A 113534-nucleotide genomic window follows, 5' to 3' on the forward strand; every position below is an offset into this window, starting at 1 on the left:
AATTTCTTTGATTCTAATGTTGTATTTTGTAGAGCGATGGATGAAATAAAATAGATTAATTGCTGAGGCGTATTGTAGAGGTATTCATTGAAGATAGGTAAGGGTAACCAGTAAATTTTACTGGTTACCCAAAGGTAATTAGCGAGGAATCTCGTCTGTAATACCTTCTACATACCAATTCACTTGAGCAAGCTCCACATCTGTTAGTGTATGTCCTGCTTCAACAACAAGGTTGCCTTTGTTGTCTTTGATGGGGCCAGTAAATGGTTTTAGTTCACCAGACTTAATCGCCGCATAAGTTTCATTGATTTTCTTCTTCACATCTTCAGGAAGATTCGGGTTGATAGATTCAATCGTTAAGATGTCTTCTTTAAAACCACCCCAGTAATCTTTTGGTTCCCAAGTGCCTTTCATGACTGCGTCAGCGATACTGATGTAGTAAGGAGCCCAGTGGTCACGAACAGAGAACATGTGTGCTTCAGGAGCAAATTTACTCATATCAGATGCTTGGCCGATAGCGCGCATACCACGTTTTTCCGCTGCGATAAGTGGTGCTGGGCTGTCGGTATGCTGAATTAAAACATCAACGCCTTGATCCATTAGTGCATTTGCTGCATCGGTTTCTTTACCTGGATCATACCAAGTGTTTACCCAAACAATTTTGATTTTTACATCTGGGTTAACGCTTTTCGCAGCCATGTAGGTTGTGTTGATATCACGGATAACTTCAGGAATAGGGAAAGATGCAATGTAACCAATGGTGTTGGTTTCAGTCATCATACCTGCAGTGACGCCTGATACATAACGTCCTTCATAAGTACGCAGTACATAAGTTCCTACGTTTTTAGACATCTTGTAGCCAGTAGCATGCTCAAAGGTCACATTTGGGAAGCGTTTAGCCACTTTGATGGTTGGGTTCATGAAACCAAAAGAGGTAGTGAAGATAAGATCATTACCTGCTTTCGCCAATTGTGTGATAACACGTTCAGCATCCGCACCTTCAGGCACGTTTTCAACGAAGGTTGTTTCGACTTTATCACCGAAGTGTTCTTCTAAGCCAAGACGACCTAAATCGTGCTCGTAGCTCCAACCAAGATCGCCAACAGGACCAACATAAACAAATCCGACTTTTAATGGGTCTTCAGCGAGAGCAGCGTTTGCTCCTGCTAAAAGTCCTAGACCAACTAGTAAACTCTTAAGTTTCATTTTTAGCTCCTATGTGTGCCCGAAGGCATTTTTTTTGATTATTAATTGATATTTAATTTAAGTTACTTACGCCATATTTCTTGGGTTAAAAGGTTTACCCAAGGATCTAGGGGCAAGCAATTTTTCTTTGAAATGATCTGCGCCGATAATCACCATAACTACGACAGTCGCAACATATGGCAACATGGCCAATAAGTTTGGAGAGATAGACCAACCAAAACCCTGTAAAACCAAATGCATGATGCTGGCTAAACCGAATAGGTAAGCACCTAGCATGATGCGACCAACACGCCATGAAGCAAACACCACCAATGCTAAGGCAATCCAGCCCCGTCCAGCAGTCATTCCCTCAACCCACATTGGCGTATAAACAAGTGACATATAAGCTCCTGAAATACCTGCCATTGAGCCGCCAAACATAACGGCTAAATAACGAACTCTAAGAACTTTAATACCGATTGCATTGGCAGCATGAGGGTTTTCACCGACCGCTTTAAGCGTTAACCCAATGCGCGTTTTGTTAACGATGTAGATTAACGCGACAGTCATACAAAATGAGAAATACACCAAAATATCGTGGCTAAATAAGATGCGTCCAATATAAGGAATATCAGATAAAACAGGGATGGCCACGGGTTGAAATCCTTGAATGATTTGTCCAACGAAGTCAGCACCGATAAATGCGCTTAAACCTGTGCCAAAAATAGTCAAAGCAAGACCAGTTGCCACTTGGTTGGCGCCAATATGAAGAACCAATACTGCAAAAATGAGGCTCATAAGGACACCCATTGCCATGGCAGAAATAACGCCTAAACCAATGTTGCCTGTGCTGTAAGAAACCAAAAATCCTACTACAGCGCCCATTAGCATCATGCCTTCTTGACCAAGGTTCAGTATTCCTGATTTTTCACAAATCACTTCACCCAAAGCGATGAAAAGTAACGGTGTGCCGGTTTTTATAGCGGCAAACAAAATTTGTACCATTAGATCCGCGTCCAAAGTATTCTCCTAGTTTGTCGCTTGATTAGTGGAAATAAGGCGATTGTTAATAAAAAAATCACACGCCAATAAGAAAAATAACAATACGCCTTGGAACATGCTTACCACAGCAACAGGAATGCCCATTTCGATTTGAGCTAAATCACCACCCATATAAAGTACAGCCATGAAAACAGCTGCAAGTATCGCTCCGATTGGGTGTAAGCGACCCAAATAAGCCACGATGATCGCAGAGTAACCATAACCAGGAGACACGTTGGGAACGAGTTGACCTATTGGTCCTGTTGTTTCGCTAACACCGGCTAATCCGGCAAGTGCGCCAGCGAATAACATAACGAACCAGCTAAGCTTTTTACCACTAAAGCCTGCGTATCTTGCTGCTGGTTCGTCTGCACCAAACACTCGAATTTGAAAGCCAAGGTGGGTTTTGCTCAAAATGAACCAACCCACGACACCTGCCAATACTGCGAATAAGACGCCTAAGTGAATGCGGCTACTTTCAAAAATAGTTGGTAACAAGGTTGTATCAGAGAAAATAGCTGACTCAGGGAAACCGTAACCATCTGGATCTCGCAAAGGGCCATGAACCGCCCATATAAGGAGATAAAGGGCAATGTAGTTAAACATGATGGTGGTAAGAATAAGGTTTGAGTTATAGCGCAACTTTAAGAACGTAGGAAGCGCAGCCCACAGCATTCCCGAAAGAATGCCAGCAATAAGCGTCACTGGAAGCGCAAATACAGATTCTGAATCTATAAAATAAAGTGCCATGGCTGAGCCGCCTAACGCCCCGGCCAACAATTGTCCTTCTGCACCGATATTCCACATATTTGCTCGGTAACATAAAGATAAACCCACTGCACAAAGCAATAATGGGCCCATTTTTACGAACATTTCGCCAATGTTATAGCTGTCGGCCAAAGGTGCGATTAAAAGGACATGCAATGCCTGATATGGATCTTTGCCTATCGCGGTAAATAGAATGCTGCCAAAAATTAAAGTTAATACGATAGCAAGCAGCGGAGATGTTACTTTCATTAGCGTACTTGGTTCAGTACGAGCTTGAATACGGATCATGCGCTGACCTCTTGTGTTTGATTGGCGTTGTTAATGAAGGTGCCAGCCATCCATTGACCGATTTGGTCTATGTTGGTTTCTTCCGTTTTGACTAAAGGTGATAAATAACCATCACATACTGCGGCCATACGATCGGCTAGCAAAAACAACTCGTCTATATCTTCTGAAATTAATAAGATGGCCGCGCCTTTATCTCGGAGTTCCAATAAAGCTTGATGGATTGCTAAAGCGGCACCAACATCAACGCCCCAAGTTGGGTGAGCGCAGATAAGCACTTTTGGTGCTTGTCCTATCTCACGTCCCATGATGAATTTCTGCAAGTTACCACCACTTAGGCTTTTCGCCTCTGAAAACTCACCGTGGCATTTTACTTTGTATTTGCTGATAAGCTCTGTTGTGTATTCTTTGATGCTCTGCCATTGCACTAAGCCGTTTTTGATAAAACCGTCGCTATGAGTGAGAAGGGTGTTTTCCGTCAAACTCATGTCAGGTACAGCGCCGCGTCCTAGGCGTTCTTCTGGAACATTTGCGATACCCAGTTTACGTCTTTCTCCCGCATGTAAATGACCAATGCTCATGCCGTTTATTGACAGCCCATCTTTTACATTACGATCATCTTCACCACTTATAATGGCCATTAGTTCGTCTTGACCGTTGCCAGCGACGCCCGCGATACCTAAGATTTCACCTGCTTTTAAGTCGAAGTTGATGTTTTTCAGTGTGGTACCAAAAGGGTGCTTTGCTGGTAATGAGAGGTCAGAAGCATTAAAGACTTCTACCGAGCCTTCTTTTTTAGAATAGCCGGCGTCTTGTTCTGCAAGGTCGCCAACCATCATTTTTGCAATTGTAGCTGGTGTTTCTTCATTAGGTACACACGTATCAACGACTTTGCCGCCTCTAAGAATAGTGGCTTTATGGCAGATTTCAGTGACTTCATGAAGCTTGTGACTGATAAATAAAATACTACAGCCTTCTTTCGATAAGGTGCGTAGAACGTTAAAGAGTCCTGCTACTTCTTGTGGCGTTAGAACAGAAGTAGGTTCGTCTAGAATTAATAATTTCACCGATTGAACAAGGCATCGCATGATTTCAACACGCTGTCTTTCGCCAATAGAAAGTGAATGCACGTATCTGTTTGGATCTACATTCAAGCCGTATTCCTCAGAAAGCTCTGTGATTCTTTGAGCAAGATCACCAATTTTACTGAGCTGTGTTTTGCTGAGGCATAATTCGATATTCTGGCAGACCGTCATGGTTTCAAATAATGAGAAGTGTTGAAACACCATACCGATGCCTAAGTCTCGAGCAATAGAAGGGGACTTTATGCTTACCTCTTTTCCATCCCAAATAATGTCGCCTTTATCGGGTGCGACAACACCATAGATGGTTTTAACCAAGGTGCTTTTACCTGCACCATTTTCTCCTAGCAATGCATGTATCTCACCAGGCATTAAGGTGAGATTGATATTGTCATTGGCAAGACAGCCAGGGTATTGTTTGGTGATATTCGTGAGCTCAAGGCGCGATATCAGATTATGCTTTTTCAATGTCTTGGCACCTTATTTTTAGAATTAAGTGTCATATAAAAGTTTTCTTACTTTACTTTAAGTTAAAACATTAGCCTGTCTAAAATAGACCCAACAAAGAATGTCTTGCATTATATTGGTGCTTTCAATTCATTTTTGGTGCAAAAAAGTTCAAGAGTTGTTTTATATTTGACCGATTAGTTAATGTTTGGTTTTTCTTTTCTCTAATGTGGTTGCTTTAATCAATATCCATGCCAATGGTTCTAAGTGGGTGGCAAATAAAGAAAGTGAGCATCATAAAGGAAGCCCAAGAGTGTGATCTTGCTTTTTTGCTGGGTTGGTCAAGTCGTTTTGGTTGCCTTAAGTGATAGGAAAGACAGTCGCTCTTCTGTAGAATACGGCCATTAAATCTTGCTTCACCCTTTTGATACATTTAAAAGGTTTGTGGTAGAAACCTGACTATACACTTGGGAATGCTGTGTTTTCTCCAATAAAAAAAATACTCGAGAAACTTCTTAATTTTGGTTTCTCTGATGAATTTGATAATGACCTCAACCAGAAACATGTCGTCAATTTTTCGTATTTGGCATTTTGTTTTTGTTGCTTCTTTATGGTGTTTTCATCTGCCTTTTGTCAAATTACGTCCTTGGTTGTTATTTCTACTGTTTGCTTCTTTTTAGGTTTGCTGGGATGGCGCTGTATTTATAGAGGCCTTTTTGAGCGAGCGCAGCTATGGATGCCGATTATATCTGGTGTCCATATATTCATTCTTAGTTCCTTTTATTTTGGCCCGGATAGTTTATTTCATTGGCTTTTTGTCAATATTATTGCCTATAGCGTTGTTGTTTTTCGATCAGATCAGCGGCTCATAAAATATTTAATGGTCACTGCTTCTATTGTATTTTTTCTGATCTGTGAGTTTGTGAATGTGGATAAAGTCCACCTATCTCCTGGTCGAGAAAATCTGATGATCGTGTTTGTTTTCTCCTTTGTGTGCTTCTATTTTGCGGTTGTTATCAACTTGGTCATGAGCCGTTTGAAGTCGGTTAATAGCTATTTGCGCACATTGGCCGAAAAAGACGAGCTAACAGGGTTGTCTAATCGACGCAAAGTGCTCGCGGATGCTGTTAATATCTTTGCAGACTCTGTTATCAATAGACTGTCATGTGTTTTTGCAATCATAGATATTGATCACTTCAAAAAAATAAATGACACGTATGGCCATGATGTAGGGGATTTGGTTTTAGCACAGGTCGCCGAAAAAATGCGCACTGCAATACGCCCTCAAGATGAGATTGGGCGTTATGGTGGCGAAGAGTTTATTGTGATTATGCGTGATATTGACCTCAAGCAAGCTGAAGTAGTGGTAGAGCATCTGCGTAAAAGTGTAGAGGAAATGCACATAGAGACGGATCAAGGTGCTGTAATTCCGGTAACTATCAGTGCGGGGTTGGCAGCCATTACATCTGACGTTTCTCGCTACGAAGAAATTCTCGCGCAGGCTGATAAAGGTTTGTATAGCGCGAAACGTAACGGGCGAAACCGGATTTATATTCAAAACTGATCGTCATCGTTATAAAAAAGTTATTTCGTGGTTGACATATGAGTTGTCCACTTTCTCTGTGGATAAGCTTGTTGGCTACTCTATTTTTTCCATATTTATTCGTAATGGAGATCGTTTGATTCAGATAATATTTCGTTGCGATGACTATTGGTTGATTAATAAACCTGCTGGTATGAGTTTTCATGCTGAGTCTGATGAAGTTGGGGTGATGCAGTCTTTGGCTGATATGTATCCTGACGTCACTTTTTATCCTGTCCATCGCCTTGATAAGATGACATCTGGTCTGTTAATTGTTGCCTGTAATAAAGAGGCAGCTGCGACTTTTGGTGGCAAGTTTGAGAAACATGACATCGAAAAGCGTTATATAGCGATATCAAAGCGTAAACCGAAGAAGAAGCAAGGAACGGTTTCTGGTGGGATGCAACCGAGTCGACGAGGGCAGTGGAAGCTTACTCAAGAAGCAAAGAACTTTGCTATCACACAGTTTTTTTCATCGGCGTTTCAAGGAAACAGAGTTTTTCTAGTACGTCCGCTGACTGGGAAAACGCATCAGATTCGTGTGGCATTAAAAAGTATCGGCTCTCCAATTTTAGGGGATTCACGATATGGTGGTGATGAATCAGATCGAGGTTATTTGCATGCTTACGCTTTATGGTTCGAGTGGAATGGAGAGGTAAGGCGTTATACTTGTTTACCTGAATCAGGAGGCGGCTTTTCAAGCGACTTTGCTGATTTTGTAAACACTCAATTTGATGAGTCTTTATTAAAATGGCCCTCTAAAAAATAATTTATAGAACTCAGTAGAAAATATCTATCTGAGAAGGAAAGCGAATGAAAAATGTTTTGGTTTATTGTCGTCAAGGCTTTGAAAAAGATTGTGCGGCAGAACTGTCAGAGGTGGCCAGTAATAAAGGTTTCTATGGTTATGCCAAAGTAGTTCCTGATTCTGGCTACGTAGTATTTCACCTCGATCAAGCGGATGCAGGTGAATCATTGATCCAGCAGTTGCAGTTTAATCGCTTGATTTTTGCTCGCCAGATTATTGCAGTGAATGATGTGATTGAGTTGGAGCAAGGTGGGCGAGTTGAGTTGTTGCTTGAAGCGGCTCGTGAGTTGCCTCTTGCTGAAGAAATCTGGATCGAAACGGCGGATACTAATGAGGCGAAAGCCTTATCGGGTTTAATTAAAAAGCTCGATAAACCTTTGAAAGAGGGTTGGAAAAAGTCTGGTGTATTACGTAATAAAGCCGTGGGTGTTAGGCATCACGTTTTCTTATTGAGTGGTGAAGAAGCTTATTTAGGTGTTTCTTATGCGGCTTGTCGAAGTGAGTTTCCTTTGGGGATTCGTCGGTTACGTTTTCCTGCTGCAGGTCCGAGCCGCTCGACTCTTAAACTGGAAGAGGCCTTTTTACAGTTTGTTCCAGAAAAAACACGCGAAGCAGATTTGACTGAAGGTATGACGGCTGTTGATTTGGGGGCTGCACCTGGCGGTTGGACTTATCAGTTTGTTAAAAAAGGCATTCATGTTTTTGCGATTGATAATGGCCCGATGCAGAAAGAATTGATGTCGACTGGGTTAGTTCAGCATGAAAAGGCGGACGGATTTAAATTTGAACCGCCTTATACAGTTGATTGGTTGGTTTGCGATATGGTGGAGCGTCCAATAAAAGTGGCTGAATTAATGGCAAAATGGTTGGCAAACGGCTGGACGCGACGCGCTATTTTTAACTTAAAATTGCCAATGAAAAAGCGCTTTCAAGAAGTCTCCTTGTGTTTGCAATTAATTGATGACTTATTGAAAAAGTCTGGCGTGGGTTACCAATACCAAGTGAAACATCTTTATCATGATCGTGAAGAAGTCACTGTTTGCATTATGGTTAAGTAATCACTGTTATAGTTAGCAAGATCAAAAAAACGCCTTATAAATATATTTTTATAAGGCGTTTTTTATGGTTTTCGTTATTTGTCTATATCCTAAATAGATTCATTCGCATGGAAGATACTGTAACCCATTGCTTCTTCCATTAGTGGGTCTCGCTCATATACGTCATGGCGGAATTCTGGCATGCCATTAGCGTTCGGAACCACGGTGAAGTAAACCAAGTATACAGGAATGTAAGTCGGTAATGAGATCACACTGTTGCTTGCGGATTTCAGAGTTTTCGTCATTTCATTGAAGCTCTTACTGCCTTTGGTTATTTCCCTTGCAAACTCATCTGGCTTTTCTAATCTCACGCAACCTGAGCTAAATGCTCTGTCTGTTTCGCGGAAAAGGTGTTTTGCCGGAGTGTCGTGTAAATAAATGGCGTTTTTATTTGGGAACATAAATTTATATTGGCCCAGTGCATTTCCTTCATCTGGCTCTTGCTCAAATCGATAGCTTAGTTTGCTTTCTTCTATACTGTTCCAATCGATTTTTGTTGGATCGAGCTCTTTCGCCCCAATGCTCCAACTTGAATAGACTTTGTAGCCTTGTTTAGAAAGGTAATTTGGGTCTTTTTGTAGCTTCGGCAACAGGTTTTCTCTGGCTATTCTGTGTGGTACGCGCCAAGTCGGGTTGGTTACCATATACGTCATTAGGCCTTTAAATACAGGCGTTTTTCTTGACGGCTTGCCGATTACGGCTTTCATTGATGTTAATTCGCCGTTTAAATGCATATCAACTGTGTAGTTTGTTAAGTCTACCCAAACGCGATTTGGCTCAAGCTCGCTTGGAAGCCAGCGCCATCTTTCAAGGTTGTATGCGATTTGTTTTGCGCGAGTTTCCAGTGGAACATTAAGCATTTCGACTGTTTCTGAGCCTGCTGAGCCATCAGCAGTGATGTGGTGGCGACGTTGGAAGCGTATTAGTGCTTCTTTGAGTCGTATATCAAACTCTTCTTCATTCACCTTTCGAGTAGAGAATCGGATGTCTCCTAACTGCACAAGTCGAGCGCGTAGTTGGGCTACTCGTGGGCCTTCTTCACCAATAGATAAAAGTGAGCCTGGATCAATTCGGATATCTTTTTCTTTTGCTGCGATATCCTGATAATAAACAAGCCACTTCTGAAGTATTTGGTAATGAGGGTGGCGTGGTGCCAAGAGCGGAAGGTAGTTCACCATGTCGGTTGCAGATTCTAGATACAGTAACTCTTTCCAAGCGTTACTTGGCGCATCTAGTTGCCAATTCGGGTCGATTAACTGGGGCTCGTATCGACCATTGCTAAGGTCGTGAGCATAGCTCGTGAGTGCGATTGTGGTGATGACATCCATCTCAGCAAGCTGCTGTGAAGTCGGCTCTTTTAGATCCAAATACTCTTTAATGATGTCTGTGTGATAGTGGATTGGATTGAGACCGTGGGAGTAGGATTGCTCAAGGATATCAACAAGCTTGTAGATGGAGGTGTTTATTCTTTTGTTTTCGATCCAGACAGGTTCATAACCGCGATATTGGTAAGCATCAAGAACACTGTTGTTAGGAAGTGCTTGACCTGCAACAGGGGTGAAAGCATTTAGAGTGAGTGCCACTTGTTGTTTTACACTGGTTTCTATTTGCTGTTCGCTGGGCGGTTCAACTGTAAATTGTTTGCTTGTATTTGAGGTTGAACAAGCGCCTAAAAGTAAACATACGCCAACTAATGTTAATCGTTTGACTACGAATGTCATAAATTTTTCCTTGTTGCTAAACTGTTTTTGGTGTGCGTGTATAGTTTTCTAGATCGTTTAATATTGTTATGGCTTCTTCTTTACTGCTACCACACACGTATTGTTCTGGTGTGAAATCTTTGCAGACTTTCGGTCTTTCTGGATCTCCAAATATAGCACAGGTTAAATCGGGTAAAAGCTGAACACAAACGACTCCAGCTGGTTTTCCATGTGGCATGCCAGGAATAGGGGAGCTGATTGATGGTGCAATGCAGCACGCGCCGCAACCTGATCTACAATTCATAATACTATCTAATTTTAATTGAGCTATTATAGTAACAAGTTAATTAGATGTTTAATATTTTATTGGTGTATGTGCTTGTATTTGAGGCTTTTTTACCTCGCTTTTTTGCAGTGCCGTGCCTAGAATGAAAAAGTAATAATGATACTTCTCATAATAGAGTTCTCTGGATGATAGTTGAAAAGAAAATATTAGTTGTTGAAGACAGTCCTGTCGTTTTGAAAGTGCTTAAGCACTTGTTGTCGCAAAACCCAGAATTTATTCCGGTGCTTTGTGATTGCTATAAAGAGGCTGAGAGAAGGCTAAACTCAGAAGGGAGTGAGCTCTTCGCTGCTATTGTTGATCTCAATTTGCCAGATGCTGAAAATGGTGAAATTGTCGATCTGGTTTTGTCGTATAAGCTTCCGTGTGTGGTGTTAACTGGTAACTTTGATGATGATTTACGCCTCAGTCTTTTGAATAAAGGGGTTTTGGATTACATAACCAAAGACAGCCGATATTCTTTTAATCATGTAATCAAAGTAATTGAGCGTTTAGATAAAAACCAAGGCATTAAAGTCTTAGTTGCTGAGGACTCGTCGACAAGTCGATTGTTCATTAAAATTTTGCTTGAACAATATCGCTTCGAAGTGATTGAAGTTGAAAATGGGCAAGAAGCATTGGCAAAGCTGGAAGCTGATTCTGACATTAGAATGTTGATTACAGATCATAATATGCCTTTGGTAAATGGTTATGACTTGGTTCGTATGTTACGACAAAATGCGCGCTTTCGTGATTTGGTTATTATTGGTCTTTCTTCTGAAGGGGATAGCTCGCTGACGGCTAAGTTTATAAAAGCGGGTGCGAATGATTTCCTTAAGAAGCCTTTTTACCATGAAGAGTTTCATTGTCGGGTTATTCACAATTTAGAAGCTCAAGAAATGCTTGAAACAATCAGAGATTTGGCGAGTATTGATCCGCTAACAAAGCTGAAAAATAGACGTTATTTATTTGACGATGGAGAGAAGTTATATCGCAAAAGCGCTCCAGATATCTCCCTTGCTATGCTCGATCTTGATCATTTTAAGCAGGTTAACGATACATATGGTCATTCTATTGGCGATGATTTGCTGGTGGAGATGGGGAAAGAGATAACCAAAGCGTTTCCTGATGTATTAGCTTGTCGTTTTGGTGGAGAAGAGTTTTGTTTGCTTGCCAATTTAGATGGGGCGTCTTTATTGGTGATGATTGAGCGCTTTTTGGAAGCTATTCGCTCTAAGCAATATACTGATGCTAAATTGACTGTTACTTGTAGTGTTGGGGTTTGTTCTAACACAACATCTTCGTTGCACGATTCCATTATTGTGGCTGATCACAATTTATATGAAGCAAAACGTGGCGGACGAGATCGGGTCGTAGCAGACTTTTAGTTTTCTTCGTATGAACTCTTAGAAGCAAAAAAAGGCCACGATTAAAGTGGCCTTTTTTGTATTGCTAGGTAGCGTTAACCCTTTAGCATTTTCGCTAGAATCGGGTTAACAATACCAGGATTGGCTTTTCCTTGAGAAGCTTTCATTACTTGCCCAACAAAGAATCCAATCATTTTTTTCTGTTTATCGGGCTCTGCTGCTCGATACTGTTCTACTTGTGCGGTGTTGGCATCCAAAATTGCTTGGATCATACTTTCTATTGCCGCTGTATCGGTTACCTGTTTTAGGCCTTTTGCTTCGATGATTTCATCGGCTGAGCCTTCACCTTGCCACATGGCTTGGAACACATCTTTCGCTGTTTTGCCGTTGATCGTATTGTCTTTGATGCGAACTAAAAGCTCACCAAAATGTTCGGCACTGACTGGGGCTTGATTGATCTCAAGCTGTTCCTGATTTAGCTGCTTACTTAGTTCACCCATTACCCAGTTCGCTGTTAACTTAGCGTCTTTGGCGATTTTATTGGCGCTTTCAAAGTAATCTGCCATGGCACGTGATGAAGAAAGAACGCTTGCGTCATATTCGCTGAGTTTGTGCTCTTCTTCGAATCGCTTGGCTTTTTGGCTTGGTAACTCAGGTAGCGTTGATTTGATTTCATCAACATAATCCTGAGTTAAAACGACAGGTAATAGATCTGGACAAGGGAAGTAACGGTAGTCGTTAGCGTCTTCTTTTGAGCGCATGCTACGAGTTTCGTTTTTCTCTGGATCATAAAGACGTGTTTCTTGGACAATACGACCGCCATCTTCAAGGATGTCCATTTGTCGTTCGATTTCTGTATAGATGGCTTTTTCAATAAAACGGAATGAGTTTACGTTCTTAATTTCTGTGCGAGTGCCGTATTCTTCCTGACCTTTCGGGCGCAGTGATAAGTTAATGTCACAGCGCATTGAGCCTTCTGCCATGTTGCCATCACAAATGCCTAAGTAAGTCACAATTGAATGAATCATTTTTACATAGGCGACTGCTTCTTTTGCTGAGCGGATATCGGGTTCAGAAACGATTTCCAATAGCGGAGTGCTGGAACGGTTAAGGTCAATTCCTGTCATGCCTTGGAAGTCTTCATGCAAAGACTTACCAGCATCTTCTTCTAAGTGTGCTCTGGTGATGCCAACACGAGAGGTGGTGCCATCATCAAGCGTCACATCTAAATAACCTTTACCTACAATTGGGTGATCCATTTGGCTGGTTTGGTAGCCTTTTGGAAGGTCTGGGTAAAAGTAGTTTTTACGAGCAAATACAGAGGTCATGCCAATTTCTGCGTTTACTGCATGGCCAAACATGACCGCCATTCGTAATGCTTCTTTGTTAAAAACAGGCAGTGCGCCAGGCATTCCAAGATCAACTAGTGTTGTTTGGGTGTTTGCTTCAGCACCAAAACCTACAGCAGCGCCGGAGAATAATTTTGATTTTGTGGTTAATTGAGTGTGTATCTCAAGACCAATGACAACTTCCCAATTCATTTTTATGCTCCTTTTGCCATTTCTGGTGTTTGTAAGTGCCAATCAGTGTGCTGCTGGTATTGGTGAGCAACATTGAGTAGTTTGGCTTCGGCAAAGTAGTTCCCCATGATTTGAAGGCCTACAGGCATGTTATTTATAAAGCCTGCTGGAACAGACATGGCTGGGATACCGGCAAGGTTGACCGATAGGGTGTAAATATCTTCTAAATACATGGCAACTGGGTCGTTCGTTTTGCTGTCCAGTTCAAATGCTGTGGTTGGTGCTACAGGTCCCATGATCACATCAACTTCATTTAACGCGTTAACAAAGTCTTCTTTAATTAGACGGCGAATCTTTTGTGCTTTTAGATAGTAGGCATCGTAATAGCCTTCCGATAAAGCGTAAGTACCGACCATAATGCGTTTTTGCACTTCTTGGCCGAAACCTTCTGCACGTGAGCGCATGTACATATCGAGCAAGTCTTTTGGATCATCACAACGATGTCCAAAGCGAACACCATCAAAGCGAGACAGATTAGAAGACGCTTCTGACGGTGCAATGACATAATAAGAAGGGATGCTGAGTTGTAGGTTGGGTAGTGAAATCTCTTTCACAGTGGCGCCTAGCTTTTCAAATTCCTTTACTGCATCCATGATGGTTTCTGCCACTTTCGTGTCTAAGCCGTCACCGAAGTACTCTTTAGGTAAGCCTATTTTGAGACCGGTTAGTGGGGCATTTATATTGGCTAGATAATCTTCCGATGGAGTCTCAGAAGAGGTGGAGTCTTTTTCATCGAAACCAGCCATGGCTTGCATTAGATGAGCGCAGTCTTCTGCACTTTTTGCCATTGGACCACCTTGGTCAAGGCTGGATGCGTAGGCAATCATGCCGAAACGAGATACTCGGCCATAAGTCGGTTTGAGCCCTGTGATACCACAGAAAGAGGCTGGTTGACGAATCGATCCGCCAGTGTCTGTGCCTGTTGCTGCCACAGCAAGTCCAGCAGCTATTGCGGCCGCAGAGCCACCAGAAGAGCCGCCTGGAACTGTATTTAGGTTCCAAGGATTTTTGACAGCACCATAGAAACTATTTTCGTTTGATGAGCCCATTGCGAATTCGTCCATGTTGGTTTTACCAAGCATGACGGCACCGGCTTGCTGAATTCGGCTGGTTACTGTGGATTCGTAAGGCGGGATGAAGTTGTTTAGCATTTTTGAGCCACAAGTGGTTAATGTGCCTTGTGTACAAAATAGGTCTTTATGAGCAACTGGGATCCCTGTTAGTGGTGTGCCTTGTCCATTTTGCAGTAGGGCGTCAGCCGCTTTCGCTTGCTGCAGTGCTAATTCATCACTTACGGTGATGTAGCTGTTAAGCTGAGGATCCAGTGTCGAGATGCGCTTTAAAAAGGCCTGTGTTAGCTCTACGCTGGAAATATCTTTGTTTCTAAGTTGTTTTGCTAAGGTCGAGATGCTTTGTTCGAACATGGTTTGCTCTCTTAATCGATCACTTTCGGTACAAGGAAAAGGCCAGCTTCAGATTGAGGAGCGTTGGCAAGGAAAGCGTCACGTTGATTGTCTTCTGTGACGACGTCGTCTCTTAATCTTTGTGTCATTTCAAGAGGGTTTGAAAGAGGTTCAACACCATTGGTGTCTACTGACTGCATTTGTTCAACCAGTGATAGCACGCTAGATAGAGAGTTTTGATATTGATCGGCATCTTCCTCGGTTAGAGCGAGGCGCGCCAAGTGTGCAATTTTTTGCACGTCTTGTTTGTTTATAGACATGTTTCACCTGATTTTGGGTTGTCGAAAATGCTTCATATTGTATCTCTTAGTTGAAATGCTATAAAGCTAACTACGTGGAAAATCTAGGTTATTTATATTTTTTTTATGAAAACTCACAAACATTGGATTTCGTGGGAACTTTTTTGAGATTTACGTTGAATCCGCTTGCCCATTGGCCTAGCGATTGTTACATTTTGACACTATTCGTATCGTATTTATCAGGATGTAAGAATTCATGTTTAAAAAAATCAGGGGAATGTTTTCAAGCGATTTGTCTATTGACTTAGGAACGGCAAATACCCTTATTTATGTTCGTGATCGCGGAATTGTGCTTGATGAGCCTTCTGTTGTTGCTATTCGACATAACGGCAACCAAAAAACAGTAGCGGCAGTGGGTGTTGAGGCGAAACGCATGTTGGGCCGTACACCAGGTAATATTACCGCTATTCGCCCGATGAAAGACGGTGTTATCGCTGACTTTCATGTAACTGAAAAAATGCTTCAGTACTTTATTTCACAAGTTCATGAAAACAGTTTTCTAAAGCCTAGCCCTAGAGTTCTAGTTTGTGTGCCTTGTAAATCAACTCAAGTTGAACGTCGAGCGATTAAAGAGTCTGCATTAGGTGCGGGCGCGCGCGAAGTTTATATCATTGAAGAGCCTATGGCTGCTGCGATTGGTGCTGGTTTACCTGTAGCCGAAGCGTCAGGTTCTATGGTTATTGATATTGGTGGTGGTACAACAGAAATCGCTATCATTTCTTTAAACGGTATTGTGACATCTGAATCTATTCGTGTTGGTGGTGACCGTTTCGATGAAGCGATTACAACTTATGTACGTCGTCAGTATGGTAGTCTTATTGGTGATGCTACGGCCGAACGAATCAAAACTGAAATCGGTATGGCTTACCACACAGGTGAAGAGTTAACGATTGACGTTCGTGGTCGTAACCTAGCTGAAGGTATTCCTCGTTCATTCTCTCTAACAAGCACTGAAATTCTTGATGCACTACAAGAGCCACTTGCTCAGATTGTTCAGGCGATTAAAGGTGTTCTTGAACAATCTCCACCTGAATTGGCCGCTGATATTGGTGAAACAGGTTTGGTTCTAACCGGTGGTGGCGCTTTGTTGCGTGAATTGGATCGTTTGATCAGTGAAGAAACCGGTTTGCCTGTTATTATTGCAGACGATCCTTTGACTTGTGTGGCTCGTGGTGGCGGTATGGCACTAGAGTTAATGGATAAGCACGCAGCAGAATTATTTACAGCTGATAACGAGTAATAGTTAGGGGCTTCTCATTAATAATTCGCTTCACTTTAGTGGTCGAATCTCTAGCACTCGTTTTGTAGTGCTAGTGATTCTCTCACTTGCCATGATTATTGCGGATATACGCTTTTCTGCCTTCTCTCATGTTAGACCTTATCTGACCTTACTTGTGACCCCAATTCAAATGGTGGTTAATACACCTAAACAAGCATTTATTTGGGCTGGTGAGCATCTTGAAAGTCGAGAAAGCTTGGTTCGAGAAAATCAGTCTTTGCAATCCGAAATTCTTATTTTGCGCAGCCGTCAGCAAAAGCTTGACTCTTTGCAGGCGGAAAATACTCGTCTGCGAGAGCTTTTAGATGCGTCTCAACGAGTAGAAGAAAAGATTGTAATGGCTGAGGTTATTGGCTTTGATCAAAATGCTTATAGCCATAAGCTAATGATTGACAAAGGTTTCTCATCGGGTGCGTATGTTGGTCAACCTGTTCTGGATGCGACTGGTGTTTTAGGGCAAGTGGTGGAAACGGCAGCTTACAGTAGCCGAGTACTATTGATTGCGGACGCTAGTCACTTTGTTCCTGTTCAATTGTCTCGCACAGGTTTTAGAGGGATTCTTCGAGGAACGGGAAGCTTAACTCAAATGGAATTGATGAGTGTTCCTCGGTCTGTTGATATTAAAAAAGGCGATGTATTAACAACATCTGGCCTCGATAATCGATTCCCAAGTGGCTACCCTGTTGGTGTCGTAAAAAGTGTTAAGTACACTCAAGGCGATGCTTATGCGGATGTGGATGTCGTTCCTCTCGCTCAATTGGGAAGAAGCCGTCATATTATGTTAATAGATAAACCAGAAGCAGAGCGCGAATGAAGCCGATTTTAGTTTTTAGTGTCACTCTTTTAACGGCTCTGATGTTGGAGGCAATTCCTTTTCCAGAAGAGCTTGTTTGGTTTCGACCAGAATGGGCCTTGTTGGTTATCTTGTATTGGGTAATCGCTTTGCCATTTAGAGTGGGAGTTGGCTTTGCTTGGTTTTTAGGTCTGATGATAGATTTGCTACAAGGCAGCATCATTGGTCAGCATTCTCTAACATATGTCATCATCGCTTATACTTGCGCTGTCTTTTATAAGCGCTTGAGAATGTATCACCCTTGGCAGCAGGGTTTTTTTGTTTGCATTCTGGTGAGTGTGAATCAACTGGTAGATTTTTGGGTGGATCATTATGTGGGATATGCGGAACCTACTTTAATGATATTTATGCCCGCCGTTATGACTGGTCTACTGTGGCCTTGGTCTTTTGTTATTTTACGCAGTGTGAGGCGTATGTACGCTATTCGCTAAGCTGCTTTTTAGGAAAAACTTATGCTTGTTTTGGCTTCTGCTTCACCTAGAAGAAAAGAGCTACTGAGTCTTTTAGTTAAATCATTCGAGGTTTTGCCTGCCGATATTGATGAAACACCAAAGTGTCATGAGCAGGCAGAAGATTATGTTCTACGGATGGCCGTAGAAAAAGCAAAAGCAGCGGCATTAAAATATCAATCTTTGCCCACTTTTGATGAAAGCGCGATGTTTATTGCCTCCGACACCAGTGTTGTTGTAGATGGTGTGATTCTTGGCAAGCCACTTGATCTAGACGATTCCAATCGAATGTTGCGACTTTTATCAGGTCGATCTCATCAAGTCTTAACTTCTCTCTGTGTTTACCATTCAAAGCATCAACATTTTTTAACTAAGTGCGTTGCAACGGATGTGACTTTTCGCTCTATTTCTGATGTGGAAATAGAGCAATATTGGAAGTCTGGTGAGCCTCAAGATAAAGCGGGTTCATATGCTGTTCAAGGTTTAGGCTCCGTATTTGTTACGTCCCTTTCTGGTTCTTATTCTGCTGTTGTCGGTTTGCCTTTATTTGAAACTGCACAACTCCTTAATCAATTTGGAATTCATTCGTTAGAGGAGATGTCTCATGAGTGAAGATGTACTCATTAATGTCACTCCAATGGAAGTGCGTGTTGCGCTTGTTGAGAATGGTGTTTTACAAGAAGTTTATATTGAGCGTTCTAGTCGTAAAGGGATTGTTGGCAATATTTACCAAGGCAAGGTGGTACGTGTCCTTCCTGGTATGCAAGCGGCCTTTGTTGATATTGGGCTAGAAAGAGCTGCTTTTATTCATGTGTCTGAGGTGGCTGATCGTGATGCAGTTAATCCAAGTGATCAAATAGGAGATTATTTACGCGAAGGCCAATCTCTTGTTGTTCAGGTGACGAAAGATCCTATTAGTACAAAAGGGGCGCGTTTAACCACACACCTTTCCATTCCCTCTCGTTATCTTGTTTATATGCCAGATCAAACCCATGTGGGAGTAAGCCAGAGAATAGAAGACGAAGCTGAGCGTGAAAGACTGAAAACATTGGTATCAGAAGCCTTAACAGATGCAGATGAGAACAGTGGCTATATTTTAAGAACGGCAGCAGAGAAGGTCGGAGAAGATGAAATTCTTGCTGATATAAAGTTCTTAACGCGATTGTGGCAATCGGTAAAACGTCGTATGCAAAATGCCAAAGCGCCTTCTATTATTTATGATGACTTACCTTTGCATCTTCGAACCATGCGAGATTTGGTTGGTTTAACCACAGAAAAAATTCGTATTGATTCGAAAGAAAATTATGCGAAATTACGATCTTTTGCGGATGATTTTATTCCAGAGTTGAAAGATAGAATTGAATATTATCCGGGTGAGCGTCCAATATTCGATCTTTATAGTGTTGAAGATGAAATACAAAAAGCATTAGACAGAAAGGTTCAGCTTAAATCTGGTGGTTATCTGCTGGTTGAGCAAACGGAATCTATGACAACCATTGATGTGAATACAGGTGCTTTTGTTGGCAGTCGTAATTTAGAAGAAACGATTTATAAGACAAACCTTGAAGCGGCAACGTCAATTGGTCGGCAGTTGAGGTTACGAAATCTCGGTGGCATTATCATCATTGACTTTATTGACATGGAAGATGAAGAGCATAAGCGTCAAGTTCTGCGAATGCTTGAAAAAGTATTAGAGTTAGATCATGCGAAAACAAAGATAACAGGTGTGTCTGAGCTTGGCTTAGTCGAGATGACACGTAAAAGAACTCGAGAGAGTTTAGGCCAGACTTTATGCGAACCATGTCGCTCTTGCCGCGGTAGTGGTTTGGTAAAAACACCTGAAACGGTATGTTATGAAGTGTTCCGGGAGATTTTGAGAGCAGATCGTGCTTATAACTCGCAAACTTACACTGTGTTAGCTGCTAGTTCGGTTGTTGAGCGCTTTTTAGATGAAGAAAGTGCCAGTGTTGCTGAATTGGAAGCCTTTATTGGAAAAACCATTCGTTTTCAGGTGGACTCAGTGTACACACAAGATCAATATGATGTTGTGCTCCGTTAGAATCTTATAGGCCCAATAATGAGTTGGCTATTGCGTAAAACGATTGTGATTGCTTTTTGGGTGCTTGTTACCTTCACGGCATTGCTCGCCATTTTTTCTTTGAGTGTTGCAAATTTACTGCCTTATTTAGATTATTATCGTCCGCAAATAGAAAATAACTTGGAGCAAATAACAGGTTATCCTATTAGTTTGGGTAGTATCGATGGGCGTCTAGAGGGAATTGATCCGACTATTTCAGTTGGCGATTTTCAGTTGTCGGTTAATAGTAAGCCTTCGATTCTTGTCAATGAGATGCGTGTTCGACTGGATACGATTAAATCACTGTTAAGCTTAAGTCCACAGTTTACCTATATCAGGTTTGTGGAGCCTGTTGTTTCTTTGCAGGAAAGCGAAGGGCAATGGCGTCTTAACGGTGCTAAACCTTCTCGTACAGTGCGTAATGATGTTGGTATTGAGCGCGCTTTAGACTACCTCTCTGAACAGCGGAATTTCTCCATAATAGACGCTAGTGTAGAAATACACAGCGACCAATTTGGCGAGCACATTCTTGGTATTCCTCACTTATACATATTCCAAAAGTCATTTGGTTCTTTATTAACTTCTACGTTTTACTTAGATGGTAATGAGGCTCCCTTCCAAATAGATGCTCGTTTGGCTGGTTACAGTGGTTTGCTTGGCAATTATCGAATAAAAGCATCTCTTGACGCACCTTTATTCTCATTGCCAATTAAGGAGGCATTCCAGCTTGCTGATTATTCAGTAGAAGAAATCGAGACTGGAGGCAAACTTTGGTTCGATGTTACCGTAGGGAAAGAGGTTGAGCTTCGTTCTCAAGGTGCACAATTCAATATATCTTTTGCCGATGGCAGAGCTTACCAAACAACTTCTTCTCTTCGTCTACGTTACGCTCAAACCTCACCAAGTTTGCATGTAGATCTGTATGATTTAGAGGTAAATAACGAATTAAAAGAACCTTATCCGACAACGAACCTTTCATTTGATTGGTCCTCGCTTTCTAAGCGCTCCAATATCCGGTTTGATCAGATAGATTTAGGTATGGCTAATCAGGTAGCGTCTTACTTTTTGCCTGAAGAATCGGATGCTCAATCCATATTGAGTGGATTGAATCCGACTGGGGTAGCCACAAATGGTGCGCTTCAGATTTGGCGAGAAAATGATCAGCCATCGTTTCAGTTCTTAAGTAATTTTCAGTCTGCTTCAGTTGATGCTTACAATGGTATTCCAAAAGCCACAGGTGTGAATGCAGTCTTTAGTTTATCGAATGATAGTGGCTATATCGACTTTAAAGGGCAAATGAGTGAGCTGCATTTTGATACGGTTTATGACAGCCCTTGGTTTGTGGATGCTTTGTCTGGGTATGTTAATTGGCAAAAACAGCAGGATACTTTTTTAATTGTAGGGAAAGACCTTAATGTAGAGCGTAATGCTGCTCATATCCAAGGTGGGTTTCGTTTAGAGATTAGAAAAGATGAGCCGGACTGGATTTCGTTAAACTTGCATGGTGACAATATTCCGACCTCTGATCGACTATTGTATATCCCACCAAAAGCGCTCAACGAAGACCTTAGACAATGGATAGATTCCTCTTTTGCTGATGCAGGCATGGTGAGCAGTGCGGATGTTCTTTTACATTCTGAGCTTTTAGATGGTGCTGATCCACATGTGAGAGTACAGCTTGCTGCTCGTGATCTTTCAATACGATTTGATGAAAACTGGCCTGTGGCAGAACAGGTTAATGGTGCCTTTGAATTCGATAACAAAGGCATTTCTGTCAATGTTGACTCAGCTGTTTTGTCAGGGCTTAGCGCTTCAGACATAAAGCTAAGTGTGCCTATTGTAGATAATGCTGCAGATTGGCTGAATATCAAAGCTCGGGTCAAAGATGACTCCGCTACCATTATTTCCATGTTAAAAGAAACTCCCCTAAACGAAACAATAGTTAAGCCTTTTGAGAATTGGGATGTTACTGGAGAGGTAAGTGGTAGTTTTGATGTGAGCGTGCCTTTTTCACATGGCCAAGATCCAAAGGTTCAGGTAAGTCTGAATTTTGAGAATAACCCTGTAACATTGAAAGACTTAAATCTTCCTACGGTTATTAAAAAGGGGCAATTAAATTATACCTCTGCAGAAGGTATTCAAAATTCAGAGTTCCAAATTCAAGGTTTGGGAGGTGAATCACGCCTTAGCCTGACTTCTAACAACACATCTGAAGGTGAATTGGCTATCTCTGGAGATTTGTCGGGAGTAGCTAATTTGCGAAATGTACTTGAGTGGCGTGAGCTCCCAGACGCTTTAACAAATGCAGTGTCGGGAAATACGTCTTACAACGGCACTTTATCCATTAATCAGTCACAAAGTGGGCAGCTTGATTTAGTCATAAACAGTGATTTGCTTGGAGTGAATGTTGCTCTTCCCAAGCCAGTCGGCAAGAAAAGTGAAGAAGCTAAACCTCTTAAAATAAAACTTAGGCAGCATGAAGACGACTTGGTTGTTGACCTAAATTACAGTGCTTTGTCCAACTCACGTTTCCTCATGAATGAAGGAGAGTTTGTGGGCGGAGAGGTCATTATGAATGGCGAAGAAGGGCAGTCTTTAAGTGACACAATTCCTAAAGGGTTAGTGTTGAATGGCAACTTTGACTACTTTGATGTTCAGGAGTGGTTCTCAGTCTTCAATAAATTCTCATCGAATAGTGTGAAGCAAACAGAAGTTGAAGTTCCTCAACTGCCAACATGGATCAATAGAGTGAATCTTATTATTGATGATGTTGAGGTGAATCCGTATAACACTTTGCGTAACTTTAAAGTGTCTTATGATACTTCAAAGAGCGGTGCTTTATTGGTGAGTTCTGATGAACTGAACTTCTCGTATACAAATGAAAGCCAAACGCCAAATTTACATTTTGGTTTTTTAAGCTGGAATACGGCCCCTTCAAATGATGATTTAGCCCCACAGGAAAGCGAAAATGTAGAGGCACCAATTTCGGCATATCAGGTGCCAAACATAACTTTATCGGTGGATGAGCTGTATTTAAACGAAAAGCCATACGGTGATTGGCAGCTGGCAGTCAAAAGAAATGCAAATAAAGTGAGTGTTGAGCCTATAGCGACCAAATTAAAAAGCGGTACTTTTTCTGGGCGTTTCGTTTGGGTTGATGCTGGAGAAGATTCTACCGTTGAGTTGTCGATAGGAGCAAAGGGTAAGGATATTGGCGAATTAGCTGGGAAGTTTTCTAATGAGAGTTATCTCTCATCCAAGGCTTACCAGCTTGATGTTGACCTCAATTGGGAAGGGCATCCGTTTTATTTTGACCGAAGCTCTGTGTCGGGCGGTATTAGTTTTTCTGCCGAAGACGGCAACTTTCACAAGGTTGATGAGTTACCCTCCTTTTTGAAGGCGCTTGGTATTTTCAATATTGGTGCTTTGAGCCGAAGGTTGGTGTTGGACTTCTCTGATATTTACGAGCCTGGGTTAACCTATGATGATTTCAATGGAGTGTTGTCTTTAAATAAAGGGATTTTGACGACAACGAAGCCAATCAAGATTGTCGCACCTTCTGCAGAGTTGGTTGTAGAAGGGAAGGCGGACATTATAAATGAAACATTGGATGAGAAATTGACGGCAACTTTTCCGTTAACGGGTACTTTACCTCTCGCTGGCTTGTTGCTTTCCACGCCTCAAATTGCCGGTTTGCTTTTTATTACGGATAAATTGATTGGTGATCAATTGTCTAAGGTGACCAGTGTTCAATACAAAGTAGAAGGTTCGTTTAATGATCCGGTTATTACGCCCATTAAGTATCGACCTTTGGAGAAAAAGTAACTAAGTTTTACTTTCAGGGGGCTCTTTGTCTCACATAAAAAAAGCTCTAGCTATTTGCATAGCTAGAGCTTTTTTTATGACTTATTTTTTTTAGGTGTTACTTAAGGCCTAAGCGTTTTTCTTCTGCTTCACGTAAAAAACGAAACAGCTTTTTACGGTTGGTTGTGTTGCTTCCTTGTGACACTTCTTTCTGAGATAGGCGAATAAGCTGTCTAAGTAGTTGTATGTCTTCCATGTTTGGATTTTCGTCTAGATATTGAGACAGAACCTCTTTACTGTTTTCACTGATTAAAGCGTCTCTTTTGGCTTCTAATTGATGAAAAAGCTTATTGTATGCGGCTGAGGTGGAGTCAAATAAAGCCACTCGTTGAGCAATCGCTTCATGGTCTTCCGTACGCATGATTTTGCCTATGTACTGTAAATGTCTTCGTGATGCTTCGTGGTGTTTGATTCTTTCTGCTTCTGCAATGGCATCGCGTAATGTGTCAGACATTTCAACCTTCTTAAGTTGGTTTTTGCTTAACTTAAGTAGCTTTTTACCAAGATCTTGCAAAGCTTCCATTTCTCGCTTGATCTGGGTTTTGCTTTTAGGAATGTCGTCTTCATTTTCAAATTGATCAAAGTCTGTCATGGGAACCTATATTAAAAAGATGGTAGCAAGGCCAAGGAAGGAAAGAAATCCAACAACATCGGTTACTGTTGTGAGGATTACGCTTCCGGCAAGAGCTGGGTCTATACCGACTTTCTTCAATAAAATCGGTAAAAGTGTGCCTGTCGTTGCGGCAAATAAAAGATTAATGATGATCGCGCCCGCAATGATATAGGCAATCTTCATATTGTCAAACCAAAGTGCGGTGAGAGCGGCAATAATTGTTGCCCATAAAAGCCCATTAATAAGGCCAACAATGAGCTCTCTGTTTAACAACCAGCGAGTGTTGGTGGTGCCTATTTGGTCGAGCGCGATGCCGCGTATTACCAATGTGAGAACTTGAGAGCCTGCGATACCGCCCATACTGGCGACGATAGGCATGAGAATGGCGAGAGCAACAACTTGGTCTAGTGTGTCCTGAAATAACCCAATGACATAAGAGGCAATAAACGCCGTCACCAAATTGACTCCTAGCCATACGGCGCGGCGCCTTGTTGTTTTCATAATAGGGGCGAATGTATCTTCGTCGTCATCAAGACCAGCCATGCTTAGCATTGAGTGTTCTGCTTCGTCTCGAATGACATCAACCACGTCATCGATCGTGATTCGCCCTAGAAGCTTTTTGCTTTTTCCATCAATAACAGGGGCAGAAACAAGGTCCATTTTTTCAAATAATTGCGCTACTTCGCTGGCAGGTGTTTCAGCTTCAATGACGGTGTATTCTGTTTCCATGATATCCCGAACGATATCGCTGGTGTCTGACACTAATAATTTTGTGAGAGGAAGTGTGCCTAATAAGCGGTCAGATCGGCTAACAACCAGCAGGTTGTCTGTCATATCAGGGAGAATGTCGTGTCTTCTTAGGTAGCGAAATACAATATCAATCGTTATGTTTGGACGTATTGTTATTGTGTCTGTATTCATTAAGCCACCGGCAGAATCTTCCGAGTAGCTTAAGAGAGCTTCAACACGCATTCTGTCTTGCGTTGTCATGGACGCAAGAACTTCTTTTACAACGGTTTCAGGTAGGTGTTGTAATAAATCGGCTAAGTCATCGCTTTCGAAATTTTCCGAGAGCTCTATCAGTCGCTCGGTATCCATGTTTTTCATGAATTGAGCGCCGATATCTTCACTTAGGTATTGTAGTACTTCGCCTTGGTTTTCTGAGTTAATTAGCTCCCATAAAAGCTTTCGCTCTTTAGGCGGGGAGGATTCGAGTAATCGAGCAACGTCCTGCGCAGGTAGCGCACCGTTAAGTAAATAACGGATTTGCATGGTGGCACCGGATTCAAGAGATTCGGTGACTGTCTGCAGATGGTTAGTTAGAGTTGCTTTCTCTGACATATAAAGTGTTACTCATCTTCACCAAAACGATTATTGATCAGTTCTACTATGGCTTTTAGAGCGTCTTCTTCGTCATCTCCATTGGTTTTAATATGAATTTCGGTGCCTTTTCCTGCAGCGAGCATCATCATTGCCATAATGCTTTTTCCGTCGACGTTACGACCTTCTTTTTCGATGGTAATATCACAGGAGAAGCGAGAAGTTGTTTCGACAAGCTTTCCTGCTGCTCTAGCATGCAAGCCAAGTTTGTTGATGATAGTAATAGACTCTTCTTGCATGCATGTTTCCTATATTAACGAATCAAATATATTGAATAGCTCTTCGTTTGTTTGAGCGGTTCTTAGTTTATCTAAAGATTGTGGCGATTGTGCTAATTCTGCAATTTGCGCCAATGTCGATAAATGAGAGTCGCACTCGTGAGGTGGAACGATGAGGGCGAAGATCAAATCTACCGCTCTTTTGTCAATAGCATCAAAGTCAATCGGATTTTGTAATGACATCACAACGATTGCCGTATGATTAGCAGACTCCAAACGGCAATGAGGGATGGCTATACCATTTCCTATACCAGTACTACCAAGTTTTTCTCGGCCTAACAAAGCGTCATAAACCGCTTCGTTATCGCAATGCAGTTTGTTAGATGCGACTTCCGCTAAGTTCTCAAGAACGCGTTTTTTGCTGACAATCTCTTGTTTTGCAAAGACAAGTTCTGCTTTCAATAATGATTTTAATGGCATGGTAAAATAGTGTCCGTTTAGATCAATCGCTTGCGTTCATTGGATGGCGGTATGTTCATCGCCTCGCGGTATTTTGCGACAGTACGACGGGCAACTTGTATGCCTTGGTCTGCCAAAATAGTCGCTAGTTTATTATCGCTTAAAGGTTTTTTCGCTGGCTCATCTGTTACTAGCTTTTTAATCATGGCTCGTATCGCTGTAGAAGAGCATTCACCGCCAGATGCTGTGTTGACATGGCTAGAGAAGAAATATTTAAGTTCAAAAATACCTTTTGGTGTGTGTATGTATTTTTGAGTTGTCACCCTAGATATTGTCGATTCGTGCATGCCGACTTCTTCTGCCACATCATGAAGTACCATGGGTTTCATGGCTTCTTCACCTAATTCAAAGAAGTCAATTTGACGGCTTACAATACAGCTGGCAACTTTCAGTAGGGTTTCATTTCGGCTTTGTAGACTTTTCATGAACCACTTGGCTTCTTGTAATGACGTCTTAATATAGCTCGCGTCCTCGGGTGTTGATGCGGTGCTAGCCATAGCAGAATAAGTTTCGTTTATTTTGACTGGCGGCAAAGCGTCGTTATTTAGCTCTACTTGCCAACTGCCATTGCGCTTTTTGACAGAAACATCTGGAATGACATAGTCCGTATCGTCTGCATCAATAACAGAGCCTGGACGAGGATTAAGTTGCTGTATTAGGCTAACAACTTCTTTGAGAGCTTCGTCTTTGAGCTTTGTTTTTCTGCTTAATTGCGCAAAGTCACGACTACCGAGAAGTGGCAAATAATTGTCAATCAGGTTGTGCGTGCTTTTGTATAAAGGATGGTTTTGAAACGCTTCTAACTGAACTAAGAGGCAGTCCCGTAGATCGGTAGAACAAACACCTATAGGATCAAAACGCTGCAGTCTATGTTGGACGGCCATGACTTCTTCTATATCAAGTTCTTCTAGTTCGATAGAAAGAGACTCGCAGATATCGTCTGGTGTAATACTTAGGTAACCATCTGGCTGTACGCATTCAATAATTGCGTATGCAATCTCAATGTCTCTATCAGACATGTGAGTTAAATTTAATTGCCAGATTAAGTGGTCTTGTATGCTTTCTGCTGGCGCATTACGGCTTTCGAAGTCGCCGTCACCTTCATAGCTATTGTTGTCGCTGATCGCGGCAGAGCTTTGATAGGTGTCATCCCAGTTGCTGTCTATTGAGAGCTCTTCAGGAATGCTTTCTGTCCATTCTGATTCAACACGAGCTTCTTCACTTGTATTGACATCAGGTGTTTCTGGTGTGCTTTTGGATTCGATGCTGGCTGGTGCTTCTACTTGTCCTTGTTCGTCATCGTCAAGTTCAAGAAGAGGGTTTGACTCAAGAAATTCATGAATTTCTTGTTTAAGATCCAGCGTAGAAAGCTGCAACAAACGTATCGCTTGCTGTAGCTGAGGTGTCATGGTCAGCTGTTGACCGAGTTTTAACTGTAAAGACTGCTTCATGGAGCAACTCTTTTTATTTGAGTGAATTGGAACGAGTTATGCATACTACTCCCTTTCTGCAGTAATGATAAGGGGTTACAGGCGGAAGTCGTCACCTAAATAGACTTTTTTTACCTGTTCATTGTTAATAACTGTACTGGCATCACCAGAAGCAATGATATATCCGTTACCCACAATATAAGCTTTATCGCAGATGTCTAAGGTTTCTCTGACATTGTGATCTGTGATTAGAACGCCAATGCCGCTTTCTTGTAAGTGTTTAATAATAAGTTTGATATCGCCAACAGAAATAGGGTCAACACCAGCGAAGGGTTCGTCTAAGAGAACGAACTTTGGATTCATTGCTAGTGCTCGTGCAATTTCTACGCGGCGTCTCTCGCCACCAGATAAGGCCATGCCTAAGTTCTTTCTGATATGGGTAATATGAAATTCTTCTAATAAATCTTCAAGCCTGGATTTTTTCTGGGCTTTTGTGAGTTCTTTGCGTGTTTCTAAAATCGCTAAAATATTGTCTTCAACAGACATTTTTCTAAAAATGGAGGCTTCTTGTGGTAAGTAACCGATGCCTTTTTGTGCTCTAGTGTGCATGGCGTTACTGGTGATGTCTTTACCATCGATAAATATGCCGCCTGCATCATTGGCAACCATTCCAACTATCATATAAAAGCATGTGGTTTTGCCTGCGCCGTTAGGACCAAGCAAACCAACCGCTTGGCCAGACTCAACTGAGATGGAAACATCCTTTACTACTTGTCGTTTTTTGTAGCTCTTTGCTAGGTTTTTAGCTTCTAGAAGGGCCATTTATTGAGCAGCCTTATCTGTTTGAGGTTGTAGCGTCATGGAGACTCGACCGGAATCTTTTTTCTCTGCGTTAAAGGTGCCATCTTCGACCATATAGAGAATGTAATCTGCAGAGATAGAGTTATCCATTCTGCTCAAGTAACCATCACCCATGATCTCAAGTTTGGATTCCTGTGTTGAATAGTGTATCTCGTTACCTTTACTGATAACAATATTTCCACTCCAGTCAACTTGTTGGCTAAATTTAGCAGGTTGCCCCAAAGCTTCTAAATTGCTGAACTTTTTAGTGGTGGCATCCGTGGTAACTTTTAAGTATTGCGCTTGTATTTCAATAGAGCCCTGTTTAATGAAGACATTGCCTTTGTAAATGGCTTCCCCTGTATTTTGATCAAAAGAGGCTTCGTCTGCTTGAATTTCTATCGGTTTGTTTATGTCGTCTGGGAGGGCATAAGTGTATTGGCTTAATAAAGCAGAAGTTAGCAAGGCGCTAATGTTAATCAAGTGTTTCATATGTTCCTCTTACAGATCCTGTCATGATGACTTCTTCTGAATTGATATAGGTCGTAATTTTGTCAGCGGAAGTTTCTCCTTGTGTGGAGACTAGCATCGGACTTCCTTGGCTTGTTAATGATTGATCTTTATCTAAATAATGTATGCTGTCTGCGCTCAGTTTTATGTCTTCAGATTGAAGATATGTCTTAACGGCTTCAGCCTTGTCTGTGAGTAGAATATCATTACTTCCATCATGAATGATGCCTTTATTTGCTTTTGCGCTCCAAGTGCCTGACTCAGATTTTCGTGCAACGCTTGGAGAATCAAGGAGTGTTTTAGAGTCATCAATATAATGCAGCGTTTGCTTCGCATGGAGGGTTTCGATTAATTCTCCATTTTGATTGAACTCTTTGATGGTTACCTGAGTAATGAAGTAGTCCGGAGAGCTGCTTAAAGAATCTGTTGGTATTAGACTTCTTTGAGGAGAAGCTTCATGCCATAGAAAAGCAGCTACACCAGCAATCAATAAGATAGCGAATAATAAGATTTTAGGCGTAGCTGTGCTTTCAAATTTAAACATTAGATCGAACTGCCTGAGCTAATTATAAATAAATAGACACAATAAGATCCAAGAAGCGGTAATCCAACCCAGCGTGGAATGCTGCCGGTTTTAGATTTTTTGAAAATATAAATAGCGAACGCAAGAGCGATTGTTAAAGCCAATACCCAAGGGTAATCTCGATTAGTTACGTTGGCATCAATTATTCCCGGTGCAATCAACGCTGGTAATGGTAATACTGTTGCCAAGTTGAAAATATTGGAACCTAAAATATTACCGATGGCGATGTCATGGTGACCTTTTCTTACACTGCTTACTGATGCGGCTAACTCTGGCAAGCTGGTGCCAATAGCGACGATAGATAGTCCAATGATGAGCTCACTGACGCCAAGTGCTGTTGCTATGTTAATTGCTCCCCACACCAAGAGTTTAGAACTGCCAATTAAAACAGCTAAACCAATTAAGGCAATGATTAGGGATTTAACAACTGGTGAGCCATCGTCTTCTGGAAGTTCGTCTTTTAATTCGCTTTCGAGGTCTTTGCTGCCCTTTAACAAGATGCTCAAAATTATGATGAAGGCTAAGATTAGAAGGATGCCATCTAATACGCTCAAAGCTTGATCGTAAAGTAAGTAACCAGCAAGGAAGGTGATGGCCAGAACGAGCGGTACTTCTTTTGTTGTTAAACCCTTTGCGATAGGAACAGGTGAAAAGAGTAAAGTGATTCCGAAAACCAGAGCGATATTGGCGATGTTAGAGCCAATTACATTTCCAACTGCAATTTCTGGAGCTTGATCAAATGCGGCGATTGCAGAAACAACCATCTCAGGCGCGGAAGTACCAAGAGCAACCAACGTGATACCTATTACCATTGGGCTTACGTTAAGTTTTTCGGCGACTAACGCTGAGTGCTCGATGAATTTATCGGAGCTCATGACTAAAAGAATTAAACCTGCGATAAGCGCAATGGAAGATAGCAACATGATGTGGAAAGTACTCATAAATTCAGGGAGTACCATTTAATGAGGTTTGTGATTGAAATTCAAGACTTGACCTGACAAACAAATTGAATTTGCTTTGCTTTGATTTTATTTATAGAAGGGCGGTGGTAGTATCTGGGGATATTTTGTAGGGATAAAAAATGTATGTCAGCGCTTGATGCTTATATAGATGTTAAAAATCTCAGCTTCTTCCGAGGCGGTCGTGTTATTTATGAAGATATCTCACTTACCATCCCGAAAGGGAAAATTACTGCGGTAATGGGGCCAAGTGGAACAGGCAAAACAACCTTGCTGCGCTTGATTGCAGCGCAACTGGAGCCGGATAGTGGCTCTATTTTAATTGACGGTGAAAATGTTCATTCTTTATCTAGAACAGACCTTTATAAGGTTCGTAAGAAGATGGGCATGCTTTTTCAAAGTGGTGCACTCTTTAGCGATATGTCAGTAGCAGAGAATGTCGCTTTTCCTATGGAAGAGCATACCAAGCTTTCAGCGTCAGAAATTCAACGTATTGTGGCTGATAAGCTGCACAGTGTTGGCCTTAGAGGGGCGGCTGGTTTAATGCCATCTGAATTGTCTGGTGGTATGGCTAGGCGTGTTGCTTTAGCTCGCGCTATTGCGTTAGATCCTGAGTTAGTCATGTATGATGAGCCTTTTACAGGGCAAGATCCTATATCAAAAGGTGTACTGGTGAAGCTCATACGCCAACTTAACGATACCGCCAATATTACTTCTGTTCTTGTTTCTCATGATGTTGAAGAGTCGCTTTCTATTGCTGATCATGTATGTATTTTGGCGGGAGGACGGGTCATTGCTGAAGGCTCGGCTGAAGAAATACGAGCTTCTGACGATCCAGAAGTTAAACAGTTCTTGAATGGTGAGCCAGATGGCCCTGTGCCTTTCCATTATCCTGAAGATGTGCTAGCTAATGAGGTTGTATTATGAAAACAGTGGCTTCTTTAGGGGCGTGGTTTCTTAGTTGGCTCGAAGCAGTTGGAAGAGCGGGTGTTTTCTTGGCTCAAAGTGTTTTTAGGTTGCCTGTGCGTTTCAATGAGTCAGTTAATCTCTTAATAAAACAGTTATATTCTGTTGGGGTTTTGTCTCTTGTTATTGTTGTTGTGTCTGGTGCTTTTATCGGTATGGTGTTGGCACTTCAAGGTTACAGTATTTTAGCAAAGTTTGGCTCTGAAGAGGCAGTTGGTCAGTTATTAGCATTGGCTTTATTGCGAGAGTTGGCACCTGTTGTGACGGCTTTGCTGTTCGCTGGGAGAGCTGGTTCTTCGTTAACGGCCGAAATCGGGTTGATGAAAGCAACCGAACAGCTTTCCAGCTTTGAAATGATGGGGGTTGACCCGCTACGAAGGGTAATTGCTCCAAGATTTATTGCTGGTGTGATTTGTTTGCCTTTATTGAGTTTAATTTTTTCTGCAACGGGTATCATTGGTGGTTTGGTTGTTTCCGTTGGTTGGCTAGGTGTTCATGATGGCGCTTTTTGGTCGCTGATGCAGCAATCTGTTTATTTTGATACAGATATCATAAATGGTTTTGTTAAGGCCTTGTGTTTCTCGGTCGCTGTGACTTGGATTGCGGTGTATCAAGGTTACGAGTGTGTACCCACATCAGAAGGGATTGGTAAGGCAACCACTCGAACGGTTGTGTTAGGTTCATTGGCTATTTTGGCGCTGGACTTTGTGTTAACGGCTGCCATGTTTGGAGATTTTTAGGATGAGAAGTAAGCGCACTGAATTGTTTGTTGGTTGTTTTATTGTTTTGGGTATTTTGGCCTTTGTGTATTTGGCTGTACAAGTGAGTGGTCTTGCTTTTTCAGGTAAAAAAGACACTTATCAAGTGGTGGCTAGATTTGATGATATTGGCGGTTTGACGAGCCGAGCAAAAGTCACCATTGCTGGAGTGGAAGTAGGGAGTGTTGAGTCCATAGCTTTTGATAAAGAGCTATATATGGGGTTGGTAACAATGAATATTGACTCGAATGTAGCTAATATTCCAGAAGACAGCTCTATTGCAATTTTAACGAGCGGGCTTCTTGGGGAGAAATATTTAGGCATTACTATCGGCGCAGAGGATGAGAACTTAGTTGATGGTAGTGAAATATACGATACGCAGTCTGCGCTTGTGTTAGAGACTTTGATTAGTCAGTTTTTGTTTAAATCTGACGATTCTGAGGATTAATAAATGAATAAAATATTGTCGAGTGTTGTGTTGTTCGTAACCATGTTTACTTCTAGTTTGTCTTGGTCTAACGAGGCAGCAAGAGAAGCGGTGGTTGGAATTGTTGAGTCTTTTCGTACCGATATAGTGGCTGACAAAGATATCTTGTCTAAAGATCCTGTTTTATTGGAAAGTCGAGTTGATAATATTCTCAACAAAATTGTAGATTTTGATGACTTCTCAAAAAAATTATGGGTAAGTATTACCGTAGGGCAACACCAGAGCAGCGAACACGTTTTGTTACGGTAACGAAAGACACATTGCTAAAAACCTATGGTTCTTCCTTGTTAGAGCTTGATCCTGACAATATTAAAGTTTTGCCTCTTGGGCCTCAGGGGAAAGGTAAGGAAACAAGGGTAGATGTTGATTTCCAAATGGAAGCTGGTGGCTTGTTGAATATCACTTTTTATATGGAGCAATCTGAAGAAGGGGCTTGGATGTTAAGTAATATCATCATTAATAACATCAATTTTGGCCTTACCTTCCGTAAGCAATTTTCAGTCATGATGCAGCAAAACAAAAACGACATAGAGTTAGCGATAACAGCTTGGCAGAAGTCTTTAGCTAGAGCGTCTTAAGCTACTTATCGTACATTTTTGCTCTCCTTTGAAATCCGAATCTAATGAATAGGTTCGGGTTTTTTGCTTTTTATACGGTTGTTTTGTCAGTCTTGAATAAAATATTGGAAAACATAGGTTTTTTCTTCAGAGTTGCTCGCGGGGGTGTTAAGTAGTTGGCATTACTAGGGTAGAATATAGGTAATTATGAATATTTTATTTTTATTGGAGCTGCTGTGAACGCAAATGAAGTGAAAATGCTTTTGGAGTCTTCTATCTCTAACTGTGAAGTTGTCGCTGAAGGCGAAGGTTGTAACTTTCAAGTAGAGGTTGTAACAAGTGAGTTTGAAGGTTTGTCTACAGTTAAGAGACAACAGCTTGTTTATTCACATCTTCAAGATGCCATTTCAAGTGGTGCAATTCATGCTGTGACCATGAAAACCTACACTCCAGAACAAAAAGAATCGCTGTAATAGCGTAGATAAGAGATTAAAAATATATGGATAAGCTTCTAATTACTGGTGGCGCTCAACTTAATGGTGTTGTTCGTGCTTCCGGCGCTAAAAACGCAGCATTGCCTATATTGGCTGCCACCTTACTGACAAAAGATTTAATCACAATAAAAAATCTTCCTCATCTACATGACATTACTACCATGCTTGAACTCCTAGGTTCTATGGGGTGTGGCGTGGTTGTAGATGAGAAAATGAGCGTGCAGCTAGATGTTTCGACGTTGAACAACTGCGAAGCGCCCTATGAGCTTGTTAAAACTATGCGAGCTTCTATTTTGGTGTTGGGGCCTTTGGTTAGTCACTTTGGTCGAGCGGTTGTTTCTCTTCCTGGTGGTTGTGCTATTGGTAGTCGACCAGTTGATTTGCACTTACGTGGACTAGAAGCGATGGGAGCCAAGATTAATGTCGACAACGGCGATATCGTTGCCACTGTAGATGGCCGTTTAAAAGGTGCTCGTATCTTTTTTGACAAAGTCACTGTAACGGGCACTGAAAACCTATTGATGGCTGCAACCTTGGCTGATGGCCAAACCATTCTAGAAAACGCTGCACGTGAGCCAGAAGTGGTAGATTTGGCTGAGTGTTTGATCTCCATGGGTGCAAAAATCACAGGCCATGGAACAGATACTATTGTAATTGATGGTGTTGATGCTTTGCATGGGACAAATTACCCAGTTATGCCTGATCGTATAGAGACTGGTACATTCTTGGTCGCGGCAGCGATTACAGGTGGCAAGGTTAAGGTTATCGATACTGATGTTAAGTCACTTGAAGCTGTGCTAGCAAAATTAGAAGAAGCTGGTGCGAAAGTGACCTGTGGCGAAGACTGGATTGAAGTTGATATGGATGGCCGTCGCCCAACTGCTGTCAATATTAGTACTGCACCATACCCTGCATTTCCGACAGACATGCAGGCGCAATTCGTCGCATTAAATTCTGTTGCGACAGGTGTCGGTCGAGTTATTGAAAATATTTTTGAAAATCGATTTATGCATGTTGATGAAATGCTTCGTATGGGAGCAGACATAGAAGTTACGGGTAATACCGCCATCATTCGTGGGCGTGAATCTTTGAAAGGTGCGCCTGTTATGGCGACAGACCTCAGAGCATCAGCAAGCTTAGTATTATCCGCCTTGGTTGCTGAGGGCGATACAAAAATCGACCGTATTTATCATATAGATCGTGGCTATGAATGTATTGAAGAAAAATTTGGTTCATTAGGTGCGAAAATTTCACGGGTTTTAAATTAAGATGAATAAAACATTAACGATTGCGCTATCAAAAGGCCGCATTCTTGGTGAGACTCTACCGCTATTAGAAAAAGCGAATATAGTGCCAGCCGAAGATATTAGTAAAAGTCGTAAACTTATTTTCGATACCAACCATGACCATATCAAGCTTGTTGTATTGCGAGCGACAGATGTTCCAACCTACGTAGAGCATGGTGTTGCGGACTTTGGTGTAGCAGGTAAAGATGTTTTGATGGAAGCATCAACTAAGAACTTATATGAAGTACTGGATTTGAAAATATCCAAATGTCGATTGATGACGGCGGGTGTTGTAGGGCAGGCATTGCCAAACAGACGCTTAAAAGTCGCTTCTAAGTTTTCAAAAACAGCCAAAGCTTATTTTGCTGAGCAGGGTGTTCAAGCCGATGTTATAAAGCTTTATGGTGCAATGGAATTGGCTCCTATTATGGGGTTGGCTGATCTGATTGTAGACATAGTGGATACGGGCAACACTTTAAAGGCGAACGGTCTTGAGGCTCGAGAATTAATTGCTCCTATTAGTACTCGTTTGGTTGTTAATAAAGCAGCTTACAAAACGAAATACTCTGAGATCGAGCCAATTTTAGAAATGATACGATCCGCCGTAGAAAATAATGAGGGTAAATAATTGAATCTAAATATTCGAGAATTTTCATCTAGCACTGATGGTTTTCGTAAAGAATTGGATGCTTTACTTGCTTGGGATTCGGTTTCGGATGACGCTGTACAAAGTTCTGTTGCTAACATTGTTGAGCAAGTGCGAAAAAGAGGTGATGAGGCGGTCATTGAGTTCACGAACCGCTTTGACCGTAGAAATGTGGCGGCAGCATCAGATCTAGAAATTTCAAGAGATGAGATGGCGCAGGCGAAGAATCGTGTTAGTAAAGAAATGGTGGAAAGCTTGGAAGCGGCTGCCAAGCGAGTTTTTGATTATCACGAGCGTCAGAAACAGCCATCTTGGCAATATCAGGAAGATAACGGCACGGTATTAGGTCAAAAAGTGACCCCTCTTGATCGAGTTGGTGTTTACGTGCCAGGCGGAAAGGCAGCGTACCCGTCATCTGTGTTAATGAATGTTATGCCAGCAAAAGTGGCTGGCGTAAGTGAAATTATCATGGTGGTTCCTACTCCAGATGGTTTTGTTAATGATATTGTTTTAGCTGCGGCTTATATCGCCGGTGCGGATCGAGTGTTCACTATTGGTGGTGCTCAAGCGGTTGCGGCATTAGCTTATGGAACGGAAAGTATTCCTAAAGTTGATAAGATTGTAGGTCCTGGCAATATCTTTGTGGCCACTGCTAAGAAGATGGTTTTTGGTGTGGTCGGAATTGATATGATTGCTGGCCCTTCTGAAATTTTGGTGGTTTGTGATGGAAAAACCGATCCTGATTGGATCGCTATGGATTTATTTTCACAAGCTGAGCACGATGAAGATGCTCAATCTATTTTGATTTCTCCTGATGCTGACTTTATTCAGGCTGTGAAATCATCTATGGAGCGTTTGATAGAAACTCAAAGCCGTAAAGATATTATTAAGGTTTCGTTAGAAGGGCGCGGTGCTTTGATTCATGTCAGTGACATGGATGAAGCAATGGAAATTGCGAACGTTGTGGCGGCAGAGCACTTAGAATTGTCTGTTGATGAGCCAGAAAAATGGGCTGAAAAAATTCGTCATGCTGGTGCTATTTTCATGGGTAGACATACGCCAGAAGCATTAGGAGACTATTGTGCAGGCCCTAATCACGTTCTTCCAACTTCTGGTACAGCAAGGTTTTCTTCACCATTAGGTGTGTATGATTTCCAAAAGCGCAGCTCTCTAATTAATTGTTCGCCTTTAGGTGCAAGCGAGTTAGCAAAAATTGCTTCTCCTTTGGCTCGCGGTGAATCTTTAGAGGCGCATGCTATGTCTGCTGAGTATCGAATTATAAAGGGTGACTGATTTTGGGATCTAATTCTCATCCTGCCGCGCTTTATCAATTGAGAATAGTGACGCGTATTTTAGCACTGGTTATTCTTCTGTTGGTTTTAGTAGGTTTTTTATTGCCAACTGAGTATCGGGTCGAGAGGAGTATTTCTATTAATGCTCCTCTTGAAATCGTCAGTAAAAATGTGCTTTCCGGGCAGAAGCTGAGTCAGTGGATGCATGTTCAAGATGGTCGAGTTGAGCTGTTTGACGGTGTTCTCCAAGATGGGGATACGGTCCGTTTATTCTATGATGAGTCAGATGAAATCGGCGAGCTAACTTTGCTTGAGCATACTGGTAGTATCATTCGTTTTGATGTGCGTCCTAAATTATCAACTGGACTTGTGCATAATAGAATAACGCTGGAAGATCATGCTTCGGTTACTGAGGTTAAATGGATCATTGAAGGAAATTTGAGTGTAGGCTTGTTGAGCCCTTACCTTGCCTTTTTTGCAAATGATATCGCTGGTCAGAATTTTGAAGTGAGCTTGCTTAATCTGAAACAGCAAATTGAATCTCAAAATTAATGGTTAACTCGCTGCATGGTGGGTTGTTTTTCTAGTAAAATTTTTGCTTGATAAGATTGCTGGCCACGAATTCCTAAAACTGAAATATGAGTGCCTGGTTTTAATGAAGTAATAAGTCGCTTTATTTGAAATGGGTCTTCACTTGGGGTGTTGTTGATACTTAAAATAATATCCCCAACTTCTATTCCTGCTTTATCCGCAGGGCTTTTCTTTGTTATGTCGCTGACCAGTAATCCACTGTCTGATGCTAATGAGAGATTGTTGGCCAGCAGAGGTGTGATTTTTTCGGCTTCCATTCCTAAATAGCCACGAACCACTTCACCGTATTTGATGATGTCTGCCATGACGGCAATGGCGTCGTTGACAGGTGTTGCAAAGCCGATGCCTTGAGACCCTCCCGTACTTGAATAGATGGCAGAGCTAATGCCAATAAGTTCACCATTGAGATTAACTAGTGCGCCGCCTGAGTTTCCAGGGTTAATGGCTGCGTCGGTTTGTAAAAAATTCTCGTAAGTGTTCAGGCCTATGCTATTTCTGCCTTTAGCGCTGATAATTCCAGATGTTACGGTTTGTCCGATGCCAAACGGGTTGCCTATCGCTAGAATTCTATCGCCAACGGAGACTTTATCGCTGTTGCCCATTTTAATGTTTGGAAGGTTAGGTAAATCAATTTTTAATATGGCTAGATCGGTTGATGGGTCAGATCCAATTAGAGTGGCTTCGCTACGTCTGCCATCATTTAGAGCGATAACAATACTATCGGCATTTTGAATGACATGGTGGTTTGTCAATATGAAGCCGCTTTTGGTAGCCAAAACGCCAGAGCCTAAATTAATGCTGTGTTGTGAAGTGTTGTTGAGATTGCTTTGTTGTATCTGGGAGTAAATATTGACTACGGAGGGGGTCGCTTTTTGTACAGAAGAAGCGTAGCTAAATTGAGTGTTTTTCTGTTTCTCTTGGATTAGGAGTGTTGCTAGGCCTATACAAGCACCTGCAAGTATAGAGATAATGATGGGTGTCCAATAATTTTTTTGAAGCATAAAATTTAAGAGGTTGTTTTGCTGCGCAGTGAATTTGAATTAATACTTAACCAGGCATTGAGCCCAGATCGCTTTAAAGATTATGCGCCCAATGGTTTGCAGGTGGAAGGAAAAAAAGAAATAAAGCGTGTTGTGACTGGTGTTACTGCAAGTCAGGCACTGATAGATGCTGCTGTAAAATATGGTGCAGATGCTATTTTTGTGCATCACGGTTATTTCTGGAAAGGCGAGTCGCCATTGATTGTTGGTATGAAATACAAGCGCATTTCTACCTTGATCAAGAATGATATTAATTTATATGGTTATCATTTGCCGCTTGATGCGCATCCAACGCTTGGGAATAATGCTGGTTTGGCTGATGCCATAGGACTTTCTAACCGTGTAGGCCTACAGTCTGGAGTTTCAATTGAAGAGGCAATCGGAGTAGTAGGCGAGTTAAATGAGCCGATGTCAGTTGATTCATTTCAGCAATTGATAGAATCGGTTGTGAATAGAAAAGTTCTCTTTGAAAATGTGGGTGATCGAAAAATTCAGCGTGTGGCGCTTTGTACTGGAGGGGCTCAGGGGTATATCGAACAGGCGGTTTTGGCCAATGCAGACGTTTTTATCACTGGGGAGGTTTCAGAACAGACGATTCATGTGGCGAGAGAAATGGGGATTCATTTTATTGCCGCTGGTCATCATGCAACAGAGCGTTTCGGTGCTCAATCTATCGCTAAATTTTTATCAGAAAAACATGATTTGGATGCTGTGTTCATTGATATCGACAGCCCCGCTTGATTTTAGTTTGTTTGAAAAAAACGGACGCCTAATTAAATAAGCGTCCGTTTTTTAATGGATTGGTCTAATGCAGGTTATATAGCGCGTTTAGGCTCGTAATCAGTGTCTTTATCATTTAAGCCAAACTCTTCGCTTAACATACCAAGCTCTTTATCTTTTTTGAGTGCGTAATCTCTAGGTGGTGCAACGGCATCTGTGGCTTCTGGTGACATTACTTCGTTGCTTTCAATGCTGCTTTTAGAGTCTATTGCTACGCTACTAATTTGCTTCGCGTTTTCAGCGAGAGTACTTCGTAAGCCTGCCATGTGCTTTTCAATAAAGTTTAATTTTTCGTTGCTGTCCATAAAGAAGTTATCAATGATGACTTGTTTGCTTTCAAGCTCTTGTTGCAGAGATCGAATCGTCACAAGGTCTGAGCTTGATGCTTTCTTGGTGTTTTTTGCGGTAAAGTTTTTAATTGCGAAAGTAATGACGCTGCCAAGGATGATGCCAGTAATAAATATGATGATGTTGAATTCTTCTAAGTTCATGTTTTTCTCCAAAAAAGCATTTGTATCATTATATCTGAAATCGTACCTACGATAACAGTATGATAGGTGTTGTTTAAGTGACAATTTGTTAGAATAATCATAATTATTTTATCTTTACGAAAGAGTGACAATGACTCCAATTACACGTTATAAGCAAGATCTAACACGGGAAGATTTTAACTACGATCCAGCTCAAGAAGAGGCGGTGGAAGCACTTCAAGATCTGTTTGATCGTTTAGTGGCTAATCAGTCAAATCAAACCTCAGGCGGTTTTCTTAGTAAATTTCGTAAAAAGAAAGCGCCGACGGTTGAGCAAGGCTTGTATTTTTGGGGTGGTGTTGGTCGAGGAAAGACTTATCTGATGGATACTTTCTTTGATTGTTTGCCAACAGAGAAAAAAATGCGCCTTCATTTTCACCGTTTTATGCAGATGGTTCATCAAGAGTTGCGTAAGTTAAACGATGTGAAAAATCCGCTTGAAATCGTTGGTAAGGAGATTTCATCCAAGGCTCAGGTTTTGTGTTTTGACGAGTTTTTTGTCACTGATATTACTGATGCCATGATTTTGGCGGGTTTATTGGAGGTTTTGTTTGAGAACGGAACGACTCTTGTTGCTACTTCTAATATAGAGCCGGATGGGTTGTATAAAAACGGCTTACAGCGAGCTCGCTTCCTACCTGCAATTGATCTAGTTAATAAATACACTAAAGTCATGAATGTGGATGGTGGCGTTGATTACAGGCTTAGAACATTAAAGCAAGCTAAGTTGTATCATTTCCCTCTTAATAAGGAAGCAGATGAAGCGTTGAATGAACGCTTTATGAGTCTCATTTCTGATGCTTCTCATATTGTAGAAGGTGGCGCTGCTGAAATAGAAGGGCGCGAAATACCTCTTATCCGAAGCTGTGAAGGTCTTGCTTGGTTTGATATTAAAGCTTTGTGTGATGGCCCAAGAAGTCAGGTTGATTACATTGAAATTGCTCGACTTTATTCGACGGTTATCATTTCCAACTTGCCGCAAATGGATGCGCCTCGTGATGACTTAGCAAGACGATTTATTAACCTGGTTGATGAGTTTTATGATCGTCATGTTAAGGTGATTTTTTCTGCTGAAGTGGCTATACCAGACATTTACATAGGCACTCGATTGGCATTTGAATATGATCGTACTGTTAGTCGATTGTTGGAGATGCAATCTGAAGAATACTTATCATTAGAGCACCGACCCTGAATAGATTTCGGGCTTTATCTTTCTTGTAATTTGCAGTATAATTCGCTCGCCTTTTTGAAGGTAAGTGTACGTTTATCGAATTTATTTTTGGTAAACCAATAATAATAGGTATAGCGTGTCATTGAGCACGCGTATTGATAGGGTTTTTTGATGAAAACTTTTACAGCTAAACCTGCTGAAGTTCGCCGCGACTGGTTCGTGGTTGATGCTGAAGGCAAAACTCTAGGTCGCTTGGCTACTGAAATTGCTCGCCGTTTACGTGGTAAGCATAAAGCGGAATATACTCCTCATGTTGATACAGGCGATTACATCGTTGTTGTTAACGCTGAGAAAATTCACGTTTCTGGTAACAAAGCAGCTGCGAAACAATACTACCGCCACACTGGTTATCCAGGCGGCTTACGTTCTATGAATTTCGAGAAGTTGATTGATCATGCTCCTGAGCGTGTTCTTGAAATCGCCGTTAAAGGTATGTTGCCAAAAGGTCCTTTGGGCCGTGCAATGCACAAGAAAATGAAAGTGTACGCTGGTACTGAGCATCCACATGCTGCTCAACAGCCTCAAGAACTTAACATTTAATACGGAAGATCATTATGTCAGCTACTCAATACTACGGTACAGGTCGTCGTAAAACGTCTACCGCTCGTGTTTTCCTTAAAGCCGGTTCTGGTAACCTAGTTATCAATAACCGTACTCTTTCTCAGTACTTCGGTCGTAAAACGGCTCAAATGGTTGTTCGTCAGCCACTTGAATTAGTTGATGCTACTGAAAAATTTGACGTTTACATCACTGTTAAAGGTGGTGGTATCTCTGGTCAAGCTGGTGCGATCCGTCACGGTATCACACGTGCATTGATGCAATATGATGAGACTCTACGTCGTACTCTACGTTCTGCAGGCTTCGTTACACGAGATTCTCGTGAAGTTGAACGTAAGAAAGTTGGTCTACGCAAAGCACGTCGTCGTCCTCAGTTCTCTAAGCGTTAATATTTGCTTTAGAACAAACCTTAAAACGCTTGGTGTATTCACCAAGCGTTTTTTTTGGTTGAAACAAAAAACGAATTTCTATTTGTTTCAGCAAGGTATTTTCTAAGAAAAAATATCTCAAAGGTGTTAGAATATCTGCTCTTAGAATTCATGGTGCTCTAAGAGGGTTTTGTTACTATTACATTTTGCCATGAAAGGTTTAGTCACGTGATGAGATTTTGAACTGTCGTTGTCTTGTCATATTATCGTTTGTCCTCTAATTAGAGGATGTGGAAGTTTTCAAAATAGGGGTTAGACATGGGTGTTATTGCAAAGCGCTCCTCAATGACGTTCTTTTCTGATGGAGAAGATCATTACAGCCATAGAGTTCGAATTGTATTGGCTGAAAAAGCCGTCACAGTGGACATCATAGATGTAGACCCGTTCAACAAGCCTGATGAATTGGCTGATGTTAATCCATATAATGAATTGCCTGCATTGGTTGATCGTGATTTGGTTCTTTATGAACCGAACGTCATGATGGAATACTTGGATGAACGTTTTCCTCATCCACCATTATTGCCTGTGTATCCTGTTGCTCGTGCTGAAAGCCGTTTATTTATGTACCGCATTCAGAGAGATTGGGCGAGACTAGCAGATCTGATTCTTTCCAGTAAAGACAAAGAAGTCGTTGCTCAAGCACAAAAAGAACTACGTGAAGGTCTAATCAGTGTTTCTCCTATTTTTGAAGAGAAGCCTTATTTTATGAGCGATGAATTTACTATCGTTGATTGCTGTTTAGCGCCAGTATTATGGCGTTTACCTGTGTTGGGTGTTGAAATCCCGCAAGAGCAGGCAAAAGCTTTACATAAATATATGGACCTTGTTTTCTCTCGTGAGTCTTTCCAAGAAAGTCTTTCCGAAGCCGAGCAAGAAATGCGTTTAGACTAGTTTTAAGCCAAATTGGCTTTTAAATAGTGATAAAAAAGGAGCTTTATGCTCCTTTTTTTACAAATATTGAATCGGAGTGAATATGTTACCTAAACGATCTTATTTACTAAATGCTGCTTATGAGTGGGTGGCTGATAATGATATGACGCCTTATCTTTTAGTGGATGCTGAGGAAGCTGGGGTTGTTATTCCAACTGAGTTTGTCAAAGACGGAAGAATTGTTCTAAATATCAGTATGTCTGCGGTGCGCCATTTAATTATGGATAAAGAGGCTGTATCTTTTGAAGCTCGCTTTAGTGGTAAGCCAATGCAAGTTTATGTGCCAATTCGAGCCGCATTAGCATTGTACTCAAAAGAGAATGGTGATGGTTTTGTTTTTCCTGATGAAGAGTTTTTAGATGATCCGAATCCGACACCTCCTGAGCCGAAAAAGGGCTTTCAACTAAAAGTTGTTAAATAAATTTCATAAAAAAGCCACTTCAGAAAGTGGCTTTTTTATTTCAAATAACGACTAATCTGTTTAGTTATTTTATTCTTCGTAGCCGAATAGTTGGCGTTCAAGCAGGTCGACCAAGGTATGGATAACGGTTAACTGGCATTCATGTACTCTTGCTGTGCCAAGTAGGTTTATTTTTATCTCTGTATCGTCTTGAGATGTAAGAGAGGAAACGTTTTTCGCCTCAGGGCTTGTTAGGGCGACAATATTCATTTTTCGCTCATGGCCAGCTTGAATGGCTTGAATAATCGGGGACGTGTTTCCTCGATTGGCAATGACGAATAATATATCTCCTGGATTACCAATAGCGGTGATTTGTTTGGAGAATACGTCGTGATAGCTATCATTGTGCGTTACTGATAATAAAGCTGCGCCATCACCACTTAAATTGAAAGCCGGTAAACCAGGGCGCTCTCTGTCCATTCTATCAAGCAATAAAGTACTGAAATATTGAGCTAAATGTGAGCCGGTGCTGTTTCCGATACAAACAACTTTTCCGCCAGAAGCGATACTGGCAAACATAACTTTTGCAGCGTGCTCAATGTAAGGTGGTAAGCTCTCCAGAGCTTGTTGTTGAGCCTCGAAGCTCTGGGCAAATTGGGTATAAATTGCTTCTTGAAAATCCATATAATTAAAATACTGCTCTAAGCCAAGTTAAATGGGAATTATCTATCTTTTCATCAAACAGTACCGCATCGAATCGGCTTGGATGATGTTGTTTATTGTTCTTTTGTAGCCATAAGGAGGCGCTATTACGAACTTTAATTAGTTTAGAGTTGCTTAAGCTTTCTGCTGCGCTGCCATGTGTTGAGTTGGCTCTGAAGCGTACTTCAATAAAAACATAAGTATCGTCATCTAAAAAAATAAGGTCTATTTCCCCAATACGACAAAAGAAGTTTCGTTCTACAAAATGAAGCCCCTGAGAGCGTAAAAAAGCTTCTGCTTCTTGCTCTGCTTTTTCGCCGTTATTCTTGGGTGGTTTCTTCCTGTTTAAAAAACTGCGCACTGTTCGCATATACCAAATTTCCTTTTCGGTAAGTCATTATTTCTGGGCGTTTATGGAAAATACCATCTTTGTCGATTGTTATGATGCCTGTGTTTGCAGCAATTTTCGTGCTAGGTAGTAATGTAAATAATTGATATTTATTCGCTAGCAGGTAGGAGTCAGCACCAAGTGCTTGTAAGCGACGTAGAATATTTGAGCCTTGACTTTGGAATAGTCCACTAAGAGCTTTGTTGTTTGGCGTTAGCGCTGGAAGTTCTGTAAATAAAATTCGTTCTATGTCGTTTGGGTTGGTGGACTTTTCGGGAGCGCTATCGTTTAGCGTACTGGTCGCTAGTATTGGGATTTCGTCTGCGAAGTGGAAGTCCAAGAGAGGACGTATTTGTTTAGCGTCCGTTAATTTGCCTGCATAATATACGTAATCAAGGTCTTCACGAGATCTTGCTATACTTTCGACCTGAACGCCTGACCATTGTTCGATCAGCCTTTTTCGTGCATAGCTTTCATTCACAAGAAGCAATTTCTGTATCGCATCTTGTCTACCTCGTGGGGTGTTTGCGTAGGTTTGGTTTGACGTGATGTTAACATTCTCTTTTGTAGCTGCTTCTCGGAATTCATCGCTTTGTTTTTGTGCCCAAGTATCTTGGGTACTTAAAATCGCTGCATTCTGGGCACCTTCTTGTTTTGCAAAGGCAATAAGCTCATGTATCTCATCTTCTGGATTTAATGAGAAGTGGTATAGGTTTTTTGCATGTAAATTCAGATCAAGCTGGTTTAATGCGATCACAGGTGTGTTAAGTTCTAGCCGACTAATTTGAGCCACATTATTTTTTTGTAAAGGCCCTATAATAATATCTGGGAGTTTCTCATTTGCTGCCGCTAAAGCATCTTTGATGTTTTCATAATTATTCACATCAATAATAAATACTTGTGGCCTTGATTCCTTTTGGTTGTAGAAAGAAGAAAAGAAGCCATCAAGTATCGCTTGTGATGCTCGTTCTAAGTTGCCACTCATTGGCAGCATAATAGCGATTTTTGTCGGAGCCATGTCACCTAAGGATGACATGATTTGAAAGTCTTTAGGAGGCAATATAGCAGCGGGATGATCTGAATTATCATTTTGCCATTGGCTGAATGTATTGAGTTGTTGCTCAATGGATAAGGTTTGATCTCTTAATATTCCACTGATAGTGAGCCAGCCATGTAATGTTGGGTCTTTTTCTTGATAAAGCTCATCTATTTCGTTCTGTGTTAGGTTCTGGATTGCCAACCAGAGTTGCTCTTGGTTTCTCTCGCCTTCATTTAGAGGTAAGTTGTAAGTCAGCGTCATGCGAGTTTTTACAACGGCTAACCAATCACCAAAGTGCTCTAGAATTGTGGCTTTGCTTTCTTGTAATTTGTTTTGATTATCAGGATGACGCGCAGAAGAAAGCAACTCGGCTTCTTTCCAATAATCAAAAGACTGTGTCATGTCATCTAATTTCGCTGCGGCCAAGGCGGCTAAAAGATAGCCATCCAATTGAAGTGTAGAGTTTGTACCAAGGACGTTAAGTTTTAATCTATCAATAACTTGTTGGTAATCACCTTGCTCATAAAGTTTCTGAGCTAAATTATAGCCTTCCAGAACCTCTTCTTTAACAGTAGAAGTAGAGAAAGGGTGATAGATGCTTGGTGGTGTTGTGCTGTCTTGTGAGCCGTTGCTCGTAGTGTTACTTGTGTTCTGAACCGTATTTTGAGGCTGTTCCACATTTAAACTCATGGAATTACAAGCACTCAGCAGAAAAGTGCAAAGAGTTAATGATATGATGCGGTAATTAAGTAGGCTCATAAGATTATAAATGGCAGATAGAAGAGGCAATATGGTACCACATAGTTCTGATGATGCGAGAGGGTCGCTGTACATAGTTGCGACGCCGATAGGCAATCTAGATGATTTTAGTAAAAGAGCAGAACAAACTTTACGGGAAGTTGATTATATTGCCGCAGAAGATACTCGACACAGTCGCCGATTGTTGAACCACTTTGGGATCGAAGCAAAGCTTTTTTCAATTCATGACCATAATGAAAAAGACAAAGCGGATTATGTTGCTAGTTTATTAGATGAAGGCAAAAGTGTGGCTTTGGTGTCTGATGCCGGAACACCTCTGATTTCGGATCCAGGTTACCATGTGGTTCATGCATTGCGCTCACAAGGTCATAAGGTAGTTCCAATTCCTGGTGCTTGTGCATTGGTAGCGGCTTTGTGTGCTTCTGGTTTGCCGACAGATCAATTCTTTTTTGCAGGTTTTGTTCCTGCTAAGTCAAAAGCTCGTTGTGACTTATTTGAATCATGGAAGCAACAAGCTGGGACTGTGGTTTTTTATGAATCGACTCATCGTGTTTATGACTCGATTGTTGATGTGCAAAAGGTTTATGGAGAAGACGCTCAATTAGTATTGGCTCGTGAAGTGACAAAAACATTTGAGACATTTTTATCGGGTACGGCTGAAGAAGTGTTAGCTATGTTTGATGCAGATGCGAATCAATTGCGTGGTGAGTTTGTTGTTATGTTGAGTTTCACTCAAGAAAGTGGCAATGAAGCTGAATTGGAAGCAAAACGTATACTTTCAATTCTCCTAGAAGATTTACCTGTTAAACAGGCTGCGGCAATGGCAGCAAAATTGACAGGAGAAAAGAAAAATTACTTGTATAAAATGGCGCTTGAAATGCAAGAGTAACTGATTTCTTGGCATGTTTTTCTAAGAGCTCAAATGAGTTTGTAGAGAGGCATGCCAATTTAGGCTTTTCTTGATTGCTTCATTTGGTACATACGCTGGTCGGCTAAAGAGATCCAATCAAAGTCTGTTTTGACTTCCTCTCGTGTCGCGATACCGTAGCTGGCGTCTGCTTCGGTAAAGCCATCTTTTTGTAATTGCAAGATGGCGCAGTTTATACAATCTTCTATTTTTCTCACTGAAAAAGGTGCTTCTATCAGTATGGCAAACTCATCTCCCCCGATCCTAAATAGCTGAGCGCCTTCCGGCTCTAGGAAGCTAGAGACGTGAGTTGCATAGCTTTGAATTAACTGATCGCCTTTTTGGTGTCCATATAAATCGTTGTAGTATTTTAGCCTATCAATATCTGTGACGATGAGTAGGTGAGAAGGCGATGTGTTTAGGGCTTGTAGGAAAGCGTGGCGATTGCCTAGTCCTGTCAATTGATCATGCTTCGCCATATAGTGTAATTCATGGCTTTTCTTTCGCAGTTGTATCAGCATGATTAAAATAACCGTCATAATCAAAACCAATATTGCTGCAGCCCACATCCAAACGCGGCTTTTAAATTGAGCGCGTTTATTGTTTGCTTCTGCTAGTGCTAATTTTGTTGAGGAAACAATTGTCTCTTGTTCTAGCTTGAGGTTTTTTTGCTGTTGCTCGAGATTTGCAATGGCCGCTCTGTCGATACGATCCCGCTCTTTCACATAGGTTGCATGAAACAACTTATGGTATTCCAGAGCAATTGGGTATCTGTTTAGTTTTTCTAGTATCTCGACGTATTCTAAATAAACTTCTGGTGAGGTGTCGTTGAGCTTATTTGTTGCAGAGTAGATTGCTTCAGATAGTAGTTTTTCCGCTTTCACCATATTGCCAAAGTAGCTTTCTAGAAATCCAAGATGGCGCTTTGCTTCTTTCAGGTAGCTTTTGTTGTTCACTTCTTGGGCGAGCGAATGGGTTTCTCTTGCCAGTATTAGGGCCGCTTTAAATTCTTTTAAGTCTCTTAAAACCTCTATATGTACAAGTGAAAAGTATAAAAAATAATCTTTTCTGGGGTCTACAGGGGTTCTTAGGTATTGGTGAATAATATTCAGAGCATCTTGCGGGCGAGCTTGCTGCCTAACTGCTGAGGCAAGGATGCCATATAGATAACTGATGGCGTCCACGCGACCTTCGGGGATAATGTTAAGAGCTTGTTTGGTGTATTGTTCCGCTTTTATATAGTCTTTCGCGTTTAAAAAGGCCTCACCTAGAATGATGTTAATGGTGAAAATGGAAGGGTGATCTGGTTGTATATTCTTAAACCACTCTTCAGCTTGATAAAAATAGGGGAGAGCTTCCGCTACACGCTTTTGTTTCACTAATAGTTGCCCATAAATATGGTAGAGATTAGCTTGAGTGTTAAGAGCGCTCTTAGAAGAAGGTTCCCACTTTTTAATCGACAGGAGTGACTTTTCAATCATGTTACTTGCAGAAGAAAGCTGACTGAAAAACATTAGGTCGTAGCTTGTGATCATCATCCAGCGATAGCGGACAGCAGCCTTTAACTCATTGGCATCTTCGTTAGATAACCATTGAGCAAGATATATACTGGCGTCTACCTCATTTGCTTCTCTTAAAAACGCGCTGATTTCTGCACTGGATGAGGTGTATTCTTCTTCTGGTAGCTCGTTGGTTTTTAAAATGTATTGCGATAGAGATTTTTGAAGAGCAATTGTGTCTTTGGAATGTGATGCTACCTGAATATCCTGAAAAAAAGCATCTGTATTTTTCGCGTGTGCTGAAGGTGCTATGAGCAAAGTTACGAGTAAAAAAATACCTAAGATTACAGAGGTCTGTTTTATGTTTATCGTAAATGGCATTTAGTCACCTGATAACTGCTTATATTTACTCTTGCTGTATAAAAAGGTTTTTGCAGTCCAGAGTGTGAGTTTACATATTCTTTACTTAAAGTTGAGATCATCCTATGTAAATTTCAATAGAAATACAATGTGATGATGTCTATTGCTTAAAGGAATAAGGAATATCTGTATGCACTTATCTTATATAATAGTACACGGCGAGTTTTTGATGCTCTGCCTTTTTAAATTAGCGTATTTCAGCTGATTGCCACGATGTGAAAGTTTGGCACAAAGTGAGCTGTCAGTTGAAAAGGGAGAAATATGTCTTCACTAAAATTTAATGATGATGAAAAACGAAAAATGGTAGAAAAACTTAAGGACTATTTAGATCAAGAGCTGGATACATCAATAGGCTCTTTTGAAGCTGAATTCTTTTTGGATTTTATTGCGAAAAACTTCGCCGCGACTTTTTACAATAAAGGTTTAGCGGATGCTCAAGAAGCTATGATGGGGCGAATTGAAACCATTAATGATGCTATTTATGAATTGGAATTGCCAGATGCGTAAGTACTTACAGCTTATTGTATTTTCGCTTTTGCTATTACCCTTTCAATTGTTATTGGCTGAGCAGGACTTTTCCGAAATCTATTCTCAAGCAATACTTTCTAACGATGCCTATTTGTCATTAGATGAATTGGAATTAGCGTTAAGTGAGCAGCATCAAGTTTTGCTCCATAAGGCAACCATCCAATCAAGCCAAGTGAATTATTTCATCAGCGAAGCAGCAGGTGTACAGACGATTGGTGTTCGCGGAACGGCCAATTTAGAAAATGTAATGCTGGATTTATCTGTCTCTTTGCAATCTGACTCTTTGCTGAATATTAAGCTGCATCAAGGTTTTTCAGGTGGAGCAAAGGCGGTTTATGATGATATCAAACCTTATTTGTCCATAGATAAACCGATCCATTTAACAGGGCATAGTTTGGGTGGTGCGATCGCTGTGGTTCTGGGTATGTATTTAACTCAGGATGGGTATCAAGTTGAACAGGTTATTACCTTTGGCCAACCAAAAGTGACCAATGTGACAGGCGCCGAACAATTTAAGACTTTACCGCTGGTTCGAGTGGTTACGCCTCATGATATTGTCCCTTTGGTTCCACCATTGAGCCCTTTGCAAATTAAAGAGTTGGATGTTTATTGGCACATGGGGGCTGAAGTGATTCTTATGGAAGGTGGGAAATACTCAGAAACGAGCGGTATAAAAAGTGCGATGCGAGCAACAAAATTCACCTCATCTATTCCGAGTGAAAAGAATTTAGTCGCTCATAAAATGACGACCTACTTGATGCTAATTGATACATTGAGAGAATCATCAGAAGAAGTGCCTTATAAAACAGAAATCAGTTTATTTGGCTTTTCATTAGACTAAAAAATAGGGCGTTACATCATAACGCCCTAAGTTTCTTGTTGCTAACAACCTCTTTTTTCAGAGGCTAACTTGCTACTTTATTGAAAAGCTCAAAGTAAGTTGGGAAGGTTTTAGATGTACAACCCGGATCATTAATCGTAACGGGAGTATTTGAGAAAGCGACTAAAGAGAAACACATGGCGATACGGTGATCGTTGTAGGTGTCAATAGCCGCATGCTTGAGTTCTTTAACTGGCGTCACAGTAATGAAGTCGTCACCTTCAATTACCTCGGCTCCAAGTTTTTTCAACTCTGTTGCCATCGCATATAAACGATCGGTTTCTTTTACGCGCCAGTTGTAGATATTACGAATACTGGTCGTACCTTCTGCAAATAAAGCGGTTGTGGCAATTGTCATTGCAGCATCTGGAATGTGGTTCATGTCCAAATCCACGCCTTTTAATTCGTTATGCTCTGCTTCTATCCAAGTGGGCCCATAAGTGATTTTAGCGCCCATTTTGGCTAATACATCTGCAAACTTCACGTCACCTTGCACACTGTCTGTTCCTACCCCATGAACTTTGATTTTTCCGCCAGCGATGGCGGCGGCGGCAAGAAAATAAGATGCGGAAGAAGCATCGCCTTCCACCATGATCTCACCGGGGCTTTGGTAGGTTTGTTGACCTTTTACAATAAAGGATTGGTAGTTCTGGTTCTCAACTTCAACACCAAACTGTTTCATGGCGTGTAATGTGATGTCTATGTATGGCTTAGAGACTAATTCGCCATCTACTTTGATGATTAAGTCTTCTTTAGCCAATGGCGCACTCATGAGGATTGCGGTTAAGAATTGGCTAGAGATATTGCCTTTTATAGAAACTTCACCACCTGATAAGCCATTTGCTTTAATTCGTAGTGGCGGGTAGTTCGTTTCTCCTTGGTATTCGATGTCGACACCTAGGTTTTTTAATGCATCGACAAGATCGCCAATGGGTCTTTCATGCATTCTAGGTTCGCCATGAAGTAAAAACTCTCCTTGGCCAAGACATAATGCCGCAGTAAGAGGTCGCATGGCTGTTCCTGCGTTGCCTAAAAATAGGTCGCCGAAGTCAGCTTTTATTGGGCCGCCTAGTCCTTCTAAAATACAAGTAGTTCCTTGATCTTGAAGCGTATAAGCAACGCCAAGTTTTTTGAGGCTTTCTAGCATGTAACGAATGTCGTCACTGTCTAGAAGGTTGGTAATCTTGGTGGTTCCTTTCGCAAGTGTGGCTAAAAGTAGAATGCGATTAGAAAGGCTTTTAGAGCCAGGGATTTGGATTTCTCCATCGGCTTTAGAAAGAGGGCCGAGAGTGATTGAGTTCATAGTTTTTTCCGTCACAGTATTTTATGTTTGTTGTTGAGGCGCTGCGTCAAGAGGCCAAAAGAATAGGTTATGTGTTGTTTAAAATATTCCGTAATAGTAGGTGGACGCGTCACTCTGTGAAAGAGGTCAGTCTTGAATGGCAAGCATTATACCTTTGATGGCGTGGTATGTCAGTTCTTGCGATAGAAGAGATAAAATACAAATAAAAATGTATACAAAAATGCATACTCTAAATATAATGCGGCTTTTCATGTCATGGATAACAAGAGGTGACTATGTTACGGATTCTTAATGATTGTAGTTTAAGTGCGGTAGTCGCTGGTTTTGTTGCTGTTCTTATTGGTTTTGCGAGCTCTGTTGCGATTGTCTTTCAGGCTGCTCAATCAGCAGGAGCAGATGCTCATGTCATTGTTTCTTGGATCATGGCGCTCGGTTTTGGTATGGGAGCCACCTGTTTCTTTCTTTCCTTATGGTATCGAGCTCCTGTTATTACCGCCTGGTCTACACCGGGTGCTGCTTTATTGGCGACAAGCTTAGGTTCTATAAGTTATGCCGAAGCACTTGGTGTTTTTGTGTTTGCAGGCGTTCTCACTTTATTGACTGGTATCTCTGGCTTCTTTGACAAAATGATGCGCTTAGTGCCGCTTCCTATTGCTTGCGCTATGTTGGCTGGGGTGTTGTTTCAATTTGGGTTATCTGTTTTTGACGCCATGGGCAGTCATGTATTTCTGGTCGGAATCATGTTAATGACTTATTTAGTATGTAAACGACTTATTCCTCGTTATGCTGTTCTATTTGTTTTGGCAGCAGGTGTGTCATTTGTCGTAGCTGAATCAAATGGTCGTCTTTTTGCTGATATTCCTTTTGAGTTAGGTGCCTTAGTGTGGGTTTGGCCTGAGTGGAATGTGAGTGCATTGATTGGTATTGGTTTGCCTTTGTATATTGTCACCATGACATCACAAAATGTTCCAGGTGTTGCTGTTATGCGCAGTAGTGGTTATCAAACACCTGTTTCGCCTTTGATTAGTTGGACTGGCGTGGCGTCAATTGTGTTAGCACCATTGGGTGGTTTTGCTTTTAATTTAGCGGCCATTACGGCGGCTATTTGTTCAGGTGAAGAATGTCATAAAGACCCGGAGCGCCGTTATGTGGCAGGATTGTCAGCGGGTGTTTTCTATCTGGTGGCAGGATTGGCTAGCTCTTCTGTTGTGGCTTTGTTTGCTATTTTTCCAGCGGCAATGATTGCGGCTTTAGCTGGTATTGCTTTACTGGGAACGATAGGTATGAATTTGAAAAATGCAATGGTGGATGATGGGAACAGAGAAGCGGCTTTAATTACATTTCTGGTGACTGTGTCAGGTGTTTCATTTTTTGGTATTGCTTCCGCGTTTTGGGGGATTGTGTTTGGTGTTATCTGTTTACTGATTTCAAACATAAAGGCCAAGTAGCCAGTTTGCTTATGAATATTAAAGAGGCGATTAAAGAAGACATACTCAATAATCAATTACCTAGAGGTGTTCCTCTGCGTCAGGTTGAGTTGTCAGAGCGATATAAGGTGAGCCGAATTCCGATTCGTGATGCGCTTTTGTCGTTAAAGGCAGAAGGGTGGTTGTCACCTCATGGAAAAGCAGGTGTTATGGTTCCTGAGTTTCGTTGGGAAGAAGCGGAAGATCTTTATTTGATGAGATCAAGGTTAGAGTGTCTTCTGTTTGAAATGGCCTTTGACCACATTGGTGAAACAGAATTGAAAGCGGCTAGGCTTATTTTGTCGGAGCTAAATCAAGAAAGCTTATCTCTTATCCAGTATGGTGAGATGAATTGGCATTTTCATAGTGTGTTGTATCAATCGGCAAACCGAGTGGCGTTGCATCAGGTTGTTGAAGGGTTAAATGAGAAAGTCATTCGTTATCTTGGTTTTCAATATGGGCCTTTAGGATACCGAGTTGAAAGTGAGCAGCAGCACGAAGAGTTGTTGTGGCTTATAGAGCAAAATGATAAACGGGGTGCGTTGACCTTTTTGCAGCAGCATATAGAAGAAGCCGGGAAGCTATTAACCGAATACCTAAAGAGTCAATCTTCTCAATAAGAAAGACTCATGTGTTATTTCGCTGGTTGGGGTAAATATATTTTTAAGCTGGCTCCACCTAAAGTGGAGGTGTCTTTTTTGATAAACCCAAATGTGTGGTTGATTGTATGAGCGGTTGCAGAAAGTTCAGCAAAATACAGTCCTAATCCTGTATTCGCTTCATGAAAAATATCATCTTGCTCTTGATGTGGCTGAAAACCTTTACCGTCATCTTCTATGGCAATAACAAGAAAGTTGCCATCTTTTTTTGCGTTGATATTGATTTTTGATTTTGCAAAACGCAATGCGTTATAAACTGCAGTACTCACAACTGCGGTCATTAATCGCTCATCAAACACGCCGGTGAGACTTGGGTCGCAGGTGTAATCGAGCTCTAGGTTTTTTGCTATTGCGGAAGGTTGAAGAGCAAATACTTGATCGTCTAAGAATTCATCCATTAAAAAAGTGTCTACATGTAGGTCGTATCCATTTGACGCTAAACGATACAGGTACAAATACTCAACCCATTCATCATTGAGCTTTTTTAAAGACTCTTCAATTTGAACGATTTTAGTTTTGTTTGAACCTTGAAAGTCCGAAGTTTCTTTCAAAGTTTGCAATTGATAAAGTAACGTTCCTACTTGATTTTTGCTCTCGTGTATTGCGCTCGCTAAGATGGTGCTGATATCCATTTTTTTCATTATTCACTTCCAAGCGCTTTTGAATATAACGCGCTTTGTTGTTCTGTTGGCTTAATAGCTGCGCCAGATTTTACTTCATTAAGCCAAGTTTCATATATATCTTTTGCAGACTGAGTGTCTTTCTCTGCTAAGAAAACATCCATCTCATAACCATATGCTTTGGCTTTGACGGACGGGTCATCAGAGAAGGATTCTTGTATCTTTTTAAGAGTACTATTGAAATTGTCTCTTTGGCGTGGAAGTAATGGGCCTTCGTCTGAAAGTCGAGCAAGGGATTCCAAATGATTGAGGTAAACTTCTGCAGTGTTGTAGCAGGAGTGTTTTGCTAAAAAAACCGCTCTTCTGTAAGACATTTCAGCAGTTAAATAATCTTTTATTATCATGCTGATACGACCAAGTTCCATTTGACGTAACAGATTTTTTGGTGATTTACCTATAGCGTCAATAAGCGTTTCTTGGGCTTCTATTGAGTTGCCTTGGGCAATTTGGGTTTTAGCTAGCCAATCATAAGCGCTAACAAAAAAGCGGTTATCTAGCATTAGCTGACGAAAGTTTTGCTCAGCTTTGTCAAAGTCACCTCTTAGGAAATTCGTTTTGGCTTTGCCAAATAGAGCCCAAGGCATTTTTCTTTCTTTAATGGTGTTTTTAAACAGAGTAAGTGCTTTGTTATAGTCTTTTAATTCTAAAAGACAGTCACCAATGATTCTTTCACATTTGCCCGTCAAGGCTGGGTATTTTTCCATGGCGGCAGTAGCTGCAGTAATGGCGTCTTCATAATTTTCCGCATCGAGGGCGATATTTACATCGAGCATGCGCTCTTTTGTTTGCAGTAATTTTGCTAAACGTCGCTGTAGAATGGCTTGTGAAAAAGGCTTTGTTATATAGCCGTCGGGCTGAAATTCGATAGCGCCCATCACCATTTCAATGGAGGTTTCAGCGGTTACCATTAAAAAAGTAGCCGTGTTTGGAATTAATTTAGAATGTCTTACTTCTTCAAGTAATTGCTGACCGTCTTTACCATTGCCTAGGTTGTAGTCGGACAATATTAAGTCAAAAGATTTGCTTCTGAGTAATTCAATGGCTGTCTCTGCTTTCATGGCAATATCAATAGAGCTGAAGCCAAAGTCGGTTAGCATTTTGCGCTGCATTATGCGGGCTTCTGCCATATCTTCTATAAGGAGTGCTTTTTTATTGGAAAAATCTTGTACAGCCATAAAGGATTACATTCCGTGTTTAGCAATTATAAAAAGGACTTATTTGGGTCAATAACTAAGTCTTCAGAAAAAATTTCGTCTTCTTCCGATGTTTGTTGAGGAATAGCGTAAGACTCGCTTGCCCATTCTCCTAGGTCGATTAATTTGCATCTTGCACTGCAAAAAGGCCTATCTTTGTTTTCAGTTGTCCATGGGCTTTTCTTTTGGCATGTTGGGCAACTGACTAAAGTTACAGAATTATTGTTTAGCATGGTAATGACTCTAGAATTTTGTGGTGCAATGTTAAAACTTTAGCATTCATGTCGGAAATGCTACCAGCGTTTTCCAAAATTAGATCCGCTCTTTTTATTCTCTCTGCATTACTTAACTGCGTGGCCATAATTTTTTTGGCGTTGTCCCTGTTTACATTATCCCTGCTCATAACTCTCTGGATCTGTATATCGGCAGGAACGTCAATTGCTATAACAAATTTACATAAGCTATTTTGCTTTGTTTCAAACAGAAGAGGGTGAACGAGCAGTCCGTATGGAGACGATATTTTTTTTAATTGAACTTGTATCTCGTTGCGAATGGCAGGGTGAGTAAGGCTTTCTAACCAAGCTTTTTCTTCTGGCTGGTTGAAGATGATGTCACGTAAAGCGCGACGGTTTAGAGATTTGTCTTCCAGCAAAATATCATCACCGTAGCGTTGGTGAATTCTATTAAGGCAGTGGGTATTTGGTTCAACAACCAACCTAGCAACATCATCGGCATCAACACTTTGAATTCCAAGTTGATTGAAATGTTTAGTGATCGTGCTTTTGCCAGATCCAATGCCACCAGCAAGACCAATGATAGAAGATGAGATGTTTGTCATAGGTTATAAATAAAATACCAGTATCGCGGAAAAAATTAAAAATGGCCCAAATGGTACAGAGCCTGAATCTTTTTTATTTAAGGTCGTATTGTATAGGATTCCGCATAAACTTGCACAAAGTAACATGGGGGCAAGCTCGAATATTCCTAGCCAGGCTCCGATCGCAGCGATCAATTTGACATCACCCAGCCCTATACCATCTTTTCCACGTACAGCTTTATATCCCCAATGCAGAGCGTAGATAGAGCCATAGCCTATCAGCAGTCCTAATACGCTACTTTCTAGTGTTTGGTTGATCAGGTTAATAGATAGGGCGCAAGCTAAGATGACAACACAGCACTCATCTGGGATCAGTTTATGCTCTGCATCAATGACAGCAAGTGTAATGAATGAGCTGAGTAACAATGCATGTAGAACTAATAGTTTTGTATCAGGATGAATCCATAGGAGTGGTAAGCAACAAATAAGGTGTAGTGCTTCTATTGCCGGATAGCGATAAGAGATGATCTGCATGCAATAGCGACATCGGCGCTTGAGAAGGAAGTAGCTTAATAGTGGAATGAGGTCGAACCATGCAAGAGTGTGTTTGCAGTTTGGGCATTGGGATCGTTTTGTATCATCTGTAAGGGGGGTGTTTTGAAAAGGGATGGATAAAATCTGGTGAGCTTCTTGTTGCCAGCTTAGAAATGCTTTCTCAGGCCAACGAATACTGAAAGCTGCTGAAAAGCTTCCAAGGCTCAAGAAAAATGCGCTATATAAGGTATATTCTAGAAATGATGTAAGCATTTATGGCGCCTCCAATAAAGGGGCATACAAAGCAACAAGAGCAGAAGCGACAAACCCGCCTGCAACAAAAAGGCAAAGTGCAGGGATGATTTTCTCCAGTAGAGAGACGCTTTTCTGCCAATGTTTTTCATGGGCAGCTGAAGCTAGTGTCAAGGCTCTTTCTATGTCGCCATCTTGTTCTGCTGAGTGAAGCGCTATCGCGGATTCTTTGGGGAACCAGTGCGCCGGAAAACTGCTTGTATAGTTTTGGCCTAAACGCAGCTTGTAGAAAACTGTTAATATTTCCATCCTTATCGGTTCGTATTTGAAATACTCCGGCATACTTTTTAAAGCGTCTTGTAATGAAAGCCCTGTTTTTCTTGTAGTGCTTAATAGGGAAAAAGTTTGGTGAGCCTGAAATCTCCGCTGAACCTTTCTAACCAATACATTGCATTGCCTTTGTACAAACTTTGAATGATGAGTAACTGAAGCCCACTGCAAAATACGTAGAGCATGAGGTCTGAGGCCAGTGTGAAAATTTGCTCTGTCGGGCTTTTGGTTTGAAGGGCGTTGTTAATTATTAAAATAATGAGTGCGACTTGAATTATGCTAAAAGGGTAGGCTATCGACTTGAGCAACCTTTGCGACCAGCCGAGCAAGGTTTTTAATTGAAGAATAGAAACGGCTAAGCTCTCTTCACAATCCTCACGTGTTCCTTGAGAGTTAATGAGTTGACAGTATGGCGCTGCTGCAGGAAGAGTAATTTTGCTAAGGCTCTCATTGAATAAAGCTCCTTTTGATAGCTCGCCATACAGTGCTTTACTAATATTGGCTATTTTTGCATGAGTCGATGATTGTGCAAGGTGTGAAATGGCTTGGTTAAGTTGTAAGCCTGAATGTAGCGCACTTTGTATTTCCTCATAAAAGATAAGTAGGGCTTTATAATCTAGTTTTTTGAGCTTCCACTCTTTGACTGATACGTGCCACTTTCTGTTTTTTATCTGTGAAAAAACAAGCTCGTTTTCAGATGGGCTGTAAAGGTACTCTTCTTTGTTATGCTGATCTTTGAGGCTATACCAAGGCATTATTCACCTCATTATCTTGATGAGAGAAAGCTTGCCAGAGTACTGGGGATTCAATCAGGCTTTTGTAATCCAGTGGTAGGTTTTGTTTCCATAGCGGCAGTAAACCATTGAAAATGGGTTGCTGGAACTCTGATTTATAATGCATCGATTGATGAATAATCAATTTCAGCGAACTGGCTAAAGAGAAGAAATCCACCTTCCAGCCATGACATCTGTGTATGGCGTCGAGTGCTGAATTAGTATGAAGTGTTGCTAAAACAAGGTGTCCAGTAAGGGCAGCATTCACGGCTAAGTTGGCAGTTACCGCATCACGGACTTCGCCTACCATAATGACGTCAGGATCTTGCCTTAAAAATGACTTTAATAATGCGGCAGAATCTAAACCTATGGCTTGATTTGGTTCGCATTGGAATAACCCAGGAATCTCGTATTCGACCGGGTCTTCAATGGTAAAAATGGTGCGTTTTCCATTATTTAGTTGCTCTAAGCATGAATATAATGTTGTGCTTTTACCCGCTCCTGTTGCGCCACACACAAGAATAAGACCGCTAGGGTATTGAAGTGTTGAGCTCAATGTTTGAAGTAGGGCGGTTTGAATGCCAATCTCATTTAGTGTTAGTTGGTTTTTCTCAGGTAGCAAACGCATGGCGATCTTTTCGCCTTTGACGGTCGCTATGATACTGACTCGAATAAACGTGCTGCGATTTCTTTCTTCAAAGAGAAACTGTCCTTCTTGAGTTCTTCTGGTTTCGGATAAATCCAAATTTGCGCGTATTTTTATGCGGTTGATTAAGCTGCTGTTTGGCAGAAGCTCGGTGACTTTATTTAATTGACCATAACAACGCTGGTGGATTTGTATACCAGAGTTAGTGTGTTCAATGTGTATGTCTGTGGCTTTTTCGTTAACTGCATTTGAGATAATTTCTTCTAGTGTCATTCCTCTTCTCCCGTAGACGCGCTTACGCACTGGTTTGGTAGAATGTTGTCATCTAAGTCAGAGGAGCAGCTCCAGTTTCTATTACTATCGCGGGAATAGGTAAGAAATTCTCCTTCAGTAATGGCGGTACTGGTATTAAATGTCAATTTGATGTCGCCTGTGTCGTCACTTTGGTTTTCAACAGTGATGGACTTAACAATAGAGCTTTCGGATAAAGTGCTTTTTATTAAATCGAATTCGCTGCTGGTAGGAAAATCTCCATTCAAGAGAATAAACTCTTCTACGAGAGATTGGTGTTGGGTGGCGAGATTTTGCGCTTCTATGAGCTTAGCTTTGGCAATTTGGCGCGTAAATGTGGGAGCGGATAAGCTGGCTAAAATGGAGATGATGGCAATAACCACCATAAGTTCTAAGAGGGTAAAACCACGTAAATAGGGACGAGATATTTGCATTCTTCACTCCTTGAAGATTCATGAATGGCATCCTGCCAATTCGTTTGTTTTTTATTGCGGGTTAAACAGTTTGATCTAGAGAACCTCCGGTTAACAGGGCTTCATCATCAATCTTATTAGATTGGTTTTGAGTAGAAGAAGTTGTGTAGATTAGCTCACTTTCATCGAACTCTTCTTCCAACTCTTCAATCAATTGTTTGGATTCCTTATCTTCGATTTCATCAAGCTTCTTTCTATTATCCTGTGACAGTGCTTGACCTTCTTCGGATATGGTAACGATGAGATCGCTAGAAGCTTTTGCGTTTCGCGCATTTAGGGCCGCTATGTTGGTGTCTTCATCTGAGCGCAAGTCAAACGTTGTGTAACCAGGCGTAGTTGTGCCGGTTAATGTGTGACTTGAAACAGCGATGGAATGTGGAAGACTTCCAGACATAATGATCACCAACTTAGATAAGTTAAGTAATAAATACTAATTGGCATTCGGTGATATGTCCAACACAGGTGATGAAATTTGCCTGTATTGGACATTGGGGGAAGGCTGTTACAAGTGTTGAGCCTGTCCAGCTTGAATGGCTGTAATCGCGATAGTATAGACAATATCATCGACTAAAGCGCCACGAGATAAGTCATTTACCGGTTTCCGAATGCCTTGGAGCATAGGGCCAATACTAACAACGTCAGCACTTCGTTGTACGGCTTTGTACGTTGTATTACCTGTGTTCAAGTCAGGGAAGATGAACACAGTGGCTTTACCAGCAACTTTACTGTCTGGTGCTTTTTGTTTCGCGACTTTCTCCATGATAGCTGCATCGTACTGTAATGGGCCGTCAATGAGTAGATCTGGACGAAGGTTTTGAGCTATGGTTGTTGCTTCACGTACCTTGTCGACATCATTACCCGTTCCAGAGCCACCTGTGCTGTAACTGATCATGGCAACTTTTGGTGTGATACCAAAAGCGGCGGCAGAGTCGGCACTTTGAATGGCGATTTCAGCTAATTGTTCAGCTGTTGGGTCTGGATTGATTGCACAGTCACCGTAAACCAATACTTGATCAGGTAGACACATAAAGAAAACAGAAGAAACCAAACTTGAGTCAGGTGACGTTTTAATGAGCTGTAGTGCAGGGCGAATAGTGTTTGCCGTTGTGTGGACGGCTCCTGACACTAAGCCATCAACATCACCAACTTGCAGCATCATAGTGCCGAGCACAACATTGTCTTCAAGTTGCTCGCGCGCCACAATGTCTGTTAAACCGCGATTTTTCCTTAACTCCACCATAGGCGCGACATAGCGCTCGCGTATGCTGAGAGGGTCAAGGATTTCCACGCCGTGGTTCAATTCAACACCATTATTCTGAGCAATTCTCAGGATTTCTGCTTCATTGCCTAATAATGTACAGCGAGCAATGCCGCGTTCGGCACAAATAGAAGCGGCTTGAATAGTTCGTATTTCTTCACCTTCCGGCAAGATGATGCGTTTATTAAGTGAACGAGCCAACTCAATAAGACGGAAGCGGAATGCAGGAGGAGATAATTTGCGCTCCTCTTGGTTCATGGCGAATGAATTGATCCAGTCATGGTCAATACAGCGAGCAATATGCTCTTTTACCATGAGTACGCGTTCTTTATCGTCCAACGGAATTTCTTGGTTAAAGGATTGCATATTAATCACGGTTTCCCAGCTGTTGGATTCAACAGAGAGAATAGGCAAGCCTTTTGCCATGGCTTTACCGCAAAGAGACATTAGGTTTTCACTTGGTTGATAGCCACCAGTCAATACGAGTGCAGCGATTTTGATGTCGTTCAGTGCGGCTATGGCTGTTGCCATGATGACATCTGTTCTGTCTCCAGGCGTGAATACCAACACACCTGGGCGCAAAGCTTCAAGCATGTTTTCCACGCCACGAGCACAAAGGGTATAGGATTGAACTCGTCTAGAATCAATATCACCTGGATTGATGACGCGAGCATTTAAGAAGTCTGCAACGTCTTTTACTCGAGGATAAGTCAGCTCTTCTGCAGAAGGTATTTGGCCGAGTAAGCTGAAATTACGTTTGAAAATTCCTCTTTGTGCGAACATGTCACCATAAGATTTTACACCTAATGATCCTGGTGTGGTCTTGTTTAAAATGCACCCAATGACATCGTTGGCTTTTATTCCACCATAGGACCCAGCGGCAATTTCAACGTGATGCTCTAGTTCGTTGACTCTCATATTATTAGGAGCTGTCACCAAGACAAGGCCGGCATCAAGCGTTCGAGCGATGGCTTTGTTTAAACGTGTTGCATAAGGGTGGCCTGCAATTTGAGCAAGGCCTTCAACAATAACGGTAGAGTCTGGTTCAACGCTGGCTTGAAAGCGCCCAACAATTTCTTCCATCAATTCGTCTATGTTGTCGTTATATAAGTAACGCTCAGCTTCATGAAGAGGAATAGGTTCTGCAGGTGTTAAAGTCGAACCTTGGGCAACCATGGCTGTTGATTTATCTGGGCCTTTGTCGCCTGGTTGAGGTTGCGCGATAGGTTTGAAGAAACTGGCTTTTAAACCTTGCTGTTCTAGTGCGCGAACCAACCCAACTGAGACAGAGGTTAAACCAACGCCTGGGCCAGTAGGAACCGTCATAAGTACATTAATTGACATATTTAATCCTAATAAATCCGTTATGTTTAAATGTCGTTACTAATCTTGAATTAAGTTGATGGTATCGAGCGCAATCATTAACTCTTCATTAGTAGGAATAATCCAAACGTTTGTATTGCTGTGCTCAGCAGTAATGTTAGATGATTCACCGCGAGGCGCTTCTGTATTAAGTGTCGAGTCTATATTGATATTAAGCGCTTTTAGATGCTGACAAATAACTTGGCGTAAGTAGCTTGAGTTTTCGCCAATGCCACCCGTAAAGACTAGGTGATCAATACTTTCTAATGTTGTCGCGACACTCGCAAGGTGTTTTGCCGCGCGTGCAGCGAACATATTTAAAGCAAGTAAGGCTTTCTCGTCACCTTTCTCCATGGCTTCTTCTAATGTTCGACAATCGTTAGAGAGCTCAGAAATACCCAACAATCCACTTTCTTTATTGAGAATATCTAAGGCTTCTTGGGCGCTGATGTTTTCAGCTTGTCGAATGAAAGAGATTAGACCTGGATCCAAACTACCAGAGCGAGTGCCCATCATTAGGCCTTCTAAAGGTGTAATCCCCATACTAGTGTCGGATGATTTTCCTTTGTTAATGGCACATACGCTAGCGCCATTGCCTAAGTGAGCAACTAATACGCCTTGCTCATCGCTACCTGGAACTGTTTTGGCTAGTTGCTGGCTAATATAGCGATAACTTGTACCGTGGAACCCATACTTTCTAAAATGATGTTCACGATACAGTTGCATAGGAATAGGGTAGAGGTACTGTTCTGGCTCTAGAGTTTGGTGGAATGCGGTGTCAAAAACTGCAGCTTGAGGAATGCCAGGAAAAAGTTCAAAGGCAACTTCTATGCCTTTTAAGTGCGCTGGATTGTGTAATGGAGCAAATTTGGCGCATTTTTCTATGCCATCAATAACATTTTGGTCGATTAAAACTGATTCACTAAAAGTTTCTCCACCATGGACCACGCGATGCCCAATGCCAACTAAAGAGGATTCAATTTCAGTGTGGGATTTCAGCCACTCTTTAATTTGTGAAACGGCATTTTTGTGGCTGCTATCAGCTAATGAAATTTCGTTTTTTTGCCCTTCATATTTAAAAGTAATGCTACTTCCTGTTGAGCCTAAGCGATCGGCGATTCCTTCCACAAGAATGGTTTGGCCTGCATTTGCTAAGATGGCAAATTTTAATGAAGAGCTTCCGCAATTGATTACTAAAATACTATCTTTCATGATTTTTCCTGAGATACTCGCAAAGACAGGTCAATTGCCTGAACGTGCTTGGTTAAGGCGCCAATAGAAACAAAGTCGACACCTGTTTCCGCTACTTTTAAAAGATGCTCTTTTGTCATGTTGCCCGATGCTTCAAATTTAACCTGCCCTTTGAATTTTTGGACAGCGGTTGTCATGTCATCATAAGAGAAGTTATCGAGCATAATGATGTCTGCGCCTGCTTTTACGGCTAGGGCGACTTCTTCTAAATTTTCAGTTTCAACTTCTATGGTTTTTCCAGGAGCAATGTTCTGCGCCATAGATACGGCGTTTGTAATGGAGCCAGCAGCCATAATATGATTTTCTTTAATAAGAAATGCGTCGTATAAACCAAAGCGATGGTTTTTGCCTCCACCGACAGTGACGGCATATTTTTGAGCCTGTCTCATGCCAGGTATGGTTTTTCGAGTATCTAGAATAGTGAGGTTAGAGTCTGAAACTATTTGGCTGTATTGATGGGTGACGGTCGCGGTGTAAGAAAGTGTTTGCAGAAAATTTAATGCAACTCTTTCGCCTGTTAGTATGGTTCGTGCATGGCCTTTTAATGTTAAAAATGGGCGGTTTGCTTCAATAAGGTCGCCATCTTTATTGTGCCAGTCTAAAGAAATATGGCCTGCTAATTGAGAAAATACTTCATTAACCCATTCTTGGCCGCACAAAATGGCTTCTTCACGACTAATAATCGTCGCTGTGATTTCTTCATTATCAGGAATTAGCTGGGCGGTGATGTCGCCGGAACCTATGTCTTCTTCTAATGCAAAAGCAACTTGCGATCGAATGTGCTCAGATAGAAGAGCGTTCAAAAGAGTCATGTATTATCCTAAATTGGCCAAATCTTAAAATTGTTATTGTAGCTTGATATGCGCAATGCGTCAGTGGCGTTTTTTCTATATTTATTGATTTATATACACTTTATGTTAACTCATGGCCTTTCTGTTGGATGTTCGGTCATCTTACTGACAAATATAGATCTTTCTTGTGATGTTATCGAGTCAGATAAATCTAATATATTTTTAAGCAACCCTGATGAAAATCGCATGATTTGTATTATTATTGTACAGAAGCATGGTTATTCACAATACTTATTGAGTTGATTTTTCTGGTGAATGTTAGTGTGTGCCTTCCAATCGAGCTATTGTGCCGTAGAGACCTTGTCAGGTTTTAAGCTGTTTTAGGTCAAGAAAGAAGGCGCAAAAATACTCGCTAATCCTTATTCTTAACTCAGATGGCTAGGCGATTTGTTGATTAGGTGTTAACCTTACGTCCAAATTAGAAGAGTCGTAGATGAAAAAAGCTCTTAGAAATATGAGAGTATTTAATTTTTGCGGAAGTTGGGAAGGCTAAAATGTCTTTTTACTTAATCTTTTTTTAGTTAAAAGTTTTGAATTTTTATGTACTTATAGACACTCTATCCGTGCATGAAAACTTAATCTTGGGCTTGATGAACCAAGCCTAAATTGGAAGCAAGCCGACTATGAAATATTAGTAGTCGATGCAGTGGAAATGACATAAAAACAACAATAGTGACCGCTGGAATAGATAAAACGACGTGTTAGGTGCTATCGAATGACACGTCGCTTTATCTTAGGTTGGCTGGATTTTATGTAAGTAATTATATGAAACCCAATGGTTTGTTTAAGTAGTCACTAGGGAAAAATACAAAAAATCCCTAGTGATTAGTATCTGTTCTAATAGCGGGAGTTATTAACACGATGACTGAGCAGCATATTCTCGAAGACATCGATCCAATTGAAACCAAAGAGTGGGTCGATGCGCTTGAGTCTGTCCTTCGCGAAGAAGGGCCTGAACGCGCGCAATACATTTTAAACCGTTTGACTAGCGAAGCTTCACAAGCTGGCACGTCATTACCTTCGTCAATTACGACGCCTTACTGCAATACAATTGCTCCTCAAGATGAGAAACAATTGCCTGGTGATGTGTTTATGGAGCGTAAAATTCGCTCAATAATCCGCTGGAATGCATTGGCAATGGTAATGAAGGCAAACCGCAATGATTCCACTTTAGGTGGTCACATTACGAGTTTCTCTTCTGCGGCAACACTTTATGATATTGGTTTTAACCATTTTTTCCGTGGCAACAGCGATAAGCAAGAAGCGGATATGGTATTTTTCCAAGGCCATATTTCTCCAGGTATTTACGCGCGCTCTTATATTGAAGGTCGTTTGACTGACGAGCAGCTAGATAACTTCCGCCGAGAAGTGGATGGTAAAGGTCTATCTTCTTACCCACATCCATGGTTAATGCCTGATTACTGGCAGTTCCCAACCGTTTCTATGGGCTTAGGTCCATTGCAAGCTATTTACCAAGCGCACGTTATGAGATACCAACATAACCGTGGCTTGATTGACCAAGGCGACCGTAAAGTATGGGCGTTCTTAGGTGATGGTGAGTGTGATGAGCCAGAATCTTTAGGTGCTATCGCTCTTGCTGGCCGTGAAAAACTAGACAACTTGATTTTCGTTATTAACTGTAACTTACAGCGTCTTGATGGTCCTGTACGTGGTAACTCGAAGATTGTACAAGAGTTGGAAGGTGTGTTCCGCGGTGCTGGCTGGAACGTTGTTAAGTGTCTATGGGGTCGTCATTGGGATCCATTGTTTGAAAAAGACACGAAAGGTTTGCTTGTTAAACGTATGAATGAGGTTTGCGATGGCGAACTTCAGAACTACAAAGCAAACGGTGGTGCATATACTCGCGAACATTTCTTTGGCAAATATCCTGAATTGCTAGAAATGGTTAAGGACATGACTGATGAAGAGATCATGAACCTAAACCGCGGTGGTCATGACCCATACAAAGTTTACGCAGCTTACGCTGAAGCGACATCTCACAAAGGTCAACCTACTGTTATCTTGGCTCAAACAGTCAAAGGTTACGGTATGTTTAAAGCGGCTGAAGCGCAAAACACGGCTCACCAAACTAAGAAATTGGATGAAGAGTCTTTGGCTCAATTCCGTGACAAGTTCGGTATTCCAATCAGTGATGAAGAGCTGAAAGATCTGCCTTACTACAAGCCAGCTGAAGACAGCCCAGAGATGCAATACTTACGCTCACGTCGTAAAGAACTAAGTGGAGATTTCCCAGTTCGTCGCCGTGACTGTGAAGCACTTGAAGTTCCTTCTCTTGAAGCTTTTAAAGCTCAAATTGCAGGTACGAAAGGTCGCGAAATTTCTACTACTATGGCGTTCGTGCGTGCATTGAATGTTATGGTTAAAGATAAGAAGATTGGTGAGCGTGTTGTGCCAATTCTTGCCGATGAAGCTCGTACTTTCGGTATGGAAGGTATGTTCCGTCAGCTAGGTATTTATAGCTGTGAAGGGCAACGTTACACACCGCACGATCATACTCAGGTTATGTTCTACAAAGAGTCTCAAGATGGTCAGATTCTGCAAGAAGGTATCAATGAAGCGGGTGCATTCTCTTCATGGTTAGCGCTAGCAACTTCTTACAGCAACAGCAATCTGCCTATGATTCCTGTTTACATCTACTACTCTATGTTTGGTTTCCAACGTATTGGTGACTTGGCATGGGCAGCGGGTGACTCTCAGGCTCGTGGCTTCTTGATTGGTGCGACAGCAGGTCGTACAACTCTAAATGGTGAAGGTCTACAGCACGAAGATGGTCATTCACACATCCTTGCTGGCACGATTCCAAACTGTATTTCTTATGACCCAACTTATTCATATGAAGTTGCTGTCATTGTACAAGACGGCTTGCGTCGTATGTACCAAGATAAAGAGAGTGTTTTCTATTACTTAACGGTAATGAATGAAAACTATGCTCATGAAGATATGCCAGAAGGCGTTGAAGATGGCATTCTTAAAGGTATGTATAAGCTTAAATCTCATGCTAAGAAAACAAACAAGAAGCAAGTTCAATTACTTGGTTCTGGTGTTATCTTGCGTGAAGTAGAAGCCGCAGCAGAAATTCTGTACGCAGATTACGGTGTGAACTCCGATATTTGGAGTGTCACTTCTTTCAACGAACTACGTCGTGAAGGTCTTGATGCTAGCCGTTGGAATATGTTGCACCCAGAAGATCAACCTCGTCAGTCATACGTTGAATCTTGTCTTGAAGGTAAAGGCCCAGTTATTGCGTCTACAGACCACGTTAAGCTTTTTGCTGATCAAATCCGTCCTTTCGTTAAAGGTACGTACAACGTATTAGGTACGGACGGTTTCGGTCGAAGTGATACACGCGCTCAACTACGTCATTTCTTTGAAGTGAATCGTTACTGGGTTGTTGTATCTGCTTTGAGTGCATTGGCGAAAGACGGTGTAGTTGATGCATCTGTAGTTAGCGAAGCTATCGCTAAGTTTGGCTTGGATCCGAATAAGCCAAACCCTGTAACCTGCTAATTACCAAACAAGCTGGGTACCTGACCTAGAGCATCTAGGTCAGGTAAGTTATTAAGTTTGATGCGTCTATAGGACAAAGGAGATTTCTGTGAGTACTGAAATCATTCGAGTACCGGATATTGGCGGTGCGACTGATGTCGAAGTTATTGAGATCAGTGTAAGTGTTGGTGACGTGATTGACGTTGACCAATCTATTATTGTTTTAGAAACAGATAAAGCATCTATGGATGTACCATCTTCTATGGCCGGAAAGGTTGTAAGTATTTCTGTAAAAGAAGGTGATAAAGTTTCTGAAGGCGATGACGTTCTTGTTATTGAAGTAGAAGGTGCTGGATCTGCGCCGGAAGCAAAAGAAGAAGCGGCTCCAGCTGCTGCTCCGGCAACAGCAAGTGCTTCTGTTTCTAGTGAACAGCAAGTAAATGTACCTGATATTGGTGGCTCAACAGACGTTGAGGTTATCGAAGTTTGTGTATCTGAAGGTGATGTGGTTGAAGAAGGTGATTCTTTAATCGTATTGGAAACAGACAAAGCTTCAATGGACATTCCATCTCCTTTCTCAGGAAAAGTAGGTACGATTCAAATTAAAGTAGGCGATACCGTTTCTGAAGGTGCTGCTGTTTTAATGATGGTTACTGAAAGTGCTGGAGACGAAGCTCCTGCTCCTGTTTCAGCGGCTCCTGCAGCTGAAGCTGCGGCACCAGTATCTGGTGGCGTTGAAGCAGTTAATGTGCCTGATATCGGTGGTGCTGAAGGCGTTGACGTTATTGAAGTGGCAGTTGCTGTTGGTGATACCGTTTCAGAAGGCGATTCTATTATCGTTCTTGAAACAGATAAAGCATCTATGGAAATCCCAGCACCTAAATCAGGTGTTGTTAAATCTCTTTCTATTAAAGAAGGTGATACGGTTTCTGAAGGCGACTTGATTCTTGAGCTTGAAGTTGAGGGTGGTGTATCTGCTCCTGCAGAAGCACCTAAAACATCTGCTCCAGCAGCGGCGCCAAGTGCACCTGTGACATCAGCTCCAGCTAAAGCGACGGCACCAGTAGATCAATCAGCTGTATTGTCTTCACCTTCTAAAAAGGTTCATGCTGGTCCTGCTGTACGTATGCTGGCTCGTGAATTGGGTGTTGATCTTTCATTGGTTCGTCCTACTGGACCTCGTGGTCGTATTCTTAAAGAAGACTTACACGCATACGTGAAAGCAGCTGTTAAGAAAGCTGAATCTGCTCCAGCTGGTGCTGCGAGTGCTGGTTTGCCAACAGTTCCAGATCAAGACTTCAGTAAGTTCGGTGAAGTTGAAGTTGTTAAAATGAGTAAGATTCAGCGTTTAACTGCTGAAAACATGGTACGCAATGCGCTTGTTGTGCCTTCTGTTACTCAGTTTGATAAAGCAGATATCTCTGATCTTGAAAGCTTCCGTAAAGGCTTGAAAGGCGAAATGGAAAAACAAGGTGTGAAATTAACACCACTTCCATTCCTAATTAAAGCTGTTGCTCAAGCAATGGTTGCCAATCCAAGCTTCAATGTTTCATTGATGGCTGACGGTGAAAGCTATGTGCAGAAGAAATACGTTCACATTGGTATTGCGGTAGATTCTCCTGCAGGCCTTGTTGTTCCAGTATTGCGTGATGCAGATAAGAAGTCTGTTATTCAGATTGCAAAAGAAGCTGGTGAGCTAATCAAGAAAGCACTTGATAAGCAATTGAAGCCTGCGGATATGCAAGGCGGTTGTTTCACAATCTCTAGCCTTGGTGCAATCGGTGGTACAGGCTTTACGCCAATCGTGAATTGTCCTGAAGTTGGTATTCTAGGTGTTTCTAAAGCGGACATTGAACCGCGTTGGAATGGCAAAGAATTCGAGCCTCGTACAATGTTGCCTCTATGCCTATCTTACGATCATAGAGCGGTAAACGGTGGTGATGCAGGTCGTTTCATGACTTACTTGAATTCATTGTTGAGTGACGTTCGTCGCCTAACACTGTAATTTCAATGTGTTTTAAAAAGCCGCTCTATATGAGCGGCTTTTTTATTGGCTATTGAAACTAAGTAATCTTCCATCCATCGCTGTGGCCTCCCTTGGCTTTTTAAAAAACAGATAGACTATTAAATCTGGATAAATGTTAGGGAGAGTGAAGTTGTGGAACGTACAGTGCGTGCTTTATTGGGGAGTTAATAGAAAGGCCTGATGTTTGGCCTCACTATTAATTGGTGGCTTCAATGGTTTATTTCGTTGAAGGTGATTCCGCTGCTTCATCTTCTTTAATGCGAAGGTAAATTTCTTCACGGTGGACGGCGACACTTTTTGGCGCCTTTATACCTATACGAACTTGATTGCCCTTAACGTCTAGTACTGTAATTTCCGTATCGTCTCCAATATTAATGCTTTCCCCTGTTCTTCGGGTGATGACTAACATAATTCCTATCCTTTGGTTGTTATCGTGTCTAAAAAATACAGTTTTAGCTGTATTTTTGTCAACTGAGTTTAATGTATAAGGTCTATTTTGATGTAGCAATATTACAGCTTAAATAAACGGCGTAAATAGAACTTTCTAAGCTTTTACACTTTCAAAAGAGCTCGAGCTTCTTTAACAACACCTATAACTTGAATGTCTTTTGTTGCCTCTATCGCATGATAAAGTGGATTTAATGGTTTTAAATACACTCGACCTGCATCTAATACGAACTTCTTGAAGGTTATCTCATTGCTCTGTAGCATTTTTGCGACAATCAAGTCACCATTTTGAGGTGTAAGACTCGGTTCAACAAAAATGAAATAGCCTTCTGGAACGCTAGACCCAGAAGGTGAGGTCATGTAATCACCTACGACTTTTAACCAAAAAGATTTATCGGATTCGCTATATTCTGTGTACATCCACTTTGTTTGTTCAGTATCAACATTGAATGTAGGCCAATTTGCAGCTTGATCATGTGTAATGACTGGTCGAGCTTGAATTTGGTTTGCTTGAAGAGGTTTTACTTTCTCGCTCTTGTATCGGGGAATCGACTCTTTGAGTTCAGTATATTCGCCAGACTCTAACCATTCGACATCACATTCTAATGCCTTTGAAAGAGCAACAATTTTACGAGGATTTTGCGTCTTACCATCTTCAATCTTTTGAAGAGATTGTTGGCTAATGCCGACAAGGCTTGCTAACTGCGCTTGAGTTAGTCCAAGTTCGATTCTTTTTTCTTTAACGCGATCAGCAATAGTCATTTGACGATAATTACAACTTTTTCTGTATTTGACAAACAATAAAAACTGTCATCAAATACAGTAAAAGTTGTTAGGAGGGGCTGTATGACAGCTATTGCGAAAGCAATTGAAATTATTGGTAGTCAAACGGCACTTGCAAAAATGCTAGGTGTAAAACAAGCGCATGTATGGAATTGGTTGCATATACACAAACGTGCGCCAGCTAAGTATATAAGGCGCATATCGCTTGCTACAGAAGGGAAAGTAACAGAAAGTGAGTTATTACAAGATCACGAGGTGTAATTACCCTGTTTAACTGATTTTTGATTTATTTCTACTCCTATCAAATTCTTTCCTAGGAATACTTAAAAACAATCACCATATAAAGCACCTTAAAAAGGTGTTTTGTTGTACAATCCGTCGCGAATTTTATTGTCCTTTTCTTAAATATTATAAGTGTAGTAAGTGACCCCTATGGCGACGAAAGCAACTGTCTATAAAGCATCCGTACAAGTTTCTGATATGGACCGACATCATTACCAAGGATACGACCTGACTCTGGCATTACATCCGTCAGAAACAGAAGAGCGCATGATGGTTCGCTTAGCGGCATTTGCCTTGTTGGCCGATGAAAAAGAAGGGGACGAACAGCTGAGCTTTACCAAAGGTATTAGCACGGAAGATGAGCCGGATTTATGGCAAAAGAACTTCTCTGATGAAGTGCTATTGTGGGTGGAACTTGGCCAACCTGATGAGAAGCGCCTAAGAAAAGCTTGTGGTCGTGGTCAGCAAGTTGTGGTGGTGAACTACAACGATAAATCCGATATTTGGTGGGATCAAAATAAAGGCAAAACCAGCCGTTTTAACAACCTACGTATTTTGCAATTCCCTGAATCTCAAGTGATTGAACTTTCCAAATTATGCGCCCGCTCTATGCAGCTTAATGTCACAATTCAAGACAATGAAATGTGGATTTCTAGTGAGTTGGGCGAATGCCGATTAACACCAATATGGCGAGGAGAGCAGTAAGCTCCCTCGCTTATGTCTTAAATCCTGTATAGGGCTTATGCTCTATGTAGGTTTTTCTGGAACAAAGCCACGGCTTTTGAGTAACACTCAAGGGCCAATGCTGGGTCGTAACGGTCACCTTCATCACGCATAAAAGCATGTTGTCCATTAAACTCATGCCAGCTAAATAAACGTTCTGTATTCAAGAGCTGCTGATAAATCTTTTGTCGGCCTTCTGTTGGCACATGAGGATCTTGTTTCCCCCATACCATGACTAATTCTCCCTGAATCTCATTTGTGCGAGTGAAAGAGTCATTACCTTCCTGACAAGGAATGGTATTCGAGTGAATGTCTGTAGCATACAAACAGAAAGCCGCTTGTATACGAGGATTTAGTGCCGCACGATAAGCCAAATGACCACCTAAACATACCCCCATAGAACCAAATTGCCCTGTACAATAATCGGCTTTTTCAAAATGCTCGATCATAGCAACAGTGTCACTGTCATGAGACTCTAAAGGTTTGGTGAATTTGTCATCATTGCCTTTGTCTTTACCTTCATCATCGTACGCCAATACAGTGCCAATTGGGTTTAGTTCATGGAAAACTTCAGGAACAATCACCACAAAACCATGTCCAGCCATCATCATGGCAGAGCGCGTGATAGGTGCCGTTTGTTGGAAAATTTCAGAATAAAAGAAGATACATGGAAAGCGGCCTTCGGCTTGAGGGCGATAAATCGTGCAACGCATTGTGCCTGTTGGCGTGTTAATATCTTCATCGTGATGTTGAATGATCATGGAATTCCTTAAAGAGAAGGTTATTTTTTATCATGATATTCGACCCTTCAAGTTGTGACAAATATTGAATTGAAAAGAAGAGATCCGCAATATGCGCATTTTACTGCTCAGTGCCTATGAAGCCAGCAGTCATAAAGCTTGGGCTGAAACCCTAATGTCGGGTTTGGCTCATCATGATTGGCGCTATTTAGCCTTGCCAGCGCGGCACTTTGCTTGGCGCATACGAGGTAATGCAATGAGCTTTGCCTTTGATCCTGCCTTTAAAGAAACCTTAGAAAAACCCTTTGATTTAGTGATCGCGACCTCCATGACCGATTGCGCAGGGTTGAAAGCCTTTTGCCCAGATTTACAAAACATTCCTTGGTTGTTGTACTTCCATGAAAATCAGTTTTCTTACCCAAAAAACAGCCAGCAGCAGGGCATCATTGAAATGCAAATGGTGACGCTTTACAGTGCCTTATCTGCTGACCTATGTGTGTTTAATAGTCAATTTAATCGAACGTCTTTTTTTCAAGGGGCGCGAGCCTTGCTGAAAAAGCTCCCTGATTATGTGTATCCAGATTGGCTGGATAAAACAGAAGAAACCTCTCAGGTGCTAGCAGTTCCTCTGTCGAACGATATTTTTAAAATGGGTGATAACCCTATTGAAAATCATGACGAAAAGCTGGATAAAAAGCTTAAACTGGTTTGGTCTGCTCGCTGGGAATACGACAAAGGGCCAGATCGATTACTAGCCATCTTGGAAGAAATGGAAGCACGTCAGATAGATTATGAAATAGCGATTTTGGGTGAACAATTTCGTTCAGTTCCAAAAGAGTTTGAACAGATAAACCAGAACTTCTCTCATCGTATAACCCAATTCGGGTTTGCTGAATCAAGACAAGACTACTTAGACATCTTAGCGTCTTCTGACATGGTGTTGTCTACTGCGTTACATGAATTCCAAGGCCTGTCTGTTTTAGAAGCGGTGGCATTAGGTTGCACACCAATTTTGCCAAATAGACAGGTTTACCCTGAGTTATTTGGTGACGCTTTCCTCTATGAAAGTGACTTAGATAATGTAAAGAAAGAAGCGCGATCTGCTGTTAAATTGATTGAAAAACATCAAAAAATGATGGCATCAGTTATAGATGTTAGTGATTTTCAAGAAAGCAGTTTGCTGAAAAAGTACAATGATTTTTTTGGCGAATTAACAAAAAGCACCATCCGCTGAACTTTTGCTCATAAGCTTAATCAAATACCTTTGATAGTGTTCTAATCGGAGGTGTTATGGCATTTTTATTGGGTGGAATACGCCACCATGAAATAAAGAAAAATAAGACCATTTTTGCACGAATTCATCAAGATGAAAGCGTCATCACTCATCATTATATTCAGTGTGTTGATCATGTTCTTCATTATGTTTCTTCTCCTCAACTTGCTTCTCAACCAGAAATGAAAAGCAGCGTTGTGTTTGTTCATGGAACACCTGGAAGCTGGGTCAGCTTTTCCCGTTATTTCGAAAATGAAGAGGTTACAAATCATTTTTCAATTCATGCGATTGACCGGCCAGGCTGGGGAGAATCCGGTTACGATAAAGGCCACTTTCCTTATTCCTTGAGTGAGCAATCACGGCTAATCGGGCCAATGTTAGAAGCTATCTGGAAAGCCAATAAGCAACAAAAAATCCTCTTGGTTGGTCATTCATTTGGTGGCTCTTTAGTACCAAAGTTGGCGGTGGATTACCCTCAATATGTCAAAGGGATAATTGTGTTAGCAGGGGACTTGGATCCTGAATTATCGGAAGCCCGTTGGTTCAATAAATTAATGGCTCGTTTACCCAATATTTGTTTCCCAAAGCGTTGGGTAAATTCTAATGAGGAAGTATTAGCTATTCGACCAAGCCTGACACATTTACAAACAGAATTTTCTCAAATATCCATGCCCATTTCTGTGTTACAAGGTCGTCAGGATGGCTTAGTGAGACCAGATAATGCTGTTAAAGCGCTAGACATATTCTCATCGGCTGAAGTGGAAGTAATTATGCTAGATGGCGCCAGTCACATCATTAATTTAACTCATGTTTATGATGTTAAAGAGGCCATTGCTAACATGGCTAAAAAGGCTTGATAAATATATTTAACTCATTGTTTTAAAATAGAAAATAAAAGGATTTAGTGGGATTTTTTATTTTTTCTGTATTTTTGTTTAATTTCAAAAGACGGCTTGTAAAGTCAATTTAAGTCTTTTATGCTGTTTGCAAATTGTCCGTCGGGGTGCCTCGTTTTAGTAGGCTGAGAGATGAAATTTCATTAACCCGGTGAACCTGATCCGATTAGTATCGGCGTAGGGAACGGATGCGATGTTATGCAGTCTTCTTATGCATTTTTTCGTGCACTCATTTCCTATGTCGCCTGATAAAACTGGGTGATATACATGTCTCGTCTTCAAGACAAAACAGCATCAAAAGCAACACCAATTGCGTTAACCATTGCAGGCTCTGATAGCGGCGGTGGCGCTGGAATTCAAGCGGATTTAAAAGCCTTTTCTGCCAATGGTGTCTATGGCGCAAGCGTGCTTACTGCCGTCACTGCACAAAATACACAGGCGGTCACCGCCGTTCATCCTATTCCCATTGATATTGTTACCGCTCAAATTGTCGCTGTGCTTGATGATCTAAATGTTCAAGCCATTAAAATCGGTATGTTGTTCTCCAGTGATTTAGTCATTGCTGCGGCGAATGCCTTACAAGACTTCAAGGGCTTGGTGGTGTTAGATCCTGTGATGATTGCCAAATCTGGCGATGCGCTTTTGCAGGAAGCAGCGGTTAACGCACTCAAATCCGAACTGATTCCACGAGTGGATTTGCTCACACCAAATTACCCAGAAGCCAAAGTCTTGTTAGGTTTATCTCCTCAAGATGCTTTCGATGACAGTCGACTTATTCCCCATGCTTTTGAGTTACTCAAGCTCGGTGCAAAGCATGTTTTGTTGAAAGGGGGCACGGTGAAAGTGACATCTGTACTGATGTGTTGGTGAGTGAAAATCTAGAGCCAATCACATTTCACGCCCCACGAATCAACACAAAAAACACCCACGGAACAGGCTGTACTTACTCTTCCAGCATTGCCGCTTGGTTAGCCAAAGGCGCGACGATGGCTGAAGCAGTTAAGCAATCTCACTCTTATCTTCATCGAGCGATTGAATGCGCAGACCAATTACACATTGGGTCTGGTCATGGGCCTGTTCACCACTTTCATCGTATGTGGGAAACAGAGAGTCAGTGGGGGAAAAATGAACGCATTTAAAGATCAAGTCATTGTACTAGGCGCAGGTGTGGCGGGCCTTTGTGTGGCGACGGAATTGGTTGAACGAGGCATCATTCCAACGGTAATTGATCGTCAATTGGAGCCCGGCCCGGAGTCTTGTTCTTGGTGGGCGGGAGGCATGCTCGCGCCATATTGTGAAGTAGAAAGCGCAGAAGATGCGGTGTTGCATTACGGTAAAAAAGCCGCAGGCTGGTGGCAAAAACATACAGACGTGGTGAAGTATCAAGGCTCATTGGTATTGGCGTTACAGCGAGATCAAGCAGACTTACAGCGTTTTGCAAACCGAACTCAAGCTTACGATGTATTGGATGCAGATGGCATTGCTGAACTTGAGCCTGACTTATCAGGTCGATTCTCCCGAGGCTTGTATTATGGCGAAGAAGCCCATTTGTCTCCACGGAATGCATTGCGTGCATTGAAAAGCAAATTGATACAGCAAGGCGTTGAATTCATTTGCCAAGATGTAGAACCAGAAGTCTTAACCAAAGACGGCTTAGTAATTGACTGTCGTGGCATTCAAGCAAAGCCTGATTTAAATAGTTTGCGTGGTGTGAAAGGCGAAATGCTGATTTTACGTTGCCCAGAAGTGCAACTCACTAGACCCGTACGCTTACTTCATCCTCGTATTCCTTTGTATATCGTCCCCCGTGGAGACGGTGTTTACATGCTAGGTGCCACCATGGTGGAAAGTAGTGCGAAAAAACACGCCACAGCGCGCTCTATCATGGAATTATTAAATGCCGCATACGTACTGAACCCTGCCTTTGGCGAAGCAGAAATTCTCGAAATCGGTGTAGACAGCCGTCCAGCCTTTGCAGACAACCTTCCTCGTATACATCGTCAAGGGCAGATCGTCCGAGCTAATGGCTTATATCGCCATGGTTTTTTGCTCGCGCCAACCTTGGCAAAAATGGTGGCTGATTATCTAGACCAAGGCGTGGAATCCGAATGGTTTGACATAAAAGCGTCTGATACTCAAAAGAGGTCATAAATTTATGAAACATATACAGGTAAATAGCGAAACAGTAACGGTGAAATCGGAACAGCTTTCTGACCTTTTGATTGAGTTAGGTTATGGCGATTCTGTGGTTGCGACCGCTGTAAATGGTGATTTTGTTGCCCAAGGCAATCGAGTCAACACACAAATAAAAGAAGGCGACCGCATTGAAGTGCTTGCCCCAATGCAAGGAGGTTGATGATGAGAGACTTTTACGGCGTGCAATTGGAAACGCCTTTTATGCTAGGAACCGCACAATACCCTTCGCCTGCGATTCTGGCGAAAGCCTTTGAGCAAAGTAAAGCCAGTGTAGCAACGGTTTCACTACGCCGTGAAGCCAGTGGCGACAAAGCAGGGCAAGATTTCTGGCGTTTAATTCAGCAGTTAAACGTGCATGTGCTGCCAAATACAGCCGGTTGCCACACAGTAAAGGAAGCTGTGACTACCGCACATATGGCGCGGGAAGTCTTTGGGACGTCTTGGATTAAGTTAGAAGTGATTGGTGAGGAAGACACCTTGCAACCAGACGTATTTGGCTTGGTGGAAGCAGCCAAAATCCTCACTGAAGAGGGGTTTCAAGTTTTCCCTTACACCACAGAAGATTTAGTTGTCGCGGATAAACTGGTTAACGCCGGTTGTCGTGTATTGATGCCATGGGGCGCACCGATTGGCTCTGGCATGGGACTAAACAACGTGTTTGGTTTGCGGGCGCTACGGGCGCACTTTCCTGATATTCCATTGGTTGTGGATGCTGGGTTGGGTTTGCCAAGCCAAGCCGCACAAGCCATGGAGCTTGGAATGGATGCCATTTTGCTCAACACCGCCGTCTCCAAAGCAGGCGACCCAGTCATGATGGCAGAAGCCTTTGCTGGTGCGATTCGTGCAGGGCAGTTGGCCGCAAAAGCAGACCCTATGGTGCCACGCGATATGGCATCACCTTCTACGCCTGTTTTAGGCAAAGCTTTTTGGATTGATGTGATGATAAAACTAAGCCGTTTTTACCCCATTTTTGACAGCAGTGAATGGATAGAACGTTTGGTGCCTCTTGGCATTAAGCTGGTTCAACTACGTATGAAAGATTGCACAGAAGCCCATTTACGCGAAGAGATTCAAAAAGCCAAAGCGGTTTGCGATCAACATGGTTGTGCTCTTGTGATCAACGATTATTGGCAACTGGCCATCGAACTGGATTGTGAATGGATTCACCTTGGCCAAGAAGATTTGGATACTGCCGACATAGAGAAGATCAAACAAGCAGGGCTGAAAATCGGCATCAGCACCCATGATGAAGAAGAGCTAGCAAGAGCGTGCCAATTGTCGCCAGATTACATTGCCCTTGGGCCTGTTTATCCGACCATTTTGAAAAAGATGAAATGGCATCAACAAGGGCTAGAAAAAGTCACTGAGTGGAAAGAAAAAGTCGGTCAAACCTCCTTGGTGGCGATTGGTGGCATGTCCGTTGAACGAGCCGAAGGGGCATTTGACGCTGGAGCGGATATTGTCGCTGCTGTGACGGACATTACTTTGCATACTGATCCAGAAGCACGAATCAAAGCGTGGTTACAAGTGTGTGCCAATGAACCTGATGAGGTGAGCGCATGAGTCGTTATAAACGCCAAACATGCTTGCCTGAAGTCGGCGAGGTAGGGCAGAAGGCATTTGCTTCGGCTCGAGTTCTTGTCGTTGGTGCGGGTGGTTTAGGTTGTGCCGTGTTGCCTTATCTTGTGGCGGCGGGCGTTGGTGAAATCACCTTGGTGGATGGCGACGTGGTGTCCCTGTCAAACTTGCATCGACAAGTCTTGTATCGCGAAGCGGACATTGACTCTCCTAAAGTCGAATGTGCCAAACGCCATCTGGTTACGCTAAATAAAGAATGTGATATCACGACACATTTTACTGATTTGACACCGAGTAATGTGGCGGCACTTTGCGATGGTATGGATGTGATTTTAGATTGTGCCGATAATTTTTCCGTGAGTTATGTTTTATCGGATTACTGTCATGCTCACTCTCTTAAATTAGTGTCTGCCTCTGCTTTGGGTTTTGAAGGTTATGTGGGCGGATTTTGTGGCGACAAACCCTCGTTAAGAGCGGTATTTCCAGAGCTTCCACAGCGAGCAAAAAACTGTTCTACGGCTGGAGTTATGGGGCCAGTAGTTGGTGCCATTGGCAGCTTGCAAGCACAATTTACCCTGAATATTTTATTGAATATTGAGCCTTCTCTTCTTGGGCAACTGGTCTCTATGGATCTGCGTAGTTTTCGTCAAAGCCATTTTCGTTTTGATGACGCGCCGGAACCATCACCTGAGCATTATTTAGGCTTCATCAGTAAAGAACACATGACCTCCCAAGACTGGGTTATGGATTTACGCACTATCACTTTAGACGAATTTGAACTGCAAAAACTCCAACCAAATACGACACAACGAGCTGTGTTGGTCTGCCGTACAGGGCTGACCGCATGGCGCGCGGCACGGAAATTACAAACTTATTGGCAAGGTGAAATAAGACTGATTGCACTGGGTGACGATCCTCTGTAATGGCTTTTTAGCCGCTCAATAAAACTCCCTTAAACCTTTATTAAACAGAATAAAGCGATCATAGATTATGACGAATAAAATACCAGATTATGGAAAAACATTTACTCTTATGCGAGACGGTTGCGGGCCACAATGGCGTGACTACATTGAGCACGATTTTGTAAAAGGCTTGGCGGATGGTTCTTTACCACAAGCGTCTTTTTTGCAGTATATGGTTCAAGATTACGTTTACCTTGTTCATTACGCTCGCGCTTGGGCTTTAGGTGTGGTGAAAGCGGAATCTCCAGAAGAAATGAAACTGTGTGCCGCCACAGTAGACTCATTGATTAACCACGAGTTTTCCCTACACATTCAAACTTGTGCGGCTCAAGGCATTGATGAAGCCTCTTTGTTTAATGCGAAAGAAGAGTTAGAAACCATCGCTTACACCCGTTATGTGTTGGACTCTGGCTTGCAAGGGGACTTCCTCGATTTGATCTTAGCTCTTGCGCCTTGTGCGTTCGGTTATGGTGAAATCGGCTTGCGTTTAAAAGAGAGCGTTTACGAAGGTCACCCTTATGAAAAATGGATTAATACCTACTGCGGTGACGCCTTTCAAGAAGTGTGTGTTGAAGTAGGCCGATTAGTCGATATGGCGATCAGCACTCGCATTGGCGACAACCCAACACAAAGCCCTCGCTGGGCGAAAATGCAAGAGCGTTTCACCAAGGCGGTGGAGCTTGAGGCCGAGTTTTGGGGAATGGGCTTTAGAGCTCGAAACAAAGGAGAAGGGTACCAAGGAGCAGGGTACAAAGGAACAGTTAATCAAGAAGCAGTTAAAAAAGGAGAGAAACATGCTTGATACACAAACGGCCATTATTTGGCTTGTACTATTTGCAGCCATCTTTGCTGTGGTGGGATTATTATTTGCACGCCGTCACCAAGAAGGTTTGGAAGACTTTATCGTGGCCCGTAACAGCCAAACTAGCCAAGCAACTTTGCTGACCTTGTTGGCAACGACTATGGGAACCTGGGTGTTATTTGGCCCTGCTGAATCGGCCACTTGGGGCGGTGTCGGTGCCATCTTAGGTTATGCACTGGGTGTGCTGATTCCAAGTTTTGTGATGATTCCTCTAGGTGCAAGAATTCGCCAATTGATGCCGAAAGGTCATACATTAACTGAGTTCGTTTATGCTCGTTATGGCCGTAGTGTCTATGTTGTTGTGCTCTTTATCATGCTGTTCTATTTGTTTATCAGCCTTACTGCTGGGCTAACAGGTATTGCTCAAATGGTTGCCTTGTTAGCACCTGTACCGCTTTGGGTTACGGCCAGCATTGTGATGTTGTCTACCTTACTTTATACCTTGTACGGTGGCTTAAAAGTGACCATTTTTACTGACCGTATTCAAATGCTTGTTATCTTGCCTTTTATCTTATTTATTCTGTTTTTAGGCTGGCAAGCAACAGGCGGTATTGCCCCTGTCATTTCTGGTTTACAGGAAAAAGCACCGCACTTATTAAATCCGTTTGACAGCACAGGCATGGAAACTGGGGTGACTTTCTTCTTGGCAGTGTGCCTAACGGGCTTATTTTACCAAGGCACATGGCAGCGCATCTTTGCCGCCAAAGACAATAAAGTGATTCGTAATGGCTTTATTTATAGCGGACTGATCAGCTTTCCTATCATCTTAGCCCTTGGTGTATTTGGCTTGGCGTTTGTTGGCTTGTCTGTTACAGGAACAGGTTCTACTGCCTTGTTTAGCGTGATGTTAGGCAGTGCGCCTTATTGGTTGTTGATTGGTATGATCTTCTTCGGCTTGGCGTTAATCATGAGTAGTGCAGACTCGACAATCAGTGGATTTCACAGCTTGTTTATTGTTGATTTAAACCGACTGCTTCCTAACCTTGAAAATGAAAAGCTAGCTGTGGTATCCCGTTGGTTGATTGTTGCGATTTCGGTTCTCGCTCTGATCGTGGCATCCAAAGGGTTCAGCATTTTGTATCTTTTCTTGCTGGCGGATTTACTCTGCTGTGCCGCAGCGTTCCCTGTGTTTTTCGGATTCTACAATGCCCGTTATCAAAGTTACCAGGCGTTACTTAGTTTGATCAGTGGCTTAGTGGCTGGATTTATTTACTTCCCATTACCAGGCGAACCGATTGCCTTCTTGTATGAGTCTTTCCTATTGGCGACACTGGTGCCAGTTGGTGTCTCTTTGGTGTTGATTCTAGTGCCAAGTAAAACAGTATTCGATTTCTCATTGATCACACAGAAAATCAAAAAGCTAAGTAATTAACTTATATTGTCTGGTTTGAAAAGCACATTGGCTCTAGGGTTGATGTGCTTTTTTTATAGAAACGGCGTATAAAATAATGGATAGCTCTGATTGAGATAGATTAGACTTTTTATTTGGCGGACATATGAAGATAACAGGTAAATCCAAACTTTTAGCCATTATTGGCGATCCTATTTCTCAGGCGAAAACCCCAATAATGGCCAATGAGCGATTGGCTGAATTAGGGTGTTTGGGGCAATATGTTCTGATGCCAATGGAAGTGCACTCATCCGATTTAATTAGGTGTGTTGAAGGATTAAGGAAGATAAAAAACTTCTCGGGGGCCGTGATCACCATGCCTCATAAAAAAGCGATTGTGCCTTTATTGGACGACGTTACGGCAGAAGCTGAGATTGTTGGGGCTGTTAACACTGTTTTTTGTCATGCGAATGGGCGCTTACAAGGGACTATTCTAGACGGTGAAGGCTTTGTTCACGGCTTGATTAATGAAGGTTATACAGTCTCTGGTAGTCATTGTGTTTTGGCTGGCGCAGGAGGCGCCGCTTCTGCCATTGCGTTTTCTCTGCTAAAACAGGGTTGTGACCGTTTGTATGTTCAAAATAGAACCCAAGCAAAAGCCATTGAACTGGTAAAACGGTTAAAGCGAACTTTTCCAGAAAAGAATATTCAAGCTTATGTGCCTGACAACCAGATGTTTGATATAGCCATTAATGGAACCAAACTAGGTATGTCAGAAGAAGATGATTTGCCATTTTCTGAATCCATTATTCAACGAAGTAATCTCATTGCTGAATGTGTTCTTGCGCCGGATATGACCAAGTTATTAATGACGGCTAAAGCTTCTGGAAAGCAGATACACAAAGGTAAGCATATGCTTCAAGCGCAATTAGACTTAATGTTACGTTTTATGGGAGTGGATCTATAGGGTTGAGGCTTATCGCACAGAAGATTCATTGATATACCAGGTTTTATCTTTGCAATGAATACCAATGGTGATTAAGGCTTCGCGTTTTTCATAAATTCCTTTCCAAACGAATCGTAAGCTGGTGGCAGCGCCATCAATGGGATGACCTTGCAGCATGCCAAAGTATTCGTAACTTAAGTTTTCACCATTTCTGTTTTGCATCTCTTTAATGTCGCTTTCAAATTGTTCTTTGGAAAAGTTGACCAGATGCCTTGCTTCATAGTGTTTGATAAAAAGGGCGTAATTCCCTGTGTCGTCCGCTTCTAGCATTTCTTGCAGGAAGTTTTCAGCGATGGTTTTTTCCTTTAAATATTCAGTCACCATGATTCCTTTAAATGAGTTAAACCATGTGTATTATGCAACAAAAAAGCCCCACTTTAAGCAAAGTGAGGCTTTTAAAGTATTTTAAATTAGCACAAGGCTATTTTAAAAACTAAACATTAACCGCAGAAATTAGCTCTGGTGCTGTACTCATTTCTTCAAGTGGTGGCGCGAAGTCCGTCAACTTGATGCCTTCTACTGCAGCTTTGTATTCATCCATAGTTGGGAAGCGTCCCAATACAGTTGAAAGAACAACCAAAGGAGTAGAACCTAGTAGAGATTCACCTTTCTTCTCTGCAGAGTCAGCTACTACACGGCCTTGGAACAAGCGAGTAGAAGTCGCTAGAACCGTATCACCTGGTTCTGCTTTCTCTTGGTTACCCATACATAGGTTACAGCCAGGGCGCTCTAGGTACAGAATGTTTTCGTATTTAGTACGAGCTTCGCCTTTTGGTTTAGAATCGTCAAATTCAAAACCTGCGTATTTAGCAAGGATTTCCCAATCGCCTTCCGCTTTTAGCTCATCAACGATGTTGTATGTTGGTGGAGCAACAACCAATGGCGCTTTGAACGCTACGCTGCCATTTTGCTTCTCAATGTTGCGTAGCATTTGAGCGATGATTTGCATGTCGCCCTTGTGCACCATACAAGAACCAACGAAGCCTAGATCTACAGGTTTGTTTTCGTAGAAAGAAACTTGGCGGATCACGTCGTGAGTGTAACGCTTAGACACATCGTCATTGTTTACATCTGGATCAGCAATCATTGGCTCAACGATTTCGTCTAGATCAACAACCACTTCTGCGTAGTATTTTGCATTGTTGTCTGGAGAAAGTGCTGGTTGCTCGCCAGATTTGATGCCAGCAATACGCTTATCAGCAAGAGCAATTAGACCATGAAGTGTTTTCGCTTCATTTTCCATGCCTTTGTCGATCATGATTTGAATACGTTTTTTCGCTAACTCAAGAGATTGAATCAAAGTCTCATCTTGGGAAATACAGATAGAAGCTTTCGCTTTCATTTCTGCAGTCCAGTCAGTGAAAGTGAAGGCTTGGTCAGCAAGCAATGTACCGATGTGTACTTCGATAACGCGACCTTGGAAAACGTTCTCGCCGCCAAATTGCTTAAGCATTTGTGCTTGAGTTGCGTGTACAACGTCACGGAAGTCCATGTGATCCTTCATAGTACCTTTAAAGGTAACTTTTACAGAATCAGGGATCGGCATAGTTGCTTCACCTGTTGCTAGTGCCAATGCAACTGTTCCTGAGTCGGCACCGAATGCAACACCTTTAGACATACGAGTATGGGAGTCACCACCAATGATGATCGCAGTGTCATCTACAGTAATGTCATTCAATACTTTGTGAATAACGTCTGTCATTGGAGGGTAAACGCCTTTAGGGTCACGCGCAGTGATCAAACCAAACTTATTCATGAAAGACATAAGTTTTGGAATGTTCGCTTGTGCTTTAGAGTCCCAAACAGACGCTGTGTGACAGCCTGACTGATAAGCGCCATCAACACTTGGAGAAATAACGGTTGCAGCCATTGACTCAAGTTCTTGAGAAGTCATCAAACCAGTTGTGTCTTGAGAACCAACAATGTTCACTTTAACACGAACGTCAGAACCAGCATGAAGAGGGCGGTCAGAGCTTACGCCAACAGCATTTTTGTTGAAGATTTTCTCAACAGCCGTTAGACCTTGGTCATCATGAGAGATTTCTTTCGCTGGAGCGAAAACAGTTGGGATTGGCATGCCTAGTGTTTCAGCTGCAAACGTTTGTAGTTTTTTACCGAATACAACAGCGTATGAACCACCGGCTTTCATGAACTCAACTTGTTGAGGTGTGAAAGCAGAAGAAACGTCAACAAGCTCTTTGTCGCCGTTGTAAAGTTTCTTTTTCTTCGTGTCGATTGTTAAAACAGTACCTGTTTCTACAGAGTACGCTTGTTCAAGAACCGCATCGCCATTTGCATCAACAACTGTGTTGCCATTTTCGTCTACTTTCTTAACCCAGTTTTTAAGGTCTAAACCGATACCGCCAGTTACACCAACAGTCGTTAAGAAGATAGGAGAAATACCATTTGTACCTGCAACAACAGGTGCAAAGTTAACGAATGGAATGTATGGGCTAGCTTGCTTACCCGCCCAAAGTGCAACGTTGTTCACACCAGACATACGGGAAGAACCTACACCCATTGTGCCTTTTTCTGCGATAAGCATCACTTTCGCGTTAGGGTGTTTCGCTTGCAATGCTTTGATTTCTGCCTGAGCCTCAGGAGTGATCATGCATTTACCATGAAGTTCACGGTCAGAACGAGAGTGAGCTTGGTTACCAGGAGAAAGTAAGTCAGTAGAGATATCACCTTCTGCAGCGATGTAGGTAACAACTTCAATTTTCTCATCGATTTCAGGAAGCTTAGTGAAGAACTCAGCTTGTGCGTAGCTTTCAAGAACGTCTTTAGCGATCGCGTTGCCTGCTTTGTAAGCCGCTTCAAGGCGTTCCATATCTGCTTCGTATAGGAATACTTGAGTTTTTAAAACTTCAGCAGATGGTTTAGCAACTGCTGCGTCATCAGACAATGCAAGGTCAATCAAGGCTTCTACAGAAGGGCCGCCTTTCATGTGAGATAGTTGTTCTAGAGCGAATTCAGGTGTGATTTCAGCAACCGTTTCTTCGCCTAAAATGATTTCTTTAAGGAACTTAGCCTTAACAACAGCGGCACTGGTTGTACCTGGCAAAGTGTTGTAGATAAAGAAGTTAAGAGAATCTTCGCGATATTGATTCCCTGTATCTTTAATTTGCTCAATGATTTCCGCTAAAAGGTCAGCGCCGTCAATTGGTTTAGGATGCAGGTCTTGACCTTTTCGCTCTTCAATTTCTTTTAAGTACTCTAAATACAGGCTCATTTGCACCTCGGAATGATGGTTAATGTTATTTTCTATCAAAAGGGAGAGGAGTTGGTTTTGACTTTTCGACATCTAAGATATCGATCTCCAACCTGTGTCATCCCTTGATTAGCGGTTTTTGTACGAACAATTAGATTTAGTTACTCTGTGTTTTGTCTATTGAGACGACTCTAATCTGGCCGCGTCTTTCAGAGCATTAACATTAGCTACTAATGATAGCTGATGTTTAGAAGTCATGATTTTATTCATAAAAAAGCAAACCATATAAAGACTTCATAATTCTATGATTTGCCTATTTTATAGAAAAAAAGAACGAAAGACTTATTAAGCGCCATAACAATTTCGAATAGGTGACATTTAGTGGAATTATTCCGATTTAGCAATATTGTCATTTTTCTGAATGATGCGGACGATTCTAAAACCCCAATTACTGGCTTTTAGATCTGGCTCAGCGCGGTATCTTGTTGCACTTCTTCCCACTCTAGGAATGTCGAACCAAGAGCCACCTTTAATAACACGTGTGTCACATTGATTAGCTAGCCAGACTTGGTTTTTGGTTGGAGCGCCTTCGTAGCTGTCGTGATAACAGTCTTCAACCCATTCAGCCACATTGCCGTGCATGTCGAACAAACCTAATGGGTTGCTGGCTTGGCTGCCTACTGGGCCTGTTGAAATACCATCCCATTGGCTACCGCAGCTATCACAAACACTGTATCCGGCTCTTACGGTATTGCCGTACCAAAAGGCGGTGTTGGAATCGGCTCTTGCTGAATATTCCCATTCAATCTCGGTAGGCAAGCGATATTCAGCATTGGTTTGGTTGGAGAGCCAAGCAGTATAAGCTTTTGCGTCATACCAGCTGACGTTGATAACAGGGCGTTGGCCACGCCCCCAACCATTGTCTGGCGGTAAATCTCGACCAGTTTCTTTGGCAAACTTATCGTATTGGTCGAAAGTGACTTCATATTTACTGATATAAAAGCCATTAGGAATTTCCACTTCATGAACGGGCTTTTCATTGTCGTCGCCCATTCGGTTCTGATCGCCCATTAAAAAGGTTGAAGGTGGGATTTTCTCGATTTTAGGGGCTGTGCCACCTGAGATGAGTGGCTCTTCTAAAATTTGAGGAAGTGCTTCAAAAATAGGTTCTTCTGTTTCTTCTACTTTGATTACTACAGGTGCTTCTTCTACGACTTCTTCAGAGTTTGGCCACAAAACCGCCGCTGCGATGGCGCTTGAGATAAGAACTGTGCTGGCAATAATGATTTTAGACTGGTTTCTGCGAACATAGCCTTTTACTGCTTTTTTCGCAGGTGAGTAGCTGCCGCTTTGTGGTTTGTATAAGTCAGCACGAATAATTCGAATGACTTCAATTAAGGATTTGGGTCTGTGCTGTACACCTTCACGGCTCCAATCTAATAGTCGATTCCAAACAGCGTCGCTTAATAATGGATGCGAGTCTGGTAAGCTGGTGGAGAAATCTTTATCCAATATAGATTCACCTAGCAATGTCGCCATAAGCAGCTTCATAAAAGCAAAACGATCGGACGCAATGGTGCGATGCTGTTTGGTCTTTAAATATTCTGGTGGGAAAAGGCGAGGGTCCATTTCATCCTCACCAATTCGATCCATCCAGTTATGAGCACCAAAGCCAGTCATTAACCCTAAGCCATTAACAACGTGTATCGAGCTTAAATCTAAGTGCCCGTGAAAAAGGTTGTTTTGATGAATTTGGTCTAAGGCCTTGGCAATGTTGTCAAATAAGCTAATGACCACATTTAATGGCGCGCCGTCAGGGTATTTTCCTAAGAAACTGTATAGATTTTCGCCGCCACAAACGGCAGAACATGAAAATACCCAAAGATTAGAATAGAAAGGCGGATAGTTTGGTGTAACGGCTGAATGCTTAACCGTCGCATACTTTCGAGCGTTCTGTAGGAAAGTATCGACTTTGCCTTTATTTGGCTGAAAAAAACGTAACACAAAAGGACGACCGCCTTGATCCGCGACCCAAGTGCTTTTTTTCTCGTCCATTGGGTAGTTTAAAATGTAGGGATCGAGTTCGACACCGACCTGTTGGCCAATTTTTAGTTTGGTATGGTCATAAAAATCATTCATTACGAATTTAATATCCAAATCAAGACGTTGCTGCCTAAGAGTTCATTAGGGAGTATAATCACGTTTTTTAACATAAAAAGGTAGAGTAATGTTATCAGCGTATCCAGAGCTTGTTGAGTTTCTTCCGTGTGAATCACCGAAAACATGGGTGAATTGGGCTCTTGAGAATCAAACCTTGTTATTAATTGACCATGCTCACTGCGAGAAAAAAGCAGCGAGCACTGCAATGAGTCTAATGTATCGTTACGTTGATAGGGATAATTTGTTGCATAAAATGTCTCGTTTGGCTCGTGAAGAGCTTCTGCATTTTGAACAAGTTCACAAAATCATGCGTAAACGTGATGTAGCTTATGAGCATTTAACGGCTTCGCGTTATGCAGATGGCCTGCGTAAACACATCCGAACTCACGAACCAGCGCGCCTTGTAGATACCATGATTATAGGTGCTTTTGTGGAAGCACGTTCTTGTGAGCGCTTTGCCGCTCTTGCACCGCATTTGGATGCAGAATTGTCTAAATTCTATATTTCTTTGTTGAAATCGGAAGCAAGACACTTCGAAGATTACCTAACGCTCGCTCAAGAATACGCGAATGAACCAATTGATGATCGTGTGGCTTTTTTCAGAGAACTAGAAGAAAAGCTAATTACAGAACCAGATACCGAGTTCCGTATGCACAGTGGGCCACCAAAAGCCGCTTAATCTGCAAAATGTTGAGAAGGGTAAATTTTTCTGTGAATTTTTAGCATGCTGCTAAACTCATAATATGTAACAGTCATTCTGGAGGATATTATGGGAACACAGAAAAGCGAAACACTGCCGGATGTAACCTATTGGCTTCTTTTAGAAATAATGAAGGTTAATCCGGTAGTCGATATCAATGCAATGTACAAAGGTTCGTTAGAACTGGACTTTTTGTATCAGGTGTTGACTGCCAAAGCCAACCTCCACTGGCGCAAAACCTATGGTGTTCAGCTGCCACCAATGATTATGAACAGTGCGTTTTTTCGTGCGATGACCATGGTTCACAATCGCAACATTGAATTTGAACGATCTAGAAACTCTACTGAAACTGAGTGGGTTAAAGATCTGTTAAAGCGCTAAGTTTTTTAGTACAGAAATCTCATATAAAAATGCCAGCAAAAGCTGGCACTTTATTTTGGACTACTCATCCGTTTTACACTTTGAAGGCTTTAATAAAGCGCTTCTTCATGACTCATCTGAAGTGATTTCAAACCATCTTTGTTGAAGTCTTCTGCGGTCGCTTTAGATTGAGAGTAGTGACTCCCTTCGATGCTTGCCAAATAAACGTTTTTATCCCAATCACCTAACACACAGCGTAGTGTATTTTCAGTGTGGAGTGTACTTGGGCGATGCGTATGACCGTGAATCAGGTTTTTACAATGATGGGCATCAAGTGAGCTTTGGACGGCGACTTCAGTGACATCCATAATCGACATAGATTTTTCAGATGCCATGGATTGGCTATCGTTACGCAGCTGAGCTGCAAGGGCAATTCGCTGCTCCAGCGGTAAAGCCAGTATTTGAGTTTGCCAAGCGCTTGAGCGTACTGTTTGTCTGAACTTCTGATATTCCACATCTTCTAGGCAATATTCATCGCCATGAGTAAGAAGTACAGAGCCTTTTTCCAGCGGTAATAACGTTTGCTCTTGTATAAGCGTGGCACCTACACGAGTTAACCATGCATCCCCAATCAAGAAATCTCTATTGCCATGTAAGAAATACAGATTGATACCGGATTGAGAAAGGTTAAGTAGGGCATTTTCTATGCTGGTGTTCCAATCTGCTTGAAAGTCATCACCGATCCAGGCTTCGTAAAAATCGCCAAGAATATAGAGCTCAGCTTTTTCGTTTCGAGTGGTGAGTTCTTCCATCATTAGAACAAACGCCCGGATAAGATCCGGGCGTTTGTCACTAAGATGAAGATCTGAAATAAAATAACGAATCATTATTTTACAAGTTCAGCACTTTCGATAATCACATCTTCCACTGGAACGTCTTGGTGTCCAGCTTTCATTGTTGTTTTCACTTCTTTGATTTTATTAACAACGTCCATTCCCGCTGTTACTTTACCAAAAACAGCGTAGCCCCAACCTTGAGATGTTTTTGCTGTGTGGTTTAGGAAAGCGTTGTCAGCAACGTTGATGAAGAATTGTGCAGAAGCAGAATGTGGGTCCATTGTGCGAGCCATCGCCAATGTGCCGATTTCATTTTTTAGACCGTTGTCCGCTTCGTTTTCAATGCTTGTGCGTGTTTCTTTTTGCGTCATTCCTGCTTCAAAACCACCACCTTGAATCATGAAGTTGTTAATGACACGGTGGAAGATTACGCCATCATAAAAACCAGCAGTAACGTATTCTTCAAAGTTTTTCGCAGTTTTTGGTGCTTTTTCGTAATCCAGCTCTACGTGAATGTCGCCGTGGTTAGTATGTAAAATGATCATTGCATATTCCTTGTTCTAAAAATGGCTAAAAGTATTAATGGTTATCTAATTAATGTTGCGTATTTTATGTGTTTGTAAGCAAAGACGCCACAGTGGATGAGATAAAGCCTAATCTAAAGGCGCTTATGCTTCATAATCCAATGGATCGGCGGTGTTCTGTTCAGCGAAAGCTTCTAGACGTTCATAACATGCGCCGCATTTGCCACAGGATTTTTCACGCCCGTTATAGCAGGTCCATGTTTTGCCATAGTCTAGTTGCATGTCTAACCCTGCTTTTAGGATTTCCCCTTTAGAAGCGTGTAAGAAAGGTGTGACAATTTCGACCGATTGGTAATTGGCAATTTTCGAGACGGCATTCATTGCTTCAACAAATTCAGGGCGGCAATCAGGGTAAATGTGATGGTCGCCAGAATGGGCGCCATAATACACTTTACCTGCTTCCAAAGAGACGGCGTAAGCAATCGCCATCGACAATAAAACCATGTTGCGATTGGGCACAACCGTTGACTTCATGTTCTCGTCTTCGTAGTGACCTTCTGGAATTTCTGCGTCACCTGTTAAGGAAGAATTTGACATCAAACTATTGATGGCAGTGATATCGACCACTTTATGGGAGATATTTAACTCTTTGCACACTAATGCGGCGACTTCTAATTCTTTGCTGTGCTTTTGACCATAGTTAAAGGATAAAGCGTAAACGTCTAATCCACTTTGGATTGCAGTATTCAAAACAGTAAAAGAATCCATTCCACCTGAATACACCACTACGGCTTTTTCTGACATGTTTATTTCCCCATGATGGCGTTTATTTGATGCGCGCCTAAATAGAGTAGCGCTGGTGGTGCGGAAGTATAACAGACCTTATGTTTTATCAAATCAATCAATGGCGCTTTGAATAATAAGTGTGTTTTGAAATGAAGGGAAGAGCATTGTAATGAGATCAAATGTAAGATAAATTAAATATATGTAACCAGTTACGTATATTTAATTTATCTGTTTTGGAATTGAAATAATGCAGCAATTTGGCGTGCTGACGCTTGGGAGCCGACTTAAGCGTTTAAGTGATTATTTGTTTGCGGAAGTGCAAGAAATTTATCTGCAATGTGACGTGCCGATTTCATCTACCTATTTTCCTATTCTTAAGCTCTTGCATGGCACAGGTGGCTTGTCTGTGATGGAGATTGCGGAGAGTTTGCACCTAAGTCATCCGGCTGTTAGCAAGCAAACGGTGAAAATGCTGAAGGAAAATTTGCTTGAGAAAACGACAGACTCGGATGACCAAAGGCGTTCGCTGTTGAGCCTTTCTGAAAAAGGCTTGGATGCCATGAATAAGGTTGAGCCAGTCTTGGAAGAAATGAAGGTGGTGATTGAGCAATTCACGGACTTTAGCAGTGATAACTTTATGGCGGGCTTAGCCGAATTAGAAGAAAGAATTTTGAGCAAGGGTTTGGCAAATAAAGTAATCGACAGACTGTCGCCGTTCAATATTGTTGAGCTTAGTCGTCATCATGAAAAAAGCTTTTATGACCTCAATATGGCTTGGCTGGAGCGATATTTTCCTAGCCAGATTTCAGAGCATGATCTGGCGCTTTTAGAGAGTCCTTTAAAATACGCCTCTCAATATGGTGGAAGAGTGTGGGTCGCAACACGAGAAATGAATGAGCAAGATGTGGTACTCGGCACGATTGTCTTGGTTTCCCATGATGATGGGCAAACAGGAGAAATTTTGAAGTTGTCCGTTGCAGAGCACTGCCAAGGTAAAGGTATTGCTCAGGCTTTATTGTCTCATGTGATCGATTTTGCACAATCTGTTGGAATGGTGAAGTTAACACTTGAAACGGCTTCTTGCTTAACAGCAGCTAAGTGTCTTTATGATAAAAATGGCTTTGTTGAAATGTCTCCGCCGAAACCTTCTTTGTATGAAAGAGCGGATGTTTACATGGAAAAAATATTAGAGAAAAAGTCGAGAGACTTTGCGGAAAGGAACGAGAATATATGAATACACGACAACACATGCAACGAGGCGCAATGGTTTCTATGCCAATGATTCTCGGTGGTGTTCCTTTTGGTCTTTTGTTTGGCTCATTGGCTTCAAGTTATGGTTTGAGTCCATGGTTTGCGGTTGCTATGTCAGCTATTGTTTTTGCTGGCTCTGCTCAGTTTGTTGCGTTGGGATTGATTGCGATTCATGCGCCGATTTGGGTCATTGTTTCGACTACTTTTATTGTGAATCTTAGACATCTTTTGTATGCCGCTGACATGGTTAAATACGTAAAGCATTTACCTATGTCCCTGCGCTTTATTATGGGCTTTGGTTTGGTTGATGAAACGTATGCCGCAGTGCGGCCTATGTATCAGATTGGCTCGGTCGATGAAAAAACAGGGCATAAAGTGTATTTAGGTTCTTTTGTCGCGTTTTATCTGATGTGGAATACAACAACCATTTTAGGTGTTTTGTCTGGGGAGCTGATTCCGGGTATGAGCGAATGGGGATTGGAGTTTGCGATGGTGGCGACCTTTATTGGCATCATTACCCCGTATTTAAAACACAGTCCTTTTTGGTTTTGTATGTTAACGGCTGGCGTTTCTTCCATTGTGTTGTTTGAGTTACCTAATAACCTTGGTTTGCTGGTGTCTGCTGTGATTGGTGTTGTTGCCGGATATCTAGCAGATATAGCCATTGCTTCAGATCAATCGGCTCGCCCTCGTTCGACGACAGATCAAACTGCGCAAGGAGATAAACAGTGAGCTTGCTAGAGTCAGTTCTTATTATCTTGGGAATGTTTGTTGTGACCTTTGGTGTGCGATTTGTTTTGTTCGCACGAGCGCACAAGGTGGTTATGCCTGTTTTCGTGGAAAGGGCTTTGAAGTTTGTTCCTGTTGCTGTGTTGACTGCCATTATTACTCCGATGGTTTTTATGACGGGGAGTCAGGTGAATATATCTCTCAATAACCCTTGGCTGGTTGGTGCTTTTGCTGCATTCGCTGTTGGCATTTGGCGACAACATCAATTATTGACCATTTTTGTTGGCGTGGCGGTATTTTTTATCGCGAAATATACGCTTTAGTTTTTCGGCCTAATAATAAAAATTAAGAAAAGAGGTAAAAGATTTAGCGTCTCAATATCCTATGGAAACCTAAATCATATATACTTGTCGGTCAAAGTAATCATTATCGTCAGACGAACATTTATCGGGACTTACATCTAACATGTCAGAAACGTCAAAACCAGGTAACTTCATTACCCAAATCATTGATAAAGATAACGAAGCCGGCAAGCACGGAGGAAAAGTACTTACTCGTTTTCCACCTGAGCCAAACGGCTATTTACATATTGGTCACGCTAAATCCATTTGCCTAAACTTTGGTTTGGCGCAACGTTACAATGGTCAATGTAATCTTCGTTTTGACGACACAAACCCTGAAAAGGAAAGTGTTGAATACATTGAATCTATCAAGCGTGATGTTGAATGGCTTGGCTTTGAATGGAAAGAAGAGCCAAAATTCGCTTCTGACTATTTTGATCAATTATTTGATTTTGCTGTACAGCTTATTCAAGCAGGAAAAGCCTACACTTGCGAACTGAATGCAGAGCAAATGCGTGAATACCGTGGCACCTTGAAAGAGCCAGGGAAAAACAGTCCATACCGCGATCGTAGCGTGGAAGAAAATATGGCTGTATTCATGGATATGAAGGCTGGCAAATACAAAGATGGTGAAGTGGTATTGCGTGCCAAAATTGATATGGCAAGCCCTAACATTAACCTCCGTGATCCTATTATTTATCGTGTGCGCCATGTTCATCACCACCAAACTGGTGATAAATGGTGTGTGTACCCAATGTATGACTTCACCCACGGTTTATCTGATGCTTTAGAGCAAGTGACGCATTCTATTTGTACATTGGAATTCCAAGATCACCGTCCTCTTTATGATTGGATTTTGGAAACGTTGGGAACATTCCACCCTCAACAAATCGAATTTGCTCGTTTGAACCTAAATTACACGGTAACAAGTAAACGTAAGTTGAAGCAGCTGGTGGATGAAAATCATGTAAATGGTTGGAATGACCCTCGTATGCCGACTATTTCTGGTTTACGTCGTCGTGGTTACACGGCTAAATCTATCCGTAACTTCTGTGACCGTATTGGCGTGACCAAGTCTGACAGTGTGGTTGATGTTGGTATGCTAGAGCATGCAATTCGTGAAGATTTAGATGCCAATGCGAACCGTGCCATGGTTGTGTTAAATCCAATCAAAGTAACGCTGACAAACTACCCAGAAGATAAAGAAGAAATCTTCACGGTAAATAATCATCCGAAAAACGAAGAAGCGGGCGCGCGTGAAGTGCCATTCAGCAAAAATCTCTACATAGATGCAGCGGATTTCGCTGAAGTTCCTCCACGTAAGTGGAAGCGTTTAACGCTTGAGGGCGCAGTTCGTCTTCGTGGTGGATATGTAATTACCTGTGATGAGGCCATTAAAAACGAAGCGGGTGAAGTGGTTGAGCTACTTTGTCGCTACGATGAAAATACATTGGGTGTGAATCCAGAAGGCTATAAGCCAAAAGGTGTAATTCATTGGGTAAGTGCGAAGCGCGCTGTTGATACAAAAGTGAATCTTTACGATCGCTTGTTTGTTAACGAAGCACCAGATGCTAATTACGAAGATAAGAGTTTCTTAGATTTTATTAACCCTGAGTCTTTAACAGTGATTGCCGCTGCAAAAGCAGAGCCATCATTGCTTGAATCAGAAAAGGGTCAAGGCTTCCAGTTTGAGCGAGAAGGGTACTTCTGTCGTGATTTAGAAGAAGACGGCATGGTATTTAATCGTACGGTAACGTTACGAGATTCTTGGGCAAAAATAGAAGCAAAAGGAAAATAGGCGAATGTTGAAAGTTTACAATACCCTGAGCGGGAAGAAGGAAGAGTTCAAACCCATTGTAGAAGGCAAAGTGAGTATGTATGTATGTGGTAACACAGTATACGACTTCTGCCATATTGGTCATGCACGGGCGATGATTTCTTTCGATATTATTTCTCGCTTCATTCGTCACCTAGGTTATGAGTTGAACTATGTACGTAACATCACGGATGTTGATGATAAAATCATCAAACGTGCAGAAGAAAACAAGGAAACGACTCAATCTTTGACTGAGCGAATGATCGCAGCACAACGAGAAGATGAACTTCGTTTGGGTAATAAAATGCCTGATCGCGAGCCAAAAGCCACAGAATTTATGCAAGAGATCATTGATATGATTCAAACTCTTGTAGAAAAAGGCTTTGCTTATCAGGGTGCGTCTGGTGATGTTTATTATCGTGCAAGCGCGTTTAAAGAATACGGAAAGCTTAATAATCGTAAGCTTGAAGATATGTTGGCAGGCGCACGAATTGATGTAGAAGAAGCGAAAGAGCATCCGGCTGATTTTGTATTGTGGAAACAAACAAAAGAAGGTGAAGTGTTTTGGTCTTCGCCATGGGGAGATGGTCGCCCAGGTTGGCATATTGAATGTTCCGCTATGTCGACAAATTGCCTAGGCAGTCATTTTGATATTCATGGCGGTGGTCCTGATCTTAAGTTTCCTCATCATGAAAATGAAATTGCACAATCTGAAGCTTGCACAGGCGAAAAGTACGTAAATTACTGGATGCATTGTGGTGCTGTTCGTGTGAACAATGAAAAGATGTCTAAGTCCTTAGGTAACTTTTTCACGGTTCGAGATGTCTTGGCGAAGTTTAACCCTGAGGTGGTTCGTTACCTTATGGTGTCTAGCCAGTATCGCAGTGCGATTGATTATTCTGATCAGAGTTTGTTGGAAGCGAAAGTGGCGCTAGAGCGTCTTTATAATGCTTTGCGTGATCAAGAGATTGCCGATACTTATACTCCTAGTGACTTCACAATTCGCTTTGAAGAAGCTATGAGAGATGACTTTAATACGCCTGTCGCGGTTTCTGTCTTGTTTGAATTGGTTCGAGAATTGAACAAGATGAAAACCGAAGATGCTGGGAAGGCGGCTTCTCTTGCTGCTGAATTACGCTTTTTGGCTGAATTGCTTGGTTTGTTGTACCAGGATCCTGAATACTTTTTGCAAAACAGCACAGTGTCAGAAGGCTTGAGTGAAGCAGACATTCAGTCATTAATTGATCAGAGAGCTCAAGCGCGCAAAGACAAAAACTTTGCCCGCAGTGACGAGATTCGTGATGAGCTAGCAAATCAAGGAATTGAGTTGCTAGACAGTCGTGAAGGCACAACCTGGACGCGTAGCTAGGTAATAAAAAAGGTGATGTAAGTGCATCACCTTTTTTATTTTGGATAGCTGTTTTGTCTATGTTTAGATGGTTAGTCTTTGCTGACTTTAACGGCTAAGACATCACATGGCGCGCCATGAAGAACGCCATTTGCAGTTGATCCCAGTAATAAAGCTAAACCGTGGCGGCAGTGGCTTCCAACAATAATGAGATCCACTTGTTTTTCTTCGGCGATGCGGTGAATTTCACTCTCTATACCACCTTGAGTAATGCAGCTTTCTTTAAATGGAATAGGTAGTTGAGCTTCCAGAATGGAAATTCGTTCTTTAGCTGTTTCTTGAAGTTGAGATTGGATGTCTGTTATATCAATAGGTACATCGCCACCATAAGCATAGTTAAGTGACTCAATAACGTGAAGCATGATGAGTTCTGCGCCGGTTGCTTGGCACAATGCAACCGCCTTGTTGGCGACTTTGATACTTTCATCTGTTAGATCGACAGCGAGTAGAATTCTGTTATACATCATAGAAAACCTCCAAATTTACAAGATACTATTAATTTTAGTTTAAAACCTGAGAAAAACATTATTTATGACTGCTTTTATCGTTATCTTCATTACCTTGTCTTTAATGGGTTCGGCGCTGTGGGTTCTGCCTTCTAAAAAAGAGCGACATCGTATGGATTTACGTATGCAGGCTCGAAAACTTGGTCTTGTTGTTCAGCTTACATCAATTGAATTGCCAGACAAGTGGGATAAATCAAAGGAAAGGTATAAAGTTGTTGCTTATTCGTTTTATCGTGTAAAGGCGTTAACTTCTTTGCCTGAGGTTATTTGGCTGCTGCCTTATGAGGTCTGGAAGTATCAGGCTGTTGGTGATAGTTGGTGGTCGAGTGACAGCATACCTCTCTCAGATTCGTCGATTAAGACGTTAGAAAAATATGGCGCAATATTAAAGGCAATTGAAATTACGCCAGAGTCTGTTTCACTTTATTGGAATGAGGCAGCAGATGAGCAGGAATTAGAAGAGCTCGCTAAGATGATTTTCTCATTGACTGAAATTTCCTCTGTTCTAAATAAATAAGCTTTTAACGTTATGCTTTTTAAAGCTCTTGTGTGCTTGTTTTGTTGTGATCAATGTTTTGGATCAAATCGCCAAGTGCTTCTTCTGGGTTGTCGCTGTTTTTAATAGCCTCAATCTGTGGAGAAAGAATGGCCTTCATGCGATCTGTGACAAAAGTGTTTAATATTTTCTTCTCTGGTCGTTCCACTGTGTCTGATTTGATATGTGAAAGAATAACGCCATAAAGAGTTTGTGCTACGCGCATATCGCCATCATCAAAGTTTTTGTTGGCTTGAACGAGCTGACGATTTAATTGAAGCCATAGGTTTAACCATCTTAGATAATCGTAGCAAGCTTGATAATGAGCGTTGCTGATTCTACCTTTCCTGCGTAGATAAAGTAGTAACTTAGCAAGTTTGGTTAAACGCTCTTTATAATTACTCTTTTCTTGAAAATTTAGTATTTCTGGTTCAGGGTTAAACTCAATGGCATCACTGTTTTGTCCTTCTTCTGCTTTGGCAATGCGGATTTCTGTTTTTTCTGGGTCGTCAGAATACTGTAGAAGCTCGCGGAGTGTGTCTAGATAAAAGTCATAAAGAACATCCGTTGCTATGGTATCTGTGTTAATGTCCTTGATGCCTCGGATGTGTTGTTCAATGCGATCGGCTCTATTTGATAGATGTAATTGCTTTACTCGGCGTGCCGTTATCTCTTTTTCTTTCTGATGTGCGCGTGATCCAATGATCACAGATAAGATGACTATGATGATTAAAAAGGCAATTGTTAAAATTTGAAGCGTAGCCATGATTGTCCTTAAGCAATGAATTCAGTATGTTAAATAAGAAATACTAAGTTCAGCAAGATATAATATGAGAAACAATACAGGGATCGCTTGTCATATAAAAGGTGTTTGCTTAATATCAGCGCCCCAAGAGATTAAACTTCGTGCAATGTGGATTTGCAGACCTAATTTATAAAAGGCTTACACAGTTCAATGGGAAAATCACTGGTTATCGTGGAATCGCCAGCTAAGGCGAAAACCATAAACAAATATCTGGGCAATGACTTTATTGTTAAATCGAGTGTAGGACACATTCGAGATTTGCCAACAGGTACTACTTCCTCATCAACGCCTCAGGAGCGTGCGAAGCAGGCTGCGTTGACGCGTAAAATGAGCCCAGAGGAAAAGATTGCATACAAAAGTGCTAAATCTAGAAAGCAGTTGATTGCCAGAATGGGGGTTGATCCAGAAAATAATTGGAAAGCCCATTATGAAGTTCTTCCTGGCAAGGAAAAGGTTGTCGATGAATTAAAGCGCTTAGCCAAAAATGCTGACACCATCTATCTCGCGACCGATTTGGATAGAGAGGGTGAGGCGATTGCTTGGCATTTGCGTGAAGCCATTGGTGGTGATGATAGTCGCTATAAGCGAGTGGTCTTCAACGAAATTACCAAAAAAGCCATTACAGCGGCTTTTGATACGCCTTCCGAATTGGATTTGAACCGTGTTAACGCACAACAAGCACGTCGATTCTTGGATCGCGTTGTTGGTTTCATGGTGTCGCCTCTGTTATGGGCGAAAGTGGCTCGTGGCTTGTCTGCTGGTCGAGTTCAATCTGTTGCAGTTCGTTTGATCGTTGAGCGAGAAAAAGAAATTCGAGCTTTTATTCCTGATGAATTTTGGGAATTGGATGCGATGTTGGCAACACCTTCGAAAGAAGTGATCAAATTTGAAGCGACCAAATATCAGAATAAAGAATATCGCCCAGTTAATCAGGCTCAATCTGATGAGCATGTTAGTCGCTTAGAGAAAGCCAAATACCTAGTTAGTAGCCGAGAAGATAAACCGACGACGAGTAAGCCGTCTGCACCATTTATCACCTCAACACTTCAGCAGGCTGCCAGCACGCGTTTAGGTTACGGCGTTAAGAAGACCATGATGTTGGCCCAAAGGCTTTATGAAGCGGGTTACATCACTTATATGCGTACAGACTCGACAAACTTGAGTGCCGACGCGGTTGAAGCATTAAGAGGTTATATCTCAGCTCATTTTGGCGAAGCTTATTTGCCAGCAGAGCCTATTCGTTACAGCAGCAAAGAAGGGGCGCAAGAAGCCCATGAAGCGATTCGACCTTCTGATGTGAATGTACGAGTAGATGATTTGCTCGGTATGGAGAAAGACTCTCATCGTTTATATGACTTAATTCGCAGTCAATTTATGGCGTGTCAGATGACACCTGCAGAGTACACTTCGACCACAATTACAGTCACCAGTGGCGAATACGAGTTTAAAGCCAAAGGCCGAATTTTACGCTTTGATGGTTACACTCGTGCGATGCAAACCGTTGTTAAAAAAGGTGAAGATAATATCCTGCCTGATGTAGGCAAAGGTGAATATCTTGATCTAAAAGAGCTTTTGCCAGAACAGCACTTCACTAAGCCAATTGCGCGTTTCAGCGAAGCCAGTTTGGTAAAAGAGCTTGAAAAACGTGGTATTGGCCGACCTTCTACATACGCATCTATTATTTCGACAATCCAAGATCGTGGATATGTTCGTGTAGAAAACCGTCGTTTTTACGCTGAAAAAATGGGTGATATTGTTACTGAACGTCTAGTGGACAGCTTTAGTTCATTGATGAATTTCAGTTTTACTGCGCAAATGGAAGAGCAGCTCGACGATATTGCAGAAGGTCATAAAGACTGGATTAAAACCCTTAACGCATTTTATAAGGACTTTAGTGGTGTGTTGGCAAAAGCAGAGTCGCCTGAAGGCGGTATGATGCTGAACGAGCCAACGCCGACGGATGTTGAATGTCCTACTTGTTCTCGTCCTATGCAAATCCGTACAGCTAGCACAGGCGTATTTATGTCTTGTTCTGGTTACGCTTTACCACCAAAAGAGCGCTGTAAGGCAACGATCAATTTAGTTCGTGGTGATGAAGCGGTTGCCGTTGACGACGAAGAAGGTGAATCTAAAGCACTTATTAATAAGCATCGTTGTAAGATTTGTGGCTCTGCAATGGACAGCTATTTGATGGATGAAAAACGCAAGCTTCATGTTTGTGGTAACAATCCATCTTGTTCTGGTTATGAAGTAGAGAAAGGCACATTCAAAATTAAAGGTTACGACGGCCCTGTTATTGAGTGTGATAAGTGTTCCGCTGATATGCAGCTTAAGACAGGTCGATTTGGTAAGTACTTTGGTTGTACCAATGAAGACTGCAAAAACACTCGGAAGCTCTTGAAGAGTGGTGAAGCTGCGCCGCCGAAAATGGATCCTGTGCCAATGCCAGATTTGGCATGTGTCAAAGTGGAAGACCATTACATATTGCGTGATGGCGCGACAGGTTTATTCCTTGCGGCAAGTCAGTTCCCTCGAAAACGAGAAACGCGTGCGCCATTGGTGAAAGAGTTGCTGCCGTACATGGATCAAATCGATCCTAAATACCACTTCTTTGCGAAAGCGCCTGTCGCTGACTCAGAAGGTCGACCAACCATTATTCGTTATAGCCGTAAAACCAAAGAGCAATATGTTATGACGGAAGAAGAGGGTAAACCGACTGGCTGGAAAGCCTTTTATGTTGGCTCTAAATGGGTCATCGAGGAAGGCAAAAAGAAATGAGTGGTGTTAGCTTAGCAAGTTTAACCAATCAGAAAATTGATACAGCAAAACGTTTTATTCAGCAAAGCCAAGATATGGATGAGAAGTGGTTGAGTGTTGGGTTAGAAAGCTCAGCTATTTTTCAGTTGAAAAGTGCGTTGAATGGCTTGTTGAAGGAGATTTCAACTGCCTACTCGCTGTCAGGCTCTTTGGATGTTTCTGTGCTTATGAAAGAGGCAGAATCAAAACACATGGTAGTGCCGGCATTGAGTGAATTGGCAGATTTATATTCTCGCAAAGATTCTTGGTGTGCCCAATTAGAGCAAGCTTACCTTGCTCAGTTGGAGTGTCGTGCTGCTGTGTCTGTAATGGGCGGCGATAATCTTATTGGTCGCGGTAACGATGCGGGCGCTTCAGTGGGTTTCTATTTGGCGAATTTAGCTGAGTTGGTTTTGCGTTTTAGAGAAGAGTCATCAGAGTATTGAATATGAAAGAGTCCTACCTAGAAATTGTTGAGCTGGAGAACGGCGATATTGTGCTGAGACCAGCCAGTGAAGATGGTGAGGAAACGACACCGCTAGCAACATTGCAAATATCAGACGACACTCGATCTTATTTGAAGGATCGTTACTTCGAACTGGCAAAGTGTATGTTTCATGCAGGTATTGATTATGTTTATTCAGACGAATCTTTTTTTGATGAAGGTGCTGAATATCTTGAGAATGAAGAGTTTCGACCAAAAATTCTGCATTAATTGATCGTTATTTGTTATTTAGAAAAGCGAAGCACATGCTTCGCTTTTCTATTGGTGCGGAAAAACTGTTAAAGGCCTTGTCTTATCACGCCGACAGACAGTCCCTCAATGGCAAAGTCTTCGCTTTCGAGATCAACAATGATGTCATTGTATTCTTCGTTTTCAGGAATCAGGCGAACGATGCTGCCTTTTTGCTCAAAGCGTTTTACTGTTACTTCATCACCGATGCGTGCAACGACTACTTGGCCATTGTGTACCGTACTGGTTTTGTGAACAGCGAGAAGGTCGCCTTCCATTATGCCGATGTTTTTCATGCTGGTTCCCGAGACAGATAGGAAGTAATCCGCCTGAGGTGAAAACATATTGGCTGGAATGTTGACATGAGAGTCAATGTTCTCTTGAGCAAGAATAGGGTAGCCGGCGGCAACTTTTCCAATAATTGGTAAGCCTAAATCTTCTGGCTCGTCATTGGAGGCTTCTTCAATGAGACGAATCCCACGAGAGGCGCCAGATAGCATTTCAATCGCCCCTTTTTTGGATAAGGCTTTTAAATGTTCTTCGGCAGCATTGGGTGATTTAAACCCAAGGCGACGGGCGATTTCTGCTCTAGTAGGTGGAAACCCCGTTTCATTAATAAATTCACGAATGGTTTCTAGTACGTCAGATTGTCTTTTGGTTAATTTAATCATAAGGAGTCTGGTTGTTTATACAGTAACTGTTATTATATACAGCATTCTTAACTAATCTCAATAATATAAATGCTTTCAGACGAACTAAAAAAACAAATTCAACTCGCATATCGAGCTTCTTTGGATGCGAAGTCCCATAAACCAAGGGCTGGACAGCGCCAAATGATAGGCGCTATCGCTCGTACATTGGGAAATATTAAGCAAGGCTCGGAAGGTGAAAGGCTGGATGAAAAGCATGTTGCTGTTATTGAGGCTGGAACAGGAACCGGTAAAACGCTTTCATATTGTCTTGCCGCCATTCCAATTGCGAAAGCGCGTGGTTTAAAGCTGGTTATTTCAACAGCGACGGTTGCGCTGCAAGAGCAGATTCTCCACAAAGAGTTGCCGGATTTACTTGAGCATACCGAGTTAAATTTCAAATATACCTTAGCTAAAGGGCGAGGCCGATATTTGTGCTTGAATAATTTAGAGGGCTTTTTAAGCTCAGAAGAGCAAGCAATTGATGATATGTTTGCAGGGCTTTTTGAGCAGCATTTACAGTCGGATGATGTGAATACCGCTTTATATCAAGAAATGGATGCGGCGTTAGAAAAAGGTGGTTGGGACGGCGATAAAGATAATTGGGAAGGCGTTATTCGTGAGCAAGATTGGCGCCGTTTAACTACAGATCATCAGCAGTGTACGAATCGAAATTGTGCTAATTATTCCGCTTGCCCTTTCTTTAAAGCAAGAGCCGAAATTGAGGTGGCTGATGTAATCGTTGCAAACCATGACTTGGTTTTAGCGGATTTATCTTTAGGTGGTGGTGCGATTTTGTCAGCCCCGAAAGAAACAATTTATGTGTTTGATGAAGGCCATCATTTGCCAGATAAGGCGATTGGTCACTTCCGTCATGAAGTTAGGTTGCAGCAGAGTATTGCTTGGCTTCGTCAATTGGAAAAGAATCTAGTCAATCTCAAGCAAGAGCTGACGGATGACGTCAGTTTAACCGGTCAGCTTTTGCTTAAAATTCCTCAGCAAATACAAAGTATCGTTAACTTTATTCAATATGCCCAACAAGGTTTAGCGCCTTATATTCAGGGTTTAGGGTTGGATCAGGAAAACAATCAGCATCGTTTTGAGTTTGGTTTAATACCAGATGAGCTGCGCCAATTGGCTTACAGTCTACAAACCTCTTATCAGAAACTGTTTAATAACATCGAAAGCATTCAAGATGAATGTAAGAAAACCAAACAAAATGAAGGCATGGGAATTACGCCGGAAACAGCAGAAACTTGGCAGCCAATATTGGGTGTGATTTTGGGTAGGTTGGAGCAGTCGGTCAGCTTGTGGCGATTGTATTCTACAGTTGATGATCAAAATTATCCGCCTAATGCTCGTTGGTTGGTTTTATCTGGGCAAGGAATGGAGCAGGATATCGAACTTGGTGGTTCTCCTATTTTGGCGGCAAACACACTGAGGCAGCAACTTTGGGATAAGTGCTTTGGCGCTGTGGTGACTTCTGCCACACTGACAGCACTCAACCAGTTTCATCGCTTTAATATGCGCTCCGGTGTTCCCCGTGAAAGTGAATATTTGCGAGTCTTGAGTCCATTTGATTTTCAAGAAAACGGCTTGTTGATCGTTCCTGATATGGAGAATGAGCCAAACCGCGTTGAGCAACATACGGCAGAAATTATCGCTTATTTAAATAAATCAGTAGATATTGAAAAAGGCAGTCTGGTGCTGTTTTCTTCGCGTCGACAAATGGAAGAAGTGTCTTTGTCTCTTTCTGATAAGTTGAAAGAAATTTTACTGATGCAGGGAGAGCAATCTAAGCGAGTTATTCTGGATTCCCATAAATCACGAATTGATGACGGAAAAGGCAGTTTGTTATTCGGCTTAGCCAGTTTTGCTGAAGGTGTTGATTTACCCGGTAATTACTTAACAAGAGTTTATATTGCTAAGATTCCGTTTGCGGTTCCGGATGACCCTGTTGAGGCAACGTTGGCGGAATGGATTCAAAAGCGTGGTGGTAATCCATTTATGGAAATCACCATTCCTGATGCATCTTTGAGGTTAGTTCAAGCAACCGGTCGTTTATTGAGAAATGAAAAAGACTCTGGTGAAATCCATATATTGGATAAGCGCTTAAAGACAAAGCGTTATGGGCCTCAATTAATCAGCAGTTTGCCGCCTTATCGATATCAATAAATACGCCAGACAAAAAGCAAAGGGTGATAAAGCCTTGTCAATTAGGTACACTCCTTACACAAATGTTTATCATCAAAAACATATAACCTTAAAACATTATAGAAGCGTATAGATTCCAATATGGAAAACCAAAATCAAGAAGTGTCATCAGAAAAAACAGCAAAGCCTAAGCGTAGCCGCCGTCCAAATAAACGCCCTAGAAACAACAGTGAAAAGCCAGTAAACGCAAAAAGCTCTCAAGCTCCTGATTCCGTTGATGAGGCTCAGAGTGGCTCTAAAAAAGCTCCAATTTGGTCTATTGAAGACTTTCCAGTAGCGGAAGTTGAAGGTAAGTTGCGCTTTCATGATCTAAACCTTCCTGATCGTGTTTTGAAGTCTATTTCTGAAATGGGTTTTGAGTATTGCAGTGAAATTCAAGCGGAAACATTGCCGATGACCTTGCAGGGTTATGACATTATTGGTCAAGCTCAAACTGGTACAGGAAAAACAGCGGCTTTCCTAATCGCTATGATCAGCGATTTCTTAGATTACCCATTAGAAGAAAAACGTTCGAATAACTTGGCACGTGGTTTGATTATTGCTCCGACTCGTGAATTGGCGTTGCAGATTGCCGATGAAGCTGAAAAGCTAACGTCAAACTGCCATTTGAATGTTGTTTCATTAGTGGGTGGCTTGAGTTACGAAAAGCAAAAGATCGCTTTAGAAACAGAGAATGTTGATATTTTGGTGGCGACTCCGGGTCGATTATTGGATTTCGCTCGAAATCGTAAAGTACTTTTGAATAAAGTGGAGTGTCTTGTTTTAGATGAGGCGGACCGTATGTTGTCTATGGGCTTCATTCCAGATGTGAAAAGCATTATTCGCATGACACCACAGAAAGAAACACGACAAACTATGCTGTTCAGTGCGACTTTCCCGAAAGACGTGCAAGCATTGGCTCAACAATGGACTTACTTCCCGAAAGAAGTGTCTGTTGTGCCAAAAGAAGCGACAAACAAAAACATTGAGCAAGTTATCTATACTGTGGAAGCGGATCAGAAATGGCCAGTTTTGAAACAGTTGATTGAAGAAAATGGTGGTCAACGTACTATCATATTTGCCAATCGTCGCGATGAAACTCGTGACCTTTTTGAACGTTTGCGTAAAGCGAATATTAACTGCGCTATTTTGTCTGGGGAAGTGGCTCAGGATAAGCGAGTCAAAACCCTGAAGAACTTCAAAGAAGGTTCTATTCAAGTGCTTGTTGCGACTGATGTAGCAGGGCGAGGCATTCATGTAGACAACGTTGAGCTGGTTGTGAACTATGCTTTACCTGAAGATCCAGAAGATTATGTTCACCGTATCGGTCGAACAGGTCGTGGTGGTGAATTAGGTAAATCTGTTAGCTTCGCAAGTGAAGATGACGCCTTTATGATTCCGGAAATAGAAAGAGTTGTCGGTGAGAGTATCCGTTGTGAATATATGGTAGATATGTCTCAATAAACATCGCTTACTTTTTAGTGAGATAAGATGAACTTAGAACATCACTTTTCAACGTTGGGCGATATGTTTTCATCGAAAACAGTCGTTCAACCACTTCTTGAGCAGCGATTGGTTGAATTTAATCAATCGCTCGCCACGTTTTTATCCATCGATATTAAATCCCCCCAAACCAAGCGTTTATTGAGCGGTGAAGATGCATCGCCTCATAGTTTAAGTATGGTTTACGCTGGTCATCAGTTTGGTGGTTTTTCTCCTCAGCTCGGTGACGGGCGAGGTGTGTTGCTAGGAGAAGTTCGAGGTCAAGACGGTCTTTTATACGATTTGCATATGAAAGGTGCGGGTCCCACGCCTTATTCTCGTCGCGGTGATGGTCGTGCAGTGCTGCGTTCTTGTATTCGTGAGTATTTGGCGAGTGAGGCGATGGCTGCTTTGTCAGTCCCAACTTCTCGTGCTTTGGGGCTTTATGATAGTCGTGAGGCAGTTTATCGTGAGCAGCCAGAAGCCGGCGCGATGTTGTTGAGAGTGGCTCAGGGGCACATTCGATTTGGCCACTTTGAATACTTCTTTTATCAGGGAAAGCAGGATCAGCTAAATGAGCTGATTGACTATTGTCTTGAGCATTACTATCCAGATTGTCTGAAAACAGACGCCCCATTAGAAAACATGCTCAAAGAGGTGGTGAAGCGAACCGCTCGAATGATTGCTAAATGGCAAGCGGTTGGTTTTCAGCATGGTGTGATGAATACGGATAATTTCTCATTCACTGGTGAGACGATTGATTATGGCCCTTATGGATTCATGGAAGACTATGAGCCAGATTGGGTGTGTAACCACTCAGATTGTGAGGGTCGTTATGCTTTTTCTCGGCAGCCGGGCGTTGGATTGTGGAATTTAAACTGTTTGATGAGATGTTTTTCAAAGCATTTAGAACGAGATCAATTGGTTGCCATTCTGCAAGGTTATGAGGTTGAATTACAAACCCATTACGACGCACTGATGATGGCGAAGCTTGGGTTAGATTCCTCTAAAGACGTGCATGCCTTGTTGCCGCCACTTTTTAGTATTTTAGCCAGTGAGAAGATGGATTACTCTGTGTTTTTTCGCTTGCTTAGTTATTTTGAAAAAAATGGTTTTAGTCTCTTGCTTGATGAGGTAGTGGATCGTCAGAGGCTACAGAGTTGGCTGCAAGACTACCAAGCAGCGCGTATTGCTGGATCTTCAGATTGGCAGAGTGTGAGCGAATCAATGACTCAAGTTAATCCGAAATTTATACTAAGAAATTATTTAGCTCACAATGCCATTGTGGCAGCGGAACAGGGCGATTATTTGCCTTTTAGGCATTTGTTAAATGTACTGACTTCTCCTTTTGATGAACACCCTGAGTCGAATTCGCTTGCTCAGCGCGCGCCTGAATGGGGTAAGTCATTAGAAGTGAGTTGCTCGTCTTAATTTGGCTTAAGATGATATTAATAGACAAAGAGAAATTATGGTTATGAAGCATTCGGTATGTGTATTAGGTGGCGGCAGTTTTGGTACGGCCTTGGCAAATATTATGGCCAATAATGGTCATCAAGTAAGCCAGTGGATGCGAAATGAAGAGCAGGTTGAAGAAATTAATTTAACTGGGTTGAATAGTCGATATTTACCTAATGCGCCATTGCATCGAGAATTGCTGGCGACGTCGAATTTAGAGCAAGCAATTCGAGAAAGTGATACGGTTTTTGTCTCAATTCCATCGAAATCTTTTGAGCAGGTTGTTCAGCGGATAGAGCCTTTGTTGACAGCGGATAAAATTTTAATCAGCACCACAAAGGGATTTAATCCAAATCGTTTTGAACTAATGAGTGATATTTTGCGTCGAAACCCTATCACGCAAAAAATTGGTGTATTGAGTGGCCCTAATTTGGCAAAAGAGATTGCAGCAGGTCAAATGACAGGCTCTGTCATTGCGAGCTCTGATGATCAAGTTAGACAAAGAACGATAGAGTTGCTGAAGTCTCCTACGTTTCGTGTTTATGAAAATAAAGACAGTACAGGTGTGGAGCTTGCTGGCGCACTTAAGAATATTTATGCGATTGTTTGTGGACTCGCTAAGGCATTAAATGTCGGTGAAAACACCATGTCGATGATTATGACGCGTAGTTTGGCGGAAATGAGTCGTTTTGCTGTGCACTTTGGTGCGAATCCAATGACATTCTTGGGTTTGGCGGGAATGGGAGATTTGATTGCTACCTGTACTTCACCGTTGAGCCGTAACTATCGTGTTGGTTTTGCTATTGGTTCAGGTCAAGATTTAGAAGAAGCAATCGGTTCTATTGGAGAGGTTGCTGAAGGTGTGAATACGTTAAAAATGGTAGTAGAAGAAGCTCATAAGCACGGTTTATACATGCCGTTGGCTGAAGGTTTGTCTAAGCTATTATTTGAAGGTGCTAAGCTTGAGTCATTGATTGGGTCAATGATGACAGGTGAGCAAAAATGGGATGTGGAATTCGCGACAAATGAGGAAAGTAACAATGTCTAAGCCAGGTTATGCTGATCAGGGTTTTTGGTTTCGTTTGATTTTTATGTTGGTTTATTGGGTTGTGCTCAATATTGCGATGAGCGTTTTTGGTATCTTGTTGGTAATAGTGAGCTTGGTGAAACTTGGTTCAAAGCATGAGCCGCAAACACTATCTCTTTGGCTGAAAAGTGTTACAGCTTTTATCCAGCAGATTTTCTTATTTTTGTCTTTCGCTGAAGAGGAAAAACCTTTTCCATTCCAACCTTGGCCGCAAGAAGAGATAGATGAAGACGCTTAAACGCTTATATGTTTTGCGTCATGGTCATGCTGAACCTTATAGCTACAGTCAGGACGCACAACGAAAACTAACAGAAAAAGGTGTTGCGCAAGTTATCTCGACGGCAGAGGCTTTTGTTAAAAAGGCTGAGCATCTTGATGTTGTTTTCGTGAGTCCGTATTTAAGGGCTCAGCAAACGGCAAAAACCTTTCTTGCAACCCTTGGTGAGTCGGTTGAGGTGAAAGATTGTCCAGAAATTACTCCCGATGGTCGAGTGGTGAATGTTGCCGCTTGGCTTGGTGAGCAGGATGACAATGCGATTTTACTGGTAACACATCAGCCTTTTGCCTATCAATTAATTGATTATTTGGTTGATCAGCCCTTGCCTCTAGATCTCTCGATGGAAACTGCGACCATGGTGGCCCTCGAAGGGGAATTATTGGCTGGCGCTTGCTGCCAATATCGTTGGAAAATTTCAGCACTTTAGCCTTTTATTGGTTTGAGCTTAGGTGTTGAATAGCCGGGTCATACTTCATTCATTTATTGGTAAAAAGTACGATGGGAAATGACATAGTTTATAAACTAGGGCATACCGAAATTTCAGGTTTGCAGTGGTTACCACAAAATACTTCTGCTTTAAAAATCTTGTCATTGCATGGTTGGCTGGATAATGCGGCTAGCTTTTCTAATTTATCTCCTCACTTTTCAGAGTTTTCACATGTTGCCTTAGACCTTGCTGGACATGGCTTCTCTCAACATCGGCCCGATGGCAGTTTTTATCATCTATGGGATTATGTGTTGGATGTGGTGTCGATCTTAAATCAATCGAATCAGAGTGTTTGGTTGGTTGGGCATAGTATGGGCGGTGCTGTGGCTATGTTGGTGGCTGCGATTGCGCCAGATAAAGTAAGAGGTTTGGTGATTCTGGATAATATTGGGCCGTTAAGTGGTTCGCCAGAAAACAGAGTCATGACCTTGCAGCGCTCCATTAATAAGATGCTTAAACATCGAAAAGACAGAGGTACGAGCTACAAAACAAAAGAAGCTATGACGCTTGCTCGTATGGATGGTTTTACTAAATTATCAAAAGCAGCATCGAGCTTACTTGTTGAGCGAGGTGCGAAGCAAAATGCAGAGGGTGTTTGGACATGGAGACATGATGGCAAACTGACCTTTCCATCACCTTTTAGAATGGATGAAGAGAGTATTGAAGCTTTTATTCAGGAAATTAAGTGTCCTACTTTGGCGTTAATTGCCCGTGACGGTATTTATAAAGACGACCATTTGTTGGTTGAAAAGCGTGCCGCGCAGTTTCCGTGGATAAAGCTACAATGGTTAGAAGGTAATCATCACTTTCACCTTGAGCCTGACACTTGTCTTTCTGTAGCAACGGAAATTAAGCGCTTTATTGATCAAAATTAATTTATATGCCCTGTGCTTAATGTGGGCGATTAGGAAAATATATGGCTAAGTTTCATGGAATATTATGCTTGTTGGTTTTGTGGTGTTCTTTTGTTTCGGCAGATGTTTCGAAGGTTGATCCGTATCGTGATACGCAGCTTGTCAAAAGTCAGTCAGATGTTGGTATTTTGGTTGAGGTGCCTCTTAGTAAAATTCGTCGTGCGGGGAGCGGTTGGGAGCCAGAAGAAGTCATTCGTTTAGAAGGTGATCATTTTACGTCTTTGTATAAGATAAATCGAAACGCGCTTTTGGAAGAGGTTTATTCTCATTACCGAGCAGAATTGCAGAAAAGTGGGCAAGAGATTGTATTTGAATGCGAAAGCCGTAGTTGTGGCAGTAGTAACGCTTGGGCAAATAACTTTTTTAAAGATTATCTTTTGTATGGTGCAGACCAAAGTCAGTTTTTGCTTGTTGTCAAAGACTCCGCAGGGGCTTATCAGATTTTATATTTGAATCGTCGTGGTGCGGGCGATGTTATGGTGCGTCTTGATCAGGTGAAGCCGGTTAAGTTGCAAGATACGGAATTTGGCATTATCGCTCAAATGGATGCGCAAGATATTCCTCGGATTCGTCGCTTTGTTAGAGACTTGTCTGGCGATCAAAGTGTGATCGCATTTGTGACCAGTAGTAGGGAAGGAAATCGTTCTGCTATTGGCTCTGGGGATCAACTTATTGCTGCCATTGAAGCGGGTTTGGGTGATCAGTTGAAAGCGAAGGTTCGCTTTATTAATCTGGCTGACCTTGGCCGCGAATCACTTGGTGTTAATCGCGTTTCCTTTGTTTATGAGCGTCCTTAGGTTTTAGGTATTGATGAATATGAAAAAAACTGTTGCTCTGATTTTAGGTAGTGGTGCAGCTCGTGGTAATGCGCATATTGGTGTTATTCAAGCGTTAGAAGAACGTGGTTATGAAATTATTAGTGTTTCGGGTTGTTCTATTGGTGCCATTATCGGTGGCGTTTTTGCTGCAGGTAAATTAAATGAATACCGTGAATGGGCTGAATCTCTAGATAAGGTTGGCGTGCTTCGCTTGCTCGATGTTTCTCTTTTGAATGGCGGTTACATCAAAGGTGATCGCTTTTTTGAGAAGATTCAGAGCATTATAGGTGATCTAAATATTGAGTCTTTACCTATTGATTATACTTCCGTGGCTGTGGATTTATTGAATCAAAAAGAATTTTGGTTTCAGCGTGGAAACTTGATCGAAGCTATGCGTGCTTCTTCTGCAATTCCTTCGATTGTTGCACCTGTTTCGGTAGATGGGCAGTTGTACGTTGATGGTGGCGTGTTAAACCCATTGCCAATTACGCCCAGTGTTTCGGCTGCGGCAGATTACATTGTGGCGGTTGATTTAAATGGTCCTGCGAAATGCATACCTGATGAAATAGAGACCGAAGAGCCAGATGATAAGGAAGACGACTCTGCTTGGTGGGGAAGTGTAAAAAAACTCTTTCATAAGGGGCAGGATGATTCGGACGAGGATAAACCAAAATACTCTTCCGATTCCTGGGGGCGATTGCAAACCATCAATATGATGTTTGAAACAATGCAAGAGTCATTGACGCAATACAAATTAGCGGGTTATCCGCCAGATTTATTGATTTCTATCCCAAAAGATATCTCAGGGTTTTATGAGTTTTGGAAGGCGAAAGAGTTGATTGATTTCGGCTACGATATCACGCTAAAAGCGATTGATGATTTAGAAACTCCTGCAGCCAACTATTACACCTTCCCTAAAGGCTATAAGACTTAATATAGCTTCTTATTTTGAGCCTGTTTTATATAGATGAACTGATTGGATTTACACCTTGCTCTCGCAATAACTGACAGAGAGAAATTAAGGGTAAGCCAATCAGGCTGTTAGGATCATCTCCTTCCATTCTTTCAAATAAACTGACGCCTAATCCTTCACATTTAAAACTGCCAGCACAGTTGAGTGGTTGCTCAATCTGTACGTAATTGTCAATTTCTTGGTGTGTTAGCGCTCGAAAGTACACATGGTACTCGT

General features: G+C 41.9%; 115 protein-coding genes, 1 pseudogene and 1 riboswitch (1 of these 117 running past the window's edge). Of the genes and pseudogenes, 65 read left to right on the top strand and 51 right to left on the bottom strand.

Annotated elements, in window-relative coordinates:
* Positions 1 to 138: 138 nt before the first annotated feature.
* The 4 genes from AC0L46_RS14740 to AC0L46_RS14755 form a co-directional block, all read right to left on the bottom strand.
* The gene (locus tag AC0L46_RS14740) at positions 139 to 1206 is read right to left on the bottom strand and encodes a BMP family ABC transporter substrate-binding protein (RefSeq protein ID WP_414680022.1); all 1068 of its coding nucleotides are present in this window, start codon (positions 1204 to 1206) and stop codon (positions 139 to 141) included.
* A gap of 66 nt (positions 1207 to 1272) precedes the next feature.
* Positions 1273 to 2205, bottom strand: a complete 933-nt coding sequence (locus tag AC0L46_RS14745) for an ABC transporter permease (RefSeq protein WP_473504647.1) — start codon at positions 2203 to 2205, stop codon at positions 1273 to 1275.
* Positions 2206 to 2214: 9 nt separating this feature from the next.
* Positions 2215 to 3282, bottom strand: coding sequence for an ABC transporter permease (locus AC0L46_RS14750; RefSeq protein ID WP_473504648.1), 1068 nt, complete (start codon positions 3280 to 3282; stop codon positions 2215 to 2217).
* Complete coding sequence (locus tag AC0L46_RS14755) at positions 3279 to 4829, bottom strand: ABC transporter ATP-binding protein (RefSeq protein WP_414680019.1); 1551 nt, start codon at positions 4827 to 4829, stop codon at positions 3279 to 3281. Before AC0L46_RS14755 ends, AC0L46_RS14750 begins: the two co-directional genes overlap by 4 nt.
* 946 nt (positions 4830 to 5775) lie before the next feature.
* Here AC0L46_RS14755 and AC0L46_RS14760 point away from each other — a divergent pair.
* From AC0L46_RS14760 to rlmM, 3 genes are all read left to right on the top strand, one after another.
* Positions 5776 to 6372 carry a GGDEF domain-containing protein gene (locus tag AC0L46_RS14760; protein ID WP_473504651.1) on the top strand — a complete coding sequence of 199 codons (597 nt, stop codon included), beginning with the start codon at positions 5776 to 5778 and terminating at the stop codon, positions 6370 to 6372.
* Between the two features lie 115 nt (positions 6373 to 6487).
* Positions 6488 to 7159, top strand: coding sequence for a TIGR01621 family pseudouridine synthase (locus AC0L46_RS14765; RefSeq protein WP_473504653.1), 672 nt, complete (start codon positions 6488 to 6490; stop codon positions 7157 to 7159).
* A gap of 44 nt (positions 7160 to 7203) precedes the next feature.
* Entirely contained in the window at positions 7204 to 8256 is a 1053-nt protein-coding gene (gene rlmM, locus AC0L46_RS14770; RefSeq protein ID WP_473504655.1) for a 23S rRNA (cytidine(2498)-2'-O)-methyltransferase RlmM, read from the top strand.
* Between the two features lie 89 nt (positions 8257 to 8345).
* Here the strand turns inward: rlmM and AC0L46_RS14775 are convergent, their stop codons facing one another.
* The gene (locus tag AC0L46_RS14775) at positions 8346 to 10016 is read right to left on the bottom strand and encodes a L,D-transpeptidase family protein (protein WP_473504657.1); all 1671 of its coding nucleotides are present in this window, start codon (positions 10014 to 10016) and stop codon (positions 8346 to 8348) included.
* Between the two features lie 16 nt (positions 10017 to 10032).
* On the bottom strand, positions 10033 to 10299 hold the full coding sequence (locus AC0L46_RS14780; protein ID WP_473504659.1) for a YkgJ family cysteine cluster protein: 267 nt from the start codon (positions 10297 to 10299) through the stop codon (positions 10033 to 10035).
* Between the two features lie 167 nt (positions 10300 to 10466).
* On the opposite strand from AC0L46_RS14780, the gene AC0L46_RS14785 reads away from it, so the two are divergent.
* Entirely contained in the window at positions 10467 to 11705 is a 1239-nt protein-coding gene (locus AC0L46_RS14785) for a GGDEF domain-containing response regulator (RefSeq protein WP_473504661.1), read from the top strand.
* 74 nt (positions 11706 to 11779) lie between these two features.
* Here the strand turns inward: AC0L46_RS14785 and gatB are convergent, their stop codons facing one another.
* The 3 genes from gatB to gatC are packed head-to-tail and all read right to left on the bottom strand — an operon-like array spanning position 11780 to position 14987.
* A complete protein-coding gene (gene gatB / locus AC0L46_RS14790) occupies positions 11780 to 13225 on the bottom strand; it encodes an Asp-tRNA(Asn)/Glu-tRNA(Gln) amidotransferase subunit GatB (protein ID WP_473504663.1) in 1446 nt (481 codons plus the stop codon).
* 2 nt (positions 13226 to 13227) lie between these two features.
* Positions 13228 to 14688, bottom strand: coding sequence for an Asp-tRNA(Asn)/Glu-tRNA(Gln) amidotransferase subunit GatA (gatA, locus tag AC0L46_RS14795; protein WP_473504665.1), 1461 nt, complete (start codon positions 14686 to 14688; stop codon positions 13228 to 13230).
* An 11-nt stretch (positions 14689 to 14699) separates the two neighbouring features.
* On the bottom strand, positions 14700 to 14987 hold the full coding sequence (gene gatC / locus AC0L46_RS14800; RefSeq protein ID WP_473504667.1) for an Asp-tRNA(Asn)/Glu-tRNA(Gln) amidotransferase subunit GatC: 288 nt from the start codon (positions 14985 to 14987) through the stop codon (positions 14700 to 14702).
* Between the two features lie 235 nt (positions 14988 to 15222).
* Here gatC and AC0L46_RS14805 point away from each other — a divergent pair, with 235 nt between their 5' ends.
* From AC0L46_RS14805 to AC0L46_RS14830, 6 genes are all read left to right on the top strand, one after another.
* Positions 15223 to 16266 (top strand): rod shape-determining protein, encoded by a 1044-nt coding sequence (locus AC0L46_RS14805; protein ID WP_414681969.1) that lies wholly within the window; start codon positions 15223 to 15225, stop codon positions 16264 to 16266.
* A 67-nt stretch (positions 16267 to 16333) separates the two neighbouring features.
* Positions 16334 to 17119, top strand: a complete 786-nt coding sequence (gene mreC / locus AC0L46_RS14810; protein ID WP_414681968.1) for a rod shape-determining protein MreC — start codon at positions 16334 to 16336, stop codon at positions 17117 to 17119.
* Positions 17116 to 17589 carry a rod shape-determining protein MreD gene (gene mreD / locus AC0L46_RS14815; RefSeq protein ID WP_414681967.1) on the top strand — a complete coding sequence of 158 codons (474 nt, stop codon included), beginning with the start codon at positions 17116 to 17118 and terminating at the stop codon, positions 17587 to 17589. Before mreC ends, mreD begins: the two co-directional genes overlap by 4 nt.
* 21 nt (positions 17590 to 17610) lie before the next feature.
* The gene (locus AC0L46_RS14820; RefSeq protein WP_473504670.1) at positions 17611 to 18219 is read left to right on the top strand and encodes a Maf family protein; all 609 of its coding nucleotides are present in this window, start codon (positions 17611 to 17613) and stop codon (positions 18217 to 18219) included.
* Positions 18212 to 19666 carry a ribonuclease G gene (gene rng / locus AC0L46_RS14825; RefSeq protein WP_414681965.1) on the top strand — a complete coding sequence of 485 codons (1455 nt, stop codon included), beginning with the start codon at positions 18212 to 18214 and terminating at the stop codon, positions 19664 to 19666. The genes AC0L46_RS14820 and rng overlap by 8 nt, the downstream gene beginning before the upstream one ends.
* A gap of 18 nt (positions 19667 to 19684) precedes the next feature.
* Positions 19685 to 23509 carry a YhdP family protein gene (locus AC0L46_RS14830; RefSeq protein ID WP_473504672.1) on the top strand — a complete coding sequence of 1275 codons (3825 nt, stop codon included), beginning with the start codon at positions 19685 to 19687 and terminating at the stop codon, positions 23507 to 23509.
* A 97-nt stretch (positions 23510 to 23606) separates the two neighbouring features.
* Here AC0L46_RS14830 and yjgA read toward each other — a convergent pair whose 3' ends face one another.
* The 9 genes from yjgA to AC0L46_RS14875 form a co-directional block, all read right to left on the bottom strand.
* Positions 23607 to 24140, bottom strand: a complete 534-nt coding sequence (yjgA, locus tag AC0L46_RS14835; RefSeq protein ID WP_473504674.1) for a ribosome biogenesis factor YjgA — start codon at positions 24138 to 24140, stop codon at positions 23607 to 23609.
* A 6-nt stretch (positions 24141 to 24146) separates the two neighbouring features.
* Positions 24147 to 25502 (bottom strand): magnesium transporter, encoded by a 1356-nt coding sequence (gene mgtE / locus AC0L46_RS14840; protein ID WP_414681962.1) that lies wholly within the window; start codon positions 25500 to 25502, stop codon positions 24147 to 24149.
* 8 nt (positions 25503 to 25510) lie between these two features.
* A complete protein-coding gene (locus AC0L46_RS14845; protein ID WP_473504677.1) occupies positions 25511 to 25780 on the bottom strand; it encodes an HPr family phosphocarrier protein in 270 nt (89 codons plus the stop codon).
* A gap of 9 nt (positions 25781 to 25789) precedes the next feature.
* Entirely contained in the window at positions 25790 to 26239 is a 450-nt protein-coding gene (gene ptsN / locus AC0L46_RS14850; protein WP_414681961.1) for a PTS IIA-like nitrogen regulatory protein PtsN, read from the bottom strand.
* 17 nt (positions 26240 to 26256) lie between these two features.
* Positions 26257 to 27729 carry an RNA polymerase factor sigma-54 gene (locus tag AC0L46_RS14855; protein WP_414681960.1) on the bottom strand — a complete coding sequence of 491 codons (1473 nt, stop codon included), beginning with the start codon at positions 27727 to 27729 and terminating at the stop codon, positions 26257 to 26259.
* A 75-nt stretch (positions 27730 to 27804) separates the two neighbouring features.
* Positions 27805 to 28530 (bottom strand): LPS export ABC transporter ATP-binding protein, encoded by a 726-nt coding sequence (lptB, locus tag AC0L46_RS14860; protein WP_414681959.1) that lies wholly within the window; start codon positions 28528 to 28530, stop codon positions 27805 to 27807.
* Positions 28531 to 29040 carry a lipopolysaccharide transport periplasmic protein LptA gene (lptA, locus tag AC0L46_RS14865; RefSeq protein WP_473504680.1) on the bottom strand — a complete coding sequence of 170 codons (510 nt, stop codon included), beginning with the start codon at positions 29038 to 29040 and terminating at the stop codon, positions 28531 to 28533.
* The gene (lptC, locus tag AC0L46_RS14870) at positions 29024 to 29602 is read right to left on the bottom strand and encodes an LPS export ABC transporter periplasmic protein LptC (RefSeq protein WP_473504682.1); all 579 of its coding nucleotides are present in this window, start codon (positions 29600 to 29602) and stop codon (positions 29024 to 29026) included. Before lptC ends, lptA begins: the two co-directional genes overlap by 17 nt.
* Positions 29602 to 30582, bottom strand: coding sequence for a calcium/sodium antiporter (locus AC0L46_RS14875; protein ID WP_473504684.1), 981 nt, complete (start codon positions 30580 to 30582; stop codon positions 29602 to 29604). Before AC0L46_RS14875 ends, lptC begins: the two co-directional genes overlap by 1 nt.
* Positions 30583 to 30726: 144 nt before the next feature.
* On the opposite strand from AC0L46_RS14875, the gene AC0L46_RS14880 reads away from it, so the two are divergent.
* From AC0L46_RS14880 to AC0L46_RS14925, 10 genes are all read left to right on the top strand, one after another.
* Complete coding sequence (locus AC0L46_RS14880; protein ID WP_473504686.1) at positions 30727 to 31527, top strand: ABC transporter ATP-binding protein; 801 nt, start codon at positions 30727 to 30729, stop codon at positions 31525 to 31527.
* Positions 31524 to 32306, top strand: coding sequence for a lipid asymmetry maintenance ABC transporter permease subunit MlaE (gene mlaE, locus AC0L46_RS14885; protein WP_473504688.1), 783 nt, complete (start codon positions 31524 to 31526; stop codon positions 32304 to 32306). The genes AC0L46_RS14880 and mlaE overlap by 4 nt, the downstream gene beginning before the upstream one ends.
* A 1-nt stretch (position 32307) precedes the next feature.
* A complete protein-coding gene (gene mlaD / locus AC0L46_RS14890) occupies positions 32308 to 32772 on the top strand; it encodes an outer membrane lipid asymmetry maintenance protein MlaD (protein ID WP_317003604.1) in 465 nt (154 codons plus the stop codon).
* 3 nt (positions 32773 to 32775) lie between these two features.
* Complete coding sequence (locus tag AC0L46_RS14895) at positions 32776 to 33060, top strand: hypothetical protein (protein WP_473504690.1); 285 nt, start codon at positions 32776 to 32778, stop codon at positions 33058 to 33060.
* Complete coding sequence (locus AC0L46_RS14900) at positions 33003 to 33389, top strand: ABC transporter substrate-binding protein (protein WP_473504692.1); 387 nt, start codon at positions 33003 to 33005, stop codon at positions 33387 to 33389. Before AC0L46_RS14895 ends, AC0L46_RS14900 begins: the two co-directional genes overlap by 58 nt.
* A gap of 215 nt (positions 33390 to 33604) precedes the next feature.
* Positions 33605 to 33841 (top strand): BolA family protein, encoded by a 237-nt coding sequence (locus AC0L46_RS14905; protein ID WP_414681952.1) that lies wholly within the window; start codon positions 33605 to 33607, stop codon positions 33839 to 33841.
* A gap of 26 nt (positions 33842 to 33867) precedes the next feature.
* Positions 33868 to 35130, top strand: a complete 1263-nt coding sequence (gene murA, locus AC0L46_RS14910) for a UDP-N-acetylglucosamine 1-carboxyvinyltransferase (RefSeq protein WP_414681951.1) — start codon at positions 33868 to 33870, stop codon at positions 35128 to 35130.
* A 1-nt stretch (position 35131) separates the two neighbouring features.
* Entirely contained in the window at positions 35132 to 35776 is a 645-nt protein-coding gene (gene hisG, locus AC0L46_RS14915) for an ATP phosphoribosyltransferase (protein ID WP_317003609.1), read from the top strand.
* On the top strand, positions 35777 to 37087 hold the full coding sequence (gene hisD / locus AC0L46_RS14920) for a histidinol dehydrogenase (protein WP_473504694.1): 1311 nt from the start codon (positions 35777 to 35779) through the stop codon (positions 37085 to 37087).
* A 2-nt stretch (positions 37088 to 37089) separates the two neighbouring features.
* Positions 37090 to 37638, top strand: a complete 549-nt coding sequence (locus AC0L46_RS14925) for an SRPBCC family protein (RefSeq protein ID WP_473504696.1) — start codon at positions 37090 to 37092, stop codon at positions 37636 to 37638.
* Here the strand turns inward: AC0L46_RS14925 and AC0L46_RS14930 are convergent.
* Entirely contained in the window at positions 37635 to 38453 is an 819-nt protein-coding gene (locus AC0L46_RS14930; protein WP_473504698.1) for a S1C family serine protease, read from the bottom strand. The genes AC0L46_RS14925 and AC0L46_RS14930 overlap by 4 nt on opposite strands.
* Positions 38454 to 38696: 243 nt before the next feature.
* Between AC0L46_RS14930 and AC0L46_RS14935 the strand changes: the two genes are divergently transcribed.
* Positions 38697 to 39458, top strand: coding sequence for a Nif3-like dinuclear metal center hexameric protein (locus tag AC0L46_RS14935; protein ID WP_473504700.1), 762 nt, complete (start codon positions 38697 to 38699; stop codon positions 39456 to 39458).
* A gap of 74 nt (positions 39459 to 39532) precedes the next feature.
* Here AC0L46_RS14935 and AC0L46_RS14940 read toward each other — a convergent pair whose 3' ends face one another.
* Positions 39533 to 39988, bottom strand: coding sequence for a ZapG family protein (locus AC0L46_RS14940; protein WP_473504702.1), 456 nt, complete (start codon positions 39986 to 39988; stop codon positions 39533 to 39535).
* 130 nt (positions 39989 to 40118) lie between these two features.
* On the opposite strand from AC0L46_RS14940, the gene zapE reads away from it, so the two are divergent.
* The 5 genes from zapE (at position 40119) to AC0L46_RS14965 (ending at position 43595) form a co-directional block, all read left to right on the top strand.
* Positions 40119 to 41219: a cell division protein ZapE gene (zapE, locus tag AC0L46_RS14945; protein ID WP_473504704.1), complete on the top strand. Its 1101-nt coding sequence runs from the start codon at positions 40119 to 40121 to the stop codon at positions 41217 to 41219.
* A 150-nt stretch (positions 41220 to 41369) separates the two neighbouring features.
* Positions 41370 to 41798, top strand: a complete 429-nt coding sequence (gene rplM / locus AC0L46_RS14950; RefSeq protein WP_317003614.1) for a 50S ribosomal protein L13 — start codon at positions 41370 to 41372, stop codon at positions 41796 to 41798.
* A 14-nt stretch (positions 41799 to 41812) separates the two neighbouring features.
* Positions 41813 to 42205, top strand: coding sequence for a 30S ribosomal protein S9 (gene rpsI, locus AC0L46_RS14955; RefSeq protein WP_317003616.1), 393 nt, complete (start codon positions 41813 to 41815; stop codon positions 42203 to 42205).
* A gap of 297 nt (positions 42206 to 42502) precedes the next feature.
* Positions 42503 to 43135 carry a glutathione S-transferase N-terminal domain-containing protein gene (locus AC0L46_RS14960; protein WP_414681944.1) on the top strand — a complete coding sequence of 211 codons (633 nt, stop codon included), beginning with the start codon at positions 42503 to 42505 and terminating at the stop codon, positions 43133 to 43135.
* 82 nt (positions 43136 to 43217) lie between these two features.
* Positions 43218 to 43595: a ClpXP protease specificity-enhancing factor gene (locus tag AC0L46_RS14965; protein WP_473504707.1), complete on the top strand. Its 378-nt coding sequence runs from the start codon at positions 43218 to 43220 to the stop codon at positions 43593 to 43595.
* Positions 43596 to 43664: 69 nt separating this feature from the next.
* Here the strand turns inward: AC0L46_RS14965 and AC0L46_RS14970 are convergent, their stop codons facing one another.
* The 3 genes from AC0L46_RS14970 to AC0L46_RS14980 are packed head-to-tail and all read right to left on the bottom strand — an operon-like array spanning position 43665 to position 46393.
* On the bottom strand, positions 43665 to 44258 hold the full coding sequence (locus AC0L46_RS14970; RefSeq protein ID WP_414681942.1) for an SIS domain-containing protein: 594 nt from the start codon (positions 44256 to 44258) through the stop codon (positions 43665 to 43667).
* 4 nt (positions 44259 to 44262) lie between these two features.
* Complete coding sequence (locus AC0L46_RS14975; RefSeq protein WP_473504709.1) at positions 44263 to 44646, bottom strand: YraN family protein; 384 nt, start codon at positions 44644 to 44646, stop codon at positions 44263 to 44265.
* Positions 44597 to 46393 (bottom strand): penicillin-binding protein activator, encoded by a 1797-nt coding sequence (locus tag AC0L46_RS14980; protein WP_473504711.1) that lies wholly within the window; start codon positions 46391 to 46393, stop codon positions 44597 to 44599. Before AC0L46_RS14980 ends, AC0L46_RS14975 begins: the two co-directional genes overlap by 50 nt.
* A gap of 79 nt (positions 46394 to 46472) precedes the next feature.
* Here AC0L46_RS14980 and rsmI point away from each other — a divergent pair, with 79 nt between their 5' ends.
* The gene (gene rsmI, locus AC0L46_RS14985; protein ID WP_414681939.1) at positions 46473 to 47351 is read left to right on the top strand and encodes a 16S rRNA (cytidine(1402)-2'-O)-methyltransferase; all 879 of its coding nucleotides are present in this window, start codon (positions 46473 to 46475) and stop codon (positions 47349 to 47351) included.
* A gap of 59 nt (positions 47352 to 47410) precedes the next feature.
* Here rsmI and AC0L46_RS14990 read toward each other — a convergent pair whose 3' ends face one another.
* Entirely contained in the window at positions 47411 to 49249 is a 1839-nt protein-coding gene (locus tag AC0L46_RS14990) for a tetratricopeptide repeat-containing diguanylate cyclase (RefSeq protein ID WP_473504713.1), read from the bottom strand.
* A 300-nt stretch (positions 49250 to 49549) separates the two neighbouring features.
* On the opposite strand from AC0L46_RS14990, the gene AC0L46_RS14995 reads away from it, so the two are divergent.
* Together AC0L46_RS14995 and AC0L46_RS15000 are read left to right on the top strand one after the other, a co-directional pair.
* Positions 49550 to 49795 carry a DUF2164 domain-containing protein gene (locus AC0L46_RS14995; protein WP_317003630.1) on the top strand — a complete coding sequence of 82 codons (246 nt, stop codon included), beginning with the start codon at positions 49550 to 49552 and terminating at the stop codon, positions 49793 to 49795.
* On the top strand, positions 49788 to 50657 hold the full coding sequence (locus AC0L46_RS15000) for a lipase family protein (RefSeq protein WP_473504715.1): 870 nt from the start codon (positions 49788 to 49790) through the stop codon (positions 50655 to 50657). Before AC0L46_RS14995 ends, AC0L46_RS15000 begins: the two co-directional genes overlap by 8 nt.
* A 64-nt stretch (positions 50658 to 50721) precedes the next feature.
* On the opposite strand, the gene aroA is transcribed toward AC0L46_RS15000, so the two are convergent.
* Positions 50722 to 51999 carry a 3-phosphoshikimate 1-carboxyvinyltransferase gene (aroA, locus tag AC0L46_RS15005; protein ID WP_473504717.1) on the bottom strand — a complete coding sequence of 426 codons (1278 nt, stop codon included), beginning with the start codon at positions 51997 to 51999 and terminating at the stop codon, positions 50722 to 50724.
* Positions 52000 to 52274: 275 nt separating this feature from the next.
* Here aroA and AC0L46_RS15010 point away from each other — a divergent pair, with 275 nt between their 5' ends.
* Entirely contained in the window at positions 52275 to 53447 is a 1173-nt protein-coding gene (locus AC0L46_RS15010; protein WP_473504719.1) for a benzoate/H(+) symporter BenE family transporter, read from the top strand.
* Between the two features lie 11 nt (positions 53448 to 53458).
* Positions 53459 to 54085 (top strand): GntR family transcriptional regulator, encoded by a 627-nt coding sequence (locus tag AC0L46_RS15015; RefSeq protein ID WP_473504721.1) that lies wholly within the window; start codon positions 53459 to 53461, stop codon positions 54083 to 54085.
* A 14-nt stretch (positions 54086 to 54099) separates the two neighbouring features.
* On the opposite strand, the gene AC0L46_RS15020 is transcribed toward AC0L46_RS15015, so the two are convergent.
* The 13 genes from AC0L46_RS15020 to nadC form a co-directional block, all read right to left on the bottom strand.
* Positions 54100 to 54765: a sensor histidine kinase gene (locus AC0L46_RS15020; protein WP_473504723.1), complete on the bottom strand. Its 666-nt coding sequence runs from the start codon at positions 54763 to 54765 to the stop codon at positions 54100 to 54102.
* On the bottom strand, positions 54765 to 55979 hold the full coding sequence (locus AC0L46_RS15025) for a response regulator (protein WP_473504725.1): 1215 nt from the start codon (positions 55977 to 55979) through the stop codon (positions 54765 to 54767). Before AC0L46_RS15025 ends, AC0L46_RS15020 begins: the two co-directional genes overlap by 1 nt.
* 26 nt (positions 55980 to 56005) lie before the next feature.
* On the bottom strand, positions 56006 to 56230 hold the full coding sequence (gene yacG / locus AC0L46_RS15030; protein WP_414681918.1) for a DNA gyrase inhibitor YacG: 225 nt from the start codon (positions 56228 to 56230) through the stop codon (positions 56006 to 56008).
* Positions 56224 to 56835, bottom strand: coding sequence for a dephospho-CoA kinase (coaE, locus tag AC0L46_RS15035; protein WP_473504727.1), 612 nt, complete (start codon positions 56833 to 56835; stop codon positions 56224 to 56226). The genes yacG and coaE overlap by 7 nt, the downstream gene beginning before the upstream one ends.
* 3 nt (positions 56836 to 56838) lie before the next feature.
* Positions 56839 to 57621 carry a prepilin peptidase gene (locus AC0L46_RS15040; RefSeq protein ID WP_473504729.1) on the bottom strand — a complete coding sequence of 261 codons (783 nt, stop codon included), beginning with the start codon at positions 57619 to 57621 and terminating at the stop codon, positions 56839 to 56841.
* Positions 57622 to 57942: a hypothetical protein gene (locus AC0L46_RS15045; RefSeq protein ID WP_473504731.1), complete on the bottom strand. Its 321-nt coding sequence runs from the start codon at positions 57940 to 57942 to the stop codon at positions 57622 to 57624.
* 47 nt (positions 57943 to 57989) lie between these two features.
* A complete protein-coding gene (locus tag AC0L46_RS15050) occupies positions 57990 to 58685 on the bottom strand; it encodes a type II secretion system F family protein (RefSeq protein ID WP_473504733.1) in 696 nt (231 codons plus the stop codon).
* Complete coding sequence (locus AC0L46_RS15055) at positions 58672 to 59622, bottom strand: GspE/PulE family protein (protein WP_473504735.1); 951 nt, start codon at positions 59620 to 59622, stop codon at positions 58672 to 58674. The genes AC0L46_RS15050 and AC0L46_RS15055 overlap by 14 nt, the downstream gene beginning before the upstream one ends.
* On the bottom strand, positions 59619 to 60074 hold the full coding sequence (locus tag AC0L46_RS15060; RefSeq protein WP_473504737.1) for a pilin: 456 nt from the start codon (positions 60072 to 60074) through the stop codon (positions 59619 to 59621). Before AC0L46_RS15060 ends, AC0L46_RS15055 begins: the two co-directional genes overlap by 4 nt.
* A gap of 61 nt (positions 60075 to 60135) precedes the next feature.
* A complete protein-coding gene (locus AC0L46_RS15065; protein WP_473504739.1) occupies positions 60136 to 60507 on the bottom strand; it encodes a hypothetical protein in 372 nt (123 codons plus the stop codon).
* Between the two features lie 108 nt (positions 60508 to 60615).
* Positions 60616 to 62715 carry a phosphate acetyltransferase gene (gene pta / locus AC0L46_RS15070; protein WP_414681911.1) on the bottom strand — a complete coding sequence of 700 codons (2100 nt, stop codon included), beginning with the start codon at positions 62713 to 62715 and terminating at the stop codon, positions 60616 to 60618.
* A gap of 39 nt (positions 62716 to 62754) precedes the next feature.
* Positions 62755 to 63945 (bottom strand): acetate/propionate family kinase, encoded by a 1191-nt coding sequence (locus AC0L46_RS15075; protein ID WP_473504741.1) that lies wholly within the window; start codon positions 63943 to 63945, stop codon positions 62755 to 62757.
* Positions 63942 to 64796: a carboxylating nicotinate-nucleotide diphosphorylase gene (gene nadC / locus AC0L46_RS15080; protein ID WP_473504743.1), complete on the bottom strand. Its 855-nt coding sequence runs from the start codon at positions 64794 to 64796 to the stop codon at positions 63942 to 63944. The genes AC0L46_RS15075 and nadC overlap by 4 nt, the downstream gene beginning before the upstream one ends.
* 900 nt (positions 64797 to 65696) lie before the next feature.
* Between nadC and aceE the strand changes: the two genes are divergently transcribed.
* Both aceE and aceF read left to right on the top strand, forming a co-directional pair.
* Positions 65697 to 68363, top strand: a complete 2667-nt coding sequence (gene aceE, locus AC0L46_RS15085; protein WP_473504745.1) for a pyruvate dehydrogenase (acetyl-transferring), homodimeric type — start codon at positions 65697 to 65699, stop codon at positions 68361 to 68363.
* A gap of 88 nt (positions 68364 to 68451) precedes the next feature.
* Positions 68452 to 70347, top strand: a complete 1896-nt coding sequence (gene aceF, locus AC0L46_RS15090; RefSeq protein WP_473504747.1) for a dihydrolipoyllysine-residue acetyltransferase — start codon at positions 68452 to 68454, stop codon at positions 70345 to 70347.
* Between the two features lie 238 nt (positions 70348 to 70585).
* On the opposite strand, the gene csrA is transcribed toward aceF, so the two are convergent.
* Together csrA and AC0L46_RS15100 are read right to left on the bottom strand one after the other, a co-directional pair.
* Positions 70586 to 70777: a carbon storage regulator CsrA gene (csrA, locus tag AC0L46_RS15095; protein ID WP_414681905.1), complete on the bottom strand. Its 192-nt coding sequence runs from the start codon at positions 70775 to 70777 to the stop codon at positions 70586 to 70588.
* 143 nt (positions 70778 to 70920) lie between these two features.
* Positions 70921 to 71577 carry a LexA family protein gene (locus AC0L46_RS15100; RefSeq protein WP_473504749.1) on the bottom strand — a complete coding sequence of 219 codons (657 nt, stop codon included), beginning with the start codon at positions 71575 to 71577 and terminating at the stop codon, positions 70921 to 70923.
* Positions 71578 to 71661: 84 nt separating this feature from the next.
* On the opposite strand from AC0L46_RS15100, the gene AC0L46_RS15105 reads away from it, so the two are divergent.
* Positions 71662 to 71859 (top strand): helix-turn-helix domain-containing protein, encoded by a 198-nt coding sequence (locus tag AC0L46_RS15105; protein WP_414681903.1) that lies wholly within the window; start codon positions 71662 to 71664, stop codon positions 71857 to 71859.
* A gap of 171 nt (positions 71860 to 72030) precedes the next feature.
* Positions 72031 to 72585, top strand: coding sequence for a YaeQ family protein (locus tag AC0L46_RS15110; RefSeq protein WP_414681902.1), 555 nt, complete (start codon positions 72031 to 72033; stop codon positions 72583 to 72585).
* 35 nt (positions 72586 to 72620) lie between these two features.
* Here the strand turns inward: AC0L46_RS15110 and AC0L46_RS15115 are convergent, their stop codons facing one another.
* Positions 72621 to 73364, bottom strand: a complete 744-nt coding sequence (locus AC0L46_RS15115) for a dienelactone hydrolase family protein (protein ID WP_473504752.1) — start codon at positions 73362 to 73364, stop codon at positions 72621 to 72623.
* Positions 73365 to 73455: 91 nt separating this feature from the next.
* On the opposite strand from AC0L46_RS15115, the gene AC0L46_RS15120 reads away from it, so the two are divergent.
* From AC0L46_RS15120 to AC0L46_RS15165, 10 genes and pseudogenes are all read left to right on the top strand, one after another.
* Positions 73456 to 74577: a tRNA-queuosine alpha-mannosyltransferase domain-containing protein gene (locus AC0L46_RS15120; RefSeq protein ID WP_473504754.1), complete on the top strand. Its 1122-nt coding sequence runs from the start codon at positions 73456 to 73458 to the stop codon at positions 74575 to 74577.
* Positions 74578 to 74633: 56 nt separating this feature from the next.
* Positions 74634 to 75473, top strand: a complete 840-nt coding sequence (locus tag AC0L46_RS15125; protein ID WP_473504756.1) for an alpha/beta fold hydrolase — start codon at positions 74634 to 74636, stop codon at positions 75471 to 75473.
* A gap of 132 nt (positions 75474 to 75605) precedes the next feature.
* A riboswitch (TPP riboswitch) is annotated at positions 75606 to 75713 on the top strand.
* Between the two features lie 66 nt (positions 75714 to 75779).
* A pseudogene (gene thiD / locus AC0L46_RS15130) lies at positions 75780 to 76651 on the top strand (bifunctional hydroxymethylpyrimidine kinase/phosphomethylpyrimidine kinase).
* Complete coding sequence (gene thiO / locus AC0L46_RS15135) at positions 76638 to 77663, top strand: glycine oxidase ThiO (RefSeq protein ID WP_473504758.1); 1026 nt, start codon at positions 76638 to 76640, stop codon at positions 77661 to 77663. The pseudogene thiD and the gene thiO overlap by 14 nt, the downstream one beginning before the upstream one ends.
* Positions 77664 to 77667: 4 nt before the next feature.
* Positions 77668 to 77868, top strand: coding sequence for a sulfur carrier protein ThiS (gene thiS, locus AC0L46_RS15140; RefSeq protein ID WP_414681896.1), 201 nt, complete (start codon positions 77668 to 77670; stop codon positions 77866 to 77868).
* Positions 77868 to 79271, top strand: a complete 1404-nt coding sequence (locus tag AC0L46_RS15145; protein ID WP_473504761.1) for a thiamine phosphate synthase — start codon at positions 77868 to 77870, stop codon at positions 79269 to 79271. The genes thiS and AC0L46_RS15145 overlap by 1 nt, the downstream gene beginning before the upstream one ends.
* The gene (locus AC0L46_RS15150; RefSeq protein WP_473504763.1) at positions 79268 to 80209 is read left to right on the top strand and encodes a HesA/MoeB/ThiF family protein; all 942 of its coding nucleotides are present in this window, start codon (positions 79268 to 79270) and stop codon (positions 80207 to 80209) included. The genes AC0L46_RS15145 and AC0L46_RS15150 overlap by 4 nt, the downstream gene beginning before the upstream one ends.
* 67 nt (positions 80210 to 80276) lie before the next feature.
* Positions 80277 to 81050 carry a thiaminase II gene (gene tenA, locus AC0L46_RS15155; protein ID WP_473504764.1) on the top strand — a complete coding sequence of 258 codons (774 nt, stop codon included), beginning with the start codon at positions 80277 to 80279 and terminating at the stop codon, positions 81048 to 81050.
* On the top strand, positions 81043 to 82482 hold the full coding sequence (locus AC0L46_RS15160; RefSeq protein ID WP_473504766.1) for a sodium:solute symporter family transporter: 1440 nt from the start codon (positions 81043 to 81045) through the stop codon (positions 82480 to 82482). The genes tenA and AC0L46_RS15160 overlap by 8 nt, the downstream gene beginning before the upstream one ends.
* 124 nt (positions 82483 to 82606) lie before the next feature.
* Positions 82607 to 83407, top strand: coding sequence for a shikimate dehydrogenase family protein (locus AC0L46_RS15165; RefSeq protein ID WP_473504768.1), 801 nt, complete (start codon positions 82607 to 82609; stop codon positions 83405 to 83407).
* Positions 83408 to 83416: 9 nt separating this feature from the next.
* Here AC0L46_RS15165 and AC0L46_RS15170 read toward each other — a convergent pair whose 3' ends face one another.
* From AC0L46_RS15170 to AC0L46_RS15180, 3 genes are all read right to left on the bottom strand, one after another.
* Positions 83417 to 83767, bottom strand: coding sequence for a hypothetical protein (locus tag AC0L46_RS15170; protein ID WP_473504770.1), 351 nt, complete (start codon positions 83765 to 83767; stop codon positions 83417 to 83419).
* A 112-nt stretch (positions 83768 to 83879) separates the two neighbouring features.
* Positions 83880 to 86678, bottom strand: coding sequence for a bifunctional aconitate hydratase 2/2-methylisocitrate dehydratase (locus tag AC0L46_RS15175; protein ID WP_473504772.1), 2799 nt, complete (start codon positions 86676 to 86678; stop codon positions 83880 to 83882).
* A 366-nt stretch (positions 86679 to 87044) separates the two neighbouring features.
* Complete coding sequence (locus tag AC0L46_RS15180) at positions 87045 to 88796, bottom strand: SUMF1/EgtB/PvdO family nonheme iron enzyme (RefSeq protein WP_473504774.1); 1752 nt, start codon at positions 88794 to 88796, stop codon at positions 87045 to 87047.
* A gap of 88 nt (positions 88797 to 88884) precedes the next feature.
* Here AC0L46_RS15180 and AC0L46_RS15185 point away from each other — a divergent pair, with 88 nt between their 5' ends.
* Positions 88885 to 89496 carry a MiaE family protein gene (locus AC0L46_RS15185; RefSeq protein ID WP_473504776.1) on the top strand — a complete coding sequence of 204 codons (612 nt, stop codon included), beginning with the start codon at positions 88885 to 88887 and terminating at the stop codon, positions 89494 to 89496.
* 90 nt (positions 89497 to 89586) lie between these two features.
* Positions 89587 to 89898 carry a hypothetical protein gene (locus tag AC0L46_RS15190; protein WP_414681885.1) on the top strand — a complete coding sequence of 104 codons (312 nt, stop codon included), beginning with the start codon at positions 89587 to 89589 and terminating at the stop codon, positions 89896 to 89898.
* Between the two features lie 89 nt (positions 89899 to 89987).
* Here AC0L46_RS15190 and AC0L46_RS15195 read toward each other — a convergent pair whose 3' ends face one another.
* The 3 genes from AC0L46_RS15195 to queC all read right to left on the bottom strand — a co-directional run bounded on the left by AC0L46_RS15195 (position 89988) and on the right by queC (position 92041).
* Positions 89988 to 90764, bottom strand: a complete 777-nt coding sequence (locus AC0L46_RS15195; RefSeq protein WP_473504779.1) for a UDP-2,3-diacylglucosamine diphosphatase — start codon at positions 90762 to 90764, stop codon at positions 89988 to 89990.
* A complete protein-coding gene (locus tag AC0L46_RS15200; RefSeq protein WP_317003697.1) occupies positions 90764 to 91258 on the bottom strand; it encodes a peptidylprolyl isomerase in 495 nt (164 codons plus the stop codon). Before AC0L46_RS15200 ends, AC0L46_RS15195 begins: the two co-directional genes overlap by 1 nt.
* 123 nt (positions 91259 to 91381) lie before the next feature.
* Positions 91382 to 92041, bottom strand: a complete 660-nt coding sequence (gene queC, locus AC0L46_RS15205) for a 7-cyano-7-deazaguanine synthase QueC (RefSeq protein ID WP_473504781.1) — start codon at positions 92039 to 92041, stop codon at positions 91382 to 91384.
* Positions 92042 to 92270: 229 nt separating this feature from the next.
* Here queC and AC0L46_RS15210 point away from each other — a divergent pair, with 229 nt between their 5' ends.
* The 5 genes from AC0L46_RS15210 to cysS all read left to right on the top strand — a co-directional run bounded on the left by AC0L46_RS15210 (position 92271) and on the right by cysS (position 97529).
* A complete protein-coding gene (locus AC0L46_RS15210) occupies positions 92271 to 93257 on the top strand; it encodes a GNAT family N-acetyltransferase (RefSeq protein ID WP_473504783.1) in 987 nt (328 codons plus the stop codon).
* Entirely contained in the window at positions 93254 to 94006 is a 753-nt protein-coding gene (locus tag AC0L46_RS15215) for an AzlC family ABC transporter permease (RefSeq protein WP_473504785.1), read from the top strand. The genes AC0L46_RS15210 and AC0L46_RS15215 overlap by 4 nt, the downstream gene beginning before the upstream one ends.
* Positions 94003 to 94326: an AzlD domain-containing protein gene (locus AC0L46_RS15220; protein WP_473504787.1), complete on the top strand. Its 324-nt coding sequence runs from the start codon at positions 94003 to 94005 to the stop codon at positions 94324 to 94326. Before AC0L46_RS15215 ends, AC0L46_RS15220 begins: the two co-directional genes overlap by 4 nt.
* 142 nt (positions 94327 to 94468) lie before the next feature.
* Positions 94469 to 96142, top strand: coding sequence for a glutamine--tRNA ligase/YqeY domain fusion protein (locus tag AC0L46_RS15225; RefSeq protein WP_473504789.1), 1674 nt, complete (start codon positions 94469 to 94471; stop codon positions 96140 to 96142).
* Between the two features lie 4 nt (positions 96143 to 96146).
* Entirely contained in the window at positions 96147 to 97529 is a 1383-nt protein-coding gene (cysS, locus tag AC0L46_RS15230; RefSeq protein WP_473504791.1) for a cysteine--tRNA ligase, read from the top strand.
* Positions 97530 to 97600: 71 nt separating this feature from the next.
* Here cysS and AC0L46_RS15235 read toward each other — a convergent pair whose 3' ends face one another.
* Positions 97601 to 98035: a universal stress protein gene (locus tag AC0L46_RS15235; protein ID WP_414681876.1), complete on the bottom strand. Its 435-nt coding sequence runs from the start codon at positions 98033 to 98035 to the stop codon at positions 97601 to 97603.
* A 64-nt stretch (positions 98036 to 98099) separates the two neighbouring features.
* On the opposite strand from AC0L46_RS15235, the gene AC0L46_RS15240 reads away from it, so the two are divergent.
* A complete protein-coding gene (locus AC0L46_RS15240; protein WP_473504793.1) occupies positions 98100 to 98591 on the top strand; it encodes a hypothetical protein in 492 nt (163 codons plus the stop codon).
* A gap of 19 nt (positions 98592 to 98610) precedes the next feature.
* Here the strand turns inward: AC0L46_RS15240 and AC0L46_RS15245 are convergent, their stop codons facing one another.
* Positions 98611 to 99375: a DNA topoisomerase I gene (locus AC0L46_RS15245; protein WP_414681874.1), complete on the bottom strand. Its 765-nt coding sequence runs from the start codon at positions 99373 to 99375 to the stop codon at positions 98611 to 98613.
* A 189-nt stretch (positions 99376 to 99564) separates the two neighbouring features.
* Between AC0L46_RS15245 and topA the strand changes: the two genes are divergently transcribed.
* From topA to AC0L46_RS15260, 3 genes are read left to right on the top strand one after another with little or no spacing between them, the layout of a single operon-like run.
* Entirely contained in the window at positions 99565 to 102192 is a 2628-nt protein-coding gene (gene topA, locus AC0L46_RS15250; RefSeq protein ID WP_473504796.1) for a type I DNA topoisomerase, read from the top strand.
* Positions 102189 to 102656 carry a DUF6586 family protein gene (locus AC0L46_RS15255; RefSeq protein WP_473504798.1) on the top strand — a complete coding sequence of 156 codons (468 nt, stop codon included), beginning with the start codon at positions 102189 to 102191 and terminating at the stop codon, positions 102654 to 102656. Before topA ends, AC0L46_RS15255 begins: the two co-directional genes overlap by 4 nt.
* A gap of 2 nt (positions 102657 to 102658) precedes the next feature.
* Entirely contained in the window at positions 102659 to 102925 is a 267-nt protein-coding gene (locus AC0L46_RS15260) for a hypothetical protein (RefSeq protein ID WP_414681870.1), read from the top strand.
* Between the two features lie 68 nt (positions 102926 to 102993).
* Here AC0L46_RS15260 and lexA read toward each other — a convergent pair whose 3' ends face one another.
* A complete protein-coding gene (lexA, locus tag AC0L46_RS15265) occupies positions 102994 to 103614 on the bottom strand; it encodes a transcriptional repressor LexA (RefSeq protein WP_414681869.1) in 621 nt (206 codons plus the stop codon).
* Positions 103615 to 103683: 69 nt separating this feature from the next.
* Here lexA and dinG point away from each other — a divergent pair, with 69 nt between their 5' ends.
* From dinG to AC0L46_RS15310, 9 genes are all read left to right on the top strand, one after another.
* On the top strand, positions 103684 to 105807 hold the full coding sequence (gene dinG, locus AC0L46_RS15270) for an ATP-dependent DNA helicase DinG (protein WP_473504801.1): 2124 nt from the start codon (positions 103684 to 103686) through the stop codon (positions 105805 to 105807).
* A gap of 120 nt (positions 105808 to 105927) precedes the next feature.
* Positions 105928 to 107289, top strand: coding sequence for a DEAD/DEAH box helicase (locus tag AC0L46_RS15275; protein ID WP_473504803.1), 1362 nt, complete (start codon positions 105928 to 105930; stop codon positions 107287 to 107289).
* Positions 107290 to 107316: 27 nt separating this feature from the next.
* Positions 107317 to 108738 (top strand): protein adenylyltransferase SelO, encoded by a 1422-nt coding sequence (locus AC0L46_RS15280; protein ID WP_473504805.1) that lies wholly within the window; start codon positions 107317 to 107319, stop codon positions 108736 to 108738.
* A gap of 43 nt (positions 108739 to 108781) precedes the next feature.
* Positions 108782 to 109810, top strand: coding sequence for an NAD(P)H-dependent glycerol-3-phosphate dehydrogenase (locus AC0L46_RS15285; protein ID WP_473504807.1), 1029 nt, complete (start codon positions 108782 to 108784; stop codon positions 109808 to 109810).
* The gene (locus AC0L46_RS15290) at positions 109803 to 110087 is read left to right on the top strand and encodes a DUF4389 domain-containing protein (RefSeq protein WP_317003711.1); all 285 of its coding nucleotides are present in this window, start codon (positions 109803 to 109805) and stop codon (positions 110085 to 110087) included. The genes AC0L46_RS15285 and AC0L46_RS15290 overlap by 8 nt, the downstream gene beginning before the upstream one ends.
* Positions 110074 to 110553 carry a phosphohistidine phosphatase SixA gene (sixA, locus tag AC0L46_RS15295; RefSeq protein ID WP_473504810.1) on the top strand — a complete coding sequence of 160 codons (480 nt, stop codon included), beginning with the start codon at positions 110074 to 110076 and terminating at the stop codon, positions 110551 to 110553. Before AC0L46_RS15290 ends, sixA begins: the two co-directional genes overlap by 14 nt.
* A 71-nt stretch (positions 110554 to 110624) precedes the next feature.
* Positions 110625 to 111488, top strand: a complete 864-nt coding sequence (locus tag AC0L46_RS15300) for an alpha/beta fold hydrolase (RefSeq protein ID WP_473504812.1) — start codon at positions 110625 to 110627, stop codon at positions 111486 to 111488.
* 41 nt (positions 111489 to 111529) lie between these two features.
* Positions 111530 to 112324 carry a DUF4892 domain-containing protein gene (locus AC0L46_RS15305; RefSeq protein ID WP_473504814.1) on the top strand — a complete coding sequence of 265 codons (795 nt, stop codon included), beginning with the start codon at positions 111530 to 111532 and terminating at the stop codon, positions 112322 to 112324.
* A 19-nt stretch (positions 112325 to 112343) separates the two neighbouring features.
* Positions 112344 to 113279: a patatin-like phospholipase family protein gene (locus tag AC0L46_RS15310; RefSeq protein WP_473504816.1), complete on the top strand. Its 936-nt coding sequence runs from the start codon at positions 112344 to 112346 to the stop codon at positions 113277 to 113279.
* A gap of 25 nt (positions 113280 to 113304) precedes the next feature.
* Here AC0L46_RS15310 and AC0L46_RS15315 read toward each other — a convergent pair whose 3' ends face one another.
* A protein-coding gene (locus AC0L46_RS15315) for a Maf family protein (RefSeq protein ID WP_473504818.1) crosses the window boundary here: on the bottom strand, positions 113305 to 113534 show its 3' portion. Its footprint extends 379 nt past the window's final position; the window shows 230 of its 609 coding nt (coding positions 380–609); the start codon falls outside the window, past its right edge — the gene reads right to left on this strand; it ends in the stop codon at positions 113305 to 113307.

Source organism: Marinomonas sp. 15G6-16, assembly GCF_055809555.1.

Bases quoted from the DNA above. Each gene is read 5' to 3' on its own strand.
- AC0L46_RS14740 (WP_414680022.1), bottom strand. From the start codon at position 1,206: ATGAAACTTAAGAGTTTACTAGTTGGTCTAGGACTTTTAGCAGGAGCA.
- AC0L46_RS14750 (WP_473504648.1), bottom strand. From the start codon at position 3,282: ATGATCCGTATTCAAGCTCGTACTGAACCAAGTACGCTAATGAAAGTA.
- AC0L46_RS14760 (WP_473504651.1), top strand. From the start codon at position 5,776: ATGATCGTGTTTGTTTTCTCCTTTGTGTGCTTCTATTTTGCGGTTGTT.
- rlmM (WP_473504655.1), top strand. From the start codon at position 7,204: ATGAAAAATGTTTTGGTTTATTGTCGTCAAGGCTTTGAAAAAGATTGT.
- AC0L46_RS14775 (WP_473504657.1), bottom strand. From the start codon at position 10,016: ATGACATTCGTAGTCAAACGATTAACATTAGTTGGCGTATGTTTACTT.
- AC0L46_RS14780 (WP_473504659.1), bottom strand. From the start codon at position 10,299: ATGAATTGTAGATCAGGTTGCGGCGCGTGCTGCATTGCACCATCAATC.
- AC0L46_RS14785 (WP_473504661.1), top strand. From the start codon at position 10,467: ATGATAGTTGAAAAGAAAATATTAGTTGTTGAAGACAGTCCTGTCGTT.
- gatB (WP_473504663.1), bottom strand. From the start codon at position 13,225: ATGAATTGGGAAGTTGTCATTGGTCTTGAGATACACACTCAATTAACC.
- gatA (WP_473504665.1), bottom strand. From the start codon at position 14,688: ATGTTCGAACAAAGCATCTCGACCTTAGCAAAACAACTTAGAAACAAA.
- gatC (WP_473504667.1), bottom strand. From the start codon at position 14,987: ATGTCTATAAACAAACAAGACGTGCAAAAAATTGCACACTTGGCGCGC.
- AC0L46_RS14805 (WP_414681969.1), top strand. From the start codon at position 15,223: ATGTTTAAAAAAATCAGGGGAATGTTTTCAAGCGATTTGTCTATTGAC.
- mreD (WP_414681967.1), top strand. From the start codon at position 17,116: ATGAAGCCGATTTTAGTTTTTAGTGTCACTCTTTTAACGGCTCTGATG.
- AC0L46_RS14820 (WP_473504670.1), top strand. From the start codon at position 17,611: ATGCTTGTTTTGGCTTCTGCTTCACCTAGAAGAAAAGAGCTACTGAGT.
- rng (WP_414681965.1), top strand. From the start codon at position 18,212: ATGAGTGAAGATGTACTCATTAATGTCACTCCAATGGAAGTGCGTGTT.
- AC0L46_RS14830 (WP_473504672.1), top strand. From the start codon at position 19,685: ATGAGTTGGCTATTGCGTAAAACGATTGTGATTGCTTTTTGGGTGCTT.
- yjgA (WP_473504674.1), bottom strand. From the start codon at position 24,140: ATGACAGACTTTGATCAATTTGAAAATGAAGACGACATTCCTAAAAGC.
- mgtE (WP_414681962.1), bottom strand. From the start codon at position 25,502: ATGTCAGAGAAAGCAACTCTAACTAACCATCTGCAGACAGTCACCGAA.
- AC0L46_RS14845 (WP_473504677.1), bottom strand. From the start codon at position 25,780: ATGCAAGAAGAGTCTATTACTATCATCAACAAACTTGGCTTGCATGCT.
- ptsN (WP_414681961.1), bottom strand. From the start codon at position 26,239: ATGCCATTAAAATCATTATTGAAAGCAGAACTTGTCTTTGCAAAACAA.
- AC0L46_RS14855 (WP_414681960.1), bottom strand. From the start codon at position 27,729: ATGAAGCAGTCTTTACAGTTAAAACTCGGTCAACAGCTGACCATGACA.
- lptB (WP_414681959.1), bottom strand. From the start codon at position 28,530: ATGGCCCTTCTAGAAGCTAAAAACCTAGCAAAGAGCTACAAAAAACGA.
- lptA (WP_473504680.1), bottom strand. From the start codon at position 29,040: ATGAAACACTTGATTAACATTAGCGCCTTGCTAACTTCTGCTTTATTA.
- lptC (WP_473504682.1), bottom strand. From the start codon at position 29,602: ATGTTTAAATTTGAAAGCACAGCTACGCCTAAAATCTTATTATTCGCT.
- AC0L46_RS14875 (WP_473504684.1), bottom strand. From the start codon at position 30,582: ATGAGTACTTTCCACATCATGTTGCTATCTTCCATTGCGCTTATCGCA.
- AC0L46_RS14880 (WP_473504686.1), top strand. From the start codon at position 30,727: ATGTCAGCGCTTGATGCTTATATAGATGTTAAAAATCTCAGCTTCTTC.
- mlaE (WP_473504688.1), top strand. From the start codon at position 31,524: ATGAAAACAGTGGCTTCTTTAGGGGCGTGGTTTCTTAGTTGGCTCGAA.
- mlaD (WP_317003604.1), top strand. From the start codon at position 32,308: ATGAGAAGTAAGCGCACTGAATTGTTTGTTGGTTGTTTTATTGTTTTG.
- AC0L46_RS14895 (WP_473504690.1), top strand. From the start codon at position 32,776: ATGAATAAAATATTGTCGAGTGTTGTGTTGTTCGTAACCATGTTTACT.
- AC0L46_RS14900 (WP_473504692.1), top strand. From the start codon at position 33,003: ATGGGTAAGTATTACCGTAGGGCAACACCAGAGCAGCGAACACGTTTT.
- murA (WP_414681951.1), top strand. From the start codon at position 33,868: ATGGATAAGCTTCTAATTACTGGTGGCGCTCAACTTAATGGTGTTGTT.
- hisG (WP_317003609.1), top strand. From the start codon at position 35,132: ATGAATAAAACATTAACGATTGCGCTATCAAAAGGCCGCATTCTTGGT.
- AC0L46_RS14940 (WP_473504702.1), bottom strand. From the start codon at position 39,988: ATGAACTTAGAAGAATTCAACATCATCATATTTATTACTGGCATCATC.
- zapE (WP_473504704.1), top strand. From the start codon at position 40,119: ATGACTCCAATTACACGTTATAAGCAAGATCTAACACGGGAAGATTTT.
- rplM (WP_317003614.1), top strand. From the start codon at position 41,370: ATGAAAACTTTTACAGCTAAACCTGCTGAAGTTCGCCGCGACTGGTTC.
- rpsI (WP_317003616.1), top strand. From the start codon at position 41,813: ATGTCAGCTACTCAATACTACGGTACAGGTCGTCGTAAAACGTCTACC.
- AC0L46_RS14960 (WP_414681944.1), top strand. From the start codon at position 42,503: ATGGGTGTTATTGCAAAGCGCTCCTCAATGACGTTCTTTTCTGATGGA.
- AC0L46_RS14965 (WP_473504707.1), top strand. From the start codon at position 43,218: ATGTTACCTAAACGATCTTATTTACTAAATGCTGCTTATGAGTGGGTG.
- AC0L46_RS14970 (WP_414681942.1), bottom strand. From the start codon at position 44,258: ATGGATTTTCAAGAAGCAATTTATACCCAATTTGCCCAGAGCTTCGAG.
- AC0L46_RS14975 (WP_473504709.1), bottom strand. From the start codon at position 44,646: ATGCGAACAGTGCGCAGTTTTTTAAACAGGAAGAAACCACCCAAGAAT.
- AC0L46_RS14980 (WP_473504711.1), bottom strand. From the start codon at position 46,393: ATGAGTTTAAATGTGGAACAGCCTCAAAATACGGTTCAGAACACAAGT.
- rsmI (WP_414681939.1), top strand. From the start codon at position 46,473: ATGGCAGATAGAAGAGGCAATATGGTACCACATAGTTCTGATGATGCG.
- AC0L46_RS14990 (WP_473504713.1), bottom strand. From the start codon at position 49,249: ATGCCATTTACGATAAACATAAAACAGACCTCTGTAATCTTAGGTATT.
- AC0L46_RS14995 (WP_317003630.1), top strand. From the start codon at position 49,550: ATGTCTTCACTAAAATTTAATGATGATGAAAAACGAAAAATGGTAGAA.
- AC0L46_RS15000 (WP_473504715.1), top strand. From the start codon at position 49,788: ATGCGTAAGTACTTACAGCTTATTGTATTTTCGCTTTTGCTATTACCC.
- aroA (WP_473504717.1), bottom strand. From the start codon at position 51,999: ATGAACTCAATCACTCTCGGCCCTCTTTCTAAAGCCGATGGAGAAATC.
- AC0L46_RS15010 (WP_473504719.1), top strand. From the start codon at position 52,275: ATGTTACGGATTCTTAATGATTGTAGTTTAAGTGCGGTAGTCGCTGGT.
- AC0L46_RS15015 (WP_473504721.1), top strand. From the start codon at position 53,459: ATGAATATTAAAGAGGCGATTAAAGAAGACATACTCAATAATCAATTA.
- AC0L46_RS15020 (WP_473504723.1), bottom strand. From the start codon at position 54,765: ATGAAAAAAATGGATATCAGCACCATCTTAGCGAGCGCAATACACGAG.
- AC0L46_RS15025 (WP_473504725.1), bottom strand. From the start codon at position 55,979: ATGGCTGTACAAGATTTTTCCAATAAAAAAGCACTCCTTATAGAAGAT.
- yacG (WP_414681918.1), bottom strand. From the start codon at position 56,230: ATGCTAAACAATAATTCTGTAACTTTAGTCAGTTGCCCAACATGCCAA.
- coaE (WP_473504727.1), bottom strand. From the start codon at position 56,835: ATGACAAACATCTCATCTTCTATCATTGGTCTTGCTGGTGGCATTGGA.
- AC0L46_RS15040 (WP_473504729.1), bottom strand. From the start codon at position 57,621: ATGCTTACATCATTTCTAGAATATACCTTATATAGCGCATTTTTCTTG.
- AC0L46_RS15045 (WP_473504731.1), bottom strand. From the start codon at position 57,942: ATGCCGGAGTATTTCAAATACGAACCGATAAGGATGGAAATATTAACA.
- AC0L46_RS15050 (WP_473504733.1), bottom strand. From the start codon at position 58,685: ATGCCTTGGTATAGCCTCAAAGATCAGCATAACAAAGAAGAGTACCTT.
- AC0L46_RS15055 (WP_473504735.1), bottom strand. From the start codon at position 59,622: ATGACACTAGAAGAAATTATCTCAAATGCAGTTAACGAAAAAGCCACA.
- AC0L46_RS15060 (WP_473504737.1), bottom strand. From the start codon at position 60,074: ATGCAAATATCTCGTCCCTATTTACGTGGTTTTACCCTCTTAGAACTT.
- AC0L46_RS15065 (WP_473504739.1), bottom strand. From the start codon at position 60,507: ATGTCTGGAAGTCTTCCACATTCCATCGCTGTTTCAAGTCACACATTA.
- pta (WP_414681911.1), bottom strand. From the start codon at position 62,715: ATGTCAATTAATGTACTTATGACGGTTCCTACTGGCCCAGGCGTTGGT.
- AC0L46_RS15075 (WP_473504741.1), bottom strand. From the start codon at position 63,945: ATGAAAGATAGTATTTTAGTAATCAATTGCGGAAGCTCTTCATTAAAA.
- nadC (WP_473504743.1), bottom strand. From the start codon at position 64,796: ATGACTCTTTTGAACGCTCTTCTATCTGAGCACATTCGATCGCAAGTT.
- aceE (WP_473504745.1), top strand. From the start codon at position 65,697: ATGACTGAGCAGCATATTCTCGAAGACATCGATCCAATTGAAACCAAA.
- csrA (WP_414681905.1), bottom strand. From the start codon at position 70,777: ATGTTAGTCATCACCCGAAGAACAGGGGAAAGCATTAATATTGGAGAC.
- AC0L46_RS15100 (WP_473504749.1), bottom strand. From the start codon at position 71,577: ATGACTATTGCTGATCGCGTTAAAGAAAAAAGAATCGAACTTGGACTA.
- AC0L46_RS15105 (WP_414681903.1), top strand. From the start codon at position 71,662: ATGACAGCTATTGCGAAAGCAATTGAAATTATTGGTAGTCAAACGGCA.
- AC0L46_RS15110 (WP_414681902.1), top strand. From the start codon at position 72,031: ATGGCGACGAAAGCAACTGTCTATAAAGCATCCGTACAAGTTTCTGAT.
- AC0L46_RS15115 (WP_473504752.1), bottom strand. From the start codon at position 73,364: ATGATCATTCAACATCACGATGAAGATATTAACACGCCAACAGGCACA.
- AC0L46_RS15120 (WP_473504754.1), top strand. From the start codon at position 73,456: ATGCGCATTTTACTGCTCAGTGCCTATGAAGCCAGCAGTCATAAAGCT.
- AC0L46_RS15125 (WP_473504756.1), top strand. From the start codon at position 74,634: ATGGCATTTTTATTGGGTGGAATACGCCACCATGAAATAAAGAAAAAT.
- thiO (WP_473504758.1), top strand. From the start codon at position 76,638: ATGAACGCATTTAAAGATCAAGTCATTGTACTAGGCGCAGGTGTGGCG.
- thiS (WP_414681896.1), top strand. From the start codon at position 77,668: ATGAAACATATACAGGTAAATAGCGAAACAGTAACGGTGAAATCGGAA.
- AC0L46_RS15145 (WP_473504761.1), top strand. From the start codon at position 77,868: ATGATGAGAGACTTTTACGGCGTGCAATTGGAAACGCCTTTTATGCTA.
- AC0L46_RS15150 (WP_473504763.1), top strand. From the start codon at position 79,268: ATGAGTCGTTATAAACGCCAAACATGCTTGCCTGAAGTCGGCGAGGTA.
- tenA (WP_473504764.1), top strand. From the start codon at position 80,277: ATGACGAATAAAATACCAGATTATGGAAAAACATTTACTCTTATGCGA.
- AC0L46_RS15160 (WP_473504766.1), top strand. From the start codon at position 81,043: ATGCTTGATACACAAACGGCCATTATTTGGCTTGTACTATTTGCAGCC.
- AC0L46_RS15165 (WP_473504768.1), top strand. From the start codon at position 82,607: ATGAAGATAACAGGTAAATCCAAACTTTTAGCCATTATTGGCGATCCT.
- AC0L46_RS15175 (WP_473504772.1), bottom strand. From the start codon at position 86,678: ATGAGCCTGTATTTAGAGTACTTAAAAGAAATTGAAGAGCGAAAAGGT.
- AC0L46_RS15180 (WP_473504774.1), bottom strand. From the start codon at position 88,796: ATGAATGATTTTTATGACCATACCAAACTAAAAATTGGCCAACAGGTC.
- AC0L46_RS15185 (WP_473504776.1), top strand. From the start codon at position 88,885: ATGTTATCAGCGTATCCAGAGCTTGTTGAGTTTCTTCCGTGTGAATCA.
- AC0L46_RS15190 (WP_414681885.1), top strand. From the start codon at position 89,587: ATGGGAACACAGAAAAGCGAAACACTGCCGGATGTAACCTATTGGCTT.
- AC0L46_RS15195 (WP_473504779.1), bottom strand. From the start codon at position 90,764: ATGATTCGTTATTTTATTTCAGATCTTCATCTTAGTGACAAACGCCCG.
- AC0L46_RS15200 (WP_317003697.1), bottom strand. From the start codon at position 91,258: ATGATCATTTTACATACTAACCACGGCGACATTCACGTAGAGCTGGAT.
- queC (WP_473504781.1), bottom strand. From the start codon at position 92,041: ATGTCAGAAAAAGCCGTAGTGGTGTATTCAGGTGGAATGGATTCTTTT.
- AC0L46_RS15210 (WP_473504783.1), top strand. From the start codon at position 92,271: ATGCAGCAATTTGGCGTGCTGACGCTTGGGAGCCGACTTAAGCGTTTA.
- AC0L46_RS15215 (WP_473504785.1), top strand. From the start codon at position 93,254: ATGAATACACGACAACACATGCAACGAGGCGCAATGGTTTCTATGCCA.
- AC0L46_RS15225 (WP_473504789.1), top strand. From the start codon at position 94,469: ATGTCAGAAACGTCAAAACCAGGTAACTTCATTACCCAAATCATTGAT.
- cysS (WP_473504791.1), top strand. From the start codon at position 96,147: ATGTTGAAAGTTTACAATACCCTGAGCGGGAAGAAGGAAGAGTTCAAA.
- AC0L46_RS15235 (WP_414681876.1), bottom strand. From the start codon at position 98,035: ATGATGTATAACAGAATTCTACTCGCTGTCGATCTAACAGATGAAAGT.
- AC0L46_RS15240 (WP_473504793.1), top strand. From the start codon at position 98,100: ATGACTGCTTTTATCGTTATCTTCATTACCTTGTCTTTAATGGGTTCG.
- AC0L46_RS15245 (WP_414681874.1), bottom strand. From the start codon at position 99,375: ATGGCTACGCTTCAAATTTTAACAATTGCCTTTTTAATCATCATAGTC.
- topA (WP_473504796.1), top strand. From the start codon at position 99,565: ATGGGAAAATCACTGGTTATCGTGGAATCGCCAGCTAAGGCGAAAACC.
- AC0L46_RS15255 (WP_473504798.1), top strand. From the start codon at position 102,189: ATGAGTGGTGTTAGCTTAGCAAGTTTAACCAATCAGAAAATTGATACA.
- AC0L46_RS15260 (WP_414681870.1), top strand. From the start codon at position 102,659: ATGAAAGAGTCCTACCTAGAAATTGTTGAGCTGGAGAACGGCGATATT.
- lexA (WP_414681869.1), bottom strand. From the start codon at position 103,614: ATGATTAAATTAACCAAAAGACAATCTGACGTACTAGAAACCATTCGT.
- dinG (WP_473504801.1), top strand. From the start codon at position 103,684: ATGCTTTCAGACGAACTAAAAAAACAAATTCAACTCGCATATCGAGCT.
- AC0L46_RS15275 (WP_473504803.1), top strand. From the start codon at position 105,928: ATGGAAAACCAAAATCAAGAAGTGTCATCAGAAAAAACAGCAAAGCCT.
- AC0L46_RS15280 (WP_473504805.1), top strand. From the start codon at position 107,317: ATGAACTTAGAACATCACTTTTCAACGTTGGGCGATATGTTTTCATCG.
- AC0L46_RS15285 (WP_473504807.1), top strand. From the start codon at position 108,782: ATGAAGCATTCGGTATGTGTATTAGGTGGCGGCAGTTTTGGTACGGCC.
- AC0L46_RS15290 (WP_317003711.1), top strand. From the start codon at position 109,803: ATGTCTAAGCCAGGTTATGCTGATCAGGGTTTTTGGTTTCGTTTGATT.
- sixA (WP_473504810.1), top strand. From the start codon at position 110,074: ATGAAGACGCTTAAACGCTTATATGTTTTGCGTCATGGTCATGCTGAA.
- AC0L46_RS15300 (WP_473504812.1), top strand. From the start codon at position 110,625: ATGGGAAATGACATAGTTTATAAACTAGGGCATACCGAAATTTCAGGT.
- AC0L46_RS15305 (WP_473504814.1), top strand. From the start codon at position 111,530: ATGGCTAAGTTTCATGGAATATTATGCTTGTTGGTTTTGTGGTGTTCT.
- AC0L46_RS15310 (WP_473504816.1), top strand. From the start codon at position 112,344: ATGAAAAAAACTGTTGCTCTGATTTTAGGTAGTGGTGCAGCTCGTGGT.